Raw genomic sequence first — 115,343 nt, 5'->3', positions numbered from 1 at the left:
TTATATGAGAGGGGCACTACATCATGTACTTTGTTATATTTTTGCTCATAGGACTTGTTCTATGTTATCTGATCCCATTCGGTCCGATTTTGGCTGGGGGCATTGTTTTCGCACTTGTGATAGATCATTACCGTCAGACGATGCATATGCGTGAAGATATCCGGGATATTAAGAATCACCTGGGCCTAATGAACAAAGGCGAGGCGCAGGAGTACGAAATGGATAAAGAATACACTCAAGTCGATCGTTTGGATTCAGAAGAAATGGACATGATTAATCGAAAAATTGAAGCAGACCTGGAGAAAGACAACAAAAACAATAAACCGTGAATTCCTGTAAAATAATTCTTGATTTGCTCACTCCTGTGAGTATATTTACCTAGATCAGGAGTCATGCTAATTCGATATTAACTTTTTGTTGCACTGTGTAGAAATTTGTAATAATATGAGGGAAGCGCGTACAACATATCGGGTTGTAACTGTTGAATCAGGCAAAGCCGTATACCTTGAGAAAAGGGATTGGTTTGTCTTTTTCTGTATATTGGAGTGATAAAGTGAAAATCGAGAAGGTGCTGAACAATAATGCTGTAGTTGCAATGAATGACGAGCAGGAAGTTATTATCATTGGCCGGGGGATTGCTTATCAGAAGCGGGCGGGTGATATGGTTTCCGAGCAGCATATCGACAAGATATTTACTTTACAGAATGAAGATATTCAGGAAAACTTCAAGGCATTAATCTCAAGCATTCCTCTGGAATACATGAAAGTATCCGAGGAAATCATCGCTTACGCCAAATTAAAACTTGGCAAGAAATTAAATGAGAGCATTTACTTACATCTCACAGACCATATTCACTTTGCCATTGAGCGGTATCGCAAGAATCTGCCTATACGCAACGGCTTAATCTGGGAGACAAAGCAGTTATACAAAGAGGAATATGAAGTCGGAATGGAAGCGCTCAATATGATCTGTGATCAATTTGGTGTGATCTTGCCCGAGGACGAAGCCGGTTTTATGGCACTTCACTTTGTCAATGCAGCTTTGAACGAAGAAATGCCCAACATCAAGAGTATGACGCAGGTCATGCAGGAAATCTTGACAATCATCAAGTATCATTTCAAGATTGATTTTGATGAGAACTCACTGACATTTTATCGCTTTGTGACGCATTTGAAGTTTTTCGCCCAACGTTTGGTTAAGGGAAAACATTACAAGAGCAACAACGATGATGAATTGTTCCTGATGATTCAGAAAAAGTATCCAGCAGCGCACAAGTGCTCGGAGAAAATCAAGAAATTCATTGAAAGCAACTACACGTATCAACTAACTGACGAAGAATTGATGTACTTAACGATTCATATTGAGAGAGTTGTGAATGCAACTTCTGAATAATCCCATAGATCAGCTTGCAGGGTTGCAACCACTAGGGCAAAACCTGAACGCTTGAATGACTGAACATACCGTTAACCGGGTGTTCCATACATTCAGTGTTCAGGTTTTTTTATTCTCTCCAATATGCTTTGAATCCGTGTCTAGCCAGAAAGGAAGAAAAGACTTCATGAAACACGAGCAATTAGCCAAAGACATTCTGTCTGGCGTTGGTGGAAAACAGAACATTAACAGCGTGGTGCACTGTGCGACCAGACTTCGTTTCAAATTAAAAAATGACAATAATGCCAAAACAGACGAACTCAAAAATCTGCCTGGAATCATAACGGTAATGCAAAGCGGGGGGCAATACCAGGTAGTTGTGGGTAACGAAGTGTCTGATGTTTATAAAGCCTTGTTACAGGTGGGTAATATGAATGCGGATGAACCGGTCTCAAGTGATTCAGAATCTTCCGGTAAAAAGGAGAGTCTCTTGGGTCAGTTTATTGACTTGATCTCAGGTGTCTTTACACCAATTCTCGGATTGCTAGCTGCAACAGGGATGATCAAAGGTTTCCTGTCCATGTTTACTTCTCTCGAATGGCTGGACCCGGCTTCAGGAACATATCAATTGTTGAATGCTGCAGGAGACTGTCTGTTCTACTTCTTCCCGATCTTCCTGGGTTACACAGCTATGAAAAAATTCGGTGGATCTCCATTCCTCGGGATGGCCATCGGAGCATCACTAGTATATCCGACCTTATCTGGTCTTAGTGGTGGGGAACCGCTCTATACGCTGTTTGCAGGCACATTGTTTGAATCACCGATTCATATCACGTTCCTGGGTATTCCCGTTATCTTGATGAGTTATTCCTCATCCGTCATTCCGATTATTATTGCTGCTTATTTTGGAGCAAAGGTAGAAGCGTTCTTCAAAAAGATCATTCCATCTGTTGTGAGAACGTTCCTCACGCCATTCTTTACAATTCTGATTGTTGTCCCTGTAACATTCCTCTTGATTGGTCCAATTGCGACATGGGCAAGTCAGCTGATTGGTGCCGGGGTATCGGGCATCTATGACTTGAGTCCGTTGGTAACCGGTATTGTTGTTGGTGGATTGTGGCAAGTGTTGGTGATCTTCGGGTTACACTGGGGTATCGTACCAATCATGCTGCTTAATCTGTCCACACTGAAAGCAGATCCGATTCTGGCTATGATGTTTGCTGCTTCCTTTGCTCAGATTGGTGCCGTTCTTGGCGTTATGCTTAAAACGAAAAATACCAAACTCAAATCACTGGGTGTTCCTGCCTTTGTGTCCGGGATTTTTGGTGTAACTGAGCCTGCTATTTATGGTCTTACTTTGCCATTGAAGAAACCATTTATTATGAGTTGTATTGCTTCTGCAACCGCTGGTGGTATTATTGGCTTCGCTGGCTCCAAAATGTTTGTATTTGCTTCAGGAATCTTTGGTGTTCCAGCGCTGATTAGTCCCACAGAGGGAATCAACTATGAATTCTGGATGGCCATGATTGCCACTATCATTGCTTTTGTACTAGGTTTTGTTCTCGTTTATTTTGTAGGATTCAAAGATCCTGCTAATCCAGAGGCTGCCAAACAGGCTCCAGAGCCAGTAAAAGAAGAGAAGGCTGCACTTGAGCCTAATCCAAACAATCGCTACGAAATTGCCAGCCCGATGACGGGTGAGGTGGTTCCTTTGCAAGAAATTAATGATGCTACATTTGCTGGTGAACATATGGGTAAAGGGATCGCTATTCGCCCAACCAGTGGGAGAGTTGTATCCCCGATTAATGGTGTGGTACAGACGATTTATCGTACCAAACATGCAATTGGTCTTGTAGATGATCAAGGTGTAGAGATTCTGATCCATATCGGTCAGGATACAGTACAGCTCAAAGGTCAACATTTCACTGCACATGTGAAAGATGGGGATCGTGTGAGTGTTGGCGATCTGATCGTTGAATTTGATCTGCAGGCCATTATTGAGGCGGGTTATGAGACCGTAACACCGATTATTGTAACGAATACGGCTGATTATTTGGACGTGGTTGCAACAACAAGTCGTGAAGTGCAAGAAAAGGATAAATTGGTTACGGTTATAGGTTAATTCTGCTTTAGTGCGAATTTTATTAATCTGAACATTAGCTTTATAGAGACCACTTTGATGTTTTCGAAGTGGTCTCTTTTTTTCATTTTCGGTCACTAAAATGTATTTGTGAAATTAATAAAAATAAGTGTTGCAAACGTAGTTCAGATGTACTATGATGAGTTCAAGAAGTAAGCGCATACATTGATCGGGTTGTAACTGTTCAATCAGGCAATGCCGACCACCCTCAGTTCAGAGGGTATGGAATGTAACTTACTTTCGTTTTCCAAATAATTAAATACCAATGTGTACAGCCTTACAGGGTTGCAACCGTTAAGGGCAAAACCTGAATTGCTGAATAACACGACTGATTTCCGGACGATCCGGTATGTTGTGTATGTTCAGTGGTTCAGGTTTTATTTGTTTCAAAAGTCATGGGGAGTCTACTTAGAGAGGGAGAATTACAATGAGCAACTACGATCAATTAGCTAAGGACATTCTGTCACGTGTAGGTGGTCGCGAGAACGTAAACAGTGTATTCCATTGCGTAACAAGACTGCGGTTCAAACTGAAAAATGAAAGCGTAGCCAAAACGGAAGAACTTAAAAATCTGCCAGGTGTTATTACCGTCATGCAAAGTGGTGGACAATATCAAGTTGTTATCGGCAACGAAGTGCCGGATGTATATAAAGCAGTCGTTAAAGTAGGGAATTTCCCAAGTGAAGGACAAGTGGAAGAGGAAACGGACAACTCAGGCAAAAAAGTAGGGTTGTTCAGCCGATTTATCGACATGATCTCCGGTGTGTTCACACCACTACTCGGTTTGCTGGCTGCCACAGGTATGATCAAAGGTTTTAACGAGATGTTTGTAGCCTTTGGCTGGATAACTCAGGATTCCGGAACGTATCAATTATTGAAAGCAACGGGGGACTGTCTGTTCTACTTCTTCCCGATCTTCCTGGGTTACACTGCAATCAAGAAGTTTGGCGGTTCACCGTTCCTGGGTATGGCGATAGGTGCATCTCTTGTTTATCCGACATTGGGCGGTCTTAAGGCAGGAGATCCACTGTACACCTTGTTTACAGGTACATTGTTTGAATCACCTATCCACATTACGTTCCTGGGTATGCCGGTTATCTTGATGGACTACGCTTCATCGGTTATCCCAATCATTATAGCGACATTTGTTGCTGTAAAACTAGAAAGATTCTTCAAGAACGTTATTCCGAAAGTGGTAAGCACATTCCTTGTTCCCTTTTTCACCTTGCTTGTAATTGTTCCAGCGACTTTTTTGGTCATTGGTCCAATCTCCACATGGGCAGGACAATTGATTGGCGCGGGAGCTACTAATATTTATGAATTAAGTCCTATTGTTACAGGATTGATTATCGGTGGACTATGGCAAGTGTTTGTATTATTCGGACTTCACTGGGGACTGGTTCCGGTTGCATTATTGAATCTTAGTACGTCAGGCGCTGATCCGGTTATCGCAATGTCATTTGCTGCTTCTTTTGCTCAAATCGGTGCTGTACTTGCCGTATTACTCAAAACAAAAAATACGAAAATAAAAACACTCAGTGTACCAGCATTTATCTCCGGTATATTTGGAGTAACAGAGCCTGCGATCTATGGTGTTACGCTTCCATTGAAAAAACCTTTTATTATGAGTTGTATTGCTGGGGGGATTGGAGGCGGTATTCTCGGTTATGCAGGTTCGAAGATATACATGATTGGCGGACTTGGCGTATTCGGTTATCCAACTTTTATTAATAAAGAAACAGGATTAGACTTCGCGTTCTACATGGCTATAGTTGCTTCATTGATTGCATTCGTTCTTGGTTTCGTATTGACGTATGTGGTTGGATTCAAAGATCCGGTAGAAAAAGTAGCTGCACCTGCACCAGTACTTGATCCAAATCCGAACAGCAGATACGAAATTGTAAGCCCAATGGCTGGTGAAGTTGTTGCACTGAACGAAATTAATGACGTAACGTTTGCAGGAGAGCACATGGGTAAAGGGATTGCAATTCGTCCAACCAGTGGTAGAGTGGTATCTCCAATCACAGGTGTCGTTCAAACCGTATATCGTACCAAACACGCCATTGGTCTTGTAAGCGATGATGGTGTAGAGATGCTGATCCATATTGGACAGGATACGGTCAAGCTGAAAGGTCAACATTTTACAACCCATGTGAAAGATGGAGACCGTGTTAACGCAGGTGACCTGATTGTTGAGTTTGATCTGCAAGCGATTAAGGATGCAGGATATGAGACGGTTACACCGATCATTGTCACTAATACTTCAAATTATCTGGACGTTGTAGGAACAAAAGATGCATCCGTTCATGAGAAAGATAAATTGATCACGGTATTAAGCTAATTCTAACTAAGGATGGTTAAGGAGGAACTCCTCGATGAATGAAAAGTTTACAGCCTTCCCGGAGAATTTTCTCTGGGGAGGAGCAACCGCAGCGAATCAATTGGAAGGTGCTTATCTGGAAGGTGGCAAAGGTTTAACAACGGTAGATCTGATTCCGATTGGTGCCAATCGATGGAATATTGCTCTGGGTAACCTGGATTCGTATGAACCAAAAACAGGGGAATTCTATCCTTCACATGAAGCCATTGACTTCTATCATCGATATAAGGAAGATATTGCGTTATTTGCAGAAATGGGATTTAAGTGCCTCAGGCTTTCCATAGCCTGGGCACGGATTTTCCCTAATGGTGATGAAGCGGAGCCAAACGAAGCAGGCTTGCAATTTTATGATGATGTCTTTGATGAGTTATTAAAATACAACATTGAACCTGTCGTGACGATCTGCCATTTCGATGTACCTGTACATCTGGTCGAGTCTTACGGCGGTTGGAAGAATCGTAAGATGATTGGTTTCTTTGAGAAATATGCGACGACGCTTTTCAATCGATACAAGAATAAAGTGAAATACTGGATGACGTTTAATGAAATCAATATGTTGCTGCATCTCCCGTACATTGGAGCGGGTATTGTTCTGCAGGATGGTGAAAACAAAGATCAGGTTCTGTATCAGGCAGCACATCATGAATTGGTAGCGAGTGCACTTGCTGTTAAGGCTTGTCATGAGATCATTCCGGGTGCACAGATTGGTTGTATGTTAGCCGCTGGAATGGTGTATCCATACAGCTCTAATCCGGATGATGTATGGAAAGCCATGGAGAAAGATCGCGAATCATTCTTCTTCATCGACGTGCAGTCGAAGGGAGCATATCCGGGTTATACAAAAAGATTTTTCAGGGAAAATGACATTCAGATTGAAATGCAACCTGAAGATGCAGAGATCTTGATGCAGAACACAGTCGACTATATCGGTTTTAGCTATTACGCAAGCCGGTGCACCAGTACGGACCCTGAGATTTTGAAAGATTCGACAGAAGGCAATGTATTTGGTTCAGTAAAGAACCCTTATCTGCAAGCTTCCGAGTGGGGGTGGACCATTGATCCTAAGGGGCTTCGAATTACGCTTAATCAACTGCATGACCGCTATGGCAAACCTTTGTTTATCGTAGAAAATGGACTTGGAGCAACCGATGTGTTGTTAGACAATGACTCCGTAGAAGATGATTATCGCATCGAATATTTGAATAGTCATTTTGCCGAGATGGCTGAAGCGATTCAAGACGGTGTAGAGCTCATAGGTTACACAAGCTGGGGACCGATCGACCTGGTCAGTGCGGGTACCGGAGAGATGAAGAAACGTTACGGCTATATCTATGTAGACAGAAATAATGATGGTACGGGCACACTTCGCAGACTGAAAAAGAAGAGTTTTCACTGGTACAAAGATGTCATTGCGAGTAATGGCGCACAATATTTCTGATACAAGATGTCCGACGCTATAGAATAAACAAAGAGCAGTCTCGTTATTATGGGATTGCTCTTTGTTTATGAGGGGATGAATTTGACCCATGATGTGGCTTTCAGATATAATAAAGAAATGAAGAGAATCTTGTCACTTAAGAAGGGAGGAGCATCCACTCATGAAGAAAAAATCACTTGCGTTTATATCTTCGGGATATGGATACTCCACTGCTGTCTTTTTCTAGAATCTATTCCAAGGGTGAAGTCTGCCCAAAATCGGAAGAAAACTAGGAAATAACGCAGAAAAATCTTAAGAATGATGAGGTAATCCAAATGAATATTGACAAAATTACTAGAAAAAATCCAGAAAATATGCCAGCTCCTGTAGGTCAGTACACGCATATTACAAGAATCCCGAGGAATGCAGAGTTATTTGTGACTTCGGGTCAAATTGGAGCAGATCAGAATGGACTCTTTCCAGAGAGTCTGAATGAGCAAGTCACTAATACATTTAATAATATTAAAACAGTGCTCGAATCTGAGCGCTTAGATGCTGAACATATTATCAAAGTGAACGTATGGGCAACCGAGGAAATCGATTGGGATTTCTTATATGCCGAGTGGGGACAATTATTTAGTACGGATTATCCTGCAATGACGATTGGATATATTACGGCGTTAGGTCTACCAGAGATTAAAATTGAAATAGAGCTTTGGGCAGCAAAAGTGTAACATCGAATACTTTTTAACCGAACGAAGGAGCATCTTACTTACAGATGTCCCTTCGTTTTTTATTTGTGAAAAATGGAAAGGATATGCCTGTGTGCAATCATGAGCGATAGTAGGTGGTGTATTATGGCACCTGCAAGCTCTGATAAGCATTCAGTCGACCATATGTCCAGTAGATCCCGGAGCCTGATACCGGATCAGAAGCGAAACACAGCGCGTCCCGAATCTGAGCATTTGTTTTCCCTTGTGCAGCGAGAAGTGCAGCCACTCCAGCCACATGAGGGGTAGCCATGGATGTCCCGCTAAGGTAGGCATAGGAACCACCCAGGTATGTGGATAGAATGGTATCACCCGGTGCAGCCATATCCACCCAGGAACCATAGTTGGAGAAATTGGATTTGAGATCGGAAGGGTTGGTTGAAGCGACAGCAATCACATTGGGATACGATGCGGGTACGATTGGGAATGAAGTGTTATCGTTACCGGCTGCGGCAATAATCACAGCTCCTCGATCCCAAGCATACTGTACGGCAGCTTGAAGGAAAGCATTTCCCATCGGCCCACCAAGGCTCAGGTTAACAACCTTTACACCGTTGTTGGCAGCAAAGACAAGCCCATTACCGACATTACCTATCGTTCCTTGCCCCTTGTTATCCAGTACCCGGAGCGGAACGATGGATGCGAGTGGAGCAGCGCCTGCGATGCCCACACCATTGTTGGTAACGGAGGCAGCGATCCCAGCTACATGGGTGCCGTGGCCGTTCCCGTCCTCAGGAATGTTATCATAATCAACATAATCATAACCGGGGAGGAGCTTGGAGGCCAATTCTGGATGATTCAGCTGTACACCGGTATCGATAATGGCGATTTTGACAGAGCTGTTACTCTGCGTAATATCCCATGCAGCGGGTGCATTGATTTTGGACAGGTTATACTGATAAGGAAAGAAAGGGTCATTAGGAGTGAAGGAAGCCTCAACGAGGTAATTCGGCTCTGCATGTTCAATAAGCTCATGATCTTTGTAATGTTTCAGCATCCGGTGCATTTTTTTGCGGGATTCCACACGGTACCATCCTAAATCTTCATAGGTCTCAGCGACCTTACATCTCCCTTTTTTGTGAAGGGTATGCATCTCATCCTCGGTTGTACCTTCCTTGAATTTGACGAAGAGCTGCTTGGGAGCGTGCGGATGAAACTTGCTCTCGGCAAGTTGGTCCAGATAACGATACATGAACCCGATTACTAGCAAAATGAAAACAAAAATACCTAACCATAACCACATGAGCGTTTATCCCTCCAATATGATTTGTGACACGCCTTATCGTATGCGAACTCTATCAGACTGCGCGGGCACTCTTGCAATTTGGATAGTAGTGTAGATAGATTGATAGGAAGGGATAAATTCGGTAAGATGATATGAAGAGAGCCGCTTTGGCATGAACAAGATTTAAGGCAGGGCCGAGAGGTAACTCCTAAATACAGAGGATAAGGAATGTGGTTTTATTGACACAACTTCAGAGTATACCGACAGTCACACCAGTTCAGGTACACCAGATTCATGACGCCATTGATTTTGCCATGCGTGTACGCAGAGAAGTGTTTCCGATGATGGATCATACGAAATTGCCTGTGGACTTCGAGCAGTTCAGAGAACATTATCTGCACTCCGATGGTTCGATCTTTCTTGTTGCAATGATGGAGGATGCGGGCATCGTCGGTTCTATTGGAATATTACCTTATGATGGACGTATCGAAGCTGTGGAAGGTCGATATGCAGCTCGATCGGCTGCCGAAATAGTAAAATGTTATGTAGATCCCGCGTATCGTAGGTTTGGCATTGGCTCGATGTTGATGAACGAACTGGAGAGCGTGGTAAAGGATATGCACTATACGACGCTGTATTTGCATACACATCGCTTCTTGGCAGGAGCCGTAGATTTCTGGAAACGCCAAGGGTTTACGGTTATTGCTGAGCAGGATGATGATTGGCAAACCGTACATATGGACAAGTTGGCATGTAAGTAACCATTGTAACAGAATCGAAATTCTGACCACATTTTGGAAAAATTGATTGATGATACTATAACTCTTGTATACAACAACATAGACATATACGAGATACATGATGGGGGCATAAGAAGATGCAAGAAATGAAGCGAAAAATTGTTTTTATTGATATTGATGGCACATTGGTCGACGATGACGGAAGTATTCCGTTGTCAGCACAGAAGGCTTGTAAACAGGCCAGAGAGAACGGACATCTGCTCTATTTATGTACAGGCCGATCCAAAGCAGAAATTTATGATTCCATCTGGGATGTCGGATTCGATGGTCTGATTGGTGCAGGTGGGGGTTATGTGGAGTTTGGCAAGGACGTGTTATATCACAAAAGGGTAACAGCGGAAGATGTTCGACATATGGTCGATTTTTTCAATGAAAACGGCATTGACTTTTACCTTGAATCCAATTCGGCATTGTATGCGAGTAGCAATCTTCAACCTCACCTGGAACGCCGTATCTATGGTGATGTGGAGAATGACCCTGTAGCCAGAGAGAAGAAGGAGCTAAAGCCGCACCCGTTTATTGCCGGATTAACGTATGGTGAGGCCGACCTGTACAAGGATGATGTGAACAAAGTATGTTTCTTGGAGAGCTCAGCCATCCCGTTTGAGCGGATCAAGCAAGAGTTTGAAGGGAAATTCGAAGTCATTCAGTGCACTGTGCCAATCTTTGGTGAAGGGAGTGGTGAACTGATGATCCCTGGCATTCATAAAGCCATTGCGATCGCCGATCTGCTGAAGCATCTGGGCATGTCCCAAGAAGATACATTTGCCATCGGTGATGGCATGAATGATGCTGAGATGTTGGAATTTTGTAACATCGGAATTGCCATGGGTAATGCAAAGCCAGGTCTGAAAGCCATTGCAGATGATATTACTGGAACAGTCGAGGAAGATGGATTGTATCATAGTTTTGTGAAGTATGGATTGATCACTTGATAAAGAAGACAAGGTGAGAGAGATCAAAACGGTTAATATGTACACCCTTTGTCCCAAACCTTATTTTAGACCCTGCATATATTATTGCAGGGTCTTTTTTTGGTTTAAACAGATCAATTTATATTTTTACAAAAGGATTCTAATCAAACCATAACATCTAAGTGAAGGAGAGAATCGAAATGGCCATTCTATCAACCGGACCTATCGAGAATAATGCCGTCAGTGATGTACGGCCAACACAACAAGTTACCGTTAAAATTGATAACAGGAATTCTCTGGATGGATCCGTTGTTTTGATACAAGGGTATAATCTGACCTCTACGAGGACTTTATATGTCAGCGAGCAGATTTCAATTGATCCGGATCAGGTAGTGACAAGAACTTATTTTGCCAATCTTGATGCATTTGAATTTGTCTTTACAGTTGAAGGTGTAGCTATAGAGCAGACAGAGATTTCCGTGTGGGGCAAAAATGAAACCGGCCAGCTTGTTGCTGCACATCGATTAGTTTCTTCCGAACTTGAAATAGAGGGGGATAATACGTCAGTCAACCGCATATATGTAGCCAATTTTAATAGTAACGATGTTTCCGTCATTAATGGCGCTACGAATACGGTGATTGCTACCATTCCTGTGGGGACGAATCCTGCAGGGATTGATGTCAATCCATTAACGAGTCGTATTTATGTTGCAAACAGAAGCAGTAATACCATTTCCGTCATTAATAGTATAACCAACGCAGTGATTGCTTCTGTTCCGGTTGGGAGCGAGCCAAGTGACGTAGGGGTCGATATAGCGACCAATGCTATTTATACGGCAAATTTTAATTCATTGGACACAACTGAAGATATAACCGTCATTGATGGATTAACTAACACGGTGATTGATGCGATCACTATTCCGGGGCTCAATTTTTTAACTGGAGTAGGTGTCAATTCCTTAACCAATCGCATCTATGCAGCTAATTTTAATTCTGATACGGTGTCTGTGGTCGATGGAGAAACGAATACGGTGATTGCTACAATCCCCGTTCAGGTCAATCCATTCCGTGTAGGTGTCAATCTAGCCACCAACCGTATTTATGTATCGAATTTAACCAGTAATACGGTTTCCGTTATTGATGGATTGACGAATACCGTCATTGATACCATTCCGGTCGGCGTTACGCCAGCTGAAGTAGCGGTTAATACCTCCACAAACGCCATTTACGTACCCAATCGAGACACGGATAATGTTTCAGTAATTAGTGGATTAACAAATACCGTGATTACTACTGTTCCGGTCGGGAATAATCCAAACGGAGCGGGCGCCAATCCGTTAACTAATCGAGTTTATATAAGCAATCAAGATGACAATACCATTTCTGTGATCGATGGCGAAACAAATACGGTGATTGCTACTATTCCGGTGGGGGCACGTCCGTTCGCAGTAGGTGTAAATCCGTAGAAAGGTGAGGGGATTTGGATGAAAGAAGTTATAACGGCATCAGACTTAATGGAGCAGCTGATCACCATGAACAAAGAAAATTCTGTATGCCAAGTTAGGATTCCAGGTAAGGGGAATCGTGAGTCTTGAATGATCAGATCAGAATGGAACAGGCATCTCCTCAATGGGGGTGTCTATTTGCATTAAGGAGCCCAAAAAGAATGACGAATTTTTTTCCGTTCATAGAAATAGATGCCCCTCCTTTTGACTTTGTTATTGCATAACTCCTAATGAAAGTTTAATATAAATTTTGAAAACAAGGAATTTATTGGTTTTTGTTTGTCGAAGTGCATGAAATATAAAGTTGATACATGGAGGATGCTGGATGAGTAATGTAGCTCTGTTGTTTCCTGGGCAAGGTTCTCAGATGGTTGGGATGGGTAGAGACTTTTGGAATAACTTCGATGTGGCTAAGAAGTTATTTGAAGAAGCCAGTGACGCCATTTCTTTCGATTTGAGAAAGTTATGTTTTGAAGGTAGCATGGATGATTTGACAATGACGATGAATGCTCAGCCTGCACTTTTGACTGTTAGTGTCATAGCATATCAGGTGTATATGCAAGAAATAGGGATGGAACCCGCTTATTTGGCTGGGCATAGTTTGGGAGAATATTCGGCTCTGGTCTGCGCAGGTGTTCTCTCATTTCATGACGCCATTAAACTGGTAAGACAACGGGGTATCATTATGCACAATGCAGACCCGGATCAGAAAGGTACCATGGCCGCCATTTCAGGTATTCATTTAGATACACTTCAAAACATATGTGAACAAGTTTCCACGATCGAGCGCCCTGCTTGTGTGGCTTGTGTGAACGCTAACCAGCAGTTTGTCATTTCGGGACATCGGCACTCTATACAAGAAATTATTAAAAGGACAGAAGCCCTGAGAACGAAACATTCGTATATCAATGTAAGTGGTCCCTATCATTCTCCCATGATGCAAACCGCAGCAGAACAATTCAAAGTTGAATTGGATCAATATCAATATGCCCATGCAAAATACCCGGTTATTTCCAACGTTACAGCAGCACCCTATGAGTCTGATCGATCTGTCGTGGATTATTTAACCATGCAGATGACGATGCCTGTAAGATGGTCAGAGTCTATGCTCTATCTGGTTGCAAATGGGGTTACTGAAGTTATAGAGTTGGGTTCTAAACATGTGTTAGTTAGTCTTATGAGTAAAATAACGAAGCGTATTGTACCGTACTCGCTAAGTCAGCCTTCTGATTTACTAATGCTTACAAATACACAAGAAAGGAAAAATAAGCGGTTAACGATTCGTAAAAAGTTGTTATCAGAACTAATAGTAACCGCACTCATTTCAAGGAATTATAACCCAGATTCGATATCATACACCCAAACGGTTGAGCCATTATTTCACCAATTACAACGGGCAAAGGAACAAGTAAACAACAATGAATATGAACTTAGTGAAGAAGAGATAAATGATGCTCTACAGGTATGTCATTCCATTATTATAGCAAAAAATATTCCATTGGATGGAACCGCGTTGATTGATGCAATCTAGTACTCGATCTGTGCTTTTGCAAGATCTATATTACAGCAACAGACTGCCTTTTTATAAGGTAGTCTTTTTGTCCTTTAATGCATCTGAACTTGTTGAAGCTTCAGATATTTGGTAATAAATATGTCAATAACCCACAAATCAATCTCTATTTTTTACCATATAGTAACAATAAACTGATTGATTTTACATATATTTCTATGGTAAAATTTTGCTTGAAATATGTGTAAATAATTAGATAAGCATGTTAGAGATGATTCATTTGGAGGAGAGATATGTATACTAATCAGTTTCAAACACTAGTGGATATTATCCGCGACAGAGGTAAAATAACCGACCGCGGTATTCGTTTTATCGATGCGGACAAACGTGAAACTTTTATATCTTATCATCAATTATTTACTGAGGCACAAGGGTATTTAGGTTATCTACAAGCCATCGGAATTAAACCTAAACAAGAGATTATTTTTCAGATTCAAGAAAACAAACGGTTTTTAGTCGCATTCTGGGCTTGTATACTCGGTGGAATGATCCCTATCCCTGTAAGTATTGGTGAAGATGAAGAACAAAACTTGAAAGTATGCCGTATTTGGAATTTGCTAAATAACCCTTTCATGATTGCATCTGAGAAGGTGCTGGATAAAATGAAGAGATTTGTTTTGGAACATGACATGCTTGATTTCCATCATCAATTAGAAGTCAGAACGGATCTGATCCAAGATACCATATATCATTATGAATCTATTAATAATATAGTTGAACCTCAGTCTGATGACTTGGCATTTATTCAATTTTCTTCTGGATCAACCGGTGATCCCAAAGGCGTTATGCTCACCCATCGAAACCTGATTTATAATACTTGTGCTGCTATTAATGGCACACAAATTAGTTCAAACGATAGTTTTCTCTCCTGGATGCCCCTTACCCATGATATGGGTTTGATTGGATTTCATCTCGTACCCCTCGTGGCAGGAATTCATCAGTACTTGCTCCCAACGGAATTATTTATTCGCAAACCGATTCTATGGATGAAAAAAGTAAATGAACACAAAGCAACCATACTGTCTTCTCCTAACTTTGGTTATAAATACTTCCTGAATTTCTTTCGCGAAGACAAAGCGGAGGGATGGGATCTGTCATCTGTCAGAGTCATTTATAATGGGGCGGAACCTATATTACCCGAAGTGTGTGATGAATTCCTAAATGTATTGTCAGCATATCAATTAAAGAAAACAGCCATGTTTACCGTATATGGATTAGCAGAGGCCTCTGTTGCCGTCTCCTTTCCCAAGGTAGAAGAAGAATTTACTGCGGTGTACGTTCACCGGGATCATCTGAACTTAGGGGAGCGTGTCATCGAAGTCGAGAAACATGCTGAACATGTGGCATCATTTGTTGCCGTTGGCGAAGCAATTGATTATTGCCATGTTAGAATTTGCGATGAGGAAATGAACAGTGTTCCCGATTTGGTTATTGGAAAAATTCAAATCAAGGGGGATAACGTCACCCAAGGTTATTATAATAATTCACTAGCAACGGAGAAGTTATTAACGCACGACGGATGGGTGAATACAGGAGATCTGGGTTTTATCATGAACGGAAAACTGGTTGTAACAGGGCGGGAAAAAGACATTATCTTTATCAATGGTAAAAATGTATATCCCCATGACATTGAACGTGTCGCCATACAATTAGATGATATTGAACTCGGAAGAGTTGCTGCTTGTGGTGTGTATGATTCGAATAGTCAAAGTGAAGAAATTATTGTGTTTGTCGTGTACAAAAAAAAGATCGAACACTTCTTGACGCTTGTTAAAGAAATCAAAAGACATCTATATAAACATGGGGGATGGAGTGTCAAAGAGGTACTGCCCATCAAAAAATTACCCAAAACAACAAGTGGGAAAATCCAGCGGTATCAGTTAGCCAAGCAGTATGAAGCAGGCAAATTCTCAACAGAATCTGCATTCATCCATGACTGGATCAAGAATGACAATGACAAGGCAAAAGAAAAGGCTGCTGTTTCGATTCGAGTCATAGAACGTGAATTAACTTCACTATTTTCTGAAGTGCTGGTTGGGAAAAAGGTTGAACTTGAGGATAGCTATTTTGATATGGGTGCAACTTCATTACAGCTGGCCCAAATCGCTGAACGTATAGAACAAAAATACGGAGAAGAGCTTGCTGTTACGGACCTCTTTACCTATCCCTCGATAACTGAATTGGCAGCATATCTGGCTAGAGGCTACAGCGAGACCATGCAAGTCAACAAAACTCAAGAGGATCATACGCCATCCAAAGATATTGCTATTATCGGTATGTCTTTGAATCTCCCTGGTGCATCAAATGCAAGCGATTTTTGGCGTGTTTTGGAAAATGGAACGCATAACATTCGGGACTACCCGGAAAGTCGGATAAAAGACGCAGCGGATTATATACAATCCATGCGAAGTGAAATGAGCGAAGTTCAATGGATCAAGGGTGGTTACTTGGATCAGATTGATCAATTCGACTATTCTTTCTTTGGCATAACCCCAAAAACTGCACAATTTATGGACCCGAATCAAAGGATGTTCTTGCAAACGGCATGGCATACGATTGAAGACGCTGGGTATGCAGGGGAAGGAATCAATGGAAGAAATGTGGGCGTGTACGTGGGGTATTCCAAAGTTGGGTATGATTACGAACGGCTCGTGACAGCGAGTTACCCCGCAGAACTCAAAAATTATATCATTGGAAATTTACCATCTGTACTGGCGAGCAGAATTGCATATTTCTTGAATTTAAAAGGCCCGGCCTTAACAATTGATACCGCTTGTTCCTCCTCACTTGTTGCTGTTCACATGGCATGTAAAGGATTGCTCGCTGGAGACTGTGAAATGGCAATCGCAGGCGGCATTCGAACGGCATTAATACCAATAAGTATCGGACTGGATATGGAATCTCCAGATGCATTGACGAGAACGTTTAGCGAAGATGCCAACGGCACGGGATTTGGCGAAGGTGTTGGGTCGGTCATGTTGAAGCCAATGCAGCAAGCGATTAAGGATGGGGATCATATCTATGGTGTGATTAAGGGAAGTGCGATTAATCAGGATGGCAAGACGGTAGGAATCACAGCACCTAACCCGGAGTCACAGACCAATGTGATCGAACAGGCATGGAAAGAAGCCGGCATTTCTCCTGATACGCTTAACTTCATTGAAGCACATGGAACAGGGACAAAATTAGGTGATCCGGTTGAGTTCAATGCTTTGCGTAAAGCTTTTGAGAAATATACGGATCGGAAACAATTTTGTGCAATCGGATCTGCCAAAGCTAATATTGGACATGGTTTTGAAGCGGCGGGGATCGCTGGATTAATTAAATCTATTCTTATGTCTCAACATAGAAAGATTCCACCATTGGTTCACTTTGACAAGCCTAATCCCCTGCTTAAGTTTGAAGCTTCACCTTTTTATGTGAATCAGGAATTAATGGCTTTTGGTGAAAAAGAGGGTCCATTACGATGCGGGGTTAGTTCTTTTGGTTTCAGTGGTACCAATGCACATGTGGTTCTCGAAGAATATGTTCCTTCCCCAACCGTAGATAAAAGAATGTCCCAAGAGCCTCATCTATTTGTTCTGTCTGCTGCCACGGAACGGGCGCTGGATGAATTGGTTAGAACGTATCATGAATATCTAACCGATCACACGGATGTTTCCATTCAACAAATCTGTTATACAGCCAGTACGGGAAGGGCTAATCTGGATTATCGGCTTGCCATCGTAGTCACGAGTACACAAGAATTACATGAAAAATTGAAACGAATTGCAAGCGGAGAGGGTAAACTGCCAAATGTTTATTTTGGTTATGCCAAAAAAGACAAAACGCTTGTTAGCGATCATCTCTATGTTCAGGGAAAGGCAGAATCTTTAAATGAACTCGGTCAGTTATTTACACTGGGGGCAGTGATTGATTGGGAAAGGTTTTATAATCATGAAGTCATTCGGAAAATTCCATTACCTCTATATCCATTTGAGCAGAAGCGCTGTTGGATTGAAGTCAAACATACGATACCAGCGGGACATAGGTCAGAGAGGAATGAGGTTCAAATGGAGATGAATACAAACGATATTGAATTAAAGATTAAAACAAGCATCAGTCGTGCATCTGGTTTGAAGTTGGAAGAGCTGGATCATCAAGCTCATTTTCTCCAAATGGGATTGGATTCCATTATTCTTGTGCAAATTCAGAAGGAAATCTCAGAGCTGTTCCGTTTGAATATCCCGATGGAAATGTTTTTTGAAACCCTTACAAATATTAATTCCTTAGTTAAGTATGTGTCAGAGAATATAAAACAACATGATGTATCTGAGAACATAAAAAATGAAACCGATCAGGAGCGTACTGAACAACAAAATCTGGCATCTGTGAACAATATAAACACGGCAAAATCATCAGGGAATGTGTCGGAACAAATTGTGATGTCTGCCATTCAGCTTATGGAGTCCCAATTAAAAAGTTTGAATGTGCTGTTAGGCGAGCAAATGAATGCTGATCAATCGCCTCTTTTGGAAATGAAACATCATGAAACCCAAAAAGTTCAAGCTTCACCGGTAATGAATGAAATCAATAAAACCAATGAACCCAAAAAGATCCAACCGGATTCGGAATCGAAGGAAGCCAAACCTTTTATACCCTATCAATCGTTGAAAATTCATGAAGAGAGCGGATTATCACCGCTTCAGAACCAGTATGTTGAACAATTTATAGCCAAGTATACCGCAAGAACCAAAGGCTCCAAATTAAAAACAGGCCAAACACGTTTGGTTCATGCGAATAATCGCAATGTATCCGGATTTCGCTCGTATTGGAAGGAAATGGTGTATCCCATCATTTCAACGCGTGCAGAGGGATCTAAGTTATGGGATCTGGATGGGAATGAGTATTTGGATCTGACGATGGGATTTGGAGTAAATCTATTTGGTCATAATCCAGCATTTATTCAAAATGTAATAGCAGACAGCCTCCAGGAACAATTGCCTCCATTGGGCCCTATGTCAGACTTGGCAGGAGATGTCGCAGCTAAAATTTGCGAGCTAACGGGTGTAGAGCGTGTCGCATTTTATAATTCAGGAACAGAAGCTGTCATGGTTGCACTTCGTTTAGCGAGGGCAGCAACGGGGCGTTCCAAAGTTGTATTATTTTCAGGATCTTACCACGGTACACATGATGGCGTGTTGGGTGTAGCGAATCCTGGGGATGCTTTATCGTCTGCGCTGCCTATGGCTCCTGGTATTGTAAATAGCGCTATAGATGATTTGATTATTCTTAATTATAACCATCCGCAATCCCTGGATATGATTCAGAACCTGGGTGATGAATTGGCTGCTGTACTTGTAGAGCCGGTGCAAAGTCGAAGACCTGATATGCAGCCAACACAATTCTTACGGGAACTTAGAGAGATCACGAAACAGTTTGGCATTGCACTTATTTTCGATGAAGTTATCACTGGATTTAGAATTGGTCTGGGTGGAGCACAGGATTGGTTTGGGGTTCAAGCAGATTTGGTTACGTATGGGAAAGTGGTCGGTGGCGGGCTGCCTATTGGCATAGTCGCGGGTAAAGCTGAATTTATGAATCCGGTAGATGGTGGAACCTGGAACTTTGGTGATGATTCTTACCCTTCCGACGCAGATAAGAAAACGTTTGTCGGTGGAACCTTCTGTACACACCCTCTTACGATGAGAGTGATGTTAACGGTACTACAGTATCTTCAATCTGAAGCAGAAACCTTATATAAGGAATTAAATGAAAAAACAGATTATCTTGTTAATGAATTAAATACGTTTTTCAAAACAGCGAATGTACCGATGCAAATGGTGAACTATGGATCTTTATTTCGATTTATATCATTTGGAGATATGGAATTATTCTTCTACCATTTAATTTATAAAGGTTTATATATTTGGGAAGGTCGTAACTGTTTTATATCAACTGTGCATTCCATGGGTGACATGGATATGATAATCAGAATTGTGAAAGAGACGATCCATGAACTACGCGAGTGGGGGTTTATCCCTGGTGAATCGCCTGTTTCGGAATATCCGCTCTCTTTAGAGCAAAAACAATTATTGTTAACTTCATTACATGGGGAAGATGCGAATGCTGCATTAAATCAGAGTGTTATTTTAAAAATGACAGGTGGAATAAAGCCTTCCACACTGGATCAGGCCGTGAATCAGATCGCACAGCGTCATGAAGCTCTGAGAACAGTCATTCATGCCGATCGTGAAACACAACAAATCATATCCGAAATGGAACTTCAATGTACATGGTTGGATTTCTCAGCATATGCGGGTGAGGATCAAGAACGGGAAATTTCCAATTGGTTATCTGCCGATGCAAATGAAGCCTTCGATTTACAGTCTGGGGAGCCTCTATTTAGAATCACCTTGCTTAAAAAGGCAACTGATCAATACCTTATGGTGCTGACATTTCATCATATTGTTGTAGATGGCTGGTCGATTGCTGTATTCATTCAAGAGTTGGAACATACCTATTCTGCTCTGGTCCGAGGAGTTTCGGTTCAATTACCTGAAGCCACTCCATTCCGTGAGTATTTAAGATGGCAACGACTTGAACATGAAAAAGGCTCATTTACCGAAGGGATTCAGTTCTGGAAAGAACAATTTTCCTTATCCTATCCCAACGTTACACTTCCAACGGCACCGTCCGATGATGTGCCCAAGGGATATGACGGTGAAAGATATTCTATTAAGCTAGATCATCAATTAACAGAGTCATTGCGAACGTTAAGCATCAATAATAAGAGCAGTTTGTTTGTAACAATGTTTGCAGCGTTTCATTTATATTTACATCAACTAACAGGGCAGTCTCACCTTGTCATCGGCGTGCCTACAGCGGGTCAGTCTCATATGCAAAAAAATGCACTGATTGGCAACTGTGTCAACATTGTACCTGTTCATCATGCCTTGTTAACGAAGCAATCCGTTGTAGACCATGTCCTTGAGCTCAAGGAAACGCTGGCTCTAGTCATGAAGCATCAGCATGTTCCATTGACCCTCGTATCCGAACAGCTTGCTCATATGACTGCACCGGATACCCGGATTTTATTTAATATGGACAGAACGATTCATCATCTTCAATTTGAAAATATCAAGACTGAATTCATGTCGTATCCGATCAAACATATTTCTTACGATTTGTTTCTTAATATTACGGATGTTAGCCATGAATTGTACCTTGATTTTGATTACAATACCGATCTTATTGGACCTGAGATGATGAAACTGTGGTCTGAAGGATTTAAGGGTTTGCTGCAAAAAATGGTGAGTCATCCAGAGGCTGAAATTTCGTCTTTGACGTTGTTCTCATCCGAGCAACAGGACCAATTACAGGAAATATATAATCGGTTTGTTACGGAGCGTCTTCCTCACGTTAATCATGCAGCCATATTCGAGTCTCCAGTCAATGACGTGGAGAAAAAGCTGGCTTTGATCTGGGAGGACGTATTATCCCTCGATCAAGTGGGGAGACATGATCACTTTTTTGATCTCGGAGGTAACTCGCTCAAGGCGACAGTAATGCTATCCAAGGTACATGAGCAGTTTCAACACAAAATTTCAATCGTTCAATTCTTCCAAAACCAACGTCTGAAGCAGCTTGCCAGTCTGATTACAGGCGAGAACGAGGAAACATTCATTCCGATTAAGGCATTGGACGTCAAGGAATTCTATGAGACATCATCTGCACAACAGCGGATCTACTTTTTGGATCAATTTGAGCCGAATAGTGTGTTTCAGAACATGTGCGGCCATATTACGGTCACAGGAAATATCGATGAAGCTAAATTGATTTCGTCATTGGAACAAATCGTGCACCGTCACGAAGCTTTTCGCACCAGTTTCCATCTGATGGATGGAGAGCTTTACCAGCGTATTGCTCCAACGATTGATTTTGAAGTGAAACGATCTCAGGAAAGCTCTGCTTCATTCGAACAACATGTTAAGACGTTTGCCAAACCATTTGATTGCTCCAAAGCGCCGTTAATACGTGCCGAATTCATTCGTATAGACGATGATCATGCAGAGATCCTCATTGAGATGCATCATATTATATCGGACGGATATTCCGTTGGTATTCTTGCGAATGAATTGATTGATGCGTATGACGGAAGAAGCATGTCGGACATTGAGGTTGAATACAAAGACTTTGCAGCTTGGGAGAAAGAATTTCTGGCGGGGGAGTCGTATAAGCAGCAAGAAAAATATTGGCTGGATCAATTCAAAGGAGAACTCCCGAACCTTAATCTGCCTACTGATTTTGTTCGGACACCTCATTTGACTTCGGCAGGTTCAAGATTGTCATTTGTGTTGGATCAGCATTTGAAGCAGTCGCTGGAAAAGCTTGCGAAACAAACGGGAACTACGATGTTTATGGTGTTATTGGCAGCGTATAATGTGCTGCTTCATCAATACACAGCACAAGAAGATATGATTGTAGGCACGCCAACATCAGGAAGAAACCATCCGGATGTCGAGAATATGATAGGTGTCTTTATCCAGACGGTAGCGATTCGCTCACAGCCGGTGGGGAATAAGTCGTTTCGATCCTATCTCGAAGAAATTAAAAAACAATCCCTGGATGCATTGGATAACCAGGACTATCTTTTTGACAATCTTGTAGAGAAATTAAACACACATCGGGATACCACTGGGACAGCACTTTTTAATACGATGTATATCTTCTTAAATACCGCGTTGAATCAACGGCAAGAACAGGATTGCAGCTTTAAAGTTAGAGAATTAAATGTCGGTGTATCGTTGTATGATCTGATGTTCATCGTTGAGGATGATAACGAGTGTCTGGAAATGCACTTTAATTACAAGACGGAGCTGTTTGAACGGGATACCATCGACAGAATGAAAACACATCTGTTCAACATCCTCAGAGACATTGTGATCGAACCTGATATTGCCTTGTCCGATATTCAAATGCTGTCTGAACCTGAGCAGAACGTTCTTTTATATGACTTTAATGATACCAACATAGAATATTCCCGGGATCAGACCATACAGGAGTTATTCGAAGCACAGGTGGAACGGACACCTGATCAATTGGCTGTTAGTTTTGGAAATGAGCGATGGACGTATCGTCAATTGAATGAACGGGCGAATCAGTTGGCATTTACGCTTAGAGCTGAGGGAGTGCAGCAGGATCAATTTGTAGGTATTCTGACAGATCGTTCGATTGATATGATCGTTGGCATCTTTGGCATTCTAAAAGCAGGTGGGGCGTATGTACCGATTGATCCGGATTCTCCTGAAGAGCGTATCCGGTACATCCTGCATGATTCGGGGGCAACACTATTAGTCACGCAAACCCATCTCAAGCAGTTGGTATCATTCAATGGCCAAATCATGGATTTGAACGATAAAGAAACCTACGCAGCTAATCTGTCGAATCTGGAACCCGCAGGGAATTCCGAGCAGTTGGCTTATGTGATCTATACTTCAGGCACAACAGGCATGCCAAAAGGTGTGATGATCGAACATCGTCAGGTTCATCACTTGGTTAAAGCGTTGTACAGTCAAGTTATAGATGATCAGCATAGCGGTTTGCATGTCGCTTTACTTGCGCCTTACTATTTCGATGCATCTGTGAAGCAGATATTTGGCGCACTGCTGTCAGGACATGCCTTGTTTATTGTAGACAAGGACACGGTACTGGATGGACAAGATTTAATGAATTATTATCAGCACCACCAAATTGATTTGACGGACGGTACGCCTGCACACCTGAAATTACTATTGAAGGCAAAAAACGTTCAAGGCATATCGCTAAAATATATGCTCATTGGCGGTGAAGCTCTCTCTCAGCAAAGTGTAAATGAAATCACATCATTATTTGCTCTGAATCATATAACGCCTCCAACCATAATTAATGTGTACGGTCCAACAGAATGTTGTGTGGATGTTGCGACATACCGTGTACTTCCAGAACACCTGGATACAGCGAATCAACGAGCTCACCTACCGATTGGTCGAACATTAGGAAATAATCGCCTGTATGTATTGAACAAACATGGCAAAGTTCAGCCTGTAGGCGTCGTAGGGGAATTATGTATCTCTGGTGATGGGGTTGGTAGAGGATACTTGAATTTACCTGAGCTGACAGCAGAAAAATTTGTACGTGATCCGTTTGTCCAGGGAGCGACAATGTACAAAACGGGAGATTTGGTGAGATGGCTTCCCGATGGCCATATCGAGTATCTGGGAAGAATGGATCACCAAATTAAAATTCGCGGATATCGGATCGAAGTAGGAGAAGTAGAAGCAGCACTGTTAGATCTAGAGTGTGTGAAAGAAGTTATCGTCGTTGCACATGAGGATGATCACGGGGACAAATCATTATGTGCATACTTTACAGCGGATTCCACGCTGACGGTGGGAGAGTTAAAACAAAGCCTCTCTAAGGTGTTGCCGAATTACATGGTACCAGCCTACTTTATACAATTGGATCACATGCCTCTGACATCGAACGGGAAAATCGATCGCAAATCGCTTCCGAGTCCAGAAGAAAACATACAAACGGGAAGTGAATATATAGAACCCCGAACTGGGGTGGAAAAACAGTTGCTGCCTATTTGGCAGGATGTGCTTGCCGTGAAAAAAATCAGTGTAAAAGACAGTTTTTTTGATGTAGGAGGCAACTCTTTACGTGCGACTAAGCTGGCCGCCAAAATCAATCAAAAGCTGAATATCCACATATCGGTAAGAAACGTCTTTGAATGGCAGACCATTGAACAGATGGCTCAATCTATTGAACAAATGGAACAGGAAGTATCAGTGTCCATTCCTCAAGTGGAGGAAAAAGAATATTATCCTATTTCTTCGGCGCAAATGAGAATGTACATTATGAGCATCAAAGCTGGCAAGGAACTCATGTACAACATGTCAGGTATGTTTATGTTGGAAGGATCGCTTGATCGGACCAGATTGGAAGAAGCATTCCAACAATTGATTCATCGTCATGAATCGCTTCGGACTGGATTCAAAGTCATACACGGAGAACCGAAACAGATCGTATACCCTAAAATTAACTTTGGAATTGAATTGATCGAGTCAACGGAAGAAGAGATCGAAGATCGAATTGAACAGTTTGTTCGCGCATTTGATCTCGGGCAAGCACCTCTTATGAGGGTGGGACTTATTGAATTTCAGCAGGAGCGTCATGTATTGCTGGTAGATCTCCACCATATCATTGCAGACGGACTATCTGTACATCTTCTGATGACTGAACTTAGCCAGTTCTATAAGGGAGAGGAGCTATCTCCTCTTCGAATTCAATACAAGGACTATGCTGAATGGCAGCAAATGCAACTTCATAGTGAGCGGATGAAAAAGCAGGAGAAGTATTGGCTTAATGTGTTTGGTGAGAGTATCCCGCTATTGGATCTGCCAACAGACTATGAGAGACCTGAAACGCTAAGCTATACGGGAGATGTATTGGGCATTGTTTTGCAGGAAGACATCCTTCCAGGCTTAAGGAACATGGAAGTACGGACAGGAACAACGTTATATATGATTCTATTAGCAGCCTATACGATTCTATTATCTAAATACAGCGGTCAAGAAGATATCATTGTAGGCACGCCGATTGCAGGAAGGACACATGCTGAGCTGGAGCCGGTTATGGGGATGTTTGTGAATACACTGGCTATTCGAAATTATCCTGCCGCGGATAAAACATTCACGGAGTATCTGCTGGAAGTGAAAGAAAATATGTTGAACGCTTATGAGAATCAGGATTATCCGTTTGAAGAATTGATTGAGAAAGTAAATGTAACCAAAGATACTCGGCGGAATCCGTTGTTTGACACCATGTTTGTATTGCAGAATACAGATGCTTCAGAGATTCAGATGGATGGAGTAACCTGTAAGCCTTATGCTCCAAATACGAGAGTATCCAAATTCGATTTAACGTTGTATGTTAACGAATTGCAACACAAGTTAGAAGTGGCCTTTGAATACAGTACGATTTTATTTGAGAAAACAACGATTGAAGCGATGTCACAAAATCTATTGGTCATATTAACAACCATTGCCAACGACCCTCATATTGAAATCAAGAAGATTCAATTGGTTGAAGAATTAATAGATGGGGATACGCTGGCTGATCTAATTGAAGTAGATTTCTTCTAAGCTAACCTAAAAATATAAAGTGATCGGGGTGCCGTATGTCTATTTTTAAGAAACAGGAATCGTATTGGGCAAGCCGATTTGAAGATGATGATCACCTTGTTCATTTGCCTTATTGCAAGACAACCTCCAAACACCCAGACGATACGCAGCACCAGAATGATATATATAAGTCTTTGTCAGCCGATGTTTCATATAAAATCAAGTCCATGTCGCGAAATGCTCCTATGGCGATATATACGATCTTATTAACGGGAGTTCAGTGTCTGTCATATAAATACACGAATGAAACCAAGATGATTATTGGTATACCAACGATGGAAGAAAAGAACACTGATCTATCGCTCTCGAATAAGGTTCTTGTCTTAAAAAATAATATCAATCAAGCGATGTCATTCAAATCCTTATTTAATCAAGTGAAGACCAGTTTAACCGAAGCCATTCAGCATCAACGAATCCCTTTCAGAAAAATGGTTGAACGTTTAAATGTTCAGTATGATTCGAACCATGTACCTCTAATTCATACCTTGGTTTCGTTGAATGAAATTCATCCTGCCCTTGATGAAAATAACGTAAAAGCGGCGACAATGTTCCACTTTGATCTGGAGAACGACTCCATTCAGTTAAGATTAGTTTATGATGATGATCGTTATGATCGCGATTATATGGTTCAAATTGTAGAGCATCTTGACCAATTGTTTTCCATTGTGCTGAACCAACCTGATCTGGAGTTAAGTCATGTCGATATGTTATCGGAGTTTCATCGAAACAAGCTGTTATATGACTTTAACGATACAAGGGTTGAGTATCCACAGAACAAGACGATGCATCAATTATTTGAAGAACAGGTGGAGCGAACACCGGACCATCCGGCAGTTGTATTTGAGAATAGACAGTTAACGTACAGAGAGTTAAATCAAAAATCCAACCAATTGGCCCGATTGCTTCAAGCTAAGGGGGTGCAGGCGGGTCAGTTCGTTGGCATTATGGCAGAGCGCTCACTTGAGATGATCATAGGTTTATTCGGTATTCTAAAAGCTGGCGGGGCATATGTCCCAATCGATCCGGAATATCCGGCAGACCGTATTAACTATATCCTTGAGGATTCAAAAGTGGCTTGGTTGCTGCATCAAAGTCATATACAGGAACCTGAACATTTTGCAGGGACATGTGTCATTCTGGATTCTGAAATAAATCACTATGAGGATCATTTAAATTTGGACGATGGAGCGATCTCCAGTGATTTGGCATATATGATCTACACGTCTGGAACAACAGGTCATCCCAAAGGCGTAAAGATTGAACATGCCAGCATTGTGAATTCCCTGCAATGGAAATCGGATTTTTATCATTTTACCGGAGATGATCGGGTATTAATGCTGAATCCTTTCGTTTTTGATTCATTTATTACTCATTTCTTTGGTCCGATGATATCTGGCTCGACAGTGTATTTGTTAAACCAGCAACAGTGTAAAGATGCTATAGCCATCAATACGATGGTCAAAAAACAGCAAATCACGCACATCCAAAGTCCACCCAGTTTCTTGATGACGCTATTGGAACAAGTAAGCGCGGAAGATTGGGCATCCATGAAAAATGTGGTGGCTGCGGGAGAGAAGATTGTTCCTGCCTTAATACACAAATTGCAGCGCATCAATCCACGCATCGAAGTGTGTAATGAATACGGTCCAACTGAAAATAGTGTTGTATCCACAGTTCTGTCGATCAAGTCGGCAGGTCAAAATATCTCAATTGGGAAGCCTATTGCGAACAATAGAGTCTACATTTTAGGAGAACAGAATGAATTACAGCCTATAGGTGTTCAGGGAGAGTTATGTGTAGCGGGAGCAGGGCTATCCAGAGGTTACTTGAACCGTCCAGATCTGACTGCGGAGAAATTCGTGGATGATCCATTTGTTTCGGGAGCGAAAATGTACAAGACGGGTGACTTCGCAAGATGGCTGCCCGATGGGAACATAGAGTATATAGGAAGGGTGGATCATCAAGAGAAAATTCGTGGACACCGGATTGAACTTGGTGAAGTGGAGACGGCTCTTCTAAATAGTACCCAGATAAAAGAGGCCATCGTCATAGCCAGAGAAGATGAAACGGGAACCAAACAATTATGTGCGTACCTGGTAGGAGAGGATGCAATCACGATTGGGGAACTGCGGGAGGCGCTGTCCCAGCAACTGCCAAACTACATGATTCCGTCCTATTTTGTACAGCTGGATCAGATGCCGCTCACGTCTAACGGGAAAATCGATCGCAAAGCTTTGCCTGCTCCCCAAGAATATATGTTGAAGGGCATGGAGTACGAAGCACCCCGAACGATGGTGGAACAACAACTTGTATCGATCTGGGAAGAGGTACTTGGGGTTGAGAACATTGGGATTTTGGATAATTTCTTCGAGCTTGGAGGAGATTCGATTAAATCCATTCAAGTCTCTTCGAGGTTATATCAAGCAGGTTACCAGGTGCAGATGGATCATCTGTTTAAAAATCCAACCATAGCAAGCTTGATTCCCTATGTTCAACCCATAAGTACCCTGTCAGAACAGGGAATCATCACTGGAAAAGTGATGCTGACTCCAATCCAGCATTGGTTTTTTGAGCAATATAAGGTGGACGCCCATCATTATAATCAGTCCGTGATGTTGTATCGGAAAGAAGGTTTTCATGAAGTTACACTTCGCCGTGTATTCGATAAATTGAGTGAGCATCATGATGCACTTCGTACAGTATATCGCCTTACAGAACAGGGTTATGAAGCGTGGAATGAAGGGTTGGCAAGGGAATCCTTATATACACTTGAAGTGATGGACTTCAAGTCATTAGCAGATCCGTCTCAAGAAATCGAGAAGAAGGCAAATGAAATGCAAAGCACGTTTACGTTGGAACGTGGACCCTTGATGAAGCTGGGCGTATTTCAATGTGCAGACGGAGATCATTTACTCATCGTTATTCATCACCTCGTCATCGACGGGGTTTCATGGCGAATTTTGATCGAAGACCTATCGAGAGGATATGAACAATTAAGTGAGGGAGAATCCATTCAACTACCGCAAAAAACGGCTTCCTTCCAATTATGGGCAGAACAGCTCCAGTTGTATGCGAACAGTGATGCGATAACGCAAGAGCTAGCCTATTGGAATGAAATTGAACAAGCAACCTATAAACCGTTACCTACAGATTTCGAAGCGGATCATGCACTGGAAAAAGACAGTGAAGAGATCACCATGGAATGGTCAGTGGCAGAAACGGAACAATTATTAAAACAAGCGAATCGTGCTTATAAAACGGAAATTAACGATTTGCTGCTCAATGCACTAGGCATGTCTATTCACCAATGGACGGGCATGGATAAAGTGCTGGTCAATCTGGAGGGACATGGAAGAGAACAAATTTTACCGGATCTCGATATTACACGAACGATCGGATGGTTTACGAGCCAGTATCCGGTTGTACTTGATATGGAAGCAAGTTCAAATATGTCTCTTTTCATCAAAACAAACAAAGAAATGATTCGTCAAATCCCTAAAAAAGGGATTGGTTATGGTATTTTACGATATTTAAGTGCACATCAGCAAGAAACGCCCTTTACCTTGAATCCTGAAATTAGCTTTAACTATTTGGGTCAATTTGATCAGGATCTTCAGAATAGTGGGATGCAGATCTCTCCCTATCCAGGCGGAGCAACAGCAAGCGACAATCACAGAAGAAATGTTCTTATCGATATGAATGCCTTAATTGTGGAAGGCAAATTGACGTTATCCCTTCGGTATAGTCGCACACAATATCAAAAAGAAACGATGGAGCGAATGGTAACATATTTTAGAGATCATCTGCAAGAAATCGTGATGCATTGTGTGACAAAAGAGAAGCCGGAATGTACACCAAGTGATCTAACGTTAAAAGGAATTACGATTGAAGAATTAGAAGGATTTGTTCAAGAATCGGAACACATTGGTGAAATCGAAGATATATATGCTTTGTCACCGATGCAAAATGGGATGTTCTTTCATCATTTGCTTCATTCAAAATCGGAAGCGTATTTCCTTCAAACTACGCTGGATCTTCATGGTCCGTTAGACATGGAAGCATTTACGAAGAGTCTGGATCAGTTGATGCAGCGTAATTCGATTCTCAGAACAAATTTTCATAGCAAATGGAATAATGGACCTCTGCAAGTGGTATACCGTCATAAACGGAATGGGCTAACATACGAAGATTTGCGTGAGATGAATAAAGAAGATCGTGAAGCATACGTGGCAGACTATACAAGAGCAGATAAAATAAAAGGTTTCGACCTGTCTCAGGATGTGTTAATGCGTATCTCGATCTTGCAAACGCATGACCAAACCTATCGTTTCATTTGGAATTATCATCATATTTTAATGGATGGCTGGTGCCTGTCTCTTGTAATCCAGGAGTTGTTTGATGGATACTTTGCTATTCAGGAACAACGAAAACTGGAGGCAAAGAGTACGATTCCATACAAACACTATATTGAATGGCTGGACAACCAAGATCATGAAGAGTCCCTGAAATACTGGCGTGACTATTTGCAAGGTTATGATGAGCAGACCACTTTGCCAAAAGAACATTCGATTACGAAGAGTGATGAATATCATTCAGAGCATATGATTTGTACATTAAGTCAAGAATTAACCGGACAAATCGCACAAGTGGCCAGTCAGAATCAGGTGACGCTGAATACGTTTATGCAAACAGCCTGGGGAATGTTGCTACAGATATATAATGGCAGTGAGGATGTTGTATTCGGAAGCGTGGTGTCGGGCAGACCTGCGGCGATTGTTGGAGTTGAGCGAATCATTGGTTTATTCATCAATACCATTCCTGTACGCATTCAGACTCAAGGTAGCGAGACATTTGCAGCGATTATGAAGCGGAATCAGGAACATGCTGTCGCTTCGCATCCACATGACACGTATCCGTTATACGAGATTCAAGCGGAAACATCGCAAAAGCAACATTTGATTGATCATATCCTGATATTCGAAAATTATCCTGTACAGGGCATTATGGAACAGTTTGGGGATCAGGAGGAGACAGCTCTTCGGATTACGAATGTAGAAGCAGATGAACAAACGAACTATGACTTTAACCTGATTATTAAACCAGGCCAATCCATGAAATGCATGTTCTATTACAATGCTAACGTCTATGATCGGGCAAACGTAGAGCGGATTCAAGGTCACTTGATTCGGATGCTGGAGCAGGTGGTTGACAATCCTCATATCCCTATCCATGAAATCGACGTGACCACAACACAGGAGAAAACGCAAATTTTGGAACAGTTTAATGACTCTATGGCTGAATATCCAATGGACAAGACGATTCATGGACTGTTTGAGGAACAAGTGGCAAGAACTCCTGAACACGTTGCGGTTGTATTTGAGGATCAACATTTGACCTATCAAGGGCTGAACGAGAAAGCCAACCAATTGGCAAGAACGTTGAAGGCTAAAGGCATTCAAAATGATCAGTTAATCGGGATCATCGCTGATCGTTCGTTAGACATGGTTGTAGGAATCCTTGCGATTTTGAAAGCGGGTGGCGCATACGTGCCGATTGATCCTGAATATCCGGAGGATCGTATAAACTACATGCTTGAGGATTCGGGTGTACATGTATTATTAATGCAAAGTCATTTGCAAGAACGCATCTCTTTTGCAGGAGAGGTCGTTTGCCTGGATCTACTTGAGTCCTATCATGAAGATCATTCCAATTTGGGAATGACTGCTGCACCAACAGGCCTGGCATATGTAATTTATACCTCAGGAACGACAGGTAAACCAAAAGGGACATGTATTGAACATAAAAATGTGGTGCGATTGTTATTCAATAGTAAAAATTTGTTTGATTTTAATGCATCAGATACATGGACATTATTCCATTCCTTTTGTTTTGATTTTTCGGTATGGGAAATGTACGGGGCATTGCTCTATGGCGGAAAACTGGTTATCGTACCTCAAATGACGGCAAAAAGTCCGGAACAATTTCTACAATTGTTAAAAAACGAGCAAGTGACGATATTGAATCAAACGCCAACGTATTTCTATCATCTTCTTCAGGAAGAACTGGCAGGTCATGCAACAGATCTGAAATTAAGAAAAGTGATTTTTGGAGGAGAAGCCCTCAATCCCGTGTTATTGAAGGAATGGAAGCTGAAATATCCATTTATCCAGTTAATTAATATGTATGGGATAACCGAAACAACGGTTCATGTAACGTATAAGGAAATAACCGACATTGAAATACATGCTGGAAAGAGCAATATTGGAAAACCAATCCCAACGTTGCAGACCTATATTTTGGATAAACATCAACGCATTCAACCGATCGGTGTTCAGGGAGAATTAGTTGTAGCAGGTGAGGGGCTTGCCAGAGGTTATCTGAACCGGCCTGATTTAACCGCAGAGAAATTTGTTGATCATCCCTGGATTACAAAAGGGAAAATGTATCGCACAGGAGATGCCGCAAGATGGCTGCCGGATGGAAATATTGAATATCTGGGACGAATCGATCATCAAGTGAAAATTCGCGGTTACCGAATTGAGCTTGGCGAAGTGGAAACTGCGCTCTTGCAAATAGACTCCATTCAGGAAGCAGTCGTTATTGCCCGTGAGCATAAGGATGGTTCGAAGCAGTTGTGTGCGTATTGGAAAGGCGACAGCTCACTGACAGCGAAGAAAATCAGAATGGCATTATCTCATGAAATTCCGGATTATATGATCCCGTCTTATTTTGTTCAATTAGAGCATATACCGTTAACTTCCAATGGGAAGGTTGACCGTAAGGCATTGCCATCTCCACAAGAACATATGCAAAAAGGGACCGAGTATATGGCGCCGCAGAACGCTGTAGAACAAGCGATCGTCGCTGCCTGGGAAGCTGTGCTTGGTGTTCAAAAGGTTAGCACATCAGATCATTTCTTTGAACTCGGGGGCGATTCGATTAAATGTATTCAAGTTTCCTCACGACTGCTTCAAGCAGGATATAAAGTGGAAATGAAGCATTTCTTCACCTATCCGACAGTAGCGGAGTTGAGTGAACACGTTACATCCGTGAGCACTATTTCTGAACAAGGGGAAGTTACGGGACAAGTGATGCTGACACCTGTTCAGCGCTGGTTCTTTGATCAACATATGGTGGATGCACATCATTACAATCAGGAAATGATGTTCTTTCGTGAAAAAGGGTTTGATGTTCGTTTTATTCACAGCATCATGGATAAGATCGTGAAACAGCATGATGCTCTCCGCATCCTTTATCGACAAGCTCCTGAGGGCGGATATGGAGCGTGGAATCGAGGGGCAGACGAAGAAGGATTATACAGCCTTGAAATCGTTGACCTCAAAACAGAAGCAGATCCTGCATCGTTCATTGAAAATAAAGCAAAAGAAATTCAGAGTGGTATGGATCTGTCTCACGGACCTTTGATCAAACTTGGGTTTTTCCAATGTGCTGAAGGGGATCACCTGCTTATTGCCATTCATCATTTGTTGGTAGACGGGGTTTCATGGCGTATTTTATATGAAGATATTCAGACAGGGCAAGACCAGTTCTTAAGAGGTGAAGAAATCCGGCTTCCTCAAAAAACGACCTCGTTTAAACAATGGGCAGAACAATTGTCTACGTTTGCAGACAGCCCGGCGATGAAGCAAGAGAATCCATACTGGAGTCGTGTGGAGCAGGCCCAGCTAAGCCCGCTGCCTAAAGATATGGATTGTGATGAGACGATTGGCAAAGATAGTGAAACGATCACCATTCATTGGACAGCTGCGGAAACCGAGCAATTATTAAAGCAAACACATCATGCGTACCATACGGAAATTAATGATATATTGCTAACCGCATTAGGAATGGCTGTTCATGATTGGACAGGCATGGGAGAAATCCTCGTAAATCTGGAAGGGCATGGTAGAGAAGACATCCTGCCAGAGCTGGACATTACGCGTACAGTGGGATGGTTTACGAGCATGTACCCCGTTATGATTACGATGGAGTCCGGGGCTGACTTATCAAGGAAGATTAAGACCGTTAAGGAAGGACTGCGTCAGATTCCAACCAAAGGCATTGGTTACGGGATTTCGAGGTATTTGTCACATGGAGATGAAGAATTCAAGTTAGAGAAAAATCCCGAAATTAGTTTCAACTATATGGGACAGGTGAATCAGGATTCGGGCCAAGATGGTATTAAATTCTCGCATTATTCCAGCGGGCCATCTGTAAGTGAAAACAACAAGAGACCTTTTGTTCTAAATATCAATGGCATTGTTACAGAGGGGCGGTTGTCGTTGTCCATTAACTATAGTTCAAAACAATATCGCCGGGAAACGATGGAGCAATTGGCTTGTCTCTATAAGGAAGGTCTTAATAGAGTCGTTGAACATTGTGTAAGGAAGGAACAAACCGAGCTTACGCCAAGTGATATTTCATGCAAGTCATTAACCATTGATCAATTGGATCAAATCGTGGAACACACTGGGCACATCGGTCGAATCGAAAATGTGTACCCACTTACACCATTACAGAAGGAAATGTTGTACGAAAGTGAACGGAATCCAATTTCGGGCGCTTACTTTGTACAAATCATGTTTGATATGCGTGGAGATTTGGATGTTACCTCTTTTGCGCAAAGTTTGGATCAATTAATGCAAAGGCATGCGATATTAAGAACTAATTTTTACAGTGATTTCGTGGATATCCCTCTTCAAATCGTGTATCAAGAGAAGAAATTTGAATTTAACTATGAAGTTGTAGCTGGCACAAGTGAGCTGCAACGTAAAACGTATGTTGACGAGTATATCGAGCAGGACAAGGCAAGAGGATTTGACTTACAACGAGATTCGCTAATCCGTATGTCTGTTTTGAGAATAGAGCCTGAGGAATACCGCGTCATATGGAGTTTTCACCATATTTTGATGGACGGCTGGTGTATGTCTCTTGTAAGCAAAGAGATATTTGAAAATTATTTTGCGATTCGGGAAAATAGAAAGCCTCAATTGACTCTATTAACCCCATATAGTCAATTCATTGAATGGCTGGAACAGCAAGATCATCAAGGTGCAATAACGTATTGGAGTCATTACCTGGATGGTTATGAAGGACAAACGAAACTGCCTGGAGAAAAAATCAAACCGAAACATGAAAGACAGGATTCCAGAACGTTAAACTGTTATTTGGATGATCTACTAATCGAGCAAATGAAACAGATTGCGGAACAGCAGCATGTAACTCTCCATACGTTAATGCAGACGGTCTGGGGTGTATTGTTGCAACAATACAATGAGAGCAACGATGTTGTATTCGGAAGTGTTGTATCGGGCAGACCGCCTGTCATTCCTGGGATCGAAAGCATGATTGGATTATTTATTAATGCGATTCCTGTTCGTATCCAGGCTAAGGCAGATGAGTCATTTATATCTCTAATGAAAAGGAATCAGGCACAAGCTGTGGAGTCACATGCATATGATACGTATTCGTTATATGATATTCAAAATCTGACCAAGCAAAAACAATCTCTGATTAATCATGTTGTTGTGTATCAGAACTTCCCGGTAGAGAACCGAATGGAGAGTCTGGGTCAGAAAGGTGAAACACCGCTTGAGATTATGAATGTTGGGGGTACAGAACACAATAGTTTTGATTTTACCTTGATTGTCAAACCCCATGAAAATATGAAAATCATTTTGATGTACAATGCCAATGTGTATGACCCATCTACCGTTGAACAGATTCAAAAACACTTTATTTCCATGATTCAACAGGTGGTAAGTAACCCGGAAGTTAAAATAAACGAACTTGCGTTGAGTACGTCGAACAGTTATTAATGCACAAGTAATGGGCCGCTCCAAAAGTGAGTTTCCTCCTCACTCAAAGCGCTAACGAATCTGACGCGTCTTAAGAGGTAGATTCGATGTGAATGGCAAACTTAAACGAACCTCAGTAACGTTATTTCGTCATATCAAGGTGTTAGAACCTAAAAAACGACCCAATCGACGAAATAACGTCTCTGTGATTCGTTACACTACAGACCTGTGCAAATCAGAGTGAATAGCGTGTGCCAGGTTCATTAGAATAAATTAACGTTAATAAGGGGTGTCCTCAGTCATGCTCATGACTTATGGGACGCCCCTTTTTATGCTCCGTTAATGAAGAAACTGGAAAATTACTGTAGATGGAGAAATGAAGTCTCTTACGTGGTCGGATCAACATTGTGATCGACCTTTTAACAATTCCTCCCTTCTAACCGATATATAATAAGTACATCTATGTAATCAGAAAGTGAAAGGAGTGCAGAACATGGATATTGCAGCATTATCAATGGCGATGAGCCAAGCTTCAGTAGTGCAGTCGGCAAGCTTGCAAGTGATGTCGATTACAAAAGACATGGCACAACAGCAAGGCCAGCAGATGGCGGAAATGTTGAAGTCAATGCCTGCTCCTCATCCCAATCTGGGTAGAAGTCTCGATCTTTCGGTTTAGTTGAAATTACAGCATGTGTTCTTATGTAACTCCCATTGCAGCAAGCAAAACCCAAACAGCTCCAATTCAAATGAATTGAAGCCGTTTGGGTTGTTTTATTTTAAATACTCATTCCGAAATTATGATCTTTATATTACGAGCTTCTCAGTGAAGCTTTGACAAGCTTGGCAATCTGCCTTCAAAGGGCAGTGTATCCTTCAATGTCCATAACTCATCGTAACTGGAAATCTGAAGATCGGCTTTGGACAAGTCCTGATTGCCTGATCCCGGATTACGATATCCGATGCAACGCATGCCTGCACTTTTGGCGGCGTGAACACCATTGCGCGAGTCCTCGATCACCAGACAATTTGAAGGGGATGCACCAATCATCTCAGCGGTGGTCAGGAAAATATCTGGTGCCGGCTTGCCGTTTGTAACTTCCTCACCTGTCATTCGAATCTCAAAGTATTGTCCAAGTCCGGTTTTGTCCATGATCAGATCAATCAGTGCACGTGGAGAGGAAGAAGCAACGGCTATTGGTACGTGTTGCTCATGCAGCCAGCTTAACCAGTTTTCTACGGAAGGCATTGCCGTTAAGTTGGGATGGGCGAGCATCGTTTGCATCACATTATGCTGATGATAAGCAAATACTTCTTCTAGCGTAGCGGTCAGTTGATGTTTGTCCAATACTTGTTGCCACATGGATTCCAGCGTAACGCGAACATAAGTGTGGTGTTCTTCTTCCGTCATCACTGTTCCAAAATGGGCAAAGGAGCTACGCTCAATCTCGAAATAAAAACGGCATTGACTTCTACCTTGAATCCAATTCGGCTCTGTATGCGAGTAGCAATCTTCAACCTCACCTGGAACGCCGCATCTATGGTGATGTGGAAAATGACCCTGTAGCCAGAGAGAAGAAGGAGCTGAAACCGCACCCGTTTATTGCCGGATTAACGTATGGAGAGGCCGACCTGTATAAGGATGATGTGAACAGTGTATGTTTCCTGGAGAGCCTAGCCCTCCCGTTTGAGCGGATCAAACAAGAGTTTGAAGGAAAATTCGAAGTCATTCAGTGCACTGTGCCGATCTTTGGTGAAGGAAGTGGTGAACTGATGATCCCTGGCATTCACAAAGCGATTGCGATCGCCGATCTGCTGAAGTATTTAGGCATGTCCCAAGAAGATACATTCGCCATCGGTGATGGCATGAATGATGCCGAGATGTTGGAATTTTGTAATATCGGAATTGCCATGGGGAATGCAAAGCCTGGACTGAAAGCCATTGCAGATGTTATTACTGGAACAGTAGAGGAAGATGGATTGTATCATAGTTTTGTGAAGTATGGATTGATTGAAGGGTAAGTTGATTCACTAATGAACAGCTAATAAAAAGAGAGCAACCTAGTTGCTCTCGAATTTTAGTAATCGGACCATGAATATATCTGTCCATTGTAGAAGGTTACGTAGGTATTTCCATAGACCCAAATATCAATAGAACCTAATGAACTAGTAGAGTTACTGGTGCTGTTTGGACTCCCCCAAGAAAGTAACACTTGATTAAACGTCATCCCTAATTTGATCTTTTGCTGACTAATAAGTTTCCAGACGTTTGAAGACCAGCCTGGGTAATCTTTTTTAGGGTCACTGTCATAGAACAACCCATTAATAAATTCATTTGGATCGTCTGTAACAGGCAACTTGAACGTAATCGACTTCCCACTAGCTCTTTTGGCTTTCACAATTACATTATTTTTTTTAATATCAACGGAAAGAATTTTTATTTTTTCTAAATGATAAAGCGGATTTGAAGAAGGTAAATTATTTTTGTTAGCCCAATATTCGCCCCCCTTAAAAGCGATATGTATGAAATATTCGTAATCAAAATAATAACAAAAATTCGAAAATCCAATGTCCTTATATATGTATTCTGTGACGGTCTTTCCATTTGCTGATTGTATAGTTACTTCCGTGAGTTGATAAAGTTGGGTCATGCTGACGATCCAGCCAGGTTGATCTAGTGCATATGAGTATACTTTTGATCCAAAAACGGAACGATATGCTTTGGGAACACTAAGGACTCCGTTCATTAATTTCTTAGTCCGTGTTGCTCCGTCCTCGTCTCCCCATATAAATGCTACCATTAAATTATCTTCATTCCTGCCTGAGTAACCGGAAATCTTTAGAAACTTCTCGAATGATATGTAGGTTATTCCTTTGTACAATATGGTATCTTTCTTACTTACTTGTTCTTTCTTTAGTTTGGTTTTGACTTCAAATCCATTTCCTACAGCAATAAGTGAACCGATTTGTTTGAACATTTTGATGGGTATGTATATGGTACCATTATCCGCGAGATATGCTTGATCTTTGGAACTCGCAAGCTTTCCATCAATAAATATAGTGTATTCAATATCACGGTAGGACTCAGTTAGGGGATTACCAGCCGCTAACGTGTAAGGCGGAAGTAATAAGAACAGTAAACTAAAACTAATAAAAATACAGATCAATTCCTTAAAACCCTTCATTACAAGTCTCTCCTTTAATTTTTTTTACCTTAAGACTATAGCATGAAGCTAACAGCCATAACAGGTAATTATTTGCTTGATCTGCTTTGTTCAACATTTTCTCATCACTGTCCGACTTATAATAAGTACATCTATGTGATCAGACAGCGAAAGAAGTGTAGAACTTGGATATTGCAGCTTTATCAATGGCGATGAGCCGAGCGTCAGTAGTGCAGTCGGCAAGCTTGCAAGTGATGTCGATTACAAAAGACATGGCACAGCAGCAAGGCCAGCAGATGGCAGAAATGTTGAAGTCAATGCCTGCTCCTCATCCCAATCTGGGTGGAAGTCTCGATCTTTCGGTTTAGTTGAAATTACAGTATGTGTCCTCATGTAATACCCATTGCAGCAAGCAAAACCCAAACAGCTCCAATTCGAATGAATTGAAGCCGTTTGGGTTGTTTTTTTTCTAAATACATTCCGAAATTATGATCTTTTTATTACGATCTTCTCAGCGAAACTTTGACAAGCTTGGCAATCTGCCTTCAAAGGGCAGCGTATCCTTCAATGTCCATAACTCATCGTAACTGGAAATCTGAAGATCGGCTTTGGACAAGTCCTGATTGCCTGATCCCGGATTACGATATCCGATGCAACGCATGCCTGCACTTTTGGCGGCGTGGACACCATTGCGCGAGTCCTCGATCACCAGACAATTCGAAGGGGATGCACCAATCATCTCAGCTGTGGTCAGGAAAATATCTGGTGCCGGCTTGCCGTTTGTAACTTCCTCACCTGTCATTCGCACCTCAAAGTATTGCTCAAGTCCGGTTTTGTCCATGATCAGATCGATCAGTGCACGTGGAGAGGAAGAAGCTACAGCTATGGGTATGTGCTGCTCATGCAGCCAACTTAACCAGCGTTCCACGGAAGGCATCGCCGTCAGATTCGGATGGGCGAGCATCGTTTGCATCACATTATGCTGATGATAAGTAAATATTTCTTCCAGCGTAGCTGTCAGCTGATGTTTGTCCAGTACTTGCTGCCACATGGATTCCAGCGTAACTCCAACATAGGTATGATGTTCTTCATCAGTCACCCTTGCTCCAAAATGGGAAAATGAGCTGCGCTCAATCTCAAAATAAATCGGTTCGCTGTCAATTAGTACACCATCCATATCAAAAATGACCGCTTGAATGATGTCATCATTGGGTGCTCCCAGTCCGTTAGATTCTTTGTTTGCTGCCATGTTGTATTCCTCCTCCAGGATTGTGTATACATATATCTCTAATGTAGTCCTTTCATGGTTAACTTTCCACTTTAGAAACTGGAACCGCTGGATTGCAGCACAACTTTAATGGCATGTGAAGAGGCTTGAAGTGTGCGTCCCTGAATATCGCAGCCAAGTGTGCGGAATGCCTCTTCGTAATCCTCCAACGGGAAGGAGTGGGTGATGATTTTTTTTGCCGGAATAATCCCTTGTTCAATCATATAATGTGCGGTAGCAAATGTCCCCAGAGAATCGATGGAACCAATAATTTTCAGACTGCGGTCCACAACTTCCTTGGGATTGAATGATGTGTTTCCATCTCTCAGACCAACCAGCATCAGGTAACCGCCACTGGCGAGCTGGGAAAGCACTTGTGTGCCCACAACACCTGTTGTATCCACGATCATATCGACCTGATGGGTTGCGGGTGACAGCGATTCTATTGCATTTTCAAAGGATGAATGAACTTCCCAACGATCAGGTGCAATGGAACCGGCAATGGCTAAGCGTTCCTCAGAGATGTCGACCAGACAGCCGGTAACCCCTTTGGAAGCGAGCGCGTAGCTGTACAGAATGCCAATCGGGCCTGCGCCTAGGATAATTGTTCTGAAATTCGGCAGTAGATGAATCTGATTAATCCCCGTCAGCATACAGCTGAGTGGTTCCGTCAAAGTTGCTTCTTCATAGCTCACATGATCCTTCAATTTGTACAAAAAACGATCCTCGGTCACATAATAATCTGTAAATGTTCCGTCAGCACTCACACCTGTCTCGGTAACAGACTTGTGTGTGCAATGATTTTGTCTGCCTGTTCTGCACATGTCACACTGTCCGCAATAGTAGGTAGGATCGATCACAACACGGTCGCCCGGCTGTAATGTCGTTACCGCAGAGCCAACATCAATGACTTCCCCGGCAGACTCATGACCGAGAATGACAGAAGGAACTGCATGATATTTGCCGCTTACAATACCGAGATCGGTACCACATACACCTGTCGCCCGAATACGAACCAACACCTGATTATCTCTTGTAATTTCCGGAACAGGCCGGTCCTCAAGCGCCACATCCCAAGCCGATTTGTATACCAATGCAAGCATGATATAACCTCCTTATAATTATATAAAATATAAAAATAGCGATTCATCTTAAAATAGTTTTTTCAAGATACGAAAGTAGTGAAGGGACGAAATCGATTCTGGAGAAGCGAAGTGTTCGCCTCAAAGCTTTCTGAAAGAAAGCTGCTTCGGAAGCATATGCTATCAATGGATTTTTCCCTTGGGAAAGGGAAATCAAGAAAATCCGTGGATAACAGCGATCATAAGAACGATTCGTAACCGAAACGACCACTTCGAACAGTTGCATTGAAATGTTTTAATTAACGCTGGCGAGCACTGAATCCAGCCGCTCTACAATCTCAACCAGTTCGTCTTCGGTTGTGGTAAGGGAAGGCCGGACCTTAACAACGTTGCCGAAGCCATATCTTGAACTTCTCAAGATCAGATGCTCATCTGTAAAAGCGCGGTCAACAATGGCATTGGTTTTGAGCGTATCCGGTTCATTACCGTCACCTACAATCTCGAGCCCCCACATTAACCCGACACCACGAGCTTCACCGATACTTGGGTATTTCATTGCCAATTCTTGCAGCAATTCACCCAAAATTTCACCTTTACGTTTCACCGCATCCAGGAATCCGGGTTCGGATACCACTTCCAAGGTGGATTTGGCAGCAGTTACGGAGATCAAATTGCTTCCTGAGGTGAAGGAGTGTTCGTGCTTTTCGAGCACATTCAACCGGGATTGCATTAATACCGCAGCAACAGGTACGCCGATCCCGCCAAGACCTTTTGCAAGGGTAATCATATCAGGCTGGATATCAAACAGTTCGCTGGCGAACATGGTTCCGGTACGACCGATGCCTGTCTGTACTTCGTCGGCAATAAGAATAATATTGTACTCATCACACAGTTTACGCAGTCGTTTGAAATATCCGGCAGGAGGAATGATATTGCCGCCATTCCCGAGAATAGGTTCAATAATCATGCAGGCGACTGAGCCGGAACTGGCATATTCTATGGCATCAGAGATGGCTTCAACACATTGATAGGCGCAGTCTCCGCTTGAAGATTTGAAGGGGCAGCGATAACAGTATGGGGCAGGTACATGGACAGCGTTAGCCACAGCCGAATTGGGGAACCGTTTCCGCCGGAAGGCATTTCCCGAAATTCCGGTGGCAAATTGGGTCTGCCCATGATGGGATAGATACAGGCTGATGATGTCTGTTGATTCGGTATACTTCTGTGCAATTTTGGTTGCACATTCGTTGGCAGTTGAACCAGTGATATCCCGCATCCATCCGGCATTAATGTCGTTTGGAGCATATTCGATTAAGTGATCAAGTACTTCATTTACGTACGGTTCGGTGAAGGAGGAAGACATATGCGTCAGATTGCCGACTTGTTCCTGAATTTTGCTGACTACATGTGGGTGATTATAGCCCAGTGACAGATTGAATGTTCCCGACACGCCATCCAGGTATTCAACACCTGAATCGTCAATCAACTTAATCCCTTTTCCGGCTATGAAGCGGTTGTTGGTTAAAGTTTGCATACGATTTCCTCCAATATAATGGTGTACTAGCTCGAACGAAGCTCAACAATCCCGGATGATGCGGGCATCACCTCCCTTAAGAAACGATGTTTACATTTCCTTGCTATGTTGTGCGAGAGCAGCACGTACTGCATTATTTTTTACAGTCCATAGATGAGAGACCATCAATGTGAGCAGCAGAATCAGACAGAATCCGGCCAAAATCCAGATTGTATTAACGACAGGCCCTGTACTCATACTCCATCCAGTCACATACTGCAAGATGGCACCTCCAATACCACCCGATGCGATCAGGATACTGGTTGTCCGCTCGGTCATACCGGGAATCAGAACATTTGCGTAGACCAGTGCGATACAGAACAGCCCTGACATGAACAGACCGGTTCCGAAGATCAGCACATACGTTGCCCACTGTCCAGTTACAAATACCATAGCGACAGTAAACAAAAGCGTGCCAACCGTGCTCCAGATCAGGAATGGCATATAGTTGACGGCTTCCGCTATTTTCCCGGAGAAAAGACGACCGATGATCATCGCAATCCACAGGATGGAGACACTCAGCGATGCGACAGATTCCTGAAGGTGCAATCGTTCTACGAGAATGGAGGGCAGGAAGTTCATCAATCCCAGTTCCAATCCCATGTAGATGAAAAAGAAGATGACGAAGATTGTGAGCAGACCCAGATGTTTTCTCGAATATTGGGCTTTACCTGCTGCATGTGCCACTGTATTCTCGCCAGCCTGTTCCAGATACAGTGCGGCTGGCCGGGGCATAGTGATCCACAGTAGCATGAGAACTAGTGACAACACGGCCACTGTATAAAAAGTAAGATGCCACAGATCTATCCAGATGAATAAAGCAGCGACAGCCGGGATGAGAAGTGCTCCAAGAGCAAAGAAGACATCCAGCTTGGACATGGCGACCGCCTTTTGATTCTCAGTGAATTCGATCGTGAATGCACCTACAGAGGGTTCGATGATACCTGAACCGAAACCTACGATAATCGTGAGAAGAAGAACTACAGACCAGGATGGCAAAAAACCGAGTAATATATAGGCGGCTACAATACAGATCAGGGCAAGGGTCAGCATCGCTTTTCTTCCGATACGGGCCGTCAGGGCAGGAGCTACAATTACACCGACAAGAAATCCAAGAAACTGCAGAAATAACAAAAATCCGCCATCACTGTAACCGCGCTCATAATGTGACAATAAAACAGGGAGAAGTGCACCGAGCACAACGCTGGTTATGCCGATTAACAGATAAAAACCGCAGCTTAGAGCGAATATTCTTTTCAAAAGCCCGCCTCCTAGTTGGGTAAAAATTTTATATTATGTAATTAATGTTTATTTTATATATAACTTATACCATAATTGTCCAAATGTACATGCTTTTTGTTGTAAAATAATGTTAAATTTTGATGAAAAGAAATATTTCTCGTGCTAAGTTTTTTCTAAAACGATTTCGTGTCGAAAGGGTAGATATGATTCAATCCATATGACCTTTTAACAGGGTTTGGCATCTGTATTGATCGAGAATAGTAAAACGTGCATATATAAAAAAACGTTCCCTGTCTAGGTAGACGGGAAACGTTCTAATTAATTTTTCTATATGATGCACCTGGCTTCCACGTATCGTTATTAAGCAGTCTGTACAAAGAAAATTCCATCGAATGGTGCGTGAGCAGACGCGGGACCCCTTCGCAAAAATAAATAACCATTTGCATCGGGAAGACCCAATATATCCCGATAGGGCTCAGGAAAATCTCCGGAATATATTTGACACACCAGTTGATGTTCCTCTAGCAAATGGTCAATTCCTTTCACACCGTTTGATAAAGTGGGAGAGAAAAATGAAAATGCAGGAAACGCCTGATCGTCTAACTCCATTTCAATCAAACGTACGCCGCTTAACGGAATGGGTGGAACGGGACATACGGAAGTGAGTGGATGCGAAGATACCGAGACATAAGTGCATCCGGCAACAATATTCTCGTTCCATTCCAGTTCATCTCCCGTATAGGTTACCTGATCCAGAAAATATTCGGAGGCGGAGTAGGTCGAGAAGACCGAGATATATTTATCTTGTGGTAAAGAAGGGATATGGACCTGCTGTGAAAGTGTATTGCAATTGATGGAGAACAGATGTAATAAAGGCTGCCCCTCAGGGTTGAGCGGCCAGTCGGAAACGTACGCAGTTTCTCCACCAATCCACATGCCAGAGTCTTGGTTTGGATTATCGGGGTCAACTGTAAATCGAGTAACTTTGTACATGAGAAACTCCTTCCAGAGTGTAATTTGGCTCTCCTATGTAACTTGTATGTGTTTTTATATAACCATTCATTGCTTCGTTTCAGTATAAATGAGATGATGTGGAATGAAAATCAGTACAAGGTACTAACTCATTCCACGAAGCGAAGAACGTACCAGCTTTCAAAGAACCAGTGGCAATACTATAGATGAGAAGCGGTGACACATGTTAATTAACAAATACATAAGTGAAACGGGATTCTGCTCCCGCAGGGAAACGAACCGTTTAATTGCGGCCGGACGAATAACGATCAATGGCAGGGTATGTGAAAAAGGGGCGGAAGTTGAACCTCACGATGTGGTACTCATTGATGGCAAGCAGATTCCTCGTAATGACAGCGAACCTGTCTACATTGCTCTGAACAAGCCCATCGGTATTGTCTGCACAGCAGCAGAACATGTGGAGGGGAACATCATTCAATATATGAATTATCCTTCTCGCATATTTGCGATAGGCAGGCTGGATAAGGCATCTGAGGGGTTAATTTTGCTTACGAATGACGGAGGCATTGTGAACAAGATGATGCGTTCGGAGCATAATCATGATAAAGAATATGTAGTGACTGTAGACAAACCCATAACCGACGAATTTGTAAAGTCCATGTCGGATGGCGTTGAGATTCTGGATGTGGTGACCAAGCCCTGCGAAGTGTATAGACAAAGTGACAATGTATTTCGTATTATTCTGACACAAGGTCTCAACCTGCAGATCCGCAGAATGTGCAAAGCCTTGGGGTACCGAGTCCTCAAGCTGGAGCGTGTGCGAATTATGAATATTACGCTGGATCAACTGGAGCGGGGGCAATGGCGTCATCTGGAGCAAGAGGAACTGGAGATTCTGCTGTCTCAATTAAATGAGATAAAATGAATGACTTCTGCTGCATGTTAACGGTGGTCAACCATGATGTCCAGTCATATCAGTAAAAAATGAAGCAAACACTAACCCCTATGTGGATTAGTGTTTTTGTTGTTAAGCTTGTGTCCTTTTTGTTCTGAAATGTAAGAGCCAAATAGGGTTAAGAACGCACCGAGTACAATCACCCAGGTTATCTGCTCTTGAAGAATCAGTGCAGATGACACAACAGTAATGACAGGCACCAGATAGATATATACGCTCGTTTGGATAGCTCCGAGAAGATTCACAGCCCGGTTCCAGGTCACGAAACACAGCGCGGAGGCACCCAGACCGAGGTAGAGGAAATTGGAGAGATTGGTCATGTTCGTGAAGCGCCCGAGTTCCCAATGGAATTCGAACAGGAATAGAGCTGGCAGCATGAAGATCAGGCCATAGAAGAACACTTTGCGAGTTGTACCAATGGTGTGATAACGAAGCTCGCCAATTTTCCGCATTAACACAGAGTAGATCGCCCATACCGCAGGTGCTATGAAAGCAAGCAGGTCACCTATCGGATTCAGTTGCAGAATGAAACTGCCGTTCAGTGCGATGAGTAGGATGCCGCTCAAGGCAATCCCGAATCCGATAATGAAGCGGCGAGTTAACTTCTCACCATCTAAGAAGAAGTGTGCGAGCACGGCAGTGAAGAACGGGGCGATGGAGACAATAACACCCACGTTGGAAGCTGTTGTGTACACCAGAGCAATATTTTCAATAAGAAAATATAAGGTTACTCCACATAGTCCTGCTCCTATAAATAACCATTCTTCTCTGAATGAGACGATCCGCAGTGAACGTGGATAAATCAATAACAGTACCAAATATCCGATCAGGAAACGGAAAAATAGAATCTCCACTGGAGTAAAGTCAATCAGCAGAACTTTGGTCGAGACAAACGTAGTTCCCCAGATCAGTATAGTAAACAAAGCGAGTAGATGTCCGGTAGAGGCTTTAGTATTTTGATGACCAAGATGACTTGTCATATGATGTTAGTGGTGGTTCGTTTCAACTCGGAATCATGATTGAAGATACGTCTATATTGCTTGGGTGTCAGGCCAATCAGTTTTTTGAAAAAATTCGTAAAATGGCTCTGGTCACTGAATCCTGTCTGTGCAGCTACTTCAATCGGCAGCAGACCTTGTTCCAGCAGACGTTTGGCTTGATTAATGCGAATTGTTTCCAGATAACGATAAGGTGATATCCCTTTCTGACGGGTGAATAAACGCAGCAGGTGGTACTTGCTCATCTCCGTCAAATCGGCTAACTCGTTCAGCGAAATGCTTTCCATGTAATGAGCTTCTATGTAATCACATATGCGTCTGATCTCCAAGGTCACATCCTGTGTGGAAACAGGTGATTCAGCATCCGAATAATCTCGTAGCAATTGATCCAGTAGTAAGAGTAACAATTCTTCTTTGCAAAAATCGGATTGCTCTTCCAGAATCATCTGATGCAGCTCGTGCAGGGACCCCACAAGTTCACTCTGGTAGAGAACCGGGGATGTAAACCGTGGCAAGTAAGCTTGTCCAGTAATCTCTCTCACATACTCTCGCATAACCTCAGGCTGGACGTTGATACAGCGATAATCGAGGGTTCTGCCATCGACCTGTTCGCAGGCATGAGGATCATGTGGATTAAAGACAATCATATCTCCGCTATTCAGAATGTATTCTTCGTTGTTACAGACGAGGTGTCGCTTGCCTTGCTCAATGAATCCTATGACGTAATAGTCATGAAAATGATTGGGAAACTTCTGCATAATGCCTTCGAATTGATAAGCTTCTAGCTGTAGATCGGTATCAAATACCACAGTCCGGACTTCCCGAGTCATGATGCACCTTCTTTCTGGTATGTTAACGTCATTATAGGTTGCAAAGAAGGAATTTTCTTGAACGATATTGCTATTGCTCAAAGTGTTTGGTCGGACAGATATCTCTAAAAACAAAATACCCGCAATCCCGCGGAGGGAAAGCGAGCCCTTTGCTAAGTATAGTTGATTCATGAGTTCAAACCTATATATATGAGACAAAAAAATGTCTGGAACAATAAGGTATTGTTCTTAGTTTAACGTAGCCAGTGCTTCAGGTGTAAAAGGGTGAATTTCAGATGCGCGGCCTTCCTGTACTTTAACTGCCCATGCCGGGTCACCAAGAAGCGCACGTCCCACAGCTACCAGATCAAATTCCCGTTGCTCATATCGCTTCATAAGTTCGCTCATACCTGGATGTGCTGCTTTATCTACTCCTGCTTCAGGCTCATCTGGCATACCCACAGAACCGACTGTAATAGTGGTTTGACCACTCAGTTTTCTTACCCAACCTGCAAATCCAAGATCAGATCCGTCGAACTCGGGCTCCCAGAAGCGTCGTGTCGAGCAGTGGAAGATATCTACACCTGCGTCAACTAACAAACGAAGGAATTGTTCCAATTGTTCGGGGGTGTCGAACAGTCTGGCTTGATAATCATTCATCTTCCATTGGGAAACCCGCATCGCAATAGGAAAATCAGGACCTACCGCAGCACGAACTGCCATTACAAGTTCAACCGCGAATTGAGTTCGTTTCTGTAGGTCACCGCCATAGCGGTCCGTTCTCCTATTCGTTGTTTTCCAGAAAAACTGATCGATCAGAAAACCGTGTGCACCGTAAAGCTCAATTCCGTCAAAACCGATGCGTTGCGCATTAACTGCTGCATCAGCATAAGCTTGAATCACCGTTGCGATCTCTGCCTCCGTCATAGGTGCACTTACCTGATTACCCTCCATATCGAGACCTGATGGACTAAGCGACGGGGCTTCCGGGTGAGGCTAGATCCTGAAGGACGGACAATGCCCATATGTAAAATCTGCGGAAAAATCTTGCCGCCAGCTTCATGGACTTGTTCGACCACTTCAGCCCACCCTTGAAGAGCTGCTTCTCCATACATATGAGGGATTCTAGGCTCACTTGATGCAGATGGATGCTCAATGGTTGCACCTTCGGTAATAATAAGTCCAACACCATGCTCGGCACGCCGACGATAATATGCAGCTACATCGGGACCTGGCACACCATCCGGGGAGAAGGCACGAGCCATGGGGGACATGACGATTCGCGAGGACAGGGTTAGTTTTTGAACCGTATATGGTTGAAACAAACGCTCCGTAGAAATAACGCTATGTTGTTGATTACTCAAAATAAGCACCTCCATTATTATGTACCTCTCAGTGGGTACGAGTGTAATATTAGCAATCCCTAAATACTCGCTCAACCAACAGATTGATCATTTTGTTGCTTAAGCGAAAGACTTCGAAAATTGTATGATGACTTGGCAATCCGAAATCCCTTTTTACTTGTTGAATAAACAGCACTTATCTATAATAGAAGAACCTATCCAACGATCTTTAGTACAAAGGAGTATTAGGAAATGTCAGGTGTAGTATCTTCCAATTCTAACGATCCGCGTGTAATCCGTACTCGTCAATTAATTCTTGATGCGTTTATAAACCAATTGAATATTAAAAATTTCAACAGTATTACGATTCAAAACATTACAGAACAAGCCACAATTAACAGGGCTACATTCTACGCCCATTTTCAGGATAAATATGCACTGCTTGAAGCCTTTTTAGCGGATGCTTTTATGGAATATGTGACGAAAAGAGTGGACCCGGATGCCCGGTTATCAGCCGAAACCATACAGCAACTTATATTTTCATTATGTGATTATCACGTCTCAAGTAATGGTTGCATCAAAAAATATGAGACAGTTGCACCAATTATTGAAGAGAACATCAAGACTCAACTGGAGCAATTCCTTCTTGAATTATTGAGCAAAGTAGCGGGTGATGTAGATCCCAAAACGCTGAAAATTACGGCAACCACGCTAAGTTGGTCGATCTATGGCATGACATATCGATGGAATATTGAAGGCGGGCAGGAATCTCCGGCTGAATTAGCCAACAGAGTGGTCCCTTATATGATGGGTGGATTGGAATTGTTGAATTAACTTTATTTAACGAAATTGCATTACTATTCGAATGGACATAGGAGGAAAAACAAGATGTTTGAACATTTGGTTGTTTTTAAATTTAACGATAAAACCACACTAGCTAAACAGCAGGAATGGGTGGATCAGTTGCTCGCGTTACAGGAACAAATACCGGGGATTGTCGGGCTGACCGCAGGGATCAATGCAACGGAAGAAACGGATCGTATCCAAGGTTACACGATTGGATTGAGAGTGACGTTTGAAGATCAGGAGGCATTGCGCGCCTATGGTCCACATCCTGCTCATCAGGCATTTGTAGCTTCCCTCGATGGTTGGGTGGAAGATGTAATTGTAGTTGACTATGCTATATAAAGGCGCGAAATCAGAGGTTTAACGAATATAGGAGTTGAAGATTCCCATGTGTTTAATTTTATTTGCTTACAACATGCATCCAAAGTATCCGCTTATATTGGGATCAAATAGGGATGAATTCTATCACAGACCTACGGCTCAAGCACACTATTGGGAAGATCATCCTCATATATTGGCTGGCCGGGATTTGTCGAAAATGGGAACCTGGATGGGCGTAACCACAGAGGGGCGTCTGGCTGCTATCACGAATTATCGTGATCCGAATGAAGATGTACATGCCAAGGGCTCAAGAGGAGATCTGGTTGCTGATTTTTTAAAGGGAACGTCCACACCCAAGCAATATATGCAACATGCGGAGCAAAGCCGAAATGATTATCCTGGCTACAATTTGTTAGTGGGTGATCTTGACGACCTCTATTATTATTCTAATGTAGGTAATGTTGTGATGAAGTTGAAACCGGGAATATACGGGATTAGTAATCACTTGATTAATACGGATTGGCCCAAGGTGAAGCGTGGAAAAGAAGGGCTGGAGAAAATCATCCAAGGGGAGGACAAAGCTACCCTGACAGAACAAATGTTAGGTTTGTTGCAAATGGCAGACCCTTCAGTGGATGAGCTTCTCCCTCATACAGGTGTTCCATTGGAATGGGAACGTTTGCTTTCTCCCATCTTCGTTAAAAGTGAAAAATTTGACTATGGGACCAGAGCTTCATCCGTTGTTCTGATGAACAGAGAAGAAGTGTTTTTTACGGAGAGGGTTCACCAGAACGGAGAGGTAATGGAGCAACGTTTTAACATTAAACCTCTTAACTCGACAAGCTGAGAATATGAAAGAAATGATGTTCAAACATTATGCATTTACATGAATCACTGAAGTTAAATCCAAAGTTCATGTTTCTTTTCTTCTGAGTTAAAGAGTATTTTCGTTTCTCTATGTCAACTAATATAACACGATATAAATGGTTTGAGAGTACCTTTTGTATAACACGCCCAATTTTAGTTGGGCTCTTTATCTCTTATCACAATTCTATGTTATGAATCATGGAACTTCCTTGAATAGTTTATATAATGTGAATCAACATAACATGATTTTGCAGCGGTTCTGTTGATTCTAATTTCAGGGGGGCAACGTGGGATGAAAGAAACCAAAAAGATGAGAGTTTTTTCATTGGGAATTCAGCACGTACTCGCGATGTATGCGGGAGCAATTCTGGTGCCTTTGCTTGTGGGCAGAGCACTAAATCTGACTGCAGAGCAGTTGGCGTATCTGGTATCCATTGACCTGTTAACGTGTGGGATTGCAACATGGCTTCAGGCTCGGAAAGGGAAGTACTTGGGTATTGGTTTGCCAGCGGTGCTCGGAAGTTCTTTTGTAGCGGTGACACCGATGATTGCGATTGGATCGCAATACGGAATTCCTGCCATATATGGGTCGATCATCGCAGCCGGGTTATTTATCGTCATCTTTGCCGTATTTTTCAGCAAAATCGTCAAATTGTTTCCGCCAGTTGTGATCGGTACAGTGGTAACCATCATCGGTCTTGCGCTGATTCCAACGGGAATTAAAAACATGGCGGGTGGAGCAAACAGTGAGAATTTCGGAAGTTTGGACAATTTGGCGCTTTCCTTTGGTGTATTACTGTTCATTCTAATCCTGAATCGATATGCTCGCGGTTTTGTTAAATCCCTGGCTGTTCTCCTTGGTATTATCGTTGGGACCCTCATCGCAGCCATTATGGGAAAAGTGAATTTTGCCTCTGTACAGGAAGCCTCCTGGTTCCATTTACCTCAACCCTTTTACTTTGGATGGCCTACCTTTGAAATTGGCCCAATCATTACAATGATTATTGTAGGTACGGTGGTTATCATCGAATCAACAGGTGTATTTATGGCTTTGAGCAAAATCTGTGATCAACCGATCAACGAAAAAGATCTGGCACGGGGATATCGCGCAGAAGGTCTCGCGTTTGTCCTGGGCGGCATCTTTAATGCCTTTCCATACAATACATTTGCACAGAATGTTGGTTTGGTTCAGCTCTCCAAAGTGAAAACGACCAATGTTGTTGTTGCAGCCGGAGGTATTCTGGTCTTTCTGGGACTCATTCCGAAAGTAGCTGCTTTTGCAACCATTATTCCAAGTGCTGTCCTCGGAGGAGCGACTGTTGTCTTGTTTGGAATGGTTGTCTCATCCGGGATCAAAATGCTGCAAAACGTCGATTTTGGCAAACAATCCAATCTATTGATCGTGGCTTGCTCCGTTTCACTTGGGCTCGGTGTTACTGCTGTACCCGATCTGTTTGCCCAGCTTCCTCAAAGTATTCGGATTATTGTTAGCGATGGTATTATCACAGGAAGTTTGTCAGCGATCCTGCTTAATGTCTTCTTTAACCTTGCTTTGAAAAAAGAGAACTTGCCAATACAGCCTGTACAGGCTCAAGAAGCACACACGTAATCCTTGTAATAACAGACGTGTCATCTAGTAGTAAGTAAGTGGAATAGATCCAAGACGGTTTTCTGGGAAGTGGAGTGAAAGGGAATGACCCCACTTGTCAAAGAAACCTCTTGGATTTTTTTGTGCTTACGATTCATGAGGAATGCAAAAGACATGCAAATATGCTAAAGTTTCATCAAGAACATTTTAGATGTTCGTTTAAGTCAACAACCTCTTGAATTGAATTTCCATGCGACTACATAAATGAGCATTGGTTCACAAGGCTACAATATAACCAAGGGATATCCCTGGTGCAGAAAAGGAGTTGTGATCACCATGCAACAAGAAACGTTGAACAAAGGGTGGAACTTGGAGAATAGTTATGCGCAGTTACCGCAACCCTTTTTTACAAGTCAGGGCGCAGTGCCTGTTGAATCACCAAAGCTGATCATTTTCAATAGATTGCTTGCATCCAGCTTGGGACTGGATGTGGAGTCTCTTGACAGTGATGAAGGAGCGCAAATTTTTGCAGGTAATTCGATCCCTGAAGGAGCCGAGCCTTTGGCTCAGGCCTATGCAGGGCATCAATTTGGCAATTTTAACATGCTTGGAGATGGACGTGCTTTGCTGCTGGGTGAACAGATTACGCCACAGGGCGAGCGAGTGGATATCCAGCTCAAAGGATCAGGAAGAACACCGTACTCTCGTGGAGGAGATGGACGTGCTGCTGTTGGGCCCATGTTACGAGAGTATATTATTAGTGAAGCGATGTATGCACTGGGTATTCCAACGACACGCAGTCTGGCTGTGGTGTCTACAGGAGAAAACATTATCCGCGAAACAGAGCGGCCGGGTGCCATTTTAACCCGGGTGGCTTCCAGTCACATCCGGGTAGCAACCTTCCAGTATGCAGCCAGATGGGGGTCTATCGACGATCTTCGGGCATTGGCTGATTATACGTTGCATCGACATTTTCCTGAGGTTGCTAAAGCTGAGAATCGCTATCTTCTGCTCCTTCAGGAAGTGATTAAGCGGCAGGCGGCTCTCATTGCCCAGTGGCAGCGTGTTGGTTTCATTCATGGCGTGATGAACACAGATAACATGGCCATTAGTGGTGAGACCATCGATTATGGTCCATGCGCCTTTATGGATGCTTATAATCCTTCAACCGTATTCAGCTCCATTGACAGGCAAGGTCGCTATGCTTATGGTAATCAACCGTATATTGCCGGGTGGAATTTGGCTCGCTTTGCTGAGACGCTTCTGCCGTTGTTGCATGAAGATGAAGAACAGGCCGTGCAACTCGCTCAGGATGCCATCGCACAATTTTCTGAATTGTACCATCATCATTGGCTCAAGGGAATGCGTGCCAAACTGGGTTTGTTGGATGAAGAGGCTGAAGATGAAGCGTTGATCAAGGAGCTTCTTGAACTTATGGAGAAGCATAGTGCAGATTACACCAATACGTTCCTGGCATTGACCTTTGATACATTGGAAGGGACAGCTTTGTTTGGCACGCCAGAATTTGCTGAATGGCATGAGCGGTGGCAAGCAAGATTGGACAGACAGCAAGGGGAGAAGGAAGTCTCTGGGCAGTTGATGCGAACAAACAATCCAGCTGTCATTCCTCGCAATCATCGGGTTGAAGAAGCGCTTGAGCGAGCAGAGAATCATGGAGATCTTAGCGTGATGGAGAAGCTTTTGGCAGTTCTTTCAGATCCGTTTGCACACTCACCTGAACAGGCTGAATATGCCGAACTACCTGCACAATGTAATACTTCGTATCAGACTTTTTGTGGGACCTGATTGAACAGTAGGAATAAATATAAAGAGGCTGCCTTGGGCAGCTTTTTCATTTTTCATTCTGTCATCGACGTTACTTTATAGAGGCAGGTGCATTCATGTCCAACATGTTAAGCAAACAACAATTGGCAGACTTCCTTTTACAGCTTTTAGAGCGTACATCTTTCCCTAGGGAACAGATGCAGAACTATGTTAACCGCTTGTTTGAGAGCTTTAAATGGGATGGGGTGCCCTATGTAGAGAGTGGAGAAGATGCGTATATCGTTCGAATATACGAACGTGGTCTCGTCTCATTAGAAAAACGGGTGAAACAGCCGGATGAAGTCATCTATTGGTTGCTGGAAGATATTATTTTCACCGCGACGCATGTAGGGTTGTTGGAAAGACATGGCGTGGATAATAAAGAAACGCATTTGAACTACACAAATGAAGTGATGAAGGAACTGAACAGGGGTGTTCAGGAAGCTTTCCAGCAGATCGGTGATCCGTATTTACATTGGTATCAGACGAGTAAACGTCAGGAGTTAGAGGGCATGACATAAAAAAAGTGAGGTGTGTTACATGAGCGAGCATGATATTAATGATGTATGGTATGACTATGCTGTGTTATTTGTCGAAAAAAAGAATGAATCTGAACAGGGCTGGGCATCGTTGACTTCGAACGAGCAGGACATTGCTGCTTTATGGCTATTAGAGGCGGATGTCTTTAATGGCGGTTTTATACAGTTTTTCTGCAACTGGGGGGAAGAGGTATACCGTTACGCGTTGCGGGCATTACATATCATTGGTGCGACTCAAGTCGTGGAGATTATAACGTCAGCATACGGCTGTATTGAGCATCTGAAAGAGGATGAAAGGCTTACCGAACTGTGGGATATTCCTAAATTCCTGACAAAGGAACAAGAGCAGCACTTAGATGCGCTGGATCAGCAGTTTTGGAACAATGAGGATCAGATCGCGGAGAAAGCCTATGGTTATTATCACGGAAAATTGAACATGATGATCATATAATCTGGTTTCAACTATGCAACCGTTGTTCTGTTCAAAGATTAATACTTGGTCTTGCAATGACTGAAACGTTCGGCTATACTTGCTATAAATTGAATACATGAATCACGTTGATAGAGCGCAGTAGCGGCTTTGTCCCTGTTACAGAAAGTCAGGGGTTGATGGAACCTGATACATACAAGGGCTGCGAATTACACTCTGGAGTACTTGGGTAATGCCAAGCGGATGGGCAAACGATATATTGCCAAAAGTGGTATGGATAACGTGTTAAGGTCACGTGTTATCCATGCAATTTGGGTGGTACCACGGTTATGATAATCGTCCCTGTGTCTTAATGAAGACAAGGAGGCGATTTTTTTGTGTCCAAAAAAGCCGTTCCAGCGTGTAATTTCGTAATTTAACGTTGATCATGACTGAATCTTGAGGATAGAAAAGGGGTTATACACATGATGAATATTATTGATGAACTACAGTGGCGTGACGCCATTAACCAGCAGACGGATGCAGAGGGACTGCGTGAGTTGACTGAAACCAAATCAATCTCATTGTACTGCGGCGTTGACCCTACGGGGGATAGCATGCATATCGGACATCTCATTCCATTCATGATGCTGAAACGTTTTCAACTGGCAGGACACCGTCCAGTCATTCTGATTGGTGGAGCTACAGGAACGATTGGTGACCCAAGTGGTCGGCAGGCAGAACGTTCTTTGCAAACGATGGAGCAAGTGCAGGAGAATGTGGATGCACTGACAGCGCAGATGAAGAAATTGTTCGTAACAGACGGTGATAATCAGGTTCGCATGGTGAACAACTACGATTGGACACACAAAATCAATGTCATTGAATTCTTGCGTGACTACGGCAAAAACTTTAACCTCAACACAATGTTGGCTAAGGATGTCGTTGCGAGCAGACTGGAAGGCGGAATCTCGTTCACCGAGTTTTCCTACCAGATCCTTCAATCACTCGACTACCTGCACCTGTTCCAGAACGAAGATGTACAGCTTCAAATCGGCGGTTCGGATCAATGGGGGAATATCACGAGTGGTCTTGATCTGATTCGTAAAAAAGAAGGATCAGAAGCGAAGGCGTACGGTCTGACCATTCCACTCATGCTCAAATCCGACGGTACGAAATTCGGTAAAACAGCTGGCGGCGCAATCTGGCTTGACCCGAACAAAACAACACCATTTGAGTTCTACCAGTTCTGGGCGAATACAGATGACCGTGATGTGATCAAATACTTGAAATACTTTACCTTCCTGAGCAAAGAAGAAATTGAAGCTTTGGCTGAAAAGGTAGAGACAGAGCCGCACAGACGTGAAGCACAGAAAGCACTCGCGGAAGAAATGACAAAATTCGTTCACGGCGAAGAAATGCTAGAACAGGCTAAACGTATTACAGCGGCGCTGTTCAGTGGTGATATCCGTTCCCTGACAGCAGATGAAATCGAGCAGGGTTTCAAGGAAATGCCAACATTCGAAACGGACGGCGAAGCGAAAAATATCGTCGACTGGCTCGTAGATCTGGGGTTGGAGCCATCCAAACGCCAGGCCCGTGAGGATGTCACTAAAGGCGCTATCTCCATGAACGGTGAGAAAATCACGGAGCTTGAATTCACAGTGTCGGCAGAGCATGCCATCGGCGGTAAATTCATCATTATCCGTAAAGGTAAGAAGAACTACAGCCTGGTGAAGTTGAAGTAAACAAATAATAAGAAAAGGTCGTTTGATTGGGTATCTTAACTGTCAGCGGCCTTTTCTATGTTGATTAAACTTTGTTTAAAACAAAATAAAATTGGGGGAGCTTATTATATTACTTATTTTCGCGATCATTTTTCTTTTATGTGTGATAGCAGCATTTATATTAACAATTGTATATTATAAAAAGAATATTATAAATAAAACAAACAAAATCCACTTAATAATTACAGGAAAGTTAAAAATTAATAATGAAAATAAGGTTGATAAAACTCAAATAAAAAAGTTTAGAAATGAGTTAATGCTGATTATGCTTAATTCTCTAATCATTGATAAATGGAGTAAACTGTTTATACATTTATTTATTCTAGTTTTCTCATTTACAATGATATTAGTTTCAATGGATTTTACTCCCAATAATATTGTAGAAAAACAATTTATAGGAATATTGGTGATCGTAGTATTTATAGGAATAGGGATCTTTATCGAAAGGCGTATTGGGAGATTTTATAATCAAGGTTTTTATTTTTTAAAGGTGCTTATCGTATTAAACTATCCACTGGTCACTTTCCAGAGTTATTTGGATAATATTAATATAATAGGGTTGTTTGTAACAGTAATAATTACTATTGGTTATACCTCTGCATTAATTAAAAATAGTATTGAGATTTTCAACTCTCTATTATTTCAATATTTTAATTTCATTGTGGTATTAATTTTATTAAATTTATTAATTATAGGTTTATGTTTCGGGTTGTATTATTTAAATTATAATGAAGTTTTTCAGTTCTATAGTGAATATGAAGTTAAAAAAATAAACGATGGTGGTCTTAAATACATCTCTTATGTTATATATGTAGGCATCTCTCCATTTTTTTCATTTCCTGGTCAAATTAATCTCAACCATGAAATAATACATTTCGTTCCACTCATAGAATACTTATTGGGTTATTTATTTAATCTTTCAATAGTAGCTTTCTTTATTTCATATTCAATCTCTAAGTATTTTGAGAGACGAAATTCAAATATGAGTGATATTACTCCCAAAAAGTTAGAGAATAACAGCATTAGCTTAGAACAAAATTAGTAATAAGAAGTTTGAAAGTAGTTACGATTTCGTTAAAGACGGCTAAACAGAATGTCAGGTATGAAAAAAAAGTCTGAATGCAATGTCGCATGACATTTGCATTCAGACTTTTTGGGCAAAATAAAAACCTATCTTATTGATTAACGATCGCTGTGATTTCTTCATCCAGATCAAGTCGCACATTCTCACGGTACGCCCGGATGTTGTATTCACTGTGCAGGTAACGAAGAATCGCTTCAATCATATTGGACTCCACCAGATATTGACTACGGCCTTGAATCCAAACTTCAGCGGAATAACCTGTATCTTCTTCCCAGCTCAGTTCTACATTCACATCGGTTGGACGTACACCCTTACGTTCTGCCATATGAATACAGATTGCATTCACAATTTCATCCATGCTCAGAACCATAGAGATTAGTACCGTCCGTTTCTGTTACGGTCATCATCACGATCATTGCGACGGTCATAACGACCATCCGCTGCAGGTTTGCGACGATTGGAGATGGCTCTGAAGAGTGCCATAGCCAGCATAACAATCAACATAATTGCTGCAACGTTCACGAGCAATCCAAGGATGTTACCCAGAGCGCCCATGCCACCGAACAATCCGCCAAACATCATACCAGCAAGACCACCAAGCATCATGCCTTTCATGAATCCGCCGCCACCGCCGAAGAATCCGCCACGGTTCGTTGTAGCTGCTCCATTGCTGGAGTTGTTATTCGTATTCGATTTGCTTACATTGCTGTCGGATTTCTTAGGTGTATTGCTATAACTTTTCGTACCGGATTTGAATCCGCCACCACGTCTTGCATCCGCAGAATCCGGATTCGTTACTCCCACTGTTGCGAACAATAATGTAAAGGCCATAAATACCATCATTAGATGTTTAACTCCGAATTTTTTCTTCATTGTAAAGATCGTAACCCCCCGATTAATTTGTTTGAATCGCCCAAAAATGGGCCTTACTCATGTAATACGGTCAACTTGCAGGAACGTTTCAAATTTTATTAAATTTCTGAAACGCTAGGACTTGGGTCTTGAATTGCAGCTTGGCCATCAAGCAATTGGGTAACCCAATTACACCACTCCAGGCCTGTTTGTGCGTGCATTAACCCTTTTTGTACCAGGATGTAGCTTCCAAAATCTCGGTTGCCTACACGAAGATTATCCTGAGGTATACGTGACTTCAGATCCTCGAAATAACGTATGCGTTCCATAAACCAGCTTTTACGCTCGTTAAGAATGCGTCTCATGCTTCCGTCTTCCGCTATGCCAACACACAAAATACGCAAATTAAATTCATCGCGTGTAACAGGTGCGGTAACAGGAGTAATCATCCATTCCAAGAGCTTTTCAATGCCTTTTTCCGTAACTGCGTACATTTTCTTGTCCGGTTTGTCAGACTGTTGTACCCAGCGGGAGGCCAATAACTCATCGTTTTCCATCTTGGACAGGAGTGGATAGATCTGGCTGTGTTTCGCCTGCCAATGAGGCTGGATTTTCAGCATCAGATCATAGCCCGATGACTCCTCGCGGGTAAGCAGCCCGAGTAATCCGTAGGAAAGTATGTTCATGCACATGTCTCCTTAATATTAGGGCTAGGTCAGAGAGAACAATCGTTTTTACTTTCTTTGACCGCTTTCATAAAAAGTGTACACTGAAACTGTATGGTTTGACAACCTGACAGAACAACTGCCTTAATTTAGACAAAAAAAGTGCGAACCATAAGGTCCGCACTCCAAACCATTTAGAGAGATGCCTGTTGTCCATACCCCTCAGCGACAAGATCAAGCTCACCTGTGGCAGAATCGATAACCATGCCGTGGACGGGTACATTGGGAGGAAGTAAAGGATGCTTCTTGATCACTTCCACAGTATGTTTTACCCCTTCTTCGACGCTGTCAAACCCGCGCAACCATTTTTGCAAACGGATGCCAGAGTTCTCCAGGGTTGTCATGACTTCTTCCGATACGCCACGCTCAACCATATGTCCAATCATGGTCTCAGCGTGAAGGGAAGCCATACCACATTCCGTATGCCCCACTACCAGGACTTCATCTGCACCCAGTTCATAGATGGCGACAAGTACACTACGCATTACGCTTCCGAAAGGCTGAGAGATAATTGCGCCTGCGTTTTTGATGATTTTCACATCACCGTTTTTCAAGTTCATAGCCTTGGGCAGCAATTCCACCAGACGTGTATCCATACAAGTGATGATAACCATCTTTTTGGTTGGAAACTTGCCAGCCGTATACTTTTCGTATTCTTTAGTCTCGACAAATGATTTGTTGTAAGTCAAAATCTCTTGAATGTTGTTCATGTCCATTGCCTCCTGTTATCCAATACGACGAGCACGGCCACTTGCATATGATGCAGCTTGTCCTACACGCCTTTGCTTTAAATAGTATTTCACGGTCAGCAGATGGCATTACTCCAACCCTTTAGAGGTTGTTCAAAAAGTCCACTTTTGATTACAAATCATGCCTGAGGGCATCATCAGCATCGAAGTTGAACGCCATTTCTATCTTCGCGGTAATGAAATCCAGACTTTTTGAACACGTATCTTTAGGAGAATAATGCAATTTTCATCTGTTAAAAGTTGATTATACGCAATGCAAAAAGTATCATCAATAGGGTATAACATTTTTTTTGAAGAGGTGAACGATAACAATGGATAAACAAACACAGGAACATTTGGAATCCTTCCGTAATCTGGCTCGTAAAATTAAGAGCTATCATGAAGCCATTGGTTTGCTTCACTGGGATCTGCGCACAGGTGCGCCGAAAAAAGGCGTTCCGACTCGTTCGGAGACGCTGGGTATGTTGTCCACCGAAGCATTCAAGCTGCAAACCTCGGCTGACATGAAGACTTACCTGGATGCATTAACGACTCCAGCAGTATTGGAACAGCTCGAAGATATAGATCGTCGTCTGGTTGAAGATTGCAAGAAAGAATATGATCGCAGTCAATCCGTACCACCTGAGAAAGTACAAGCTTATACCGTGCTAACAGCCAAGTCGGAAACGGCATGGGAAGATGCCAAGCATAATAGTGATTTTGCAGGATTCTCACCTTATCTCACAGATATCGTTAAGCTCAAACAGGAGTTTATTGATTATTGGGGTGTGAAGGATACACGTTATGATACGCTGCTTGATATGTATGAACCAGATCTGACGGTTGAGAAAGTGGACGCTGTGTTCGCCCGCCTCAAAGCACGTTTGGTGCCTTTGCAAGAGAAGATTAATGCTTCAGAAAACAAGCCAAATACAGAGTTCCTGAATCAGTTGTTTGACACCAAACAGCAGGAAAAATTCAGTCTGTTCATCCTGGAACAAATGGGCTATGACTTTGAAGCTGGACGATTGGACGAGAGTGTTCATCCTTTTGCAACGGGTCTTAACCCGGGTGATGTGCGGATCACAACACATTATCTGCAAGATGATGTAGCAAGCGCAATCTTCAGTTCACTGCATGAGGGCGGACATGCCCTGTACGAGCAAAATATTGATGACAGTCTGGCGGGTACCCTTCTTGCCGAAGGAACGTCCATGGGGATTCATGAGTCCCAGTCCCGTCTTTGGGAAAACATGATTGGTCGCAGCCTGCCATTCTGGACACGTTATTACAAAGATTTGCAGCAGCATTTCCCGCAACTGAGCGAGGTTGAACTGGAAGATTTCTATCGTGCAATCAACCGGGTGGAGAGTTCACTCATTCGGATCGAAGCGGATGAACTGACCTATAACCTGCATATTATTATCCGATATGAGATCGAGAAAATGTTATTCAACGATGGTCTGGAAGTGAAAGACCTGCCAGAGACCTGGAATGCAAAATACAAGGAATACCTAGGTATTATGCCAACGAATGATGGAGACGGTGTTCTTCAGGATGTTCACTGGTCTGGTGGTGACTTTGGTTACTTTGCTTCGTATTCTCTGGGTAATATGTATGCAGCTCAAATTCTACATACATTGCGCAAGGAAATGCCGGAGTTTGATACCCTCATTGCCGAAGGTAATCTGATTCCAATTAAGGAATGGCTTACAGACAAGATCTACCGGTATGGTAGAAGTCGCGCACCTTCCGAATTAATTGTTGCCATAACGGGTGAAGAATTGAACCCGGATTATCTGGCTGATTACCTGGAAGCCAAATATGCCGAGATTTACAAGCTGTAGGTATCCCCGTAAATAACATACTGAATAACATTTCGAAGAGCTGAAGAGTCGGGCAACATTGCCCGGCTCTTTTTTGCATTTAAGTTCTTAACCTTTTGTTGGGCATCGGCATATCCATAATAGAGAGAAACTGCTGAAACCAGTGAAGGAGGGAAACAACATGAAATACACGCCATGGTTCGTCCGGGGCATCGTTATTCTGCTGATTATCATTGTGGCGCTCACCAGCTGTAATAAGGAAGAGAATGAAGCCAAGATTACGATTGGCGAAGTGACTCGTTCGGTATTTTACGCACCGGAGTATGTGGCTGTGGCTCAAGGTTTTTTTGAAGAGCAGGGACTTGAGGTGGATATTCAAACGACTGCTGGTGGTGACAAAACGATGGCGGCATTACTCGCAGGTTCGGTGGATATCGCACTGGTAGGGGCGGAGACGTCCATATATGTCTATCAGCAGGGAGCGGAAGATCCGGTCATTAACTTTGCCCAGCTCACCCAGACGGATGGTACATTTCTGTTCGCTCGTAACACAGAAGGTAGCTTCGATTGGGAGCAACTGAGGGATTCCACATTTCTCGGTCAACGCAAAGGCGGCATGCCGCAAATGGCAGGGGAGTTCGCACTGAACAAACATGGCATTGATCCGCAAAGTGATCTGGAGCTGATTCAAAATGTGGACTTTGCCAACATTGCGTCTGCTTTCGCTTCAGGCACGGGAGATTATGTTCAACTGTTTGAACCCCAGGCATCCATCTTTGAACAAGAAGGTCGGGGTAAGGTTGTTGCATCGTTTGGCACAGAAGGTGGTCTTCTGCCTTACACCGTCTTCATGACGAAACAGAGTTATCTTCACGACAATAAGGATATCGTACAGAAGTTTACGAATGGTCTACACAAAGCGCAGGCATGGGTGGATTCCCATACGGCTGAAGAGATTGCTGAAGTCATTTCTCCTTTTTTCAAAGACATCGATCCAGCCATTTTGGTAAGTAGTGTGAACCGTTATAAGGAACAGGGCAGCTATGCAACGGATCCGATCATTGATGAGGAAGAGTGGAACAATCTGCTTGATGTCATGAGTGCCGCCGGAGAGTTGAAAGAACGTGTGGATTTGAATGCCATTGTGGATAATGCCTATGCGGAAGAAGCTACGAAATCAAAGTAATGGGGTATTCAGGAAAGGAAGTGAGCAGAATGCCTGAATCCGAAAGTGTGATCCGACTGGAGGGGATCTCTCAAGTATACGTCAGCGAGCGGGAAGCTTCCTTGGTGCTTGAGGACTTGAGTCTGGAGATCCAAAAAGGAGAGTTCGTCAGTCTGGTTGGACCGAGTGGATGCGGTAAAACGACATTGTTGTCGATCATCGCCGGGCTGCTCACACCCACCCGAGGAGAGGTTAAGGTTAAAGGCAAACTCGTTGGCGGCCCCTCAGCACAGATTGGTTATATGCTTCAACAGGACTATCTGTTTCCGTGGCGGACCATTCTGGATAATGCATTAATCGGTCTTGAACTGACAGGCAGACTTGATGAACGGAGCCGTGAGCGTGTACGGGAACTGCTGGTAAGTATGGGGTTGGCAGGAACGGAGAATCAGTACCCTTCAGAGCTTTCAGGAGGCATGAGACAGCGAGTAGCCCTGGTGCGCACGCTGGCAACCGATCCGGGGATTTTATTGTTGGATGAACCATTCTCAGCACTTGATTATCAAACCAAGTTGCAATTGGAGGATCTGGTCTCGGACACGTTAAAACAATTTGGCAAAACATCTGTTCTCGTCACCCATGATTTGTCTGAAGCCATTGCGGTCAGTGACCGCGTCATTGTACTGGATCGCAATCCGGGCCGCATCCGTCGTGAATTTATCATTCCCGATGGAATTCGTAAATCTCAGCCGTTTCATGCCAGGGAGCAAGAAGGATTTAATGCGTTGTTTCAGGCATTGTGGAGTGAACTGGATCAGTCCGGGGGAGGTGAGGAAGACGCGTGAATCCAATGAATCCGAAGCAGGAAAAGCGTGACGAATGGATGGGGCAGCTGCATCGGAATCATATTCAGCAGGTGGCCAGATGGCGACATCAAGTGCTTGCCGTACAGTTATCTATGTTAGTATGTATGTTTTTGCTATGGGAAGTGGCAGGCAGACTCCGTTGGATTGATGTACTGTTATTCAGTTATCCGAGTAAGGTTTTTGCCCAGATTGGCAAGGACATCGCTAGTGGCGAGTTGTGGGCACATGTTGGGGTAACCGTAGGGGAAACGGCAGTTGGTTTTTTACTGGGAACACTGGTGGGAACCTTGCTTGCGGTTTTAATTTGGTGGTCTCCTTTTTTGTCCAAAGTGCTGGACCCCTATATGGTTGTATTCAACAGTATGCCAAAGGTAGCACTTGGCCCAATCTTTATTGTGATGTTCGGCGCGGGTTTTACAGCGATTGTTATGACCACATTGTCCATCACGGTCATTATCACGACACTAGTGGTGTATAACAGCTTCAATGAAGTCGATCCCAATTATATTAAAGTCATTCGTACGTTTGGTGGAGAACGTTCCGAGATTTTTACCAAAGTTGTATTACCTGCTTCTTTTCCGGCGATTGTATCCACTTTGAAAGTGAACGTGGGCATGGCTTGGGTGGGTGTAATTGTGGGTGAGTTTCTGGTCGCCAAACAAGGGCTAGGTTATCTAATTATCTACGGATTTCAGGTATTCAACTTCACACTTGTATTATCGAGTCTGTTAATTATTGCCGCAGTTGCAACAGCCATGTACCAACTTGTTGTCTATGCAGAACGCAAAATGCTGGCTGGCCGCAGGTGATTCTGAAGTGTTTTACTCGTAATGTGACCGGGTATGATATGTATACAATTTCACAAGGGGTGTCACGTTGCCCGATACCGTAAAATCAAGTACCATATTTAGTATGATTATTCCGCGCAGATCCGGAATGAATGCGATGATTGGAGAAGAGGGCCTTGAGGTTCTGTCGCAACGATCTAACTTGCCAGCGTCCCTCATTCGGGGCGTGTTGCTGTGACCGGCATGCATGCGCATGTCGGTTGATGTCGTCTAGTTTACTTTTGGATGAGACATACTAGTCATGATAAATGAATGAGGCGACGAGCTGGCTAAGAATTTTTTTGCAGCTTAGAGGAGATGGAATGTTAAATGGGTTTTAGGGTAATTAAAACTGCAATCGCCGCATTAATGGCTGTATTGATTGCAGACTGGTGTCGCTTGCCGGGACCAACATCAGCGGGATTGCTTGCCATTCTTGGTGTGGATGTAACGAGAAAACGAAGTATTCGCACCATATCGGCGAGGTTCTTTGCTTCCGTAGTTGGACTTTTATTTGCAAGTGTACTTTTTCACTTTCTAGGCTTCCATTATTGGGTGCTGGCGGTATACATATTGATCGCATTCCCGGCTATTGTCCGGGTAGGCTTCAAAGAAGGTATTGTTACAGGTTCTGTTGTGGTGTTTCGGGTGTTTGGCGGCGGGGAGATGGACGTGCATGTCATCCTCGTACAGATTGCTTTGTTGTTAATTGGTCTTGGTTCCGCAATGGCGGTTAACCTGGCTTACATGCCGGCAGCAGATCCACAGATGCTGCGCATTCGCAAACGAATCGATGAACTCTTCTCGAAGATTTTCAAGGAATTTGCGGCCACGCTGCGTAATCCCAATGAAGCATGGGCAGGGAGAGAGCTGATTGAAGCAGATAAAGCGATACTTGGCGGTATTGATGCTGCCAAACGTTCTCTGGAGAATCAGGTGATTCATCCGAATGAGGAATGGAGCGTCTACTTCTATATGCGCAAAACGCAGTTGGACTCCATCCAGCACATGATGCATCTCGTGTCCCAGATCTATCAGAAGATGCCACATGCGGAGATGGTATCGGAGCTGTTCGATCAGCTTAGTCAGGACGTACTCACTGAATCCTACACGGGACGAACTGAAAAACTTCTTGCAGATGTGCAAGAAGAATTCAAACGTATGGAGCTGCCGGATACAAGGGAAGAATTCGAGATTCGTTCTGCAATTCTCCAGCTGTGCCGCGAACTCGCGCTGTATCTGAAAGTCGCGAAGAAGGACAAAGCACCGTCCCCAATCTCGGACCGGTCCCAATCTACAAACGAATAATAGAAAATAGTTGTCACCCTAGACGAATGCCCTGCATACACTTGTAGTGAATGATTGTATGGAGGAGGTTTAAAGATGTCATTGAGTCATAAACATCAATGTAGAGAGATTATCACGAAGGCGATCTGCGGCAAAGGTCGTAAGTTCTCTACCGTAACACATACCGTGACTCCGCCAAATGGTCCGACAAGTATTTTGGGGGCTTGGATTATCAACCACCAATATGAAGCCGTATCAGCGGGTGACGGAATTGAAGTTATTGGTACTTACGATATCAACATTTGGTATTCCTACGACAAGAACTCTCAGACGGATGTAGCCAAAGAAACGGTCTCGTATGTAGAACATGTGCCTTTGTCCTATCTGGACCCGAAACACCGGACTTCCACAGTGGAGGTATCTGCGGATGCAACGCAGGAACCTAGCTGTGTGGAAGCCACAGTATCAGCAGGTGGAAGCAGTGTAATTATCCGGGTAGAACGGGAATTCGCTGTGGAACTCGTTGCCGAAACCAAAGTTTGTGTGAAGGTCTGCACAGATGGTTGCGGTGACTACGAAGACAAGGACTATGACTTTGGCAGTGCCGATGGAGATTATGACGATCTCGATCCCGATCTGCTCGACGATGAGCTGTGAGTTTGACGCCTGTATTTGATAACCTAAGGTATCATATGCGCCAGAAGGCGCGGTGAAGAGGGCGTAAGCCCTCTTTCTTCTTAAATATTAAAAAATGGGTGGTAACGAGCCTCGCAATGTGCCTGGAATACCTTTCACGGGAAGGCTCCGCATTGCGGGGTTATTTTTATTTTAGTTGCATGATCCGGGAGGGGGGACGTAATGAATGTGATGGAACAAGCGGAGGAAGCGCTGCGCCGATATGAAAGGATGACATCTGGAGAACGTGCAGAACGGTTGAAACAGGCAGGCATTGAAGTATTGTCACTGCACGATCGGCGCAAACGTGAACCAGGCTTGCGTGTACGCTATGACGTAGAGATAAGCTGTCTGCAGGCGATCCGGATCAAACGCAAGGATACTAGTGGCATGGGAGGGGCGCAGGAAACTCTGTTGGAGCGTGAAGCGAGTTCAACCTTATTCAAGCGCATAGAACGACTCGCGATCAAAACGCTGTATACGCTAGGGCTGGATCATGGAGCTGTTCGAATGGAATCCTCAGGGAATGGCGGCTGTGCAGTGATTTCGATTGAACCGTGTCCCTGGAAAGGGGTGACCAACCTTGCTGCTACCTATAGGGAAAGCTGGAAGCAGCATCAGGAACTGCTGGATGAGGAAGTGAGTCACAGACCCACTCCAATACTCGGCATGGACCCGGAGTTTCTTCTGGTGCAGATGCCGGAATCCAAAATCGTACCCGCCTCCAGATTTCTTGAACGTACAGGAATGGCAGGCTGTGATTCCGTGACGATTGGTGGACGGCGCATATATCCGGTTGCCGAACTGCGACCGGCTCCCAGCTCCGAACCACGAGAACTGCTGGCTCATCTGATGAGGGCATTCGCAGCCGCTTCCCGCAGCATCAGTGACCACTCGCTCATATGGCAGGCAGGAGGGATGCCACAACGTGGGTTACCTTTGGGTGGTCATATTCATTTTAGCGGGGTGAATCTTACCGGGGAACTGCTTCGTGCACTGGACAATTATCTGGCATTGCCACTGGCATTTCTGCAAGACCCCCGTGGATCGGGAAGACGACCCCGTTATGGAGCACTTGGTGATTTTCGTCTGAAATCCTATGGTGGGTTTGAGTATCGTACGTTACCCAGCTTTCTTGTGTCGCCCCTTGTTGCGAAAGGTGTTGTGGCCTTGGCAGGTCTGATCGCGAGCGGGTATACTCAATTACGGCAGCGTCCGTTGGCGAAAGCTGAGGTTCATACCGCTTTTTATGAAGGAAAGCGCGAAGTTATTAAGGAACACATCCCAGCACTCGTAGATGATCTGAAGAGGTTGGATGGATATGCACGTTATGAACGGTATGCGTCTCCGTTAATCCTTCAATTAAAACTGGGAAGAACTTGGGATGAGAGCCGCGATATTCGCAAACTCTGGAATATTCGGGCAGGTTCATGAAGTACGGACGTTTTTTTGATATAATAAGAAACAAGTCTTTTTAAGTACGTGTTCAAAAAGAACGGTTTTCAGTACCGAGAAGATGGGATGAAGCTAGAAATGGAGTAGCGGAGCGTAGGAAAACTACGTGAGCAACGGACATTTCGGCTGAATGCCATATTCGAAGCTGATGATGCCACTAGGCATCCTTCGTAATCAAAAGCGGACTTTTTGAACAACCTTTATAAGTTATAGCTACGGAAGATATGGAGCAGCAACCCTTGAAGGAAGTGGCGATTAGCCAACACATAAGGCGGAGGCGCAAACACAGTGCCTGACCGTCTTATTGTCCTTCCAGGATGCGTTTCTTCCTGACATTATAGGAACGGGATGGAGGATATTCATCATGGCTCAGTATACGCCAATGATTCAACAATATTTGCAAGTGAAGGCAGAAGCACAAGATGCTTTTCTATTTTTTAGACTGGGTGACTTCTATGAACTGTTCTTCGAGGATGCGATTAATGCTTCCCGTGAACTTGAGATCACGCTGACCGCACGCAACGGAGGCACGGATGATAAAATTCCGATGTGTGGTGTACCTTATCATTCGGCTGACAATTACATACAGCGTCTGATTGAAAAAGGATATAAAGTTGCGATATGTGAACAGATGGAAGATGCAAGTGTAACCAAAGGCATGGTACGACGTGAAATTGTACGTGTGGTTACACCGGGAACGGTAATGGAAGGCAAGACACTCGGTGACAAGTCCAACAACTACATGGTGTGTCTTACAGGTAATCAAAATACGCTGGCGCTCGCGGCCTGTGATCTGTCAACGGGTGAGTTGTATGTGACATCCGTACCCTATTCCAAGGAATGGCTCAAGGATGAAATCGGCATCTACGAACCATCGGAGCTGGTGGGGGATGCAGCGCTGCTTGAAACGGTAGAAGCCGAGGCGTCTCCAATCGGTCGTCCTGTGGTCTACACGTCGTGGACAAAGAATAAGGAAGATCTGGTCCGTCAGCAGTTTGGCGAGGCTGTCTGGGCAAGATTAGAGCCTGAACGTCAAGCGTGCATTGCACGTCTTTTCTCCTATCTGAGTGAGACACAGAAACGTTCTCTGGGGCAGTTAACTCAAATCTCAACGTATGAGCCAGATCATTACATGATCTTGGACCCGTTTACCCGCCGGAACTTGGAATTGGTGGAAACCGTGCGTGAACGCTCCAAAAAAGGTTCATTACTCTGGTTGCTTGATCGGACCGAGACGTCCATGGGTGCAAGAATGCTCCGTCGCTGGGTCGACAAGCCATTGTTGCAAAAAGGGAAGATTAATGAGCGTCTGGAAGCGGTAGATACGCTGTACAACCAGTTTATATTGCGTGAAGACCTGCGGGCAGAACTCAAAGACATCTATGATCTGGAGCGTTTGGTAGGCCGGATTGCGTTTGGTAATGCCAATGGTCGTGACCTGAATGCGCTCAAATCATCGCTGGAGAAAATTCCAGGACTTCGTCAACATTGCGCAGGATCATCTTCCGCAACATTGCAGCATATTGCCGAAACGATGGATGATTGCAATGATCTGCGTGAAGCCGTCGGGCATGCCATTGTGGACGAGCCGCCGGTATCGGTAAGGGACGGAGGTCTGATTCGTGAAGGGTACCATGAACGTCTGGATGAATTGCGTGAGGCTTCAGTTAACGGGAAACAGTGGATTGCGGAGCTGGAAGCGCGAGAGCGTGAGGCGACAGGCATTCGATCGCTGAAGATTGGATATAACAAAGTGTTTGGTTATTATATCGAGATCACCAAGTCCAATCTGTCCTCGCTGCCAGAGGGACGTTATGAACGTAAACAGACACTTGCCAATGCAGAACGTTACATTACGCCGGAGTTGAAGGAAAAAGAGACGCTGATTCTCGAAGCTCAGGACAAAATGGTTGATATTGAGTATGGGCTGTTCGCAGAGTTGCGCGAGCGGCTGAACAAAGAGATTGCAAGATTGCAGAAGCTGGCCGAACAGGTTGCAGAGATTGATGTATATCAATCTTTTGCGGTGATTAGCGCTGAGCGTAACTTTGTACGGCCTACGCTGACCGACGGTTATGACCTGGTTGTGGAAGAAGGACGCCATCCGGTCGTTGAGGCGGTCATGCGAGACGGCGCATTTATTGCCAATCACACGGCAATGACCAAGGAAGAGGCACGTATTCTGCTGATTACTGGACCAAATATGGCTGGTAAGAGTACGTATATGCGACAGGTCGCTTTAATCTCCATTTTGGCGCAAGTAGGTTGTTTTGTACCTGCGGGTCAGGCGGAAGTGCCGATCATGGATCGCATTTTCACACGGATCGGTGCCGCGGATGATCTCATTGGCGGACAAAGCACATTCATGGTGGAGATGGCCGACATTCAGGTCATGACGGACAAAGCTACACCACGCAGTCTGATTATTATCGATGAATTGGGACGGGGAACGTCAACCAGCGAAGGTATGGCAATTGCACAGTCTGTTATTGAATATGTACATGATATTATTGGCTGTAAAGCTCTTGTATCAACTCATTTCCATGAACTTGCTCATCTGGAGGAGAGTCTGGACAAGCTGGCCAACTACTCGATGGCGGTACAAGAGAGCGGTGACAAAGTTAATTTCCTGCGCAAATTGATTGCCGGGGCAGCCAGCAGCAGTTATGGTATCTATTGTGCACGCCTTGCAGGTCTGCCTGATAGCATTATTGAGCGGGCGAATGGACTATTGCATGGGTTCGAACATGCGGCCGCGCAAGTAGCTGTGGGCAGTGAATATATCGGGAATGAGAAGCAGGAAGCAGGCCTGAACGTAAAAGGTGTAGAATTTCAGCACACGGATTCAGCACCATTGATCCGTGAGCATGAGATTGTGGAGAGTGCAGAGTACACACCTTCTATTGAAGATTCGGTTGGGAAGCAACATGCCAAGAAATCAAACAGCAAAGGACAGTCCAGCGCAAACCATTCGGATGTGGTTCAACTGTCCATCTTTGGAGATGATGAGCCGAATGTGGCAACAAAACCGGATGTAGTTGCGGTGGATAAACCAGCGCGAGAATTCATCCGTACGATGAAAGATATCGATGTCATGAATATGACGCCTCTTCAGGCGATGCAGATATTGAATGATCTCAAATTGAAGGCACAGCAATTATCCTGAGTATAAGGGAGGGGAAAACCTGTGGCGAAAATACATGTGCTTGATGAACATATTGCCAACCAGATCGCGGCGGGTGAAGTGGTCGAACGGCCTGCTTCAGTTGTCAAAGAGTTGCTCGAAAACTCGGTGGATGCAGGCGCCACCAAAATTGAAGTGACGGTGGAAGAGGGCGGACTCCTCAGTATTCGTGTCAAAGACAATGGTACAGGTATTGAGCCAGAGGACATGGAAACCGCCTTTTATCGTCATGCGACCAGCAAAATAGCCCATGGCCGAGATCTGTTTCAGATCACAAGTCTTGGATTCCGTGGCGAAGCCTTGGCGAGTATTGCCGCCGTGTCCAAGGTAGAGGTATTGTCGGCAAGTGACAATGATGGGCGGGGGCGCCGCATCGTAATTGAAGGCGGGAACCTTCGCACTCATGAAGACGCAACCTCACCCCAAGGTACAGATTTTGCAGTGAGAGAACTATTTTACAATACACCTGCCAGACTCAAATATATGAAAACGATCCAGACGGAACTGGGACATATATCAGATGTCCTTTACCGGATGGCGATGTCTCATCCAAACATTTCGTTCCGACTGCGCCATAATGAGAATGTGCTGCTTCAGACGTTGGGCAACGGCGATCTGCTACAAGTGGTTGCAGCGATCTATGGGACAAGTGCTGCCAAAGCGATGCTTCCCATCCAGGGAGAAAGTCTGGATTACCGGGTGAGCGGGCTGATCAGCCTGCCAGAATGGACACGAGCGAATCGTAATGGTATGTCAACGATTGTTAATGGGAGATTTGTTCGCAATTACGGTCTCAATCAGGCGATTCTCAAAGCCTACCATACCTTGCTGCCGATCAATCGCTTCCCACTTGTCGTGGTGCAGTTGGAGATGCACCCCTCTCTTGTGGATGTGAACGTGCATCCGGCGAAGTTGGAGGTTCGCTTTAGCAAGGAACCAGAACTGTATGAATTCATAGAGACGACGTTGCGGGGGATACTCCGGCAGGAGGTACTGATTCCACAGGTCAAAAAACAGCAGATTCGACGTGGAGACGATAGTTCCTTTATTCAGGAACAATTCCTCTTTCCACGCGGTCCGCTGAAAGATGCATCTGATGCAGAAGGATATGGGCAACAAGGTCCACTCGGGAAACCTACTGTTGCACAGCTGAAGTTAACTGCGGAAGATGATGATCTGGATTTGGATGCTCCGGCGGATGTGTCTACAGCACAGTTGGTATCTGAACAGGGTCACTCAGTGCCGTTGCCCGAAGCTCCACCTGAGTTTACACAGCCCCCGGAGCAGTTAGAAAGTTGGAACGGGGATATTTTGCAGAAGATTGCCAGTTATGACGGGGGGCAGACATCCGCTAACGTGCAAGACGGCACTAAGGATGTAAGTACAAGTTCAAATACAAGTTCTACCGAAACTGTTCCCAAATCTGACCTCTCTTCTCAAAATGGTGGGGATCGTGGAGCAACAGAGAAACCGCTGGCTGAAGGCAAACCAGCTACGTATCGCTCCGATTCCGTATATTCACCGGTTAGGGAAGCACGTTCATCGTATAATCCGTCTTCAGTTCCGAGAAGTGAACGGACGTGGAAAACTTCAGGTCTACCTGATGCGACCAGACTTGCCGTTGCCATTAAATCGGATGCATCCATGCCTGAATTTCCGGAGCTGAGTCTGATCGGACAGCATCATGGTACGTATTTGATCGCGCAAAATGACCAAGGTTTATATTTGATTGATCAGCATGCCGCTCATGAACGCGTAAATTATGAGTACTATTACGAGAAGTTTGGTAACCCTGCCCAGGCCTCACAAGAGTTACTGCTGCCTATTACGTTGGAGTTCACACCTTCGGAGACGGAAAAACTGAAAACAAGGCTGGCCTGGTTCGAACAGGCGGGTGTATATTTGGAGCATTTCGGTGGACAGACGTTCCGCGTGCGTTCCCATCCGTTCTGGTTCCCCAAAGGGGACGAGAAAGACATTATCGAAGAAATGTCCGAGTGGGTGTTGAGTGAACGCAGCATAGATGTCGCCAAGATGCGAGAAGCTGCATCGATCATGTGCTCCTGCAAGGCGTCCATCAAAGCGAACCAAAAGCTGACCGATCAGGAAGCAGAGGTGCTAATTCAGCGTCTGGGTTCATGTCGTCAGCCCTACACTTGTCCACATGGGCGGCCGATTGTGATTTCATTTTCAACATATGATCTGGAAAAATTGTTCAAACGTGTTATGTAGCTATTTAGGAGGAATCTATGTATATTACAACCGGTGAAAAGGAAGCGGCTTTACTTGTGGAGCGGGCCCGAAACCTTGCTGAAACAACAGGGGGTACTTACGTGCGCCGTAATAAAATGTCTCTGCCCATGATGATTGAACACTATGAGGCGGAGGAGGTTCTGGTTGTACTCCAGGGTAAAGTGCGTCTATTTCGGAAGGATTCACCGTTGCTGGAGTTCCACCCCAGCATGGGATTTGTTCGTGCCAAACGTATATTGCGAGGAGAACCTGATCCACTGCTGGAGGCGGGGGCGGTGAATGAAGGGGATACCATCATCGATTGTACAGCCGGACTGGGCACGGATGCACTGGTGTTCTCGGTTGCAGTGGGCAAAAGTGGACGGGTGATTGCATGTGAGAGCTCTCTTCCGCTATATACACTATTAGTGGAGGGGATGTCTCAATATGAGACGATCAAGCCAGCGGTAAATGAAGCTTTCCGGCGTATTGAGCTGCATCATGCGAATCATCTTGAGTTGTTGCGTTCCATGCCGGATCGAAGCTGTGATACCGTATATTTTGACCCCATGTTCCGTGAACCGATGATGGATTCAAGTGCTATACAGCCCTTGCGAGATTATGCAAATGCTCACGCGCTGGATGAACAGAGCATTATGGAAGCGAAACGGGTTGCCCGTAAACGGGTAGTCATGAAAGAAAAGCGCGGCAGCGCGGAGTTTGACAGGCTCGGATTTGAAATACTTGATCGGGCGAATGCAAAAACCCTGTACGGAGTGATTAATGTTGAAAGTGGAAGTTAAACCAAAACCTAAACTGCTTGTGTTGGTTGGACCAACAGCAGTAGGCAAAACAAGAATGAGCATCGAGCTTGCCCAAGCTTTCAATTGTGAGATTATCTCAGGAGATTCGATGCAGGTATATCGTGAAATGGATATCGGAACTGCCAAGATTACCTCTGAAGAAATGAAGGGTGTACCCCATCATCTCATTGATATCCATGAACCGGAGTATCCGTATTCTGTGGCCGAGTTTCAGGAGAGTTGCACACGATTGATTAGTGAAATCCACGAACGCGGTAAAATGCCTTTTATTGTAGGGGGCACCGGTCTGTATGTGGAATCGGTATGTTACGGCTTTCAATTTTCCGATAGTGGTTCGGACGAAGCGTTCAGGGAGCAACAATTCAGCTATGCGGAGTTAAATGGAGCTCAAGCCCTTCATGATCGATTGAGGGAAGTTGATCCCGTTAGTGCGGATCGTCTGCATCCGAATGACCAACGGCGGATTGTACGTGCGCTTGAGATCCATCATCTCACAGGCGAGAAGTGGTCTGATCAGCTGGCAGTACAGAAGAAAGAGTCGCCTTATGACCTTCTTATTGTTGGTTTGACAATGGATCGGCAGAAGTTGTACGCCCGGGTAGAAGAGCGGATTGATCTGATGATCGAACAAGGTCTGGTGGATGAAGTGAAGTCCCTGTTGGAACGCGGAGTAGCCAGAGGTCACATTTCCATGCAAGGGCTGGGGTATAAGGAGATTGCAGCGTTCCTGCAAGGGGAAGTGAGTTGGGAAGCTGCGGTTGAGTGGTTGAAGAGGGATACACGTCGGTTTGCCAAACGGCAGCTTTCCTGGTTCCGCCATATGAAGGATATTGAATGGGTGGACATGACGGATACCCGGGATTTTGAAGGGAAATACAAGCAGATAAGTGAATTGATTACACAAAAATTTGATTGATTTAAGCGAATATTAGTATTCTTCTGACAGGCATCGATTAGGTCAAGATATGTAAACCTCTACCTTCTGGTCATCAAAAGGATAGAGGTTTTTACTTATCACTAGAACAGATGGTAGAGATTAAACATTCGCCAAACAACGAATAAATGTGCTTTAAAATGAAGAATTTGTCCCTCTTTTGCAAAACAGACAAGCGGTGTATAATGGATAAGTCTTCTATTTGTTCACCTCGCTAAGAATGGGGGTAAAATAGCAGACAAGGGGTTTTTGTGGATTATATGAAACTGTTCATGATATAATAGCACGAAAGCTACTCAGCGATATTGAATATTACTTGAACACGAATTCAAATGAACCAATGGGGGTACGGCTAATGAACAAGTCCATCAACATCCAAGATACGTTCTTGAACCAACTGCGGAAAGAAAATATTCCTGCTACGGTCTATCTGACCAACGGCTTCCAAATCCGCGGGACGATCAAGGCATTTGACAATTTTACGATCGTCATTGACAGCGACGGACGCCAGCAAATGGTCTACAAGCATGCCATCTCCACGTTCACGCCGCAACGCAGCGTATCGCTGATGCAGCAAGATAACAGCGGCGAAGCTTAAAAAAATTACGAAACCTTTTCACCAACCATTTCGTCTACAAGTATAGGTATTGAAACAGAGCAACCTGAATAAAGGGTTGTTCTTTTCATTCCGGGCGAAAAATGTTTAATATATGCCTGAGCCTACAGACGATTAGAAATTATGCAACCGAAAGGGAGTCAGGAGGTAACATGCCAAACGATCCGTTGTCGAGGTCTAACAATCGCAACAACAATAATAAGTCACCCAAAAAAGCGAAGCCAAAGACCTCTAAAAAGAAAAAAATTACGGGTAAACGTGTTGGATGGACACTGTTTTTCACAATGGCAATCGCCATATTCTGTGCACTTGGCGGATATTTATTTATTATGGTGAGTGGTGAAAATCTGCTCAAAGCCAATAAGGACAAAACCACAATTAATGAAACTTCAAAAGTATATGATCGCAATGGCCAATTAATGGGGGAACTATCCATTCAGAAGCTGGAACCCGTCAAAGAAGATGATATTCCTGAGCTGGTGAAGCAAGCCTTTGTTGCGACCGAGGATAAACGATTCTACGATCACCAAGGCGTGGATATCTGGTCCATTGGGCGTGCAGCGGTTAAGGATGTCATGGCTCGTTCCATGGTGGAAGGTGGTAGTACACTAACCCAACAGCTTGCCAAGAACATGTTCTTGTCCCGTGACAAAACGTTCTTCCGTAAAGCAACGGAAGTATCGATTGCCATGGCATTAGAGCGCAAGTACACAAAAGACGAAATCCTGACGATGTATCTGAACCGGATTTTCTTCGGTCATCAGCGTTACGGGATTAAAGCGGCATCTGAATTTTACTTTGGAGAAAAAGATCTGAATAAACTTGAATTGTGGGAAATTGCCACACTCGCAGCGATGCCCAAGGGGCCTTCTGCCTACAATCCGGTGAGCAATCCGAACGATTCCAAGGCACGTCGTGGCGTTGTTCTCCAGCTAATGCATGATCAAGGCTACATTACGAAGGAAGAGATGGATAAAGCTAAAGAGGTAGATTATAACTACAAGCGACCAGAGAAAGACAGGAAGTACCAAGGTTTTATAGATTATGTGCTCCGTGAAGCTGAACGTGTAACAGGCAAAACGGAAGATGATCTAAATATCGGTGGATACAAAATCTATACAACTATGGATGCTCAGGCTCAAACAGCCATGGAAACGGCCTTCACAGATGATAGTCTGTTCGAAGCAAGTAAAGACGATCAACAGGTCCAAGGCTCCATGGTTATCATGAACCACGAGAATGGCAGTCTCGTTGCCCTCCTGGGTGGACGGGATTATCAGACTAAAGGTTATAGCCGTGTAACGCAGAGTCGAAGACAACCAGGTTCAGCTTTTAAACCGATTGTGTCTTATGCACCGGCGCTTGAATCAGGAAATTACAGTGCCAACTCGTCGCTGAGTAATGCGAAGCAATGTTTTGGTAACTACTGTCCTGGTAACTTGCATGGATATTCTTCAACGATCAGTATGACGGAAGCCATTACGAAGTCGGAAAATATTCCTGCGGTTTGGCTGCTTGATAAAATAGGTGTTAACACAGGCATTAATTTTGCCAAGAGTGTAGGCATACAGCTGACAGATGAAGACAAAAACTTGGCGATTGCCCTCGGTGGTCTAAGTAAAGGTACAAATACACTGGAAATGGCGCAAGCCTATAGTGCATTTGCCAACCTCGGAGAATACCGACAAGCCTATGCGATTAAAGAAATCAAGGATAGCGCAGGCAAAACCACTTATAAACATGATAACTCGGACACAACGCGTGTCATGAGTGAGCAAAATGCGTATCAGCTTACACAGATGCTGCAGAACGTCGTTAATGACGGTACGGGACGTTCAGCACGTCTGGATCGTCCGGTAGCGGGTAAAACAGGAACAGTTCAAAGTGGTATCTCTGGCAATAGTGCCAACCGTGATGTATGGTTTGTTGGATACACCCCGGAATGGACTGCCGCTGTCTGGATGGGCTATGACAATCCGGATGCCAATCATATGCTTAAGAACAGCAGTAAGTTGTCGGCAGCTTTCTTTGCCAAAGTCATGGGAGATGCTTTAAAAGGCGTTCCAGTGAAGCAATTCAAAGCACCAGCTGGAGGGCAGGCACCTCCGCCAGTAGAAGAACCAGAAAAGCCGGCTCTGTCCGTTAGTGGGCTGAGTGGATCATACGATCCAAATGCACAAACCGTCTCCCTGAGTTGGACTGGAACGGGTGACGCGAGTACGCAATATCGAATTTATCGGAAAGAAACATCTGAAGCCCAGTTCACTCATCTCATTGATGCAATAGGAGCGACCAATGCACAAGATTTAAGTGCGTTGCCTGGTCTAACCTATGAGTACTATGTGACAGCTTACGACTTGGCATCAGGACTTGAGACGGATCCTTCCAACACCATCTCCTTGATGATTGAAGCGCAGGAAGTACCGCCGGAGGAACCTGATCCTGGTATAGACCCTGGAACAGAGATAGATCCTGAGCAGCCAGGTACGGAGAATCCGGACAATGGTACACCGGATAATGGCAACTCGAACGGTAATAACGGTAACGGTAATGGTAATGGAAATGAAAATGGCAATAATGGTAATGGTAATGGTAATGGTAATGGTAATAACGGAAACAATGGCAACGGTGGTAATAACGGCGGAAACGGTCAACCTGGGGAAGGAAATACGACCCCACCTGGTCAGGGCACAACAGATCCTGGCGGAAATGGTGAAGGTTCCGATGACGGGGGCGTAACAACGCCGGGCGAAGTTGTAACTCCGGACAGCGGAACAAGTGGGGATACTGGAGGGACAGATGCACCTGCAGATTCCCAAGCTGGCACCGGCGGCTAAGCCAATGAATCACTAAATAGCTACATTATAGCTACATTGAAAAAACTGCTTCCTGGGAAACCGGTGAAGCAGTTTTTTTTGTGTTATACAAAACCAACTCTAATGGAAACCGATTTGATGAATAGGTGGGACAAAGCTTGATTTTGAGTGTAAACCTTAAATATGGTAAGCTGTAACTATTCGTAATACGTTGTGCAAGGGCGGGCCCAGAGCGCTGGAATCCATCAGGCGGACGTTATTACATTGTTCACCAATAACATCAGAGCAGGTCACGGACCTGTAGTCGGCAAAGAGGGGTTCGTATGAAACGGAAATTCGGGGATCGCGCGAACTGGCGCCGGATTACGAACCGACAATTCACATGCCGGTTCGTTCAATCCAAAATTTTCACAGGTTATATTACGTTGTACACTATACAGGATTTGAAAGAACCTCTGTGGAAAACTTATGGAGGCAGTACCTTCTGTATCGCAGATAAAGGTTATTCCTGGCTGCAATACTATCCGAAGGGAGAGCACTTTGTAGTTACGGCGATGTTTGACGATCAGGAACGGATTGTAGAGTGGTACATTGATACATGTCGTAGTCAGGGGATAACCGATCAGGGTGTTCCTTGGTTTGATGACCTGTATCTGGATGTCGTTGTACTGAAAGATGGAGAAGTTTTTTTGCTGGATGAAGATGAGCTTGAAGATGCACTGTCACGAAAACATATTACAACGGGTGATTATGACTTGGCTAACAAGACGGCTAAGGAATTGCTGCATGCCATTGATGCACATGTATTCCCATACTTTCAGTTATCACTGAAGCATAGGCCGAGTTTATTTGAGAACGGAGAGTTTCGAAAAAACATTCAGATTTGAGACATCTAATTATCCGTAGAATTCTTCATGATCCTTCTAATATTGGAGCACCTGATAGAATACATTAATAATCAGGAGAGTTCAGCCCGATAAAATAGAGGTGATGGCGAATGAACGGACGGGTCATGGCTGCAGGAGAGCAACCAGGAGGCAGACCATCCAGACAAATTAATATTGTGTTGCGTAACCAGGAACCTCAGATGTTGGTCAAAGATGAAGCAGCGGCATTACAGGCAGCCAAGAGTATAACCAAACATGCGCACTTCCAGGAGATACAGGGTGAATTGGAGCAACTGGTTGGACTTGAAAATATCAAAGACTTGGTGTTTGAGATCTATGCTTTCCTACAGATTGCTCAGATGCGTACCGAAGCAGGCTTACTTAGTGGTGCGCACGTGTATCATATGATCTTCAAAGGCAATCCCGGAACCGGTAAGACCACCGTGGCGAGGATCGTTGCCAAACTCTTTCAGAAGATGGGTGTGTTGAGTAAAGGTCATCTTATTGAAGTAGAGCGTGCGGATCTGGTTGGAGAATATATCGGTCACACGGCGCAGAAAACAAGAGATCTGGTCAAGAAGGCACTCGGTGGAATATTGTTCATTGATGAAGCTTACAGTTTGGCCCGCGGGGGAGAGAAGGATTTTGGCAAGGAAGCAATCGATACGCTTGTAAAATCAATGGAAGATAACAAAAATCAGTTTATTCTCATATTGGCTGGTTATTCAGATGAGATTGATTTTTTTCTTCAGACCAATCCCGGATTACCTTCCCGCTTTCCCATTCAAGTGGAGTTTCCAGACTATAGCATTGATCAGTTGATTCAAATCTCTGAGATTATGGCCAAAGAGCGTGACTATATTCTAATGCCACAGACCATACTCAAGCTAAAACAACATTTGCTTCAGGAAAAAAATGATTCGCTGCATGCGTTCAGTAACGCCAGATACGTTCGTAATGCCATTGAGCGTTCGATCAGGCATCAGGCAGTTCGTTTGTTGGAACAATACTCGGAAGGCAGTCCAGGAAAACTGGAGCTGATGACAATCCGTACAGAGGATTTGAACTTTGAGCGAAAGTAAGCGATAATATAGTTTTTACACCAGCCGGCCGGGCCAACCGGTTCGGCTTAAGGCATGCCATGGCATATTCGTGGCAATGTATATCAACGGATTAATTTAGTAATTAGAGGGAGTGAACATATATATGACAAATGGCACGCATGATACAGATATGGTCAAAAAAGATCGCGCCGTCTTGGTGAGTCTTGTTACGGATGATGTAAAACGTACAGGTATCAACCCTGAGTACTCTTTAGAAGAACTGGTGAAACTTGCCGAGACAGCTGGAGTGGAAGTGCTAAGTGTACTTTCTCAGAACAGGGAAAAACGTGATACCAAATGGTTCATTGGTAAAGGTAAGGTGGAAGAGCTCCGTGCGATTGCAGAGGAACTGGGAGCAACTACAGCTATATTTGATCAGGAATTGTCAGGTGCACAGGTTCGTAATCTGGAAGAAACCCTCGATCTCAAAATTATTGACCGTACCCAATTGATTTTGGACATCTTTGCACAACGGGCAAACACTAGAGAAGGTATTATTCAAGTGGAATTGGCTCAACATAGCTATTTGCTGCCACGGTTGTCGGGTCATGGAAAGAACCTGTCCAGACTCGGGGGCGGAATCGGAACAAGAGGCCCGGGGGAAAGCAAACTGGAGACAGACCGCCGTCACATTCGTGGTCGTATCGATGATCTGAAGCGTCATCTGGATGAATTGACTCGTCATCGCAAATTGCATCGTGAACGCCGTAAAAAAACAGGTATTGTCCAGGTAGCCCTTGTTGGTTATACCAATGCTGGCAAATCAACCTTGCTCAAGCAGTTGACGGCTGCAGATGTGTATATTCAAGATCAGCTATTCGCTACATTGGATCCCACTTCACGTACGATGGAACTTCCAAGTGGAAAAGAAATCGTACTTACCGACACGGTTGGATTTATTCAAAATCTACCGCATGATCTGATTGCAGCATTCCGGGCAACGTTGGAGGAAGTGAATGAGGCAGACCTGATCCTGCATGTTGTGGACGCCTCATCAGCTATGCGTGAAGATCAGATGCGGACGGTTAATACGATTCTGCAAGAACTTGGTTCAGGGGACAAGCCGCAGTTAGTCCTGTATAACAAAAAAGATGCGTGCACACCAGAGCAGCTTGAGATGCTTCCATTGGATAAAGACCATATTAAAGTAAGCGCATTAGACTCGGAGGATCTGCTTAAAATCCGTGAATTCATTCAGACAGAGCTGACAGGTGATACGAAGCGCTTCCGTATTCCGGCAGAACGTGGTGATCTTACGTCGGTACTCTATAAAATTGGTGATGTAGTGGATACCAGCTTTGAAGAGAGTGATGTGATTTATGAAGTTGAATTGCAAAAAGGTGAATATGAGAAATTTGGTTATATGCTTGAAGAATTCATTGAATTGTAATATTCATGACATATTGATGTGATAAGTTACACGATAATGGATATTCGACGTCAGATTCGTGCTATGAAGGGGAATGAAGTAAGATGGTAAGCTTTGATTCAGAAATATCTGAACTTCAACGTCAAGTGGAGCGTCAGATTGAAGGACAACTGCAACAGATTGATCGGATCACAGATCACAATCAATGGAAGGTGATTCATGCTTTCCAACAGCGAAAAGTAAGTGATTTTCATTTTGCAGGTTCAACAGGTTATGCCTATAACGATCGTGGGCGTGAAGTACTTGATGAAGTATATGCTGATGTATTCGGCGCGGAAGCCGCGTTGGTGCGTCCTCATTTTGCTTCAGGTACTCATACGATTAGTACAGCTCTCTTTGGAGTTTTGCGTCCAGGTGACGAATTATTGTACATCACGGGTAAGCCTTACGACACATTGCATAAAGTTATTGGCGAACCCGGTGATGGTACAGGTTCATTACGCGATTTTGGCATCGGTTACCGTGAGACGGCCTTAACTGATGAAGGTGGAGTGGACTGGGCAGCAGTTGAAAAAAGCATTACACCGGCTACAAAAGTCATTGGGATTCAACGTTCACGTGGTTATGACTGGCGCTCATCCTTCTGTGTTGCTGAGATTGCTGACATGGTTACGCGTGTTAAAGAGCTTAAGGAAGATGTCATCGTATTCGTAGACAATTGTTACGGTGAATTCACGGAGGAACGTGAACCGACAGAAGTCGGAGTTGATCTGATGGCCGGATCACTGATCAAGAATCCTGGTGGAGGCATTGCGGAAACCGGTGGATACATATGTGGGAAGGAACAATACGTACAGTTGGCAGCTTATCGTCTGACAGCCCCTGGAATTGGGGGAGAGGTGGGAGCAATGCTGGGGACAACACGTGGCATCTACCAAGGACTTTACATGGCACCGACAATTGTAGGACAAGCTATCAAAGGAAGTACGTTTGCTGCTGCGATGTTTGCTGAATCCGGATTTGTAACCAAACCCGCCTGGAATGAAGCTCGCACAGATCTGATCCAGGCTGTTAAGTTTAGCTCTGCCGAGCATCTGATCGCCTTCGTGCAGGGGATTCAGCGTGCAGCAGCTGTGGATAGCCATGTGGTTCCTGAACCGTGGGATATGCCTGGTTATGAGCACCCTGTCATTATGGCGGCAGGTACGTTCATTCAGGGTGGAAGTCTGGAATTATCAGCCGACGCGCCTATTCGGGAGCCGTATATCGGGTATATGCAAGGCGGATTAACGTACTCTCATGTCAAATATGGCGTTTTGATGGCGTTACAGACTATGAAAGATCGTAAATTATTGTGAGTTTATCTAACATGTCATTGACACTTGGTAATAACTAAATGTACAATAGGGTGAAGAATAGATGACTGGAAGGTTGATGAACATGGGTGATGAAATCCGCAGAAATATGGCCTTATTCCCAATTGGTATTGTAATGAAACTTACGGATCTGTCTGCACGTCAGATTCGTTACTATGAGCAGCACAGCTTGATCGTTCCTGCGAGAACGTCAGGTAATCAACGGTTATTCTCTTTTAATGACGTAGAGAGATTGCTAGAGATCAAGGCTTTGATTGAAAAAGGAGTTAACATCGCGGGCATCAAACAAGTGATGAATCCTGTTTCAAAAGAATCCGAGGAAGCTACAGTTATCACGCCAGATACTGAAGTTAAACGCAGAGAGCTGTCCGATACGCAGTTGCACCGCTTGCTGAAGCAGCAGCTTGTATCAGGTAAGAGACCAGGACAAGTATCTCTCATTCAGGGAGAGCTTTCCCGATTCTTTAATAAAAACTAAATTCGCATAACTTGGCGAGTGAGGGGAAAACATACACTTTTGGTGTGAGACTCCTTGACCCGTGGAACTTTCTAATGTACAAATATAACAGGCAAGCCAAATACGCAGATAAGAAAGGGAGAGGTTATAGTGAGTTATACAAAAGAAGACATTCTCCGCATTTCGAAAGAAGAAAACGTACGATTCATTCGATTGCAATTTACTGATTTGCTTGGAGCTATCAAAAACGTTGAGATTCCTGTGAGTCAGTTGACTAAGGCTCTGGATAACAAAATGATGTTCGATGGATCTTCCATTGAAGGTTATGTACGTATTGAAGAGTCCGACATGTACCTCTATCCAGATCTAGATTCTTGGCTTATTTTCCCATGGGTTGCAGAGAACCGTGTTGCACGTCTGATTTGCGACGTATATCTTCCGGATGGTAATCCGTTCCCAGGAGATCCACGTGGCATCTTGAAACGAAACCTGAAGGAAGCCCAAGATATGGGATTCACTTCCTTTAACGTTGGTCCTGAACCCGAGTTCTTCTTGTTCAAAACAGACGAAAAAGGAAACCCGACTAACGAACTGAATGACCAAGGTGGTTATTTCGACCTTGCGCCTACGGATCTTGGTGAAAACTGTCGTCGTGACATCGTTATCACACTTGAAGAAATGGGCTTTGAGATCGAAGCTTCCCACCATGAGGTAGCTCCAGGTCAGCATGAGATCGACTTCAAATATGCTGATGCTCTGAAAGCTGCTGACCAGATCCAAACGTTCAAACTCGTTGTTAAAACGATTGCACGTCAGCATGGTTTACATGCTACATTCATGCCGAAACCACTGTTTGGTATGAACGGATCCGGTATGCACTGTAACCAATCCTTGTTCAAAGGCAATGAGAACGCATTTGTTGATGAGTCGGACGAGTTGGGTCTGAGCAAAACTGCTCGTCACTTCATGGCTGGAACTCTGAAGCACGCACGTGCGTTTGCAGCAATTACTAACCCAACTGTGAACTCATACAAACGTCTTGTACCAGGTTATGAAGCACCTTGTTATGTAGCATGGTCTGCTAGTAACCGTAGCCCAATGATTCGAATTCCAGCTTCCCGTGGTCTGAGTACACGTGTTGAGGTTCGTAACCCGGATCCGGCTGCTAACCCTTACCTGGCTTTGTCTGTTCTGTTAAAAGCAGGTCTGGACGGAATCAAACGTGAGCTTTCCTTACCAACTCCAATTGACCGTAACATCTACATCATGTCAGAAGAAGAGCGTGTGGAAGAAGGCATTCCAAGCTTGCCAGCTGACCTGAAAGAAGCATTGAATGAATTGATCCGTAGCGAAGTCATCTGTGATGCTCTCGGCGACCACGCCTTGGCTCACTTCTATGAGCTGAAAGAAATTGAGTGGGATATGTATAGAACACAAGTCCACCAATGGGAACGCGATCAATATATTACGTTGTACTAATCGAAAAAACCTTGTAACTACGGGGTTTTGAAGGAATGAACCGGGGGACGTTTGGAGGGAATTGCACTTCTATTGAGGTTGCGTCCCCTAAACGTCCCCCGGTTTTTGATTTTCTGATCCAAAAATACGGGAAGTGTACTCTTCATATTTATCAATGTTACGCTTCACTAGCTTTTTAGAAATATGAGCATACACATCGGATGTAATTTGCACACTGCCATGCCCAAGCTGCTCTTGTACAAATTTTATGTCGGCCCCAGCTTCAAGCATGATCACAGCATAGGTATGTCTCAAGGAGTGGATCGTTAAATCCTCACTTAAACCCGCTTTTCTCAAAATCCTCTTTGAAGCATTAAAAAGACTAGATTTAGGCATCGGACTACCATCATTCCTGCACAAGACGAGATTTAAATCGTGTCTGTACATGGAATCCCCTAAATTGATCTTATTTTGATTCTGCCATGAAGCATGATACCTCAAATCATTTATGATTCCGTTACTTACACTAATGGTGCGGGTAGAATTTCCGGTTTTTGTATCTCCGAAAAGTTCGTCCTCGTCTTCAGCTTGAAAATCGAGTGTTACATCAACACGGATCATCTTTTCTTTGAAATTGAAATCCGACCACTTTAGAGCGGCAGCTTCGCCTTTTCGTAACCCCGTTTCAATAAGCACTTTGAAGAAAATCCAATAAATGTACCCATACCCTCGAGCCGTATGAAGAAATTTGGGGATGTCTTCTGAATCAATGAATTGGATCGTCTTCTTTTTGTGCGCTCCTTTAATAATTGAGCCTTTACATGGATTGCGTAATATTTTTCCTTGAATCAGTGCATGTTCCATGGCTGAGTATACAGTGGAGTTGATGATCTCAACCGTACGTTTGCTGAGTCCCTTTTTAAATAGAGAGTCTAAAAAGACCTGATACATATCTGGTTTTAAATCTTTGAGCATCAGACGCTTAAAATAAGGTTTGATATGGGTATTAAGGTTGTTTTCATGTAGTTTGATCGTATTCTTTCGTACAACTTCTTTTTTGTAGTTATTTATCCAATTTCGAATGTAATCGACCAAAGGAATGTCGCTCTGTTCGAACCCTTGCTTTAGCTGCCTTAAAAATTCAGCAGCAGCTAGTTCAGCCTCTGGTTTAGTTCGAAAACCAGCCTCGGATTTCTCTTTTTGTTGTTGAGTGAACGGATCGGTGTACTTTAACCGATACCTCCAGGCGTAAGTTAATCAATTTTGAGCAGAGTAGTGAAATGTTCTGGGTTAAAGATGAAAAAGGAGAAAGAGCTTCGAATTAAAGTCGGAAAAGATATTTTAAAAAAATCATCAAAAAACGAGCCTTCGGTAACTAAGGCTCGTTTGTGCAGGAGTCATATTTGGCTCCAATAACTATGTTTGGATTAGTGCAGAGGTTTCTTGCGGAAAAGTAACTAAAACAATTCTACCCTATTTCACAGGATTTGACCATACTTTAGCTTTAAAGTTCGAGACCAGAACTTGTACCGATTGCCGAAAAGGAAATGATCTGATTACCGATTAGATAAGTATTTAACTACTTGTCACTGCTCTAATTCATTAAGCTAGCGGGCAGTTTAGTTTAAGATTAACTGCGGCGAACCATATCATCGCTAGTGATAAAGCAGAGAATTGAACTGGATATCGCATCGGCAACGCTGAGTTTGCAGGAAGGAGCTTAAAGTATTCACGTACTCGATACATGTGGAGTGTCTAATATTGATGGTCCGTAAGGAATAGATGAGATGTGACAGTTTAGCTCAAACGACTTAATTGTATAGTGTTGACACTTCGCCCACTTGGAGTAATATGTTACTATTGAGATAGCATTCTATTTCCAATGAAGACATATTTTAGTTTGAATGTTATCTATGAAGGGGAGACACTATGACAATGTTCGAGATATGTTCTATACAAAGTCTATTTTATGAACAACGGCGGTTGTTTGTATAGAGCTAATAATATAAGTAACCGCTTAAATCCGGATAGTGATAATTGTTATAGTGTAGACTTTACTACCTTAAAATTCAACTATTTTAAGGAGCGGCTATCATGAGATATGTAAATGCCGACATCATCTTTCCAGAAGAATTACTAAATGAAATACAAAAGTATATTAACGGTGGATTGGTTTACGTCCCTAAATCAAAAGGTTTGCGTAAAAAATTGGAGTGAAAATTCAGGCAGTAGAAAAATTTTAATCTTAGAAATGATGAAATCCGGCGAAAGTTTCTCGATGGTGGCACTATCGAGAAACTTTCAGATCGATTTTTCTTTTCAAGCGATACTATTAAAAAGATCGTTATACAAAATAATAGTTTAACAAAAGTCGCATTGGAAGAAATTCTAATGTGACTTTTTTGTGTATATTATGGTTTAAATTGTTTACTACATATTTTCAAGCTTTTACTATCGTTATAATAACATATAAGAGAAGTAGTTGGTTTACTTCATAAAACTGTAGGGGGATAACAAATGAATGATTTTTTTAGATTTGATACTGATGAAGAACGGCGGGCGTTATTAATCAGAGCAAGGAAAGTCGCTTTATCTGCAATTCGAAAGTATGACTTAGAATGGGATAACATCCAGTTTATTCAACTATCCGATACGATCACCTATAAAATTGAAACCAGTACAGATAACAATTATTTACTTCGCATTCATTCGGACCGATTAAGCAGAGAGGAAATTCGTTCGGAGCTCCTACTGTTACAAGCCCTGAACAAATCGAAAGATCTAACTGTACCAGAAGGGATGGCAAATTGTGATAGTATTTATGTATTGGACATCGAAACAGAGATAGGATATAGGCGCCCTTATGTAACGATGATGCGGTGGATAGAAGGTGAAAAAGCAGTAGGTGAATTTACAGATAATCAAGCATATAATATGGGTGTATTGATGAGCAGGCTCCATGCAGCGGCAAAGGATTTCAATCCACCTTCTGATTTTGTAAGACCTACTTGGGGAGTAGAAAGTTTTAAACGTGAAATGGCTAAGTTGGAACGTTATTATGAACGTTTTTTATCCGAAGAGGGGTGGAAGCTGTATCAAGATGCAGCTGAGAAGGTTGTATCCCAACTTACCACGATGCATCCAAGTGAACATAACTATGGGCTCATTCATGCTGATTTACATACCGGTAATATGGTTTTTAGAGATAATCAACCCTATCCGATTGATTTTGGAAGATGTGGGTACGGATATTATCTCTATGATATGGCAGGTACCATATTGGAGCTTTGGCCAAAACATCGATGGATGCTTGTCCAAGGTTATGAGAGTATTAGGAAGTTGGAAACGGACTATATTCGGGATCTGGAATGTTTTTTTGTCATGTTCATGATCGAGAACACCTGCCATCACTCCTCTGATCCAAGAGAAACAACCAGTTTAATCGATGAACAAAAGTATGCCCAAGCATACATAAGAGAATATTTAAATGGTAATCCATTTTTATTCGAAGTGATCGAGCCTGTAAATGTGGATTAATACTAACCGATACCGGGCTAAAATAATGATATCTTATGGTGATGATTTACAATAGGTCGCTGTTTAGAGTGTTTGTTCGTATCATCAAGTTTTAAAAACGTGAGCTATGACTTCGAGTTTATATAAGATCTACTTGTGTACTTAGCGCTGAAACTTTTCTGTTTATTATGAAGATTTATGCTTATTCATGAAGTTTGTCCGATCCAATTGTTCTTCAGCTTCTCTAGTTCCCCTTCATTTTCGGGGTGTATTTTGACGGAGCTGTTTGGGTCGTTTCGTGATTTTTTAAACTGGCATTGAGTTGGAATGAAGGCGACTCGAATTGGTGGGTCGTCTTTTTTCTTTTCTAGGGGCTTGATGGTTTGCGCCGAATGTTCAGTTCAGCGAGATGCCAAAAACGGTTGAGGCATTATGGAAGATCGAGCTTTTATATGGAAAGCATCCGTCCTATACGGAGCGTCCAGAATGGGTAGCTGTAGGAATGATGGGAAAACTTCTGATAAGAGATGATGGCACATGTCGAGAGAACGGGTACTGTATAGAACGTTATTTCTTTTTTTGTGTATGTAAAACCGCCTTACAGCGAGCGCAAGTTAATCAAAGTATCGAACAGAGCAGTAAAATGTTGTTGTTGAAAGATGTAAAAAGGAAAATCTTCGAATTAGTAACGGAAAAGATATTTTACAAGATAAATCAAAAAACGAGCCTTTGTATATAAGGCTCGTTTGTGCAGGAGTCATATTTGGCTCCGAAAGTTATGTTTAGTCTACTACATTTGTTTTATCGCTGAGAAAGTAACTATAACAATTCTACCCTATTTCAGAGAATTTGACCATACTTTAGCTTTATAGTTCATGTCCTTAGTTCGAGACCAGAACTTATACCTTGTACCAAGTGTCGGAATAGAGATGTGTCTAATCATTGTGCGTTTAACTGAAAATATCATTTAGTATCCTAGCGCATGAGAAGTTACATATTATTATATAGCAACTGCAACGCTGAGATAGGGAGTCAGATATTAAAAACGAAATATAGTACTGAAAATAGCTGTTGAGCAAAGGGGATTATACTGGTTAAAGCTATCATCATAAATATTATTTAAAAACTTTAAGGTATATAAGAGAAATTATACCAAATTTATGTCATAATATTTTTGAGTTGGAAATACAATACTTGATTCTGTGAACAAGAGGTGAGAGCAACTATGAAAAATAGAAACATAACAGGTATTGTATTGGCTATAATCTATTGCATTGTTCTTTACTTTATTTTAACAGATTCTCCGCCTGGCGAAGCTCCAAATAATCCGTTCTGGGTTTATTTGTTTATTCCAATTGGTGCTATTGTGATTACATCTTTGTTTGATTACGTAATCAAATTCGATTTTTTTAGAAAAAAGAAAGATTAGAATTGAATGGAGGACTAAAATGATACAAACAATGAAAATTGCTAAAACATTTTAGCCGGAGTCATGCTTTCTACATCTATCTCAATTCCAGCATTCGCTCAAGATCAGGCAAATTCTTTCCCAGCACTTCAAGTGGAAAATAGCCTTTTAGAACTAGTCGAAAGTACAACCGATAATTCCATCACTTTTAAAGACGGTTCTACATTAATTCAATATGACAGCTATTATATTGCAACAGATTTAAATGGTAAAGATAAGTTAAAAATTACAAAAGTTGATGAGACTAAAGTAAAGTATGAAAATCTTCAAACTGGCGAAGTGAATTATGCTACAAACGAAATAAAACCTATTCACGAAGATCTCAGTTTCTCGCCACAAGCATTAGCAGACGGTTATGTATATAAAGGCAAAGTAGAAAATTCCACAGAGATAATATATGCAACTGCTTCTGCAATAGCAGGTATACTTGCTTCCTTTATAGGAGGACCTGTAGGTGGTAGAATAGCGGGCATACTTGTAAGCATCGGTGGTTATTATGTTTCTAAGGATGCACCCAGAGCCTATTGGGTAACAAAAACATATACTAGAGATGTTAAGCATAGTGATTTTAATGCGACTTTATTCATCAGGAAAGACCATCATTATTACAAATATCATGATTATACCGATTTTATTGATACCGCTTCGACAATCCAGACTTGCCAACCTTTTGGTTGTGGTCCAGTAAACGAGTATTAATTCTTTTATGTTGTGGGATAGAAAAAGCCGATTAAAGTTAAAATGTACCCTATAAGATGGACACTTTGAAAAAAGCCCATCTTATAGGGTATTTTGTTTATAATGAAAAAAAAGAGGTTGGAGCGGAAATGTTACGACGAAAAGATTACTGACAAAGAAAGAACAAGAACTGCTAAAACGGAATCCAAATGTAATCGCTGTTAGCGAAAAGGCGATTACGTACACCGATGAATTTAAGCGCCATTTCATTGCACAAAATGAACAGGGGAAACTGCCACGAGACATTTTTGAAGAAGCAGGCTTAGATGTTGAATGTATTGGTTTGGAGCGTGTTCGTTCTTCCGGAAAACGTTGACGTGCTTCGTATCGTGAAGCGGGTGTAGAAGGCTTACAGGATACACGTAAAACAAATTCAGGTCGCCCATAGGAACGTGAATTAACATTAGAACAAAAGATTGAACGATTAGAAGCAAAAAATCAATTGTTACGAGCGGAAAATGAACTGCTAAAAAAACTCGATCTACTCGAAAGGCAGATGTTGAAAAAGAAATAAAAGTGGCACCAGAGCTGAAGTTTGAACTCATTTATCGGACGATCAGAACGTATAAAATGAAACGGTTAATCAGCTATCTATGCGATGTTATGGAAGTACCACGTTCTGGATACTACAATTGCTTCTCTGAAAAATCAGTGCAGAAGCGTGTAGCTAAAGCCAAAACAGATAAGATTGTAAAGGCGTATCATTTTCGTGGACGAAAAAAAGGAGCACACCAAATCAAAATGACGTTAGAAAATCAGTACAAAATGACGTTCAACTTGAAGCGGATTCGCCGGATCATGAAGAAATTTGAGATCATCTGTCCCATTCGAAAGTCTAATCCAGCCCGTAGAATGGCAAAAGCAACGAAAGAACATCGCACTTGTCCAAACGAATTACAGCGCAATTTTAAGCCAGGCGAGGCGGGAAAGGTGTTATTAAGCGATATCACATATTTAACGTAAAAAGTCAATAAACGTGCGTATTTATCGACGATTAAAGACGCACAGACGAATGAAATTTTAGCGTATGAAGTTTCTTCTTCGTTAAGTATAGGAATTGCGCTAAACACGCTTCGTAAATTACAGAAGCATCGCCATTTAACCAAAGATGCGTTGATCCATTCTGATCAAGGCTTTCATTATACGAAACCACAATTCCAATCCGTAGTGAAGAAAATGGGATTAAGACAATCCATGTCACGTCGAGGCAATTGTTGGGATAATGCTCCCCAAGAATCGTTCTTTGGGCATTTTAAGGATGAAACGAATATCAAAGATTGCGAAACATTAGAAGAAGTAAAACGAGAAATTAAGAGTTATATGACGTACTACAATCATTATCGAGGGCAATGGAATTTGAAAAAGCTGCCGCCTGTAAAATACAGACAGCAGCTTCAACAAGTTGCCTAGTTTTTTTTCAAAATGTCCTTTACAAAGGGTACACTTTAGAATTCAGAAGCCTTCTTTTAGTATTGTTATATTTAATATACGTGAATTTTATTGTGATGACAAAATTACTCCATTTTCGTTACGTAACCTTCATAGTTCCTTAATATAATCCGTTTGAGTAGGTAGTAGATGCTAGATTGAGTACTCCATACCAAACTCCATCAGCATAAGTATATGTCTTTGGAACATACTTCGCATCTCCATACTTATTGTTAGCATCTGAATATCTCACATATTTTTGCGTCGCCTGAATCGTAACACTTTGTGCAGTTACAGAACCTTGAACAGAAGATGAGGCAGAAGCAAGTGATGCTGGAACAGCAATACTTGCTACTATAGCAGTGAGCGCTCCAATTGTGGCTAGTTTCTTTTTCATGTAAATACCTCCTAAATTTTTTTGAATGAATTATAAAACTTTACTTTCTAAAAATACCATATAATTCTATGTAAAATTATGATATATATTACATTGTGATTTGTATTTCACCCCCTACAGATCTACTAACGTAACTTCCAAAAATTCCTCCAACTGATTAAATAGTATATCCAATCTAAACAGATTTGGACGATCATGAAATGCAGCGGATGAGTGAGATACTAGATGACTTTTTTTAATAGAAGTAGTACAAGTTGATTTGATATTATTTAACCCTTTCTTCGAAGACAGCTCTCAGGAGTAGTTGTTGGATTAAAATCTGCTCGTTGTGAAGTTGTGACCGGGAATGGATAAATCATCTGAAAGCAAATTGCCAAAACATGTCCCCTGATTCTTCTTCACTTGCCCACGTAACATTTTTGTGTTTATCTGTGACCAAGGCTTACCTTTATAACAAACATATTCGTTCGTCGATTTAGATAATCGCAAAACTCACTTTTCATTAATATTAAACTGTCTGAAGCAAAAGATTTAAATCAAACTTCCTTTTAATTCTGATAGCCATGAAATAGAAAGGAATACTAGCATTCACTCATTTAAAATTCCAACCATCGTTCAAATACATACAAATGGATGTTTCATTTGTATGTTGAAAGTTTCATATAGAAGAGGTATACTTTAATTAAATTTTAAACAATTTAATTTTAAATAATTAATTGGAGATGTTAATATGGATCAGGCAAAACAACTTGTGACAGAACAACGTACATTTTTTTATACAGGACAAACTAAAAATATCGAGTATCGGATTAATGCACTTCAACAGCTTAGAAAGGGAATTGAAAAGTATCAGCAACGGATTCAAGATGCACTTCGGGCAGATTTGAACAAATCAGAGGCGGAAGCTTACGGTTCCGAGATTCGCATTGTTCTGGGTGAACTGGATTTTGCATTAGAACACCTGCAGGAATGGGCTGTACCAAAACAAGTCCCAACCAATTCGGCTATGCCGGATGGGGTGAGTACCATTTACCCTGAACCATACGGAGTGGCTCTTATTATTGCACCTTGGAACTATCCTTTCCAACTGGCCTTTGGTCCACTGATTGGAGCAATTGCAGCCGGTAACTGTGCAGTTATCAAGCCTTCTGAATTAACACCAGCCGTATCTCGTCTGACGTATGATCTGATTCAGGAGATCTTCCCTCAGGAGTATATTGCGGTTATGGAAGGGGAAGTCGAGGCTAGCACAGCATTGTTGAAAGAGAAGTTTGATTATATTTTCTTCACAGGCAGTACGGGGGTTGGTCGCATTGTTATGAAGGCAGCAGCGGAGCATTTAACTCCTGTAACCCTGGAGCTAGGGGGCAAGAGTCCTGCTATTGTCCACAGTGATGCAGATCTGAAGCTGGTGGCCCAGCGTATTGTTCGTGGAAAGTTCCTGAATGCAGGGCAAACTTGCGTTGCTCCGGATTACTTGCTTGTGCATGAACAAGTTCATGATGAATTGATCAATCTGATTGGCGCAGAGATCAAAGATAAATTTGGGGACGATGTGTTACAGAACTCTGATTTCCCGCATATTGTCAACGCGCGTAATTTTGATCGGTTGTCGAAATTCCTCACAGATGGCAAAACACTAATTGGTGGGCGTTCTGTACGTGAGCAGTTGCTTATTGAGCCGACGGTAATTGGTGATGTGAACTGGGAATCAGCTGTCATGCAAGAAGAGATCTTCGGTCCGATTCTTCCTGTATTTACGTACAGTGACCTGAATCCTATGCTGGATGAGATTGTTCGCCGGCCAAAACCATTGGCGCTATATCTCTTCACACAGGATGAGCAGCTGCAGGATCAGGTTCTGAATCAAGTATCCTTCGGTGGGGGATGTATTAATGACACACTTTCTCATATGACTTCACACTACCTCCCGTTTGGTGGTGTAGGAGAGAGCGGTATGGGCTCATATCACGGACAACAGAGCTTTGATGTGTTCTCGCATCACAAGAGTGTTCTGAAACGCAGTGAATAATTAGCCGCTAAAATAACATAAACATGAAAAAAAGAGGTTGTCCTGTTGATCAGGATAACCTCTTTCGTATTTCATTACATCTAGTTTTGTTACTCAAGTTAAATATTAATGAATATCTCGGAAAAGGCCAATGACTTTACCCAGAATACTAACATGTTTCAAACGTAAAGGTTCGAAGGTCGCATTCTCCGGTTGAAGGCGAATATGATCTTTCTCTTTATAGAACGTTTTCACTGTAGCTTCATCGTCTTCAGTCATTGCAACGACGATATCACCGTTATCAGCAGTTTGCTGTTGACGGACAATAACGTAATCTCCGTTAACGATTCCAGCTTCCACCATGCTATCTCCGACTACCGAAAGCATAAACACTTTCTGTTCGCCTACATAATGTGTAGGAAGAGGGAAGTAGTCTTCAATGTTCTCGGTTGCAGTGATTGGAACCCCTGCTGTAACCTTACCAACAACAGGAATACGTGCAACGCTATGAGCAAATTGATGAGAATGCTCAGATTCTTCTTGGCTCAAAAGCTCAATGGCTCTTGGCTTGGTAGGGTCGCGTCGGATCAAACCTTTTTTCTCCAAACGATCCAAATGTCCATGTACTGTTGAGCTGGAAGCCAGTCCAACCGCTTCACCAATTTCCCGTACGGAAGGAGGATACCCCTTCAACCGGACTTCATTTCGTATAAACTCCAGAATAGCCTGCTGCCTGCTGGATATCTTCGACATACCGTATCAACCCCATTTTAGTAACGTTTGGGAAAATTATAACATAGAACCTCCGTTCGTACAAACATAAGTTCTAAATAAAATAGCATTAAATCAGTGTTTTTTAACTTATAGAACAGAAATTGTCCAAAAGTCAGAGCATAATACTGCAAATGTTTTGTAAAAGGACTTGAAATAAGATATTTCTCCTTCAAAAAAGAAGCGAACAATTGTTCTAAAAATCTATTGAACAAAACAAGTGTTCGTGTTATATTGATTCCAACAGATAGGAACAAACGTTTGGAGGCGGGTATTTAATGAGATATTCTACTTATCAAAGCATTTATGAACCAATGAATTCGGAACTGGTGAAGTCTAACATAGGGAACTACAAGAAGGTTTTAGCGCGTTTCAAGATTTCTTCATGGATGTTAAAGGTAGTCATTACCTCTATGATTATATTTATTGGATGCAGCACCGTTTTAACTGTATTTGCCGGCAATGAGAATGCTGTTCTGCCTGGAGGAAAGATAGCTGTTTCACAAGGGGAAACATTATGGAGTATTTCTTTGGAACATAAACCGACGAATATGGATACACGTATATATATAGAAGCAATTAAGAAAGTGAATCAACTTCATACAACTTCCATCCAAGTGGGACAAGTACTAGCTCTACCGCAATTTGCAGAATAAAATGCACATCAATGAGTGTTAGCGCGTGTCAGCTTGACAAGCAGCCTTTATAATGGCAAAGTTAATATGACTTTGTATTTTTGGAGGGGACAAGCTTGGATATAGATAGTCTGGTAGCACGCATTAACGAATTGGCTCGTAAGCAAAAGTCCACTGGATTGTCGGAGGAAGAGCTTGCTGAACGTGCCGAGCTAAGAGAGATTTATTTGAGTAATATTCGCAGCAATTTCAGACAACAACTGGATACCATTGAGATTGTTGATGATGAGAATGACAAAGGCCACCAAGGCAAACTCAAACACTAACGAAACCTAATGATATCATTATGATATTTAGGTTTCTTCCTGTTATTTTGAGTGTGCAATTTATAGGGGGAAATGTTGGTTTGCAATTATGTAAGCCGATACAAAGACACATAAGGGGGATTCTCATGTCGCGTTCGTTCGAGAGAACGGTTAAGAAAAATTCCAAGCAGTTAAATCAGCAACGCAAAAAAAGTGGTCAACCAATCACAGGTACACCAGGTGAAGAAGTCTTTAAGGGACGCAGTCTTTTGTTCCCTATATTTTTGATTGGTCTCGCCTTTTTGTATCTGTTTATGAGCACGTTCCTTGTGCAAGCTCCAATGACAACTTGGGACTGGGTGACCATGCTGCTTTACGTATTTTTGGCAGTCATCTTCATGCTTCGACGTCCATACATCAAGATTAGCAGTAATCGGATTATAACGACGAAGGGTAATCGTGAACGTTCAATTGGGGTTGACGATATCGTCAAATTCAGAATTGAACCAGGTACAGTTGTTATCGAACATAACAGTCGCGGGAAAAGATGGGTGTTCACCAAGTTATTGAACCGTTACGATACAGATGCGATTGCAGAACGTTTGCTGAAGTTTGCAAAAGCACACCAGATCACCGTGGAAACCGTCGAAAAGTAATTATTGCATAAAGGGGTAGATGATCGGAATGGCGTTAAAAGCGATTTTGTTCGACCTAGATGATACTTTATTATGGGATGACCGTAGTGTTCGAGAAGCTTTTCATGAGACTTGTCTAATCGCAGCGAAAGAGACTGGGGTTAAACCAGAAGAACTTGAAGAAGCTGTTCGTAATGAGGCACGTGGACTGTATGAATCATATGAAACCTTTCCTTTTACTAAAATGATTGGAATCAATCCGTTTGAAGGCCTTTGGGCTAACTTTACTGGTGGGGATCAACCTGAGTTCCGTCAGTTGGAACAACTTGCTCCAGTTTACCGTAAAGAATCATGGCGTCGTGGCTTGTTGAAGTTGAGTATAGATCGGGAAGATCTTGCTGAACAACTGGCCGCACAGTTTGGAGTAGAACGGAGATCCAGACCTCATGTATACGAAGAAACGATGGATACCTTGCGTCAGTTACAAGGAAAGTACAAACTGTTGTTGTTAACAAACGGTTGTCCTGCTTTGCAACAAGAGAAGTTGGATGGTGTACCTGAATTGACTCCTTTCTTTGATGAGATTATTATCTCGGGTAACTTCGGAAAAGGAAAACCAGATCCGTCGATATTTGAACATGCTTTGAGTAAACTGGGTGTTAAACCCGAAGAGAGCATGATGGTTGGAGACAAGTTAACGACTGATATTCGTGGTGCTTTATCATCTGGCATCCAATCCGTATGGATTAACCGTGAGCATAAGACCAACAATGAAGAGTATGCGCCAGACCATGAAATAACACATTTATCGGAATTAAATCAGCTTATTGCTAAGTTCTAAGCGGAATCAGTTATAACATCTTTCCTCAGCACCCTGAAACATTGGAAGCTTCAATGAACGATGATGTCGTTCTTGAAGTTACCAATGCTTTTTTATTTGAGCTAGTTGAGTAAATTACCTTGTTAAAAGAGATCTCCATTTTTTTTACTAAAAGTTATTGAAATTAGGGGGAAGCTGGATTAGAATATAACTAACATACTAGTATGACTAGTATTTAGATTGTCATAAAGCAATTTCTTTTTGACTTACTTCATTAAATGGAAGCAGGGAGTTATTGCTTATTATTTTGATTTATTGTAAGCGCTTAATATTTTAGAGTATCTTCTTCCGATTTGGAAATCACACCACTTAGTAAGTGCTAATGAATGATGTGAAGCACCTTGGATTGTGTGATTCTACATAATACACCAAATTGATATCGCTTACATTTAGCAATTATCTATTTGGTAGTGGGGGTGAAGTTAAAGGAGTTGTTGTCTTCTACAAGAGGAGAAACGATGGAGATTGTACATGAATTACTCTTACTTATCAAGTCCTGGATCGGAGTGAAAACACATGGAGTCTGAAACCGCTAAAACAACGTTAACCATGACATCTTTACGTAAAGAGAGCAGATTACGAACGGCAGCAACCTTGTTTCGCAAAGACTGGCAGCTGTATTCACTATTAATCCTTCCCATCATCTATCTCCTTATTTTCAAATATGGGCCGATGATTGGTAATGTGATTGCGTTCAGACGTTTTGTTCCCGGGGGAAGTATATTTGGAGAAACGTGGGTTGGATTAAGATACTTCAAAATGTTCATTGAGGACCCTACCTTCTGGAGAGTATTTGGTAATACGCTGATGTTGGGCGGACTTGCATTGCTCTTTACATTCCCGGTTCCAATCATTTTTGCTTTGATGCTTAACGAAGTGAAGAGTAAACGATTCAAAAAGTTTGTACAGACCGCGTCATATCTGCCTCATTTTCTGTCCATCGTTATCGTTGCGGGTATGATCCTGCAGCTGACAGCAGTGAATGGTTCCATTAATGGACTGGTGGCTTTCTTCACCGGAGACAATATTCCTTTTATGCAGCGGGCTGAATGGTTCAGAACAATCTATATCACTTCTGAGGTATGGCAGGGTATGGGTTGGGGGGCAATTCTGTATCTGGCTGCACTGACAACCATTGATGATTCTTTGTATGAAGCTGCGCGTATCGATGGTGCCAATCGGTGGAAGCAAACGATTCATGTAACGTTACCAGGGATCTTGCCAACGATTGTGACGTTATTGATTTTGAACATGGGTAATTTCCTAGCAGTTGGATTTGAAAAAATCTTACTCTTGTACAATCCGCTTATCTACGAGACATCTGATGTGATCTCCACTTACCTGTATCGGGTGGGACTGGAATCCAGTAACTTCAGTTATGCTACCGCAATTGGCTTGTTCGAATCGCTGATCGGTCTGATTCTGGTGTTCTCCGTAAATGCCATTTCACGCAGACTGACACAAAGAAGCTTATGGTAAAGGAGGAGCACCATGCAGGAATCCAGATCTTACAAGGTATTTAAAGTATTCAATGTCATCTTTCTGCTGTTCGTGGTATTTATAACGCTCTATCCATTCTTAAATGTCGTGGCACAATCCTTCAGTAGTGAGTCCTATATTAATTCGGGTAAGGTTAGTTTGTTCCCAAGAGGATTCAATGTGGAGACATACAAGACCATCTCACGTGACAGCATGTTCTGGACGAATTATAAAAATACGATTATCTACACTGTAGTAGGTACGTTAATCTCCATGTTTATGACGACTATTTTCGCATATGCCCTGTCCAAAAAGAGGTTGATGGGTCGCAAGTTTCTGACGATGTTCGCCGTATTCACGATGTTCTTCAGTGGTGGATTGATTCCAAACTATGTGTTGATTAATTCCCTTGGGTTCAACAACACCATGTGGGCACTTGTTGTTCCTGGCGCAATTAGCATATACAACATGCTGATCATGAAGTCATTTTTTGAAAATATGCCTGAAGAACTGGAGGAAGCTGCCTCCATTGACGGTTTGAACACCTACGGGATCTTGTTACGCATTATATTGCCGCTTAGTAAAGCCGTTATGGCAACCATGGTGCTGTTCTACGCAGTAGGTCATTGGAATTCCTGGTTCCCAGCCTTTCTGTATTTGGACAAAAAAGAACTGTTCCCTGTCACCATTTATTTGCGCAATATGATTGCAGGAGCGACAAGTGGGGCATCTGCCGGTGCAACCTCAGCTGATAACCTGACACAGATTGCTGCCAATATTAAGTCAGTAACGATGGTATTAACCATCTTGCCGATACTCACCATCTATCCATTTGTCCAAAGATACTTTGTAACCGGTATCATGTTAGGGTCTGTTAAACAGTAATACCTAGCAGCTATATAAATTGAACTAAAGATGATTTACACGGAACACTCCGATGACAGAATAACCTTTCAATTGCTGTTATCCCCAGATTTTTTCGATTCCCTTTTTAAAAGGGAAAATCCGGTGATAGCATATGCTTCCGATGCAGCTTTCTTTCAGAAAGCTTGTAGGCGAGCGCTTCGCTTTTATTGATTAAAAAGTTTTAAGTCAAGGTCAACCTAAACCAAATTCAGGGGGATAACCTAAATGAATCAAAAGCCACGTAAGTTTGTTGGTAAAATGGTGTTGGCATCAATGATGACCGTTGTTCTGGCAGCATGTAGCAGCGGTAATGGAGCAGGAGGTGACGTCACAGAAGTTCAAACCAAGGCAGCGATGGAGACGTACAATGTAGGGGATACATTCAAGGCGACTGAGCCGTTTAATCTATCGATACTGTATAGTGATCAACCTACCTATCCGTACAAAAAAGACTGGTTGCTTTTCGAAAAGATGACTGAAATGACTGGTGTTACACTTGAGCCAACGATTGTTCCTATGAGTGACTATTCTCAGAAGAGATCTCTTCTAATCAGTTCTGGTGATGCACCGCTGGTTATTCCAAAGACCTATCCTGGTGAAGAATCTGCTTTTGTATCTTCCGGTGCGATTCTGCCCGTTAGTGATTATATTGATTTGATGCCCAACTTCAAGGATAAAGTGGAAAAATGGGGATTGGAAGAAGAAATCGAAGGACTTCGACAGGAAGATGGCAAGTATTATGTACTCCCGGGTCTGCATGAAGAAGTATGGCCAGATTATACATTAATCGTAAGAACAGATGTTTTTGAAGAAAATAACATTGCGATCCCAACCACATGGGATGAACTGTATGACGCTGCAAAGAAACTCAAAGAGCTGTACCCGGATTCCGTTCCGTTCTCGGACCGTTTCAAATTTAATAGCACATTAGGTATTGCGGCTACCGGCTTTGGTACCAAGGCTGGATGGGGTTTTGGTAACGGATTGACGTATAAGGAAGATCAGGATGAATTTGTGTACACGGCTACTACGCCGGAGTATAAGGAAATGCTAACGTACTTTAACAAGTTGGTATCCGAAGGATTGCTGGACAAAGAAAGTTTCACACAGGATGATGATCAGGCTGTACAGAAATTTGTATCCGGCAAATCATTCATGATTAATGGTAATTCCCAAACGGTAGTGCTGCACCGAAATGATATGAACAAAACGCTGGGAGAAGGTAAATACTCTGTTGCGAAGATTACAGTTCCTGGTGGGCCAAAAGGGCAATTAATGTCTGGCTCAAGACTTGAAAACGGTGTCATGATATCCGGGAAAATTCAAAAAAGCGAAAACTTCAAAGCCATTATGCAATTTGTGGATTGGTTATACTACAGTGATGAGGGTCAAGAGTTTGCCAAATGGGGCGTTGAAGGCGAAACATTTACCAAAGAGGGCGGAAAACGTGAATTGGTAGAAGATGTGAACTACAATGGCTTGAATCCTAAAGGCACGAAGGATCTGCGTATTGACTTTGGTTTCTCTGGTGGAGTATTTGCCTACGGTGGTACGACAGATCTGCTGCAATCGATGTTTAGTGAAGAAGAGTTGAAATTCCAGCAAGACATGAAGGATACCAAGGAAGTGATCCCGGCAGAACCACCAATTCCTTACTCTTCAGAGGACCGTGAACGGGTGACACTTCTGAGTACACCACTGAAAGATTATTCGGATCAAAATACACTTAAATTTATCTTGGGTGAACGGGACTTGTCTGAATTCGATACGTTTGCCAAAGAGCTGGATAGTCAAGGATTATCTAATTATCTGAAGCTGGCAAATGACACGTACAAAGCCTACAAAGAAAACAAGCAATAATATAGTTGATGTTGGCCAGATTACCGTTTCACACCGATATATAAGTGGAACGGTAATTTGTGCTAAGATGAATGAATACGGCTGATAGAAAGAGGTCTAGGCATGTCACTTAATCAAAAAATTAGAGGCTCGACCCGGGCATATTCATATAACCTGTTAAAAGAACGAATTCTTCACCTGGAACTTAAGCCGGGTACCAAGATTTCAGAGAAAGAGATTGCAGATGAACTGCAGGTGAGCAGAACACCCGTGAGAGAAGCATTCATGAAGCTTGCTGAAGAAGAACTGCTGGACATTATTCCCCAGAGTGGAACGATCGTCTCTCATATTAATCTGGAGCATGTGGAAGAAGGCAGGTTTATGCGGGAGAAGATGGAGAAGGAAATCGTGACTTTGGCTTGTGTTTCTTTTCCAGAAGAGTTCAGATTTCGACTTGAAACCAACATTGCAATGCAGGAAGTCTGTATAGGGAAAAACAATTTCTATCGACTTTTTGAACTGGATGAAGAGTTTCATCAGATTTTGTTCCAGGGCACGGGTAAGCTAAGAACATGGAAAATGTTGCAACAACTGAATATTCCGTTTAATCGGTTGCGTTTATTACGTCTAGCGGAGGACTCCAACCTGGAGGTCATTATCTCCCAGCACAAAGAGATTTATCGTCTTATCACAGAGCGTCAGACCGAGCAAGCTGTTCAGGTGATGGAAGCTCATCTTAGACTCGTTGTTATTGAACAGGAATCGATAAGGGCGAAATACCCGCATTATTTTGTATAATGCACCGATGTTGTATACTACTCTCCATATGCATATGCGAAAACCCCTGTTCAATTGAACAGGGGTTTTGGTTAAGCAAGTTGTAACACGAGAGTGTTAGGCTTGTTTGATAAATGTAGGATCAGGGTATGGATCTGCAATCCAGCCATCTTTTTCGATGAACAGACGTACAGCAATAATTTGTTTGTTCTCCATTAATGTGAAGAAGTGCGGTGTATTCTCAGGTACAGAGATAACGTCTCCTGGAGACAGTTCTACATTAAAGTAGCCCACATCATCTGTAGCTTTGATAACAAAGATTCCTTTACCAGCAACAATTGCACGAATCTCATCTTCAGCGTGGGTGTGAATTTCTTCGAACTTGGCGAGCTTTTCTTCGATATCTGGTGTTTGTTCGGACAGCGTGATGACATCCCAGATCTGGTATCCGCGACGTGCAGCCAAATCTCTGATTTCATAATCGTAAGTTTCCAAAACCTCGGTTTTCTGTTCATCAGTTAATCCAAAGTTATTTTGCAGATCAGTGTTCAGTTTGGAAGCGTCCCACTTCTCATATAATACTTCGTATTTGTTTAAGAAATTTCGAACATTTTCGTCACCAGTGATGCGTTCGTTCGTATTTCGGATAACAATTTCAGCCATGTTCTTTCCCTCTTTTCCACTTGGTTTAATTGAATTATATCGGATTGCTTTGTTTTTGTCGATTCTCAAATTCCGTTCATATTCGTGCAAACCCGCCATCTTTCGGGACCAAACCCGATCTTTCACATTAAGTTAGTTTCTGTTAAACTAAGATCTAACGTTTTGCGGGGGTGAAGATATTGGATAAGATTAGTCTACACGATGCATTAAAACAACGAATATTAATCCTCGACGGTGCAATGGGGACCATGATTCAACAAGTTGATCTGACTGGCGAAGATTTTGGCGGCGAAGATCTGGATGGATGTAATGAAATGTTAGTGCTTACTCGTCCAGAACTGATCCAGCGCATTCATGAAGAATATCTGGAGGCGGGCGCCGATTTAATTGAAACCAATACATTTGGTGCCACATCCGTTGTGCTTGCTGAGTACGATATTCAGGATCGGGCACGCGAGATCAACCTGGAAGCAGCCAGAATTGCGAAAGCTGCGGTTGATCGTTTCTCTACACCTGAATCTCCACGTTATGTGGTAGGTGCGATGGGACCAACAACCAAAACACTGTCTGTAACTGGGGGAGTAACGTTCCAGGAACTTATCGACAGTTATTTGGAGCAAGCGCTTGCTTTAATAGAGGGAGGCGTTGATGCGCTACTACTCGAAACCTCACAGGATACCCTCAATGTAAAAGCAGGCAGCATTGGAATTCAGCAGGCCTTCGAACAGAGTGGTGTTACACTGCCCCTGATGATATCAGGAACGATTGAACCGATGGGAACGACCCTTGCAGGTCAGAACATCGAATCCTTTTATATATCCTTAGAACACCTTAACCCAATTTCGGTAGGACTAAACTGTGCTACAGGTCCTGAGTTCATGCGTGATCACATTCGCTCGCTTTCCGGAATGGCATCGGTTGCCGTTAGTTGTTACCCGAACGCGGGTCTTCCGGATGAGAATGGTAATTACCATGAGTCACCAGACTCGCTTGCTCAGAAGATTGGTGCTTTTGCCGAACAGGGCTGGTTGAATATTGCTGGTGGATGTTGCGGGACAACCCCTGCACATATTCGAGCGATGCGCGACACACTTGCCCAGTACCCCCCAAGAGAAATGAACGGAACACATCCACCGGCTTTATCTGGTATAGAACCGATCTACATCGAACAGGACAATCGTCCATACATGGTTGGTGAGCGTACGAATGTGCTGGGATCACGTAAATTCAAACGACTCATTGTAGAAGGTAAATATGAAGAAGCCTCGGAAATTGCTCGTGCTCAAGTGAAAAATGGAGCGCACATTGTTGACGTGTGTGTACAAGATCCGGACCGCGAAGAGTCTGAAGACATGGTGAAGTTCCTTGAATTGGTTGTAAAAAAAGTGAAGGTTCCTCTCATGATTGATACGACAGATGCTTCAGTAATTGATCTGGCCCTCCAGTACTCGCAAGGTAAAGCGATAATTAACTCCATTAACCTTGAGGATGGCGAAGAGAAATTTGAGCTGATCACACCGTTGCTTCATAAATATGGTGGTGCAGTAGTTGTCGGAACGATTGACGAACGGGGTCAGGCGATTAGTCGGGAAGACAAGCTTGACGTAGCCAAACGCTCTTACGATTTGCTGGTGAACAAATATGGCCTCAAACCAGAAGACCTGATTTTTGATACGTTGGTGTTCCCAGTTGGTACCGGAGATGAACAGTACATCGGTTCAGCCAAAGAAACTATTGAAGGTATAAGAGTGATTAAGGAAGCGATGCCAGAATGTCATACGATCCTCGGGATCAGTAACATTTCATTCGGACTGCCTGAAGCGGGCCGTGAGGTGCTGAACTCAGTATTCTTATATGAATGTACCAAAGCAGGTCTTGACTATGCGATCGTGAACACAGAGAAACTGGAGCGTTATGCCTCCATTCCTGAAGAAGAACGCAGACTCTCCGAAGAGCTTTTATATAACACGAATGATGACACTCTGGCGGCGTTCGTAGCGGCGTTCCGTAACAAGAAGGTTGAGAAGAAGGAAAAAATCTCGAACCTTTCATTAGAAGAGCGTCTCGCTTCATATGTAGTCGAAGGAAGTAAAGAAGGATTGCTACCAGATCTCGAACAGGCACTTGCCAAATATACAGCACTTCAAGTAATTAACGGTCCACTGATGCGAGGGATGGAGGAAGTAGGTCGTCTCTTTAACAACAATGAGTTGATTGTAGCTGAGGTGTTGCAGAGTGCAGAGGTTATGAAGGCTTCTGTAGCATATTTGGAGCAATTCATGGAGAAGAACGAAACTTCGGTTAAAGGCAAGATCATTCTGGCCACGGTCAAGGGCGATGTGCATGACATCGGTAAGAACCTGGTTGAGATCATCCTGTCCAATAACGGTTACCGGATCATTAATTTGGGTATAAAAGTACCACCAGAACGTATCATTGAGGCATACCGAGAAGAAAAAGTCGATGCGATCGGCCTCTCGGGTCTACTGGTAAAATCAGCGCAACAGATGATTCTTACCGCTCAGGATTTGCGAACAGCAGGTATTGATGTACCTATTATGGTTGGCGGCGCGGCGCTAACACGCAAATTCACCAAAAATCGTATCCGTCCTGAATATAACGGAATGGTTGTATATGCCAAAGATGCGATGGATGGTCTGGATCTGGCGAACAAATTGATGAATCCTGTTTCACGTGAAGTGATGCAACTGGAGATGGAAGCTGAGAAAGAGGCTGATGCTTCAGGTGCTGTAGCTGTTCAGGCTCTTCCAGAGCTTACGCGAGTGGAGCGTTCGGATATTGCTGTAGATCATCCGGTTCTTGTCCCGCCTGATCTGGATCGGCATACGATGCGTAACTATCCTTTATCACATATCCTGCCATACGTGAACATGCAGATGTTGCTTGGACATCATCTGGGGTTGCGCGGTTCAGTAGAACAACTGCTTGCTTCAGGTGATAAGAAGGCTACCGACCTGAAAGCAGTCGTGGATGATATCATGCAAGAGGCTGTTCGTGACGGGATTATTCAGGCGCATGCCATGTATCGTTTCTTCCCGGCTCAGTCCAGCGGTAACAGCGTCATCATCTATGATCCAAAGGACACCAGTAATGTTTTGCATACATTTACGTTCCCACGTCAAAAAGTCGAGCCGTTCCTGTGCTTGTCCGACTTCCTGAAACCTGTTGAATCCGGTCAGATGGATTACGTTGGTTTCATGGTTGTTACGGCTGGACACGGTGTGCGTGAACTATCCACGGCGTGGAAAGATCAAGGGGATTACCTTCGCTCGCATGCTCTGCAATCCGTAGCGCTTGAAGTAGCAGAGGGATTAGCTGAGCGTGTGCATCATATGATGAGAGATATATGGGGATTCCCGGATTCTGCCCAGATGACCATGAAGCAACGTCATGGTGCACGCTATCAAGGGATCAGAGTATCTTTTGGATATCCGGCTTGTCCGGATCTGGAAGACCAAGGGCCGCTGTTCAAGTTGCTACAGCCTGAGGATATCGGTGTGGAATTGACGGAAGGTTTCATGATGGAACCTGAAGCTTCCGTATCAGCGATGGTATTCAGCCATCCGCAAGCTAAGTATTTTAATGTAGAGAAGGCATAAATTCAGTAGAGTGTCAGGCAAAGCCCTCCGCATTGTCGGAGGTTTTTTGCTGGCAACAGAAAGAGGTGCGATCCAGAATGGAACTATATTTCCTGGGAACTAATGCTGGTGTACCTACGCTTCAACGGAATGTAACTTCCATTGGGCTACGCATGTTGGATGAGCGCAGAGCTTTGTGGTTGTTTGACTGCGGGGAAGGAACGCAGCACCAGATTTTAAGTTCTCCGCTTAAACTGAGCAAATTGGAGAAAATATTCATTACTCACCTGCATGGTGATCATGTATTTGGACTTCCAGGACTGCTTTCGAGCAGAGCCTATCAAGGTGGCACCACACCATTAACCGTATATGGTCCGCCAGGTACGGAACGAATGATCAGTACAACAATGGAGCTGAGCCAATCCCGGGTTAACTATGATCTGAATATCGTGGAACATACGGGCGGCGTCCTGTTCGAGGATGACAGTTTTATCGTGGAAGCTGCTTTGCTTGAGCATCGGATTGATAGTTATGGATACCGGATCACCGAAAAAGATCGTCCAGGAAGCCTGGATCCAGCCAAACTGGCGGAATATGGTCTGAAACCAGGCCCATTGTTCGGCCGACTGAAACGTGGAGAAATCATTACGTTGGATAACGGTGATTCGCTTCGTCCAGAAGATGTATTGGGAGCGCCAAAACGTGGTATGGTGATCACCATATTGGGTGATACACGTCCATGTGACAACGTACAGCCACTTTCCATCAATGCAGATGTACTTGTACATGAAGCTACATTCATGCATGATCTGGCCGATACAGCGCATGAGTACTATCATAGTACTTCTAAACAAGCGGCAGAAGCGGCTAGAGCAGCCAATGTAGGGCAACTAATCATGACTCACTTCAGTTCACGCTATAAGGATGAGGATCAACTTCAACCACTTTTGGAAGAGGCGCAGTCCGTATTCCCGAATACCAGACTTGCAAACGAACACCAGCTTATTCCTGTCGTGCATCGCAAGCAAGAATCTTAACCCTGATTGCGAACCAGTGCACGGCTAAACACGTCATATAAAGATCCGGGTAATTGCACGGGACTGAGGGAGAGGAACTCCCGCGGTCCCTTTTGCAATCTGGTCAGAAAGCGTGTAGGATGGGCAATATGAAGAGGGAAATGATTCAAATTATTTTCCGGGAAAGCGCAGGAAATGACAAGCTTGTACAGAAGACGCGCGAGTTAAACCGTCGGTGTTCGATCCGGTTCGACTTGTTGCGTACATATGTCAGCAAGCCATTATTTTTTGCCTGAATACATAGGTTCGCGTTCAAGTTCGAGGTAAATTGATTAAGGACATGAAACGTTAATGGAATGAAGAAAGGAAGTGCTGTGTGTGATTAAGGCCTATCTGATTGACTTGGATGGTACGCTCTATCATGGCAGACATCGTATCGAAGGAGCCGATCAGCTTATTCGAACACTGCAAGAGCTAGGAAAGCCGTATTTATTCGTAACAAATAATTCTTCCCGTACCCCACAAGGTGTGGCAGATCATCTGAACGGGATGGGCATACCTGCCGACGCGTCTCAAGTATGTACTTCTGCTGTGGCGGCTGCTGAATATGTTGCTGAAGAGTCCCCGGGTGCAAAAGTGGCATGTATTGGAGAAGCAGGACTGCTGCAAGCCATAGAAGAAGCAGGACTACAGCTTACGGAAGATGCACCAGATTACGTCATACAGGGGATTGATCGTGAATTTTCCTATCATAAACTGACTAAGGCGCTAAGGTGGATTAATGCGGGATCAAAATTCATCATGACCAACCCGGATCTGCAGCTTCCTTCCGATGATGGACTGACACCTGGGGCGGGGACTATTGGAGCTGCAATTGAAGCTGCGACCGGAGTTCATCCTACAGTTATAGGCAAGCCATCGAGTGTTATAATGAAATCAGCCATTAGCCGGTTAAACCTGGCGTCTCATGAAGTGGCAGTGATCGGAGATAATATGCGAACCGATATTGCAGCTGGAGTGGCAGCAGGGTGTGAGACGCTGTTGGTACTAACCGGTGTGACAACACGGGATAATATGGATGGACACATTCAAGCAGCGAAGGCTCGACCTGATCATGTGTTTGAAGATTTGCATAAATTGATGGAGTGGCTGTCGCAAGAGGCAGACCAAGCTTCCAAAAAGGGGTAATGTACGATGCCGGAACTACCGGAAATGGAAAATTACCGGACCTTGCTGTCCGAGAAAATACTTGATCTACTGATTACAGGTGTTGTAATTAACCGCGATAAAACGATAAATACGGAGCCTGATCTGTTTATCAATGAACTTACAGGTAATCGCATCATATTTGTTGAGCGCCGAGCGAAGCATCTGATTTTCCACTTGGCTAATGGCAAACGCCTGGTACTGCACCTCATGTTGGGTGGTATGATTTTCTGGGGCACGGAAGAAGAACGTCCTGATCGTTCCACGCAAGTGGAAATTCAGTTTGGCGATCACATTTTATTCTTTATCGGACTGCGCTTGGGTTATTTACATCTGCTTACTTCAAAAGAAACCGAAGAGGCGATGTCTGATCTTGGACCTGAACCTTTGGATCGACGGATGAATGTGGAACGTTTTGCTTCCCTGTTGAAAGGTCGCCGGGGTACGCTCAAGACAACATTGGTAAACCAACATATTATTGCGGGGATTGGCAATTGTTATTCGGATGAGATTGCTTTTGCTGCCGGTCTAAGACCAAGCTCCAAAACGCAGAGCATCGCGACTTCACCAGAGTTGACGGAGCGTTTGTTCCATTCGATGCAGTCCGTGTTGCGTGAAGCAGCTTCTGAGGGCGGTTATATGGAAATGCCGCTGATGCAAGGGGATACGAAGACAGGAAGTTTTGACGAGCAATGTCGCGTATACGATCGGGAAGGCGAGACTTGTCCGCGCTGCGGGGGAACGATTGAACGAGTGGAAATTACGGGCAAGAAGGCGTTCTTCTGTCCGAAATGCCAGCATGAGGCCTAAAACCGGTATCGGGGCACATGTCAGCACCAGAGGCGGATTTCTTCAGGCAGCCAAGAGAGCGTATGAGATGGGGGCAACGGCGTTTCAGTATTTTCCGAAGAACCCGCGTAGTCTCAGCCTGAAAAGTCTGGACCTCAAGGATGCTGAGCAGTGCAGGGATTGGTGTGAACAGCAGGGACTTGCTTCGATTGCACATTCACCCTATCCCACGAATCCGGCGTTGGGCATGACCCGTGGAGAGGCGGGGTTTCATGCTACAATAGCTTCTATTCGCAATGATCTTGAAATTTCGAATGCTTGCGGTTCTGTTGGGACGGTGGTCCATTTTGGACATATCAAAACAAACGATCCGCTGGAGGGTTATCAGAACCTCATTCATTGTCTGGATACCGCCTTGGAGAATTGGAATGGACACTCAAAGGTGCTGATTGAAAATCAGGCAGGTGATCATGGCCCGATGGGCACGACAATGGAAGAAATGATACAGATTCGCAAATTAAGCCGTTATCCGGAGCATATTGCTTTTTGTTTTGACACATGCCATGCTTTTGCTTCAGGTTTGTGGTCGTCAGGCAACGAAGCGGCGATGCTCGATAAGGGCAGGATGCTCGGGTATTGGGATAATGTTGCTGCTGTCCATTTTAATGATTCCAAATATGCGTCTGGTTTGTGTAAGGATAGACATGCGAGGATCGGACAGGGATATATCGGCAATGAATCAATGAAAGAATTGTTAAAGGCGCCTGAGTTCCAAAATGCGGTTGTTGTGCTCGAGACAGAAACGGGCGAAGATGGAACGCACCGTGATGATATAGCGCTCATGCGTTCCTGGTTATAATGGGGAGAGGAGCGATTGTATGCATGTTTTTTTGGATGACTATCGGGCATGTCCGAAAGGATTTGTTCTGGCAACGAATGCAGAAGAGTGCCTGATGCTGCTAAGAGAAGGTGACGTGGACATTTTGTCTCTGGATTATGAGCTTGGTCCAGATTCGCCCAATGGCGGTGAGGTCGCGGCATCTATTGTACGAGAAGGTTTATTTCCGCGCGAGATCTATTTGCATACGTCCAGTATGTTTGGGAAACGCCAGATGTACGAGATGTTATATAGCAATAAACCCGATTCGGTAACCATTCATAATGGACCAATGACGGGTGAGGTCATGCTGCGTGTTGCCGCGGGAGAAGAAAGTTAATGAAGCCAATTACATCCAAAATGTTAATGCGTAGTGTTTGGGAAGGCATGCCACAGGCTGTATTTATATATACCCCTTTATGTGGGACATGTGCGGCAGCACGGCGTATGTTAGAGGTCGTTGAGCACATGCTGCCAGAAGGTATTTTATTCGAAATGAACATTCATGACATTCCTGAACTTGTACAACAATTTCAAATTTCAAGCGTTCCAGCAGTGATGCTTTTTGACGGCCAGCAAGATGTTCCAAAAATGGTTTATCGGATGAGCTCTGTGGAGCATTTGCTCTCGGAGATCCGGAAGGCGGTGCTGAAATGAGTATAATCTCGATGGAACATGTTTCACTTAGACGAGAAGAGAATCAGATTTTGGATGACGTACATTTGCGCATCGAACAAGGAGAACATTGGGTTATTCTGGGTCGGAATGGTTCTGGCAAAACAACGTTATTGGAAATGATGAACGGATATATGTTTCCAAGCCAGGGACGTATTGAAGTACTCGGTAATCTGTATGGACAATGTGACGTCAGGGAAGTTCGTAAGGAAATCGGTTATATCAGCCAAACGTTGATTGAGAAACTCACACCAAGAGATCCGGTATGGGAGGTCGTCGCTACAGGAGCTTATGCTTTTTTGCGTTTTTATCAGACAATTCCGGATGAAGTAAAAGCAAAGGCAATGAGTTTGCTGGATGACATGGATTTTGCCAACCTGGCTAACAACCCGCTTGGAACGTTATCCCAAGGGGAGCGCAAAAAAGTCATGCTCGCTCGTTCATTAATGGCCGAGCCAAAATTGCTGATTATGGACGAGCCTTGTGCCGGCCTAGATTTATATGAACGTGAGAAAATGCTGGCTGAGATTGATCGTCTGCGCCAGCGTAACATTACAGTTGTGTATGTAACACATCATGTTGAAGAGATCGTACCTTTATTTACACATGTGGCCTTGATCCGCGATGGACGTATTGCGGCAGCCGGCCCCAAACATGAAGTTTTGACACAAGATACAATTAAGCATACGTACGATGTTCCGGTCGATATCCAGTGGGATAATGGTCGTCCGTGGATACGCGTACGTTCTGGAGGGTAACACAATTTGAGTACACAATCGTCTTGGGAAGAAGGCAACTTCTCCCGTTTTATCTGCACAGCCAATCATGGCTTTGCCCCTTATGCTCAGGAAGAGTTGCGCCGTACGTTTGGTGCGGTGAAGAGCACGGTACTCGTACCAGGAGAAATATTGCTTGCGGGTTTGCCTGTAGCCGAGGAAGAAGTTGCAGATAAGCTGTGGGCAGAGTATCCAACGTTTTTACGTCATATTCAACCTGTTCAGTTTCAGGAGAATACTGAAGATTCGGAGCAGTCTATTGAGAAATTGATTGCATTTGTGTTGAATCATAAGGAACTGACCGGTACTCCTGTCGTGCTGCAGGTACGGAAGACAGAAGGGGCCTTTTGGCAAGAAAATGCAGCCTCATTGAAGCAACTGCTAACTGAAAAGCTGGATGAGTTAGGCTGTGAATGGGTTGTACGTGATGCTGAATATGTCATTTCTGTATTTGCAACGAATGATATGTTGTATGCTGGCATATCCAGACCTGAACAGAACTTGTCAGACTGGAGCGGGGGAGCCGTACGTTTTCAAAAAGAAGATGGGCAGATCTCGCGGGCCAAATTCAAATTGCTTGAAGCCGAGCAAACGTTTGGCATTGACTTTACTTCATTTCATAAAGCACTTGATATCGGTGCAGCACCAGGTGGATGGACCTCCTTCCTGCTTGAACGTGGGCTTGAAGTAACGGCGGTAGATCCGGCGAAGATGGATGCAACGCTGCTGGCATCACCAAAACTGACTTTCTTGAAAAAGAATGCAGGGGATGTGCGCTTCCGCGAAGGAGAATTCGACCTGCTCGTATGTGATATGAGTTGGAGTCCGAAGCTGATGAGCCGACTTGTATCGGATCTTCTATATAGCCTGCAACCCGGAGGAACAGCGATTGTTACCGTGAAGTTATTGCATAAAAAACCGCTAGCGCTCATTAAAGATGTTATTGATACGTTTGAGCGTTCGCGGATGCAGATTCAACGTTCCAAGCAGTTGTTCCATAACCGAGAAGAAATTACACTTTATATGGTCAAATATTAAGAGATCTAGCTTTGATTAAAGTAGCTAAAGGCATTATGAAATTGATTCGATTAAGCTCATTAAATTTTGTGCTTTACAATCTATTCCTGCCTGTACTATAATGATACCAATATTAACCATAACAAACCTGAGGGAAAGCATCCCGAAGTGAACGAAACCGGATATCCGGTCTGTTCTTCTTCGGTGAAGCTTTCCCTTTTTTGTTGTGTATTGAAGGAGGAATTGGTATGAGACATCCGGCCAGGCTGGAACGCGGAAGCCTGCTGGGAGGTAGATATCGTATCGTATCCATTCTGGGAACAGGCGGAATGAGCCATGTATACGAGGCGGAGGATCTGAAGTTGCCGGGCAAGATATGGGCAATTAAAGAAAGCGTAACGATTATGCCATATGAAGGCAGTATGGAGACGGAGGCCGCTCTTCTGACATCACTTCGCCATCCAAGATTGCCGCAAATTGTTGATTTTTTTGTCCCGGATGAAGATGGGTACACG

83 protein-coding genes, 4 pseudogenes and 1 other annotated feature (1 of these 88 cut by a window edge) are annotated in these 115,343 nt (G+C 43.3%); of the genes and pseudogenes, 68 read left to right on the top strand and 19 right to left on the bottom strand.

The window, feature by feature from the left end; genetic code table 11:
* Positions 1-23: 23 nt before the first annotated feature.
* From MHI48_RS18365 to MHI48_RS18340, 6 genes are all read left to right on the top strand, one after another.
* Positions 24-329, top strand: a complete 306-nt coding sequence (locus tag MHI48_RS18365; RefSeq protein ID WP_036613484.1) for a hypothetical protein — start codon at positions 24-26, stop codon at positions 327-329.
* Between the two features lie 224 nt (positions 330-553).
* Positions 554-1,393: a BglG family transcription antiterminator LicT gene (gene licT / locus MHI48_RS18360; protein ID WP_036613486.1), complete on the top strand. Its 840-nt coding sequence runs from the start codon at positions 554-556 to the stop codon at positions 1,391-1,393.
* Between the two features lie 166 nt (positions 1,394-1,559).
* The gene (locus tag MHI48_RS18355) at positions 1,560-3,494 is read left to right on the top strand and encodes a beta-glucoside-specific PTS transporter subunit IIABC (RefSeq protein ID WP_405141371.1); all 1,935 of its coding nucleotides are present in this window, start codon (positions 1,560-1,562) and stop codon (positions 3,492-3,494) included.
* 445 nt (positions 3,495-3,939) lie between these two features.
* Positions 3,940-5,853 carry a beta-glucoside-specific PTS transporter subunit IIABC gene (locus MHI48_RS18350; RefSeq protein WP_076317571.1) on the top strand — a complete coding sequence of 638 codons (1,914 nt, stop codon included), beginning with the start codon at positions 3,940-3,942 and terminating at the stop codon, positions 5,851-5,853.
* Between the two features lie 34 nt (positions 5,854-5,887).
* Complete coding sequence (locus MHI48_RS18345; protein ID WP_036613491.1) at positions 5,888-7,330, top strand: 6-phospho-beta-glucosidase; 1,443 nt, start codon at positions 5,888-5,890, stop codon at positions 7,328-7,330.
* 314 nt (positions 7,331-7,644) lie between these two features.
* A complete protein-coding gene (locus tag MHI48_RS18340) occupies positions 7,645-8,043 on the top strand; it encodes a RidA family protein (protein WP_036613496.1) in 399 nt (132 codons plus the stop codon).
* 121 nt (positions 8,044-8,164) lie between these two features.
* Here the strand turns inward: MHI48_RS18340 and MHI48_RS18335 are convergent, their stop codons facing one another.
* Positions 8,165-9,322: a S8 family peptidase gene (locus tag MHI48_RS18335; protein ID WP_036613498.1), complete on the bottom strand. Its 1,158-nt coding sequence runs from the start codon at positions 9,320-9,322 to the stop codon at positions 8,165-8,167.
* Positions 9,323-9,543: 221 nt separating this feature from the next.
* On the opposite strand from MHI48_RS18335, the gene MHI48_RS18330 reads away from it, so the two are divergent.
* From MHI48_RS18330 to MHI48_RS18300, 7 genes are all read left to right on the top strand, one after another.
* A complete protein-coding gene (locus MHI48_RS18330) occupies positions 9,544-10,065 on the top strand; it encodes a GNAT family N-acetyltransferase (RefSeq protein WP_051447314.1) in 522 nt (173 codons plus the stop codon).
* Positions 10,066-10,181: 116 nt separating this feature from the next.
* Positions 10,182-11,039, top strand: coding sequence for a Cof-type HAD-IIB family hydrolase (locus MHI48_RS18325; protein WP_340029137.1), 858 nt, complete (start codon positions 10,182-10,184; stop codon positions 11,037-11,039).
* Positions 11,040-11,218: 179 nt separating this feature from the next.
* Positions 11,219-12,484 carry a YncE family protein gene (locus MHI48_RS18320; protein WP_036672794.1) on the top strand — a complete coding sequence of 422 codons (1,266 nt, stop codon included), beginning with the start codon at positions 11,219-11,221 and terminating at the stop codon, positions 12,482-12,484.
* Positions 12,485-12,848: 364 nt separating this feature from the next.
* Positions 12,849-14,054 carry an ACP S-malonyltransferase gene (gene fabD / locus MHI48_RS18315; protein WP_405141366.1) on the top strand — a complete coding sequence of 402 codons (1,206 nt, stop codon included), beginning with the start codon at positions 12,849-12,851 and terminating at the stop codon, positions 14,052-14,054.
* A gap of 272 nt (positions 14,055-14,326) precedes the next feature.
* Positions 14,327-26,260 carry an amino acid adenylation domain-containing protein gene (locus tag MHI48_RS18310; RefSeq protein WP_405141364.1) on the top strand — a complete coding sequence of 3,978 codons (11,934 nt, stop codon included), beginning with the start codon at positions 14,327-14,329 and terminating at the stop codon, positions 26,258-26,260.
* A 35-nt stretch (positions 26,261-26,295) separates the two neighbouring features.
* Positions 26,296-36,117 (top strand): amino acid adenylation domain-containing protein, encoded by a 9,822-nt coding sequence (locus MHI48_RS18305; RefSeq protein ID WP_405141362.1) that lies wholly within the window; start codon positions 26,296-26,298, stop codon positions 36,115-36,117.
* Positions 36,118-36,589: 472 nt separating this feature from the next.
* Positions 36,590-36,772 (top strand): YjfB family protein, encoded by a 183-nt coding sequence (locus MHI48_RS18300; protein ID WP_036613510.1) that lies wholly within the window; start codon positions 36,590-36,592, stop codon positions 36,770-36,772.
* 144 nt (positions 36,773-36,916) lie between these two features.
* On the opposite strand, the gene MHI48_RS18295 is transcribed toward MHI48_RS18300, so the two are convergent.
* On the bottom strand, positions 36,917-37,540 hold the full coding sequence (locus MHI48_RS18295; protein WP_405144686.1) for an HAD family hydrolase: 624 nt from the start codon (positions 37,538-37,540) through the stop codon (positions 36,917-36,919).
* Positions 37,541-37,545: 5 nt separating this feature from the next.
* Here MHI48_RS18295 and MHI48_RS18290 point away from each other — a divergent pair.
* Positions 37,546-38,115: pseudogene (locus tag MHI48_RS18290) on the top strand (HAD hydrolase family protein); the annotation flags it as partial.
* 56 nt (positions 38,116-38,171) lie between these two features.
* Here the strand turns inward: MHI48_RS18290 and MHI48_RS18285 are convergent.
* Positions 38,172-39,278: a hypothetical protein gene (locus MHI48_RS18285; RefSeq protein WP_074095525.1), complete on the bottom strand. Its 1,107-nt coding sequence runs from the start codon at positions 39,276-39,278 to the stop codon at positions 38,172-38,174.
* Positions 39,279-39,442: 164 nt separating this feature from the next.
* Here MHI48_RS18285 and MHI48_RS18280 point away from each other — a divergent pair, with 164 nt between their 5' ends.
* Positions 39,443-39,625, top strand: a complete 183-nt coding sequence (locus MHI48_RS18280) for a YjfB family protein (RefSeq protein ID WP_100527341.1) — start codon at positions 39,443-39,445, stop codon at positions 39,623-39,625.
* 143 nt (positions 39,626-39,768) lie between these two features.
* On the opposite strand, the gene MHI48_RS18275 is transcribed toward MHI48_RS18280, so the two are convergent.
* The 5 genes from MHI48_RS18275 to MHI48_RS18255 form a co-directional block, all read right to left on the bottom strand.
* Positions 39,769-40,506, bottom strand: a complete 738-nt coding sequence (locus MHI48_RS18275; RefSeq protein WP_100527342.1) for an HAD family phosphatase — start codon at positions 40,504-40,506, stop codon at positions 39,769-39,771.
* 71 nt (positions 40,507-40,577) lie between these two features.
* Entirely contained in the window at positions 40,578-41,627 is a 1,050-nt protein-coding gene (locus MHI48_RS18270; protein ID WP_100527343.1) for a zinc-binding dehydrogenase, read from the bottom strand.
* 274 nt (positions 41,628-41,901) lie between these two features.
* Positions 41,902-43,140 (bottom strand): aspartate aminotransferase family protein, encoded by a 1,239-nt coding sequence (locus MHI48_RS18265; RefSeq protein ID WP_100527344.1) that lies wholly within the window; start codon positions 43,138-43,140, stop codon positions 41,902-41,904.
* Between the two features lie 90 nt (positions 43,141-43,230).
* Positions 43,231-44,439, bottom strand: a complete 1,209-nt coding sequence (locus MHI48_RS18260; RefSeq protein ID WP_405141358.1) for an MFS transporter — start codon at positions 44,437-44,439, stop codon at positions 43,231-43,233.
* Positions 44,440-44,781: 342 nt separating this feature from the next.
* Positions 44,782-45,414, bottom strand: a complete 633-nt coding sequence (locus tag MHI48_RS18255) for a hypothetical protein (protein WP_405141356.1) — start codon at positions 45,412-45,414, stop codon at positions 44,782-44,784.
* A 202-nt stretch (positions 45,415-45,616) separates the two neighbouring features.
* Here MHI48_RS18255 and MHI48_RS18250 point away from each other — a divergent pair, with 202 nt between their 5' ends.
* On the top strand, positions 45,617-46,318 hold the full coding sequence (locus MHI48_RS18250) for a pseudouridine synthase (protein ID WP_036672780.1): 702 nt from the start codon (positions 45,617-45,619) through the stop codon (positions 46,316-46,318).
* A gap of 71 nt (positions 46,319-46,389) precedes the next feature.
* Here the strand turns inward: MHI48_RS18250 and MHI48_RS18245 are convergent, their stop codons facing one another.
* From MHI48_RS18245 to MHI48_RS18235, 3 genes and pseudogenes are all read right to left on the bottom strand, one after another.
* Positions 46,390-47,328, bottom strand: coding sequence for a DMT family transporter (locus MHI48_RS18245; RefSeq protein ID WP_405141354.1), 939 nt, complete (start codon positions 47,326-47,328; stop codon positions 46,390-46,392).
* Positions 47,325-48,176 (bottom strand): AraC family ligand binding domain-containing protein, encoded by an 852-nt coding sequence (locus MHI48_RS18240; RefSeq protein ID WP_405141352.1) that lies wholly within the window; start codon positions 48,174-48,176, stop codon positions 47,325-47,327. Before MHI48_RS18240 ends, MHI48_RS18245 begins: the two co-directional genes overlap by 4 nt.
* Positions 48,177-48,404: 228 nt before the next feature.
* Positions 48,405-49,534 (bottom strand): annotated as a pseudogene (locus MHI48_RS18235) (NADH:flavin oxidoreductase).
* A 216-nt stretch (positions 49,535-49,750) separates the two neighbouring features.
* On the opposite strand from MHI48_RS18235, the gene MHI48_RS18230 reads away from it, so the two are divergent.
* The 9 genes from MHI48_RS18230 (at position 49,751) to MHI48_RS18190 (ending at position 58,721) form a co-directional block, all read left to right on the top strand.
* Entirely contained in the window at positions 49,751-50,332 is a 582-nt protein-coding gene (locus MHI48_RS18230; RefSeq protein ID WP_405141350.1) for a TetR/AcrR family transcriptional regulator, read from the top strand.
* 54 nt (positions 50,333-50,386) lie between these two features.
* Positions 50,387-50,686 carry a Dabb family protein gene (locus MHI48_RS18225; RefSeq protein WP_036672774.1) on the top strand — a complete coding sequence of 100 codons (300 nt, stop codon included), beginning with the start codon at positions 50,387-50,389 and terminating at the stop codon, positions 50,684-50,686.
* Positions 50,687-50,732: 46 nt separating this feature from the next.
* On the top strand, positions 50,733-51,512 hold the full coding sequence (locus MHI48_RS18220) for an NRDE family protein (RefSeq protein ID WP_405141348.1): 780 nt from the start codon (positions 50,733-50,735) through the stop codon (positions 51,510-51,512).
* Positions 51,513-51,824: 312 nt separating this feature from the next.
* On the top strand, positions 51,825-53,141 hold the full coding sequence (locus MHI48_RS18215) for a nucleobase:cation symporter-2 family protein (RefSeq protein WP_405141346.1): 1,317 nt from the start codon (positions 51,825-51,827) through the stop codon (positions 53,139-53,141).
* Between the two features lie 315 nt (positions 53,142-53,456).
* The gene (locus MHI48_RS18210) at positions 53,457-54,926 is read left to right on the top strand and encodes a protein adenylyltransferase SelO (RefSeq protein ID WP_405141344.1); all 1,470 of its coding nucleotides are present in this window, start codon (positions 53,457-53,459) and stop codon (positions 54,924-54,926) included.
* Positions 54,927-55,021: 95 nt separating this feature from the next.
* Positions 55,022-55,465 (top strand): Imm63 family immunity protein, encoded by a 444-nt coding sequence (locus MHI48_RS18205; protein WP_405141342.1) that lies wholly within the window; start codon positions 55,022-55,024, stop codon positions 55,463-55,465.
* 19 nt (positions 55,466-55,484) lie between these two features.
* A complete protein-coding gene (locus tag MHI48_RS18200) occupies positions 55,485-55,934 on the top strand; it encodes a DUF4375 domain-containing protein (protein ID WP_339186873.1) in 450 nt (149 codons plus the stop codon).
* Positions 55,935-56,032: 98 nt separating this feature from the next.
* Positions 56,033-56,260, top strand: a binding site (T-box leader).
* 120 nt (positions 56,261-56,380) lie between these two features.
* Entirely contained in the window at positions 56,381-57,640 is a 1,260-nt protein-coding gene (tyrS, locus tag MHI48_RS18195; RefSeq protein WP_405144684.1) for a tyrosine--tRNA ligase, read from the top strand.
* A gap of 142 nt (positions 57,641-57,782) precedes the next feature.
* A complete protein-coding gene (locus MHI48_RS18190; protein ID WP_405141340.1) occupies positions 57,783-58,721 on the top strand; it encodes a hypothetical protein in 939 nt (312 codons plus the stop codon).
* A gap of 133 nt (positions 58,722-58,854) precedes the next feature.
* Here the strand turns inward: MHI48_RS18190 and MHI48_RS18185 are convergent, their stop codons facing one another.
* The 4 genes from MHI48_RS18185 to MHI48_RS18170 all read right to left on the bottom strand — a co-directional run bounded on the left by MHI48_RS18185 (position 58,855) and on the right by MHI48_RS18170 (position 61,050).
* Positions 58,855-59,133: a YxcD family protein gene (locus MHI48_RS18185; RefSeq protein ID WP_017687903.1), complete on the bottom strand. Its 279-nt coding sequence runs from the start codon at positions 59,131-59,133 to the stop codon at positions 58,855-58,857.
* A 5-nt stretch (positions 59,134-59,138) separates the two neighbouring features.
* On the bottom strand, positions 59,139-59,636 hold the full coding sequence (locus MHI48_RS18180) for a hypothetical protein (protein ID WP_036613538.1): 498 nt from the start codon (positions 59,634-59,636) through the stop codon (positions 59,139-59,141).
* Between the two features lie 98 nt (positions 59,637-59,734).
* Positions 59,735-60,301: a PadR family transcriptional regulator gene (locus tag MHI48_RS18175; RefSeq protein ID WP_405141338.1), complete on the bottom strand. Its 567-nt coding sequence runs from the start codon at positions 60,299-60,301 to the stop codon at positions 59,735-59,737.
* 173 nt (positions 60,302-60,474) lie between these two features.
* Positions 60,475-61,050: a carbonic anhydrase gene (locus MHI48_RS18170; protein ID WP_036613541.1), complete on the bottom strand. Its 576-nt coding sequence runs from the start codon at positions 61,048-61,050 to the stop codon at positions 60,475-60,477.
* A 350-nt stretch (positions 61,051-61,400) separates the two neighbouring features.
* Here MHI48_RS18170 and MHI48_RS18165 point away from each other — a divergent pair, with 350 nt between their 5' ends.
* The 19 genes from MHI48_RS18165 to glnA all read left to right on the top strand — a co-directional run bounded on the left by MHI48_RS18165 (position 61,401) and on the right by glnA (position 86,446).
* On the top strand, positions 61,401-62,915 hold the full coding sequence (locus MHI48_RS18165) for a carboxypeptidase M32 (RefSeq protein WP_076328511.1): 1,515 nt from the start codon (positions 61,401-61,403) through the stop codon (positions 62,913-62,915).
* A 160-nt stretch (positions 62,916-63,075) separates the two neighbouring features.
* The gene (locus MHI48_RS18160) at positions 63,076-64,080 is read left to right on the top strand and encodes an ABC transporter substrate-binding protein (RefSeq protein WP_076328512.1); all 1,005 of its coding nucleotides are present in this window, start codon (positions 63,076-63,078) and stop codon (positions 64,078-64,080) included.
* 29 nt (positions 64,081-64,109) lie between these two features.
* On the top strand, positions 64,110-64,904 hold the full coding sequence (locus MHI48_RS18155; protein WP_047843426.1) for an ABC transporter ATP-binding protein: 795 nt from the start codon (positions 64,110-64,112) through the stop codon (positions 64,902-64,904).
* A gap of 38 nt (positions 64,905-64,942) precedes the next feature.
* Positions 64,943-65,734, top strand: a complete 792-nt coding sequence (locus MHI48_RS18150) for an ABC transporter permease (protein WP_370739078.1) — start codon at positions 64,943-64,945, stop codon at positions 65,732-65,734.
* A 348-nt stretch (positions 65,735-66,082) separates the two neighbouring features.
* Positions 66,083-67,060, top strand: a complete 978-nt coding sequence (locus MHI48_RS18145) for an aromatic acid exporter family protein (RefSeq protein WP_076317597.1) — start codon at positions 66,083-66,085, stop codon at positions 67,058-67,060.
* A gap of 75 nt (positions 67,061-67,135) precedes the next feature.
* The gene (locus MHI48_RS18140) at positions 67,136-67,696 is read left to right on the top strand and encodes an outer spore coat protein CotE (RefSeq protein WP_017687912.1); all 561 of its coding nucleotides are present in this window, start codon (positions 67,136-67,138) and stop codon (positions 67,694-67,696) included.
* Between the two features lie 201 nt (positions 67,697-67,897).
* Positions 67,898-69,148, top strand: coding sequence for a putative amidoligase domain-containing protein (locus MHI48_RS18135; protein ID WP_245838222.1), 1,251 nt, complete (start codon positions 67,898-67,900; stop codon positions 69,146-69,148).
* A gap of 385 nt (positions 69,149-69,533) precedes the next feature.
* The gene (gene mutS / locus MHI48_RS18130; RefSeq protein ID WP_405141334.1) at positions 69,534-72,335 is read left to right on the top strand and encodes a DNA mismatch repair protein MutS; all 2,802 of its coding nucleotides are present in this window, start codon (positions 69,534-69,536) and stop codon (positions 72,333-72,335) included.
* Between the two features lie 21 nt (positions 72,336-72,356).
* Positions 72,357-74,585 carry a DNA mismatch repair endonuclease MutL gene (gene mutL / locus MHI48_RS18125; protein ID WP_405141332.1) on the top strand — a complete coding sequence of 743 codons (2,229 nt, stop codon included), beginning with the start codon at positions 72,357-72,359 and terminating at the stop codon, positions 74,583-74,585.
* A gap of 17 nt (positions 74,586-74,602) precedes the next feature.
* Entirely contained in the window at positions 74,603-75,388 is a 786-nt protein-coding gene (locus tag MHI48_RS18120) for a class I SAM-dependent methyltransferase (RefSeq protein ID WP_036672760.1), read from the top strand.
* Complete coding sequence (gene miaA, locus MHI48_RS18115) at positions 75,369-76,325, top strand: tRNA (adenosine(37)-N6)-dimethylallyltransferase MiaA (protein ID WP_076250160.1); 957 nt, start codon at positions 75,369-75,371, stop codon at positions 76,323-76,325. The genes MHI48_RS18120 and miaA overlap by 20 nt, the downstream gene beginning before the upstream one ends.
* 373 nt (positions 76,326-76,698) lie before the next feature.
* A complete protein-coding gene (hfq, locus tag MHI48_RS18110) occupies positions 76,699-76,941 on the top strand; it encodes an RNA chaperone Hfq (protein ID WP_017687918.1) in 243 nt (80 codons plus the stop codon).
* Between the two features lie 170 nt (positions 76,942-77,111).
* Positions 77,112-79,796, top strand: a complete 2,685-nt coding sequence (locus MHI48_RS18105) for a PBP1A family penicillin-binding protein (RefSeq protein ID WP_405141329.1) — start codon at positions 77,112-77,114, stop codon at positions 79,794-79,796.
* A gap of 302 nt (positions 79,797-80,098) precedes the next feature.
* Entirely contained in the window at positions 80,099-80,662 is a 564-nt protein-coding gene (locus tag MHI48_RS18100) for a DUF402 domain-containing protein (RefSeq protein ID WP_036672757.1), read from the top strand.
* 110 nt (positions 80,663-80,772) lie between these two features.
* The gene (locus MHI48_RS18095; protein ID WP_047843421.1) at positions 80,773-81,744 is read left to right on the top strand and encodes an AAA family ATPase; all 972 of its coding nucleotides are present in this window, start codon (positions 80,773-80,775) and stop codon (positions 81,742-81,744) included.
* Positions 81,745-81,868: 124 nt separating this feature from the next.
* Positions 81,869-83,155 carry a GTPase HflX gene (gene hflX, locus MHI48_RS18090; RefSeq protein ID WP_047843420.1) on the top strand — a complete coding sequence of 429 codons (1,287 nt, stop codon included), beginning with the start codon at positions 81,869-81,871 and terminating at the stop codon, positions 83,153-83,155.
* A gap of 83 nt (positions 83,156-83,238) precedes the next feature.
* On the top strand, positions 83,239-84,492 hold the full coding sequence (locus MHI48_RS18085; RefSeq protein ID WP_036613567.1) for a methionine gamma-lyase family protein: 1,254 nt from the start codon (positions 83,239-83,241) through the stop codon (positions 84,490-84,492).
* 82 nt (positions 84,493-84,574) lie between these two features.
* Complete coding sequence (locus tag MHI48_RS18080) at positions 84,575-84,988, top strand: MerR family transcriptional regulator (RefSeq protein WP_017687924.1); 414 nt, start codon at positions 84,575-84,577, stop codon at positions 84,986-84,988.
* Positions 84,989-85,117: 129 nt separating this feature from the next.
* Entirely contained in the window at positions 85,118-86,446 is a 1,329-nt protein-coding gene (glnA, locus tag MHI48_RS18075) for a type I glutamate--ammonia ligase (RefSeq protein ID WP_036613569.1), read from the top strand.
* An 87-nt stretch (positions 86,447-86,533) separates the two neighbouring features.
* Here the strand turns inward: glnA and MHI48_RS18070 are convergent.
* Positions 86,534-87,682, bottom strand: a pseudogene (locus tag MHI48_RS18070) (tyrosine-type recombinase/integrase); the annotation flags it as partial.
* 837 nt (positions 87,683-88,519) lie between these two features.
* Here MHI48_RS18070 and MHI48_RS18065 point away from each other — a divergent pair.
* From MHI48_RS18065 to MHI48_RS18045, 5 genes and pseudogenes are all read left to right on the top strand, one after another.
* Complete coding sequence (locus MHI48_RS18065; protein WP_268745234.1) at positions 88,520-88,642, top strand: hypothetical protein; 123 nt, start codon at positions 88,520-88,522, stop codon at positions 88,640-88,642.
* A gap of 300 nt (positions 88,643-88,942) precedes the next feature.
* Positions 88,943-89,962 carry a phosphotransferase enzyme family protein gene (locus MHI48_RS18060; RefSeq protein WP_036613574.1) on the top strand — a complete coding sequence of 340 codons (1,020 nt, stop codon included), beginning with the start codon at positions 88,943-88,945 and terminating at the stop codon, positions 89,960-89,962.
* Between the two features lie 388 nt (positions 89,963-90,350).
* On the top strand, positions 90,351-90,680 hold the full coding sequence (locus MHI48_RS18055) for a hypothetical protein (protein WP_051447317.1): 330 nt from the start codon (positions 90,351-90,353) through the stop codon (positions 90,678-90,680).
* Between the two features lie 753 nt (positions 90,681-91,433).
* Entirely contained in the window at positions 91,434-92,108 is a 675-nt protein-coding gene (locus MHI48_RS18050) for an adenosine deaminase (protein ID WP_235200808.1), read from the top strand.
* Between the two features lie 148 nt (positions 92,109-92,256).
* A pseudogene (locus MHI48_RS18045) lies at positions 92,257-93,557 on the top strand (IS3 family transposase).
* A 139-nt stretch (positions 93,558-93,696) separates the two neighbouring features.
* On the opposite strand, the gene MHI48_RS18040 reads toward MHI48_RS18045, so the two are convergent.
* Positions 93,697-93,972 (bottom strand): hypothetical protein, encoded by a 276-nt coding sequence (locus MHI48_RS18040; RefSeq protein ID WP_076328518.1) that lies wholly within the window; start codon positions 93,970-93,972, stop codon positions 93,697-93,699.
* Between the two features lie 730 nt (positions 93,973-94,702).
* On the opposite strand from MHI48_RS18040, the gene MHI48_RS18035 reads away from it, so the two are divergent.
* Positions 94,703-96,004, top strand: coding sequence for an aldehyde dehydrogenase (locus MHI48_RS18035; protein ID WP_036613580.1), 1,302 nt, complete (start codon positions 94,703-94,705; stop codon positions 96,002-96,004).
* Positions 96,005-96,109: 105 nt separating this feature from the next.
* On the opposite strand, the gene lexA is transcribed toward MHI48_RS18035, so the two are convergent.
* Positions 96,110-96,736: a transcriptional repressor LexA gene (gene lexA, locus MHI48_RS18030; protein ID WP_017688034.1), complete on the bottom strand. Its 627-nt coding sequence runs from the start codon at positions 96,734-96,736 to the stop codon at positions 96,110-96,112.
* 296 nt (positions 96,737-97,032) lie between these two features.
* On the opposite strand from lexA, the gene MHI48_RS18025 reads away from it, so the two are divergent.
* The 8 genes from MHI48_RS18025 to MHI48_RS17990 all read left to right on the top strand — a co-directional run bounded on the left by MHI48_RS18025 (position 97,033) and on the right by MHI48_RS17990 (position 104,231).
* On the top strand, positions 97,033-97,410 hold the full coding sequence (locus tag MHI48_RS18025) for a LysM peptidoglycan-binding domain-containing protein (protein WP_076328519.1): 378 nt from the start codon (positions 97,033-97,035) through the stop codon (positions 97,408-97,410).
* Between the two features lie 95 nt (positions 97,411-97,505).
* Positions 97,506-97,715 carry a DUF896 domain-containing protein gene (locus MHI48_RS18020; protein ID WP_017688036.1) on the top strand — a complete coding sequence of 70 codons (210 nt, stop codon included), beginning with the start codon at positions 97,506-97,508 and terminating at the stop codon, positions 97,713-97,715.
* Between the two features lie 125 nt (positions 97,716-97,840).
* On the top strand, positions 97,841-98,350 hold the full coding sequence (locus MHI48_RS18015; RefSeq protein ID WP_017688037.1) for a hypothetical protein: 510 nt from the start codon (positions 97,841-97,843) through the stop codon (positions 98,348-98,350).
* A 28-nt stretch (positions 98,351-98,378) separates the two neighbouring features.
* The gene (locus tag MHI48_RS18010) at positions 98,379-99,170 is read left to right on the top strand and encodes an HAD family hydrolase (RefSeq protein ID WP_076328520.1); all 792 of its coding nucleotides are present in this window, start codon (positions 98,379-98,381) and stop codon (positions 99,168-99,170) included.
* Positions 99,171-99,758: 588 nt separating this feature from the next.
* Positions 99,759-100,688, top strand: a complete 930-nt coding sequence (locus MHI48_RS18005; RefSeq protein ID WP_339177159.1) for an ABC transporter permease subunit — start codon at positions 99,759-99,761, stop codon at positions 100,686-100,688.
* Positions 100,689-100,700: 12 nt separating this feature from the next.
* The gene (locus tag MHI48_RS18000) at positions 100,701-101,573 is read left to right on the top strand and encodes a carbohydrate ABC transporter permease (protein WP_036613592.1); all 873 of its coding nucleotides are present in this window, start codon (positions 100,701-100,703) and stop codon (positions 101,571-101,573) included.
* Between the two features lie 246 nt (positions 101,574-101,819).
* A complete protein-coding gene (locus tag MHI48_RS17995; protein WP_076328521.1) occupies positions 101,820-103,454 on the top strand; it encodes an extracellular solute-binding protein in 1,635 nt (544 codons plus the stop codon).
* Positions 103,455-103,556: 102 nt separating this feature from the next.
* Positions 103,557-104,231 (top strand): GntR family transcriptional regulator, encoded by a 675-nt coding sequence (locus tag MHI48_RS17990; protein WP_076317606.1) that lies wholly within the window; start codon positions 103,557-103,559, stop codon positions 104,229-104,231.
* 96 nt (positions 104,232-104,327) lie between these two features.
* Here the strand turns inward: MHI48_RS17990 and MHI48_RS17985 are convergent, their stop codons facing one another.
* Positions 104,328-104,873 carry a cupin domain-containing protein gene (locus MHI48_RS17985; RefSeq protein WP_047843398.1) on the bottom strand — a complete coding sequence of 182 codons (546 nt, stop codon included), beginning with the start codon at positions 104,871-104,873 and terminating at the stop codon, positions 104,328-104,330.
* Between the two features lie 179 nt (positions 104,874-105,052).
* Here MHI48_RS17985 and metH point away from each other — a divergent pair, with 179 nt between their 5' ends.
* The 10 genes from metH to MHI48_RS17935 all read left to right on the top strand — a co-directional run.
* Entirely contained in the window at positions 105,053-108,493 is a 3,441-nt protein-coding gene (gene metH / locus MHI48_RS17980; RefSeq protein WP_076328522.1) for a methionine synthase, read from the top strand.
* 77 nt (positions 108,494-108,570) lie between these two features.
* Positions 108,571-109,509: a ribonuclease Z gene (gene rnz / locus MHI48_RS17975; RefSeq protein WP_076317608.1), complete on the top strand. Its 939-nt coding sequence runs from the start codon at positions 108,571-108,573 to the stop codon at positions 109,507-109,509.
* Positions 109,510-109,866: 357 nt separating this feature from the next.
* Positions 109,867-110,676, top strand: a complete 810-nt coding sequence (locus tag MHI48_RS17970; protein WP_076317609.1) for a TIGR01457 family HAD-type hydrolase — start codon at positions 109,867-109,869, stop codon at positions 110,674-110,676.
* A gap of 6 nt (positions 110,677-110,682) precedes the next feature.
* Positions 110,683-111,504, top strand: coding sequence for an Fpg/Nei family DNA glycosylase (locus tag MHI48_RS17965; protein WP_076317610.1), 822 nt, complete (start codon positions 110,683-110,685; stop codon positions 111,502-111,504).
* Positions 111,494-112,342: a deoxyribonuclease IV gene (locus MHI48_RS17960; RefSeq protein ID WP_076317611.1), complete on the top strand. Its 849-nt coding sequence runs from the start codon at positions 111,494-111,496 to the stop codon at positions 112,340-112,342. The genes MHI48_RS17965 and MHI48_RS17960 overlap by 11 nt, the downstream gene beginning before the upstream one ends.
* A 19-nt stretch (positions 112,343-112,361) precedes the next feature.
* Entirely contained in the window at positions 112,362-112,700 is a 339-nt protein-coding gene (locus MHI48_RS17955; RefSeq protein WP_017688046.1) for a cyclic-phosphate processing receiver domain-containing protein, read from the top strand.
* On the top strand, positions 112,700-113,017 hold the full coding sequence (locus MHI48_RS17950) for a thioredoxin family protein (RefSeq protein ID WP_036673857.1): 318 nt from the start codon (positions 112,700-112,702) through the stop codon (positions 113,015-113,017). Before MHI48_RS17955 ends, MHI48_RS17950 begins: the two co-directional genes overlap by 1 nt.
* Positions 113,014-113,793 (top strand): ABC transporter ATP-binding protein, encoded by a 780-nt coding sequence (locus tag MHI48_RS17945; protein WP_370739065.1) that lies wholly within the window; start codon positions 113,014-113,016, stop codon positions 113,791-113,793. The genes MHI48_RS17950 and MHI48_RS17945 overlap by 4 nt, the downstream gene beginning before the upstream one ends.
* 6 nt (positions 113,794-113,799) lie before the next feature.
* Positions 113,800-114,849, top strand: coding sequence for an SAM-dependent methyltransferase (locus MHI48_RS17940; RefSeq protein WP_076328523.1), 1,050 nt, complete (start codon positions 113,800-113,802; stop codon positions 114,847-114,849).
* A gap of 227 nt (positions 114,850-115,076) precedes the next feature.
* Positions 115,077-115,343, top strand: partial view of a serine/threonine protein kinase gene (locus MHI48_RS17935; protein ID WP_076328524.1) — the 5' portion only. It continues 1,212 nt past the right edge of the window; 267 of the gene's 1,479 nt are visible here — the first part of the coding sequence; its start codon is at positions 115,077-115,079; the stop codon falls past the right edge of the window.

Origin of the sequence: Paenibacillus sp. FSL H7-0942 (genome assembly GCF_045040715.1) — a bacterium.
GTDB classification, from domain to species: domain Bacteria; phylum Bacillota; class Bacilli; order Paenibacillales; family Paenibacillaceae; genus Paenibacillus; species Paenibacillus amylolyticus.
The sequence above is the reverse complement of the archived record's forward strand: the minus strand, read 5'-3'. Positions and strand labels throughout refer to the sequence as shown.

What these genes read in the sequence shown, in the direction of transcription:
- MHI48_RS18335 (WP_036613498.1), bottom strand. Translation starts at nt 9,322, where the DNA reads ATGTGGTTATGGTTAGGTATTTTTGTTTTCATTTTGCTAGTAATCGGG.
- MHI48_RS18355 (WP_405141371.1), top strand. Translation starts at nt 1,560, where the DNA reads ATGAAACACGAGCAATTAGCCAAAGACATTCTGTCTGGCGTTGGTGGA.
- MHI48_RS18170 (WP_036613541.1), bottom strand. Translation starts at nt 61,050, where the DNA reads ATGAACAACATTCAAGAGATTTTGACTTACAACAAATCATTTGTCGAG.
- MHI48_RS17960 (WP_076317611.1), top strand. Translation starts at nt 111,494, where the DNA reads ATGAGGCCTAAAACCGGTATCGGGGCACATGTCAGCACCAGAGGCGGA.
- mutS (WP_405141334.1), top strand. Translation starts at nt 69,534, where the DNA reads ATGGCTCAGTATACGCCAATGATTCAACAATATTTGCAAGTGAAGGCA.
- MHI48_RS18120 (WP_036672760.1), top strand. Translation starts at nt 74,603, where the DNA reads ATGTATATTACAACCGGTGAAAAGGAAGCGGCTTTACTTGTGGAGCGG.
- MHI48_RS18160 (WP_076328512.1), top strand. Translation starts at nt 63,076, where the DNA reads ATGAAATACACGCCATGGTTCGTCCGGGGCATCGTTATTCTGCTGATT.
- MHI48_RS18200 (WP_339186873.1), top strand. Translation starts at nt 55,485, where the DNA reads ATGAGCGAGCATGATATTAATGATGTATGGTATGACTATGCTGTGTTA.
- MHI48_RS18230 (WP_405141350.1), top strand. Translation starts at nt 49,751, where the DNA reads ATGTCAGGTGTAGTATCTTCCAATTCTAACGATCCGCGTGTAATCCGT.
- MHI48_RS18345 (WP_036613491.1), top strand. Translation starts at nt 5,888, where the DNA reads ATGAATGAAAAGTTTACAGCCTTCCCGGAGAATTTTCTCTGGGGAGGA.
- MHI48_RS18000 (WP_036613592.1), top strand. Translation starts at nt 100,701, where the DNA reads ATGCAGGAATCCAGATCTTACAAGGTATTTAAAGTATTCAATGTCATC.
- MHI48_RS18145 (WP_076317597.1), top strand. Translation starts at nt 66,083, where the DNA reads ATGGGTTTTAGGGTAATTAAAACTGCAATCGCCGCATTAATGGCTGTA.
- hfq (WP_017687918.1), top strand. Translation starts at nt 76,699, where the DNA reads ATGAACAAGTCCATCAACATCCAAGATACGTTCTTGAACCAACTGCGG.
- MHI48_RS18025 (WP_076328519.1), top strand. Translation starts at nt 97,033, where the DNA reads ATGAGATATTCTACTTATCAAAGCATTTATGAACCAATGAATTCGGAA.
- MHI48_RS18265 (WP_100527344.1), bottom strand. Translation starts at nt 43,140, where the DNA reads ATGCAAACTTTAACCAACAACCGCTTCATAGCCGGAAAAGGGATTAAG.
- MHI48_RS18010 (WP_076328520.1), top strand. Translation starts at nt 98,379, where the DNA reads ATGGCGTTAAAAGCGATTTTGTTCGACCTAGATGATACTTTATTATGG.
- MHI48_RS17985 (WP_047843398.1), bottom strand. Translation starts at nt 104,873, where the DNA reads ATGGCTGAAATTGTTATCCGAAATACGAACGAACGCATCACTGGTGAC.
- MHI48_RS17995 (WP_076328521.1), top strand. Translation starts at nt 101,820, where the DNA reads ATGAATCAAAAGCCACGTAAGTTTGTTGGTAAAATGGTGTTGGCATCA.
- MHI48_RS18180 (WP_036613538.1), bottom strand. Translation starts at nt 59,636, where the DNA reads ATGAAGAAAAAATTCGGAGTTAAACATCTAATGATGGTATTTATGGCC.
- miaA (WP_076250160.1), top strand. Translation starts at nt 75,369, where the DNA reads ATGTTGAAAGTGGAAGTTAAACCAAAACCTAAACTGCTTGTGTTGGTT.
- MHI48_RS18210 (WP_405141344.1), top strand. Translation starts at nt 53,457, where the DNA reads ATGCAACAAGAAACGTTGAACAAAGGGTGGAACTTGGAGAATAGTTAT.
- MHI48_RS18240 (WP_405141352.1), bottom strand. Translation starts at nt 48,176, where the DNA reads ATGACTCGGGAAGTCCGGACTGTGGTATTTGATACCGATCTACAGCTA.
- MHI48_RS18185 (WP_017687903.1), bottom strand. Translation starts at nt 59,133, where the DNA reads ATGGTTCTGAGCATGGATGAAATTGTGAATGCAATCTGTATTCATATG.
- MHI48_RS18050 (WP_235200808.1), top strand. Translation starts at nt 91,434, where the DNA reads ATGCTTTCTACATCTATCTCAATTCCAGCATTCGCTCAAGATCAGGCA.
- MHI48_RS18215 (WP_405141346.1), top strand. Translation starts at nt 51,825, where the DNA reads ATGAAAGAAACCAAAAAGATGAGAGTTTTTTCATTGGGAATTCAGCAC.
- rnz (WP_076317608.1), top strand. Translation starts at nt 108,571, where the DNA reads ATGGAACTATATTTCCTGGGAACTAATGCTGGTGTACCTACGCTTCAA.
- MHI48_RS18325 (WP_340029137.1), top strand. Translation starts at nt 10,182, where the DNA reads ATGCAAGAAATGAAGCGAAAAATTGTTTTTATTGATATTGATGGCACA.
- MHI48_RS18165 (WP_076328511.1), top strand. Translation starts at nt 61,401, where the DNA reads ATGGATAAACAAACACAGGAACATTTGGAATCCTTCCGTAATCTGGCT.
- MHI48_RS18340 (WP_036613496.1), top strand. Translation starts at nt 7,645, where the DNA reads ATGAATATTGACAAAATTACTAGAAAAAATCCAGAAAATATGCCAGCT.
- MHI48_RS18100 (WP_036672757.1), top strand. Translation starts at nt 80,099, where the DNA reads ATGAAACGGAAATTCGGGGATCGCGCGAACTGGCGCCGGATTACGAAC.
- MHI48_RS18085 (WP_036613567.1), top strand. Translation starts at nt 83,239, where the DNA reads ATGGTAAGCTTTGATTCAGAAATATCTGAACTTCAACGTCAAGTGGAG.
- MHI48_RS17965 (WP_076317610.1), top strand. Translation starts at nt 110,683, where the DNA reads ATGCCGGAACTACCGGAAATGGAAAATTACCGGACCTTGCTGTCCGAG.
- MHI48_RS18005 (WP_339177159.1), top strand. Translation starts at nt 99,759, where the DNA reads ATGACATCTTTACGTAAAGAGAGCAGATTACGAACGGCAGCAACCTTG.
- MHI48_RS17950 (WP_036673857.1), top strand. Translation starts at nt 112,700, where the DNA reads ATGAAGCCAATTACATCCAAAATGTTAATGCGTAGTGTTTGGGAAGGC.
- MHI48_RS18055 (WP_051447317.1), top strand. Translation starts at nt 90,351, where the DNA reads ATGCCAAAAACGGTTGAGGCATTATGGAAGATCGAGCTTTTATATGGA.
- MHI48_RS18035 (WP_036613580.1), top strand. Translation starts at nt 94,703, where the DNA reads ATGGATCAGGCAAAACAACTTGTGACAGAACAACGTACATTTTTTTAT.
- MHI48_RS18365 (WP_036613484.1), top strand. Translation starts at nt 24, where the DNA reads ATGTACTTTGTTATATTTTTGCTCATAGGACTTGTTCTATGTTATCTG.
- MHI48_RS18285 (WP_074095525.1), bottom strand. Translation starts at nt 39,278, where the DNA reads ATGAAGGGTTTTAAGGAATTGATCTGTATTTTTATTAGTTTTAGTTTA.
- MHI48_RS18155 (WP_047843426.1), top strand. Translation starts at nt 64,110, where the DNA reads ATGCCTGAATCCGAAAGTGTGATCCGACTGGAGGGGATCTCTCAAGTA.
- MHI48_RS18320 (WP_036672794.1), top strand. Translation starts at nt 11,219, where the DNA reads ATGGCCATTCTATCAACCGGACCTATCGAGAATAATGCCGTCAGTGAT.
- MHI48_RS18060 (WP_036613574.1), top strand. Translation starts at nt 88,943, where the DNA reads ATGAATGATTTTTTTAGATTTGATACTGATGAAGAACGGCGGGCGTTA.
- MHI48_RS18225 (WP_036672774.1), top strand. Translation starts at nt 50,387, where the DNA reads ATGTTTGAACATTTGGTTGTTTTTAAATTTAACGATAAAACCACACTA.
- MHI48_RS18270 (WP_100527343.1), bottom strand. Translation starts at nt 41,627, where the DNA reads ATGCTTGCATTGGTATACAAATCGGCTTGGGATGTGGCGCTTGAGGAC.
- MHI48_RS17945 (WP_370739065.1), top strand. Translation starts at nt 113,014, where the DNA reads ATGAGTATAATCTCGATGGAACATGTTTCACTTAGACGAGAAGAGAAT.
- MHI48_RS18255 (WP_405141356.1), bottom strand. Translation starts at nt 45,414, where the DNA reads ATGTACAAAGTTACTCGATTTACAGTTGACCCCGATAATCCAAACCAA.
- MHI48_RS18040 (WP_076328518.1), bottom strand. Translation starts at nt 93,972, where the DNA reads ATGAAAAAGAAACTAGCCACAATTGGAGCGCTCACTGCTATAGTAGCA.
- MHI48_RS18105 (WP_405141329.1), top strand. Translation starts at nt 77,112, where the DNA reads ATGCCAAACGATCCGTTGTCGAGGTCTAACAATCGCAACAACAATAAT.
- MHI48_RS18065 (WP_268745234.1), top strand. Translation starts at nt 88,520, where the DNA reads ATGAGATATGTAAATGCCGACATCATCTTTCCAGAAGAATTACTAAAT.
- MHI48_RS18080 (WP_017687924.1), top strand. Translation starts at nt 84,575, where the DNA reads ATGGGTGATGAAATCCGCAGAAATATGGCCTTATTCCCAATTGGTATT.
- MHI48_RS18140 (WP_017687912.1), top strand. Translation starts at nt 67,136, where the DNA reads ATGTCATTGAGTCATAAACATCAATGTAGAGAGATTATCACGAAGGCG.
- MHI48_RS18095 (WP_047843421.1), top strand. Translation starts at nt 80,773, where the DNA reads ATGAACGGACGGGTCATGGCTGCAGGAGAGCAACCAGGAGGCAGACCA.
- MHI48_RS18150 (WP_370739078.1), top strand. Translation starts at nt 64,943, where the DNA reads ATGGGGCAGCTGCATCGGAATCATATTCAGCAGGTGGCCAGATGGCGA.
- lexA (WP_017688034.1), bottom strand. Translation starts at nt 96,736, where the DNA reads ATGTCGAAGATATCCAGCAGGCAGCAGGCTATTCTGGAGTTTATACGA.
- MHI48_RS18250 (WP_036672780.1), top strand. Translation starts at nt 45,617, where the DNA reads ATGTTAATTAACAAATACATAAGTGAAACGGGATTCTGCTCCCGCAGG.
- MHI48_RS18310 (WP_405141364.1), top strand. Translation starts at nt 14,327, where the DNA reads ATGTATACTAATCAGTTTCAAACACTAGTGGATATTATCCGCGACAGA.
- MHI48_RS18300 (WP_036613510.1), top strand. Translation starts at nt 36,590, where the DNA reads ATGGATATTGCAGCATTATCAATGGCGATGAGCCAAGCTTCAGTAGTG.
- MHI48_RS17955 (WP_017688046.1), top strand. Translation starts at nt 112,362, where the DNA reads ATGCATGTTTTTTTGGATGACTATCGGGCATGTCCGAAAGGATTTGTT.
- MHI48_RS18175 (WP_405141338.1), bottom strand. Translation starts at nt 60,301, where the DNA reads ATGAACATACTTTCCTACGGATTACTCGGGCTGCTTACCCGCGAGGAG.
- MHI48_RS18205 (WP_405141342.1), top strand. Translation starts at nt 55,022, where the DNA reads ATGTCCAACATGTTAAGCAAACAACAATTGGCAGACTTCCTTTTACAG.
- MHI48_RS18245 (WP_405141354.1), bottom strand. Translation starts at nt 47,328, where the DNA reads ATGACAAGTCATCTTGGTCATCAAAATACTAAAGCCTCTACCGGACAT.
- MHI48_RS18350 (WP_076317571.1), top strand. Translation starts at nt 3,940, where the DNA reads ATGAGCAACTACGATCAATTAGCTAAGGACATTCTGTCACGTGTAGGT.
- MHI48_RS18305 (WP_405141362.1), top strand. Translation starts at nt 26,296, where the DNA reads ATGTCTATTTTTAAGAAACAGGAATCGTATTGGGCAAGCCGATTTGAA.
- MHI48_RS17990 (WP_076317606.1), top strand. Translation starts at nt 103,557, where the DNA reads ATGTCACTTAATCAAAAAATTAGAGGCTCGACCCGGGCATATTCATAT.
- tyrS (WP_405144684.1), top strand. Translation starts at nt 56,381, where the DNA reads ATGAATATTATTGATGAACTACAGTGGCGTGACGCCATTAACCAGCAG.
- MHI48_RS18220 (WP_405141348.1), top strand. Translation starts at nt 50,733, where the DNA reads ATGTGTTTAATTTTATTTGCTTACAACATGCATCCAAAGTATCCGCTT.
- MHI48_RS18135 (WP_245838222.1), top strand. Translation starts at nt 67,898, where the DNA reads ATGAATGTGATGGAACAAGCGGAGGAAGCGCTGCGCCGATATGAAAGG.
- MHI48_RS18275 (WP_100527342.1), bottom strand. Translation starts at nt 40,506, where the DNA reads ATGGCAGCAAACAAAGAATCTAACGGACTGGGAGCACCCAATGATGAC.
- fabD (WP_405141366.1), top strand. Translation starts at nt 12,849, where the DNA reads ATGAGTAATGTAGCTCTGTTGTTTCCTGGGCAAGGTTCTCAGATGGTT.
- hflX (WP_047843420.1), top strand. Translation starts at nt 81,869, where the DNA reads ATGACAAATGGCACGCATGATACAGATATGGTCAAAAAAGATCGCGCC.
- MHI48_RS18015 (WP_017688037.1), top strand. Translation starts at nt 97,841, where the DNA reads ATGTCGCGTTCGTTCGAGAGAACGGTTAAGAAAAATTCCAAGCAGTTA.